Source organism: Phyllobacterium sp. 01N428 (assembly GCF_056399405.1).
The window spans coordinates 57,672-168,045 of record NZ_JBFTRH010000006.1 but is presented as its reverse complement, the minus strand read 5'-3'; the positions used below and the strand labels follow the sequence as shown (position 1 = coordinate 168,045).

Annotated in this window: 114 protein-coding genes, 1 other RNA gene, 2 pseudogenes and 1 riboswitch (2 of these 118 only partly in view); of the genes and pseudogenes, 58 read left to right on the top strand and 59 right to left on the bottom strand. The window is 59.2% G+C overall.

The window, feature by feature from the left end; all coding sequences use genetic code 11:
- Positions 1-235, top strand: partial view of a peptidoglycan -binding protein gene (locus AC1DNI_RS16000; protein ID WP_027231248.1) — the final stretch only. It extends 797 nt beyond the left edge of the window; 235 of the gene's 1,032 nt are visible here — the last part of the coding sequence; its start codon lies off the left edge, out of view; it ends in the stop codon at positions 233-235.
- A 45-nt stretch (positions 236-280) separates the two neighbouring features.
- Here the strand turns inward: AC1DNI_RS16000 and AC1DNI_RS15995 are convergent, their stop codons facing one another.
- Entirely contained in the window at positions 281-2,086 is a 1,806-nt protein-coding gene (locus tag AC1DNI_RS15995) for an ABC transporter transmembrane domain-containing protein (RefSeq protein WP_477692555.1), read from the bottom strand.
- 204 nt (positions 2,087-2,290) lie between these two features.
- Here AC1DNI_RS15995 and rpmE point away from each other — a divergent pair, with 204 nt between their 5' ends.
- Positions 2,291-2,512, top strand: a complete 222-nt coding sequence (rpmE, locus tag AC1DNI_RS15990) for a 50S ribosomal protein L31 (protein ID WP_027231246.1) — start codon at positions 2,291-2,293, stop codon at positions 2,510-2,512.
- A 160-nt stretch (positions 2,513-2,672) separates the two neighbouring features.
- Positions 2,673-4,097 carry an APC family permease gene (locus tag AC1DNI_RS15985; protein WP_477692554.1) on the top strand — a complete coding sequence of 475 codons (1,425 nt, stop codon included), beginning with the start codon at positions 2,673-2,675 and terminating at the stop codon, positions 4,095-4,097.
- Between the two features lie 61 nt (positions 4,098-4,158).
- On the opposite strand, the gene AC1DNI_RS15980 is transcribed toward AC1DNI_RS15985, so the two are convergent.
- The 7 genes from AC1DNI_RS15980 to ssrS all read right to left on the bottom strand — a co-directional run bounded on the left by AC1DNI_RS15980 (position 4,159) and on the right by ssrS (position 8,640).
- Positions 4,159-4,908: a YebC/PmpR family DNA-binding transcriptional regulator gene (locus AC1DNI_RS15980; protein ID WP_027231244.1), complete on the bottom strand. Its 750-nt coding sequence runs from the start codon at positions 4,906-4,908 to the stop codon at positions 4,159-4,161.
- A gap of 165 nt (positions 4,909-5,073) precedes the next feature.
- The gene (locus AC1DNI_RS15975; protein ID WP_477692553.1) at positions 5,074-5,460 is read right to left on the bottom strand and encodes a DUF1284 domain-containing protein; all 387 of its coding nucleotides are present in this window, start codon (positions 5,458-5,460) and stop codon (positions 5,074-5,076) included.
- Between the two features lie 32 nt (positions 5,461-5,492).
- On the bottom strand, positions 5,493-6,071 hold the full coding sequence (locus AC1DNI_RS15970; protein WP_091948085.1) for a biotin transporter BioY: 579 nt from the start codon (positions 6,069-6,071) through the stop codon (positions 5,493-5,495).
- Between the two features lie 50 nt (positions 6,072-6,121).
- A complete protein-coding gene (locus tag AC1DNI_RS15965) occupies positions 6,122-6,868 on the bottom strand; it encodes a TerC family protein (protein ID WP_477692552.1) in 747 nt (248 codons plus the stop codon).
- A 108-nt stretch (positions 6,869-6,976) separates the two neighbouring features.
- Positions 6,977-7,801: a TIGR00282 family metallophosphoesterase gene (locus AC1DNI_RS15960; RefSeq protein ID WP_091921125.1), complete on the bottom strand. Its 825-nt coding sequence runs from the start codon at positions 7,799-7,801 to the stop codon at positions 6,977-6,979.
- Positions 7,802-7,843: 42 nt separating this feature from the next.
- Positions 7,844-8,425 carry a 5-formyltetrahydrofolate cyclo-ligase gene (locus AC1DNI_RS15955; RefSeq protein ID WP_477692551.1) on the bottom strand — a complete coding sequence of 194 codons (582 nt, stop codon included), beginning with the start codon at positions 8,423-8,425 and terminating at the stop codon, positions 7,844-7,846.
- A gap of 58 nt (positions 8,426-8,483) precedes the next feature.
- Positions 8,484-8,640: non-coding RNA, 6S RNA (gene ssrS, locus AC1DNI_RS15950), on the bottom strand.
- A gap of 115 nt (positions 8,641-8,755) precedes the next feature.
- Between ssrS and AC1DNI_RS15945 the strand changes: the two genes are divergently transcribed.
- The 7 genes from AC1DNI_RS15945 (at position 8,756) to ligD (ending at position 16,781) form a co-directional block, all read left to right on the top strand.
- Positions 8,756-9,595: an AAA family ATPase gene (locus tag AC1DNI_RS15945; RefSeq protein ID WP_027231238.1), complete on the top strand. Its 840-nt coding sequence runs from the start codon at positions 8,756-8,758 to the stop codon at positions 9,593-9,595.
- Positions 9,592-10,038 (top strand): N-acetyltransferase family protein, encoded by a 447-nt coding sequence (locus AC1DNI_RS15940; protein WP_477692550.1) that lies wholly within the window; start codon positions 9,592-9,594, stop codon positions 10,036-10,038. The genes AC1DNI_RS15945 and AC1DNI_RS15940 overlap by 4 nt, the downstream gene beginning before the upstream one ends.
- Complete coding sequence (locus AC1DNI_RS15935) at positions 10,038-11,228, top strand: vWA domain-containing protein (protein WP_477692549.1); 1,191 nt, start codon at positions 10,038-10,040, stop codon at positions 11,226-11,228. Before AC1DNI_RS15940 ends, AC1DNI_RS15935 begins: the two co-directional genes overlap by 1 nt.
- 101 nt (positions 11,229-11,329) lie before the next feature.
- Positions 11,330-12,007: a FadR/GntR family transcriptional regulator gene (locus AC1DNI_RS15930; RefSeq protein WP_477692548.1), complete on the top strand. Its 678-nt coding sequence runs from the start codon at positions 11,330-11,332 to the stop codon at positions 12,005-12,007.
- Positions 12,004-13,287: a CynX/NimT family MFS transporter gene (locus tag AC1DNI_RS15925; RefSeq protein ID WP_477692547.1), complete on the top strand. Its 1,284-nt coding sequence runs from the start codon at positions 12,004-12,006 to the stop codon at positions 13,285-13,287. The genes AC1DNI_RS15930 and AC1DNI_RS15925 overlap by 4 nt, the downstream gene beginning before the upstream one ends.
- Positions 13,288-13,367: 80 nt before the next feature.
- On the top strand, positions 13,368-14,216 hold the full coding sequence (gene ku / locus AC1DNI_RS15920; RefSeq protein ID WP_027231233.1) for a non-homologous end joining protein Ku: 849 nt from the start codon (positions 13,368-13,370) through the stop codon (positions 14,214-14,216).
- Positions 14,217-14,231: 15 nt separating this feature from the next.
- The gene (gene ligD / locus AC1DNI_RS15915; protein WP_477692546.1) at positions 14,232-16,781 is read left to right on the top strand and encodes a DNA ligase D; all 2,550 of its coding nucleotides are present in this window, start codon (positions 14,232-14,234) and stop codon (positions 16,779-16,781) included.
- Positions 16,782-16,790: 9 nt separating this feature from the next.
- On the opposite strand, the gene AC1DNI_RS15910 is transcribed toward ligD, so the two are convergent.
- The 4 genes from AC1DNI_RS15910 to AC1DNI_RS15895 form a co-directional block, all read right to left on the bottom strand.
- A complete protein-coding gene (locus AC1DNI_RS15910) occupies positions 16,791-18,644 on the bottom strand; it encodes an ABC transporter ATP-binding protein (RefSeq protein ID WP_477692545.1) in 1,854 nt (617 codons plus the stop codon).
- Between the two features lie 135 nt (positions 18,645-18,779).
- Complete coding sequence (locus AC1DNI_RS15905; RefSeq protein WP_477692544.1) at positions 18,780-19,187, bottom strand: hypothetical protein; 408 nt, start codon at positions 19,185-19,187, stop codon at positions 18,780-18,782.
- A 115-nt stretch (positions 19,188-19,302) separates the two neighbouring features.
- Positions 19,303-20,115, bottom strand: a complete 813-nt coding sequence (gene ku / locus AC1DNI_RS15900) for a non-homologous end joining protein Ku (protein ID WP_027231229.1) — start codon at positions 20,113-20,115, stop codon at positions 19,303-19,305.
- Positions 20,116-20,178: 63 nt separating this feature from the next.
- Positions 20,179-20,478, bottom strand: coding sequence for a putative quinol monooxygenase (locus AC1DNI_RS15895; RefSeq protein ID WP_091948051.1), 300 nt, complete (start codon positions 20,476-20,478; stop codon positions 20,179-20,181).
- Between AC1DNI_RS15895 and AC1DNI_RS15890 the strand changes: the two genes are divergently transcribed.
- Positions 20,477-21,580 carry a DNA topoisomerase IB gene (locus AC1DNI_RS15890; protein ID WP_477692543.1) on the top strand — a complete coding sequence of 368 codons (1,104 nt, stop codon included), beginning with the start codon at positions 20,477-20,479 and terminating at the stop codon, positions 21,578-21,580. The genes AC1DNI_RS15895 and AC1DNI_RS15890 overlap by 2 nt on opposite strands.
- Before the next feature lie 199 nt (positions 21,581-21,779).
- Positions 21,780-22,079: a hypothetical protein gene (locus AC1DNI_RS15885; RefSeq protein ID WP_477692542.1), complete on the top strand. Its 300-nt coding sequence runs from the start codon at positions 21,780-21,782 to the stop codon at positions 22,077-22,079.
- Here AC1DNI_RS15885 and AC1DNI_RS15880 read toward each other — a convergent pair.
- Positions 22,066-23,829 carry a putative bifunctional diguanylate cyclase/phosphodiesterase gene (locus AC1DNI_RS15880; RefSeq protein ID WP_091921100.1) on the bottom strand — a complete coding sequence of 588 codons (1,764 nt, stop codon included), beginning with the start codon at positions 23,827-23,829 and terminating at the stop codon, positions 22,066-22,068. The two genes, AC1DNI_RS15885 and AC1DNI_RS15880, sit on opposite strands and share 14 nt — an antisense overlap.
- A gap of 158 nt (positions 23,830-23,987) precedes the next feature.
- Between AC1DNI_RS15880 and AC1DNI_RS15875 the strand changes: the two genes are divergently transcribed.
- The 9 genes from AC1DNI_RS15875 to AC1DNI_RS15835 all read left to right on the top strand — a co-directional run bounded on the left by AC1DNI_RS15875 (position 23,988) and on the right by AC1DNI_RS15835 (position 33,625).
- Positions 23,988-25,580 (top strand): EAL domain-containing protein, encoded by a 1,593-nt coding sequence (locus AC1DNI_RS15875; RefSeq protein WP_477692541.1) that lies wholly within the window; start codon positions 23,988-23,990, stop codon positions 25,578-25,580.
- Positions 25,581-25,679: 99 nt separating this feature from the next.
- A complete protein-coding gene (locus tag AC1DNI_RS15870) occupies positions 25,680-26,441 on the top strand; it encodes a transporter substrate-binding domain-containing protein (RefSeq protein WP_477692540.1) in 762 nt (253 codons plus the stop codon).
- A gap of 45 nt (positions 26,442-26,486) precedes the next feature.
- A complete protein-coding gene (locus tag AC1DNI_RS15865; protein ID WP_051614740.1) occupies positions 26,487-27,815 on the top strand; it encodes a GGDEF domain-containing protein in 1,329 nt (442 codons plus the stop codon).
- Between the two features lie 23 nt (positions 27,816-27,838).
- Positions 27,839-28,456, top strand: a complete 618-nt coding sequence (locus tag AC1DNI_RS15860) for a CDP-alcohol phosphatidyltransferase family protein (RefSeq protein ID WP_477692539.1) — start codon at positions 27,839-27,841, stop codon at positions 28,454-28,456.
- On the top strand, positions 28,457-30,259 hold the full coding sequence (locus AC1DNI_RS15855; protein WP_477692538.1) for a bifunctional alpha/beta hydrolase/class I SAM-dependent methyltransferase: 1,803 nt from the start codon (positions 28,457-28,459) through the stop codon (positions 30,257-30,259).
- Positions 30,256-31,602, top strand: coding sequence for a phosphatase PAP2/dual specificity phosphatase family protein (locus AC1DNI_RS15850; protein ID WP_477692537.1), 1,347 nt, complete (start codon positions 30,256-30,258; stop codon positions 31,600-31,602). The genes AC1DNI_RS15855 and AC1DNI_RS15850 overlap by 4 nt, the downstream gene beginning before the upstream one ends.
- Complete coding sequence (locus AC1DNI_RS15845) at positions 31,595-32,017, top strand: hypothetical protein (RefSeq protein ID WP_091948024.1); 423 nt, start codon at positions 31,595-31,597, stop codon at positions 32,015-32,017. The genes AC1DNI_RS15850 and AC1DNI_RS15845 overlap by 8 nt, the downstream gene beginning before the upstream one ends.
- Before the next feature lie 38 nt (positions 32,018-32,055).
- The gene (locus AC1DNI_RS15840; RefSeq protein WP_477692674.1) at positions 32,056-32,694 is read left to right on the top strand and encodes a lysophospholipid acyltransferase family protein; all 639 of its coding nucleotides are present in this window, start codon (positions 32,056-32,058) and stop codon (positions 32,692-32,694) included.
- Complete coding sequence (locus tag AC1DNI_RS15835; protein WP_477692536.1) at positions 32,687-33,625, top strand: phosphatidate cytidylyltransferase; 939 nt, start codon at positions 32,687-32,689, stop codon at positions 33,623-33,625. Before AC1DNI_RS15840 ends, AC1DNI_RS15835 begins: the two co-directional genes overlap by 8 nt.
- A 2-nt stretch (positions 33,626-33,627) precedes the next feature.
- On the opposite strand, the gene AC1DNI_RS15830 is transcribed toward AC1DNI_RS15835, so the two are convergent.
- The gene (locus tag AC1DNI_RS15830; RefSeq protein ID WP_477692535.1) at positions 33,628-34,782 is read right to left on the bottom strand and encodes a fumarylacetoacetate hydrolase family protein; all 1,155 of its coding nucleotides are present in this window, start codon (positions 34,780-34,782) and stop codon (positions 33,628-33,630) included.
- Positions 34,783-35,004: 222 nt separating this feature from the next.
- Here AC1DNI_RS15830 and AC1DNI_RS15825 point away from each other — a divergent pair, with 222 nt between their 5' ends.
- The 3 genes from AC1DNI_RS15825 (at position 35,005) to AC1DNI_RS15815 (ending at position 38,794) form a co-directional block, all read left to right on the top strand.
- On the top strand, positions 35,005-35,886 hold the full coding sequence (locus tag AC1DNI_RS15825) for a DMT family transporter (protein ID WP_477692534.1): 882 nt from the start codon (positions 35,005-35,007) through the stop codon (positions 35,884-35,886).
- A gap of 96 nt (positions 35,887-35,982) precedes the next feature.
- Complete coding sequence (locus AC1DNI_RS15820) at positions 35,983-36,786, top strand: SDR family NAD(P)-dependent oxidoreductase (protein WP_477692533.1); 804 nt, start codon at positions 35,983-35,985, stop codon at positions 36,784-36,786.
- Between the two features lie 199 nt (positions 36,787-36,985).
- On the top strand, positions 36,986-38,794 hold the full coding sequence (locus AC1DNI_RS15815) for a chloride channel protein (RefSeq protein ID WP_477692532.1): 1,809 nt from the start codon (positions 36,986-36,988) through the stop codon (positions 38,792-38,794).
- On the opposite strand, the gene AC1DNI_RS15810 is transcribed toward AC1DNI_RS15815, so the two are convergent.
- Complete coding sequence (locus AC1DNI_RS15810; RefSeq protein WP_477692531.1) at positions 38,791-39,639, bottom strand: aldo/keto reductase; 849 nt, start codon at positions 39,637-39,639, stop codon at positions 38,791-38,793. The two genes, AC1DNI_RS15815 and AC1DNI_RS15810, sit on opposite strands and share 4 nt — an antisense overlap.
- A gap of 47 nt (positions 39,640-39,686) precedes the next feature.
- Positions 39,687-39,920, bottom strand: coding sequence for a hypothetical protein (locus AC1DNI_RS15805; protein ID WP_477692530.1), 234 nt, complete (start codon positions 39,918-39,920; stop codon positions 39,687-39,689).
- Positions 39,921-40,174: 254 nt separating this feature from the next.
- On the opposite strand from AC1DNI_RS15805, the gene AC1DNI_RS15800 reads away from it, so the two are divergent.
- On the top strand, positions 40,175-40,750 hold the full coding sequence (locus AC1DNI_RS15800) for a MarR family winged helix-turn-helix transcriptional regulator (protein WP_027231212.1): 576 nt from the start codon (positions 40,175-40,177) through the stop codon (positions 40,748-40,750).
- A gap of 12 nt (positions 40,751-40,762) precedes the next feature.
- Here the strand turns inward: AC1DNI_RS15800 and AC1DNI_RS15795 are convergent, their stop codons facing one another.
- Together AC1DNI_RS15795 and AC1DNI_RS15790 are read right to left on the bottom strand one after the other, a co-directional pair.
- Complete coding sequence (locus AC1DNI_RS15795; RefSeq protein WP_477692529.1) at positions 40,763-41,683, bottom strand: sensor domain-containing diguanylate cyclase; 921 nt, start codon at positions 41,681-41,683, stop codon at positions 40,763-40,765.
- A gap of 72 nt (positions 41,684-41,755) precedes the next feature.
- Entirely contained in the window at positions 41,756-42,439 is a 684-nt protein-coding gene (locus AC1DNI_RS15790; RefSeq protein WP_477692528.1) for a UdgX family uracil-DNA binding protein, read from the bottom strand.
- A 40-nt stretch (positions 42,440-42,479) separates the two neighbouring features.
- Here AC1DNI_RS15790 and AC1DNI_RS15785 point away from each other — a divergent pair, with 40 nt between their 5' ends.
- Both AC1DNI_RS15785 and AC1DNI_RS15780 read left to right on the top strand, forming a co-directional pair.
- Entirely contained in the window at positions 42,480-42,764 is a 285-nt protein-coding gene (locus AC1DNI_RS15785) for a DUF3175 domain-containing protein (protein WP_477692527.1), read from the top strand.
- A gap of 12 nt (positions 42,765-42,776) precedes the next feature.
- Positions 42,777-43,100 carry an antibiotic biosynthesis monooxygenase family protein gene (locus tag AC1DNI_RS15780; RefSeq protein WP_477692526.1) on the top strand — a complete coding sequence of 108 codons (324 nt, stop codon included), beginning with the start codon at positions 42,777-42,779 and terminating at the stop codon, positions 43,098-43,100.
- Here the strand turns inward: AC1DNI_RS15780 and AC1DNI_RS15775 are convergent.
- Positions 43,094-44,074, bottom strand: a complete 981-nt coding sequence (locus AC1DNI_RS15775) for an SDR family oxidoreductase (protein ID WP_477692525.1) — start codon at positions 44,072-44,074, stop codon at positions 43,094-43,096. The genes AC1DNI_RS15780 and AC1DNI_RS15775 overlap by 7 nt on opposite strands.
- Before the next feature lie 180 nt (positions 44,075-44,254).
- On the opposite strand from AC1DNI_RS15775, the gene AC1DNI_RS15770 reads away from it, so the two are divergent.
- The 3 genes and pseudogenes from AC1DNI_RS15770 to ftsZ form a co-directional block, all read left to right on the top strand.
- Positions 44,255-45,544 carry a PQQ-dependent sugar dehydrogenase gene (locus AC1DNI_RS15770; RefSeq protein WP_477692524.1) on the top strand — a complete coding sequence of 430 codons (1,290 nt, stop codon included), beginning with the start codon at positions 44,255-44,257 and terminating at the stop codon, positions 45,542-45,544.
- An 84-nt stretch (positions 45,545-45,628) separates the two neighbouring features.
- Positions 45,629-46,042 carry a DoxX family protein gene (locus tag AC1DNI_RS15765; protein ID WP_477692523.1) on the top strand — a complete coding sequence of 138 codons (414 nt, stop codon included), beginning with the start codon at positions 45,629-45,631 and terminating at the stop codon, positions 46,040-46,042.
- Positions 46,043-46,207: 165 nt separating this feature from the next.
- Positions 46,208-47,236, top strand: a pseudogene (ftsZ, locus tag AC1DNI_RS15760) (cell division protein FtsZ); the annotation flags it as partial.
- A 112-nt stretch (positions 47,237-47,348) separates the two neighbouring features.
- Here ftsZ and AC1DNI_RS15755 read toward each other — a convergent pair.
- Together AC1DNI_RS15755 and AC1DNI_RS15750 are read right to left on the bottom strand one after the other, a co-directional pair.
- Positions 47,349-48,143 carry a COG4705 family protein gene (locus AC1DNI_RS15755; RefSeq protein WP_477692522.1) on the bottom strand — a complete coding sequence of 265 codons (795 nt, stop codon included), beginning with the start codon at positions 48,141-48,143 and terminating at the stop codon, positions 47,349-47,351.
- 23 nt (positions 48,144-48,166) lie between these two features.
- Positions 48,167-48,430, bottom strand: coding sequence for a hypothetical protein (locus AC1DNI_RS15750; RefSeq protein WP_477692521.1), 264 nt, complete (start codon positions 48,428-48,430; stop codon positions 48,167-48,169).
- 286 nt (positions 48,431-48,716) lie between these two features.
- Here AC1DNI_RS15750 and AC1DNI_RS15745 point away from each other — a divergent pair, with 286 nt between their 5' ends.
- From AC1DNI_RS15745 to AC1DNI_RS15725, 5 genes are all read left to right on the top strand, one after another.
- Entirely contained in the window at positions 48,717-49,394 is a 678-nt protein-coding gene (locus AC1DNI_RS15745) for a response regulator (protein WP_477692520.1), read from the top strand.
- Complete coding sequence (locus AC1DNI_RS15740) at positions 49,381-50,805, top strand: sensor histidine kinase (protein ID WP_477692519.1); 1,425 nt, start codon at positions 49,381-49,383, stop codon at positions 50,803-50,805. Before AC1DNI_RS15745 ends, AC1DNI_RS15740 begins: the two co-directional genes overlap by 14 nt.
- 35 nt (positions 50,806-50,840) lie before the next feature.
- Complete coding sequence (locus tag AC1DNI_RS15735) at positions 50,841-51,389, top strand: phosphatase domain-containing protein (RefSeq protein ID WP_477692518.1); 549 nt, start codon at positions 50,841-50,843, stop codon at positions 51,387-51,389.
- A 114-nt stretch (positions 51,390-51,503) separates the two neighbouring features.
- On the top strand, positions 51,504-52,394 hold the full coding sequence (locus tag AC1DNI_RS15730) for a fatty acid desaturase family protein (RefSeq protein ID WP_477692517.1): 891 nt from the start codon (positions 51,504-51,506) through the stop codon (positions 52,392-52,394).
- 136 nt (positions 52,395-52,530) lie between these two features.
- On the top strand, positions 52,531-52,836 hold the full coding sequence (locus AC1DNI_RS15725; RefSeq protein WP_027231201.1) for a hypothetical protein: 306 nt from the start codon (positions 52,531-52,533) through the stop codon (positions 52,834-52,836).
- Between the two features lie 73 nt (positions 52,837-52,909).
- Here AC1DNI_RS15725 and AC1DNI_RS15720 read toward each other — a convergent pair whose 3' ends face one another.
- Positions 52,910-53,383, bottom strand: coding sequence for a DUF992 domain-containing protein (locus AC1DNI_RS15720; protein ID WP_477692516.1), 474 nt, complete (start codon positions 53,381-53,383; stop codon positions 52,910-52,912).
- A gap of 186 nt (positions 53,384-53,569) precedes the next feature.
- On the opposite strand from AC1DNI_RS15720, the gene AC1DNI_RS15715 reads away from it, so the two are divergent.
- Positions 53,570-54,070: an ion channel gene (locus AC1DNI_RS15715; RefSeq protein ID WP_091948646.1), complete on the top strand. Its 501-nt coding sequence runs from the start codon at positions 53,570-53,572 to the stop codon at positions 54,068-54,070.
- Between the two features lie 8 nt (positions 54,071-54,078).
- On the opposite strand, the gene AC1DNI_RS15710 is transcribed toward AC1DNI_RS15715, so the two are convergent.
- A complete protein-coding gene (locus AC1DNI_RS15710) occupies positions 54,079-54,504 on the bottom strand; it encodes a DUF2721 domain-containing protein (RefSeq protein ID WP_477692515.1) in 426 nt (141 codons plus the stop codon).
- Between the two features lie 181 nt (positions 54,505-54,685).
- On the opposite strand from AC1DNI_RS15710, the gene AC1DNI_RS15705 reads away from it, so the two are divergent.
- Together AC1DNI_RS15705 and AC1DNI_RS15700 are read left to right on the top strand one after the other, a co-directional pair.
- Positions 54,686-55,333, top strand: a complete 648-nt coding sequence (locus AC1DNI_RS15705; protein WP_477692514.1) for a hypothetical protein — start codon at positions 54,686-54,688, stop codon at positions 55,331-55,333.
- Positions 55,334-55,423: 90 nt separating this feature from the next.
- The gene (locus tag AC1DNI_RS15700; protein WP_477692513.1) at positions 55,424-56,113 is read left to right on the top strand and encodes a YoaK family protein; all 690 of its coding nucleotides are present in this window, start codon (positions 55,424-55,426) and stop codon (positions 56,111-56,113) included.
- Here AC1DNI_RS15700 and AC1DNI_RS15695 read toward each other — a convergent pair.
- Positions 56,103-57,008, bottom strand: a complete 906-nt coding sequence (locus tag AC1DNI_RS15695) for a LysR family transcriptional regulator (RefSeq protein WP_477692512.1) — start codon at positions 57,006-57,008, stop codon at positions 56,103-56,105. The genes AC1DNI_RS15700 and AC1DNI_RS15695 overlap by 11 nt on opposite strands.
- A gap of 101 nt (positions 57,009-57,109) precedes the next feature.
- Between AC1DNI_RS15695 and AC1DNI_RS15690 the strand changes: the two genes are divergently transcribed.
- The gene (locus AC1DNI_RS15690) at positions 57,110-57,946 is read left to right on the top strand and encodes an oxidoreductase (RefSeq protein ID WP_477692511.1); all 837 of its coding nucleotides are present in this window, start codon (positions 57,110-57,112) and stop codon (positions 57,944-57,946) included.
- A 95-nt stretch (positions 57,947-58,041) separates the two neighbouring features.
- Here the strand turns inward: AC1DNI_RS15690 and AC1DNI_RS15685 are convergent, their stop codons facing one another.
- The 3 genes from AC1DNI_RS15685 to AC1DNI_RS15675 form a co-directional block, all read right to left on the bottom strand.
- Positions 58,042-58,311 carry a DUF2312 domain-containing protein gene (locus tag AC1DNI_RS15685; protein ID WP_370645559.1) on the bottom strand — a complete coding sequence of 90 codons (270 nt, stop codon included), beginning with the start codon at positions 58,309-58,311 and terminating at the stop codon, positions 58,042-58,044.
- 132 nt (positions 58,312-58,443) lie between these two features.
- Positions 58,444-58,749 carry a DUF1244 domain-containing protein gene (locus tag AC1DNI_RS15680; RefSeq protein ID WP_477692510.1) on the bottom strand — a complete coding sequence of 102 codons (306 nt, stop codon included), beginning with the start codon at positions 58,747-58,749 and terminating at the stop codon, positions 58,444-58,446.
- A 19-nt stretch (positions 58,750-58,768) separates the two neighbouring features.
- Complete coding sequence (locus AC1DNI_RS15675; RefSeq protein WP_477692509.1) at positions 58,769-59,581, bottom strand: N-formylglutamate amidohydrolase; 813 nt, start codon at positions 59,579-59,581, stop codon at positions 58,769-58,771.
- Between the two features lie 317 nt (positions 59,582-59,898).
- On the opposite strand from AC1DNI_RS15675, the gene AC1DNI_RS15670 reads away from it, so the two are divergent.
- The 3 genes from AC1DNI_RS15670 (at position 59,899) to pyk (ending at position 64,538) form a co-directional block, all read left to right on the top strand.
- Positions 59,899-62,277, top strand: coding sequence for a family 20 glycosylhydrolase (locus AC1DNI_RS15670; protein ID WP_477692508.1), 2,379 nt, complete (start codon positions 59,899-59,901; stop codon positions 62,275-62,277).
- Between the two features lie 402 nt (positions 62,278-62,679).
- Positions 62,680-63,105, top strand: coding sequence for a DUF1036 domain-containing protein (locus tag AC1DNI_RS15665; protein ID WP_027231192.1), 426 nt, complete (start codon positions 62,680-62,682; stop codon positions 63,103-63,105).
- Positions 63,102-64,538, top strand: a complete 1,437-nt coding sequence (gene pyk / locus AC1DNI_RS15660) for a pyruvate kinase (RefSeq protein ID WP_477692507.1) — start codon at positions 63,102-63,104, stop codon at positions 64,536-64,538. Before AC1DNI_RS15665 ends, pyk begins: the two co-directional genes overlap by 4 nt.
- A 101-nt stretch (positions 64,539-64,639) precedes the next feature.
- On the opposite strand, the gene AC1DNI_RS15655 is transcribed toward pyk, so the two are convergent.
- From AC1DNI_RS15655 to AC1DNI_RS15635, 5 genes are all read right to left on the bottom strand, one after another.
- On the bottom strand, positions 64,640-65,248 hold the full coding sequence (locus tag AC1DNI_RS15655; RefSeq protein WP_477692506.1) for a hypothetical protein: 609 nt from the start codon (positions 65,246-65,248) through the stop codon (positions 64,640-64,642).
- 62 nt (positions 65,249-65,310) lie between these two features.
- A complete protein-coding gene (ykgO, locus tag AC1DNI_RS15650; RefSeq protein WP_027231189.1) occupies positions 65,311-65,436 on the bottom strand; it encodes a type B 50S ribosomal protein L36 in 126 nt (41 codons plus the stop codon).
- A gap of 165 nt (positions 65,437-65,601) precedes the next feature.
- Positions 65,602-66,675 carry a 5-(carboxyamino)imidazole ribonucleotide synthase gene (locus AC1DNI_RS15645; RefSeq protein ID WP_477692505.1) on the bottom strand — a complete coding sequence of 358 codons (1,074 nt, stop codon included), beginning with the start codon at positions 66,673-66,675 and terminating at the stop codon, positions 65,602-65,604.
- A gap of 2 nt (positions 66,676-66,677) precedes the next feature.
- Entirely contained in the window at positions 66,678-67,175 is a 498-nt protein-coding gene (purE, locus tag AC1DNI_RS15640) for a 5-(carboxyamino)imidazole ribonucleotide mutase (protein WP_477692504.1), read from the bottom strand.
- A 104-nt stretch (positions 67,176-67,279) separates the two neighbouring features.
- Positions 67,280-67,483: a YdcH family protein gene (locus AC1DNI_RS15635; RefSeq protein ID WP_027231186.1), complete on the bottom strand. Its 204-nt coding sequence runs from the start codon at positions 67,481-67,483 to the stop codon at positions 67,280-67,282.
- A gap of 226 nt (positions 67,484-67,709) precedes the next feature.
- Between AC1DNI_RS15635 and AC1DNI_RS15630 the strand changes: the two genes are divergently transcribed.
- Entirely contained in the window at positions 67,710-67,889 is a 180-nt protein-coding gene (locus AC1DNI_RS15630; RefSeq protein WP_027231185.1) for a YdcH family protein, read from the top strand.
- A gap of 118 nt (positions 67,890-68,007) precedes the next feature.
- On the opposite strand, the gene AC1DNI_RS15625 is transcribed toward AC1DNI_RS15630, so the two are convergent.
- The 3 genes from AC1DNI_RS15625 to AC1DNI_RS15615 all read right to left on the bottom strand — a co-directional run bounded on the left by AC1DNI_RS15625 (position 68,008) and on the right by AC1DNI_RS15615 (position 69,902).
- Positions 68,008-68,271, bottom strand: a complete 264-nt coding sequence (locus tag AC1DNI_RS15625) for an ArsR/SmtB family transcription factor (RefSeq protein WP_027231184.1) — start codon at positions 68,269-68,271, stop codon at positions 68,008-68,010.
- Positions 68,272-68,348: 77 nt separating this feature from the next.
- Positions 68,349-69,605 carry an MFS transporter gene (locus AC1DNI_RS15620; protein ID WP_477692503.1) on the bottom strand — a complete coding sequence of 419 codons (1,257 nt, stop codon included), beginning with the start codon at positions 69,603-69,605 and terminating at the stop codon, positions 68,349-68,351.
- Between the two features lie 111 nt (positions 69,606-69,716).
- Positions 69,717-69,902: a DUF1192 domain-containing protein gene (locus AC1DNI_RS15615; protein ID WP_477692502.1), complete on the bottom strand. Its 186-nt coding sequence runs from the start codon at positions 69,900-69,902 to the stop codon at positions 69,717-69,719.
- Positions 69,903-69,997: 95 nt separating this feature from the next.
- Between AC1DNI_RS15615 and AC1DNI_RS15610 the strand changes: the two genes are divergently transcribed.
- Positions 69,998-71,002 carry an NAD(P)H-quinone oxidoreductase gene (locus tag AC1DNI_RS15610; protein WP_477692501.1) on the top strand — a complete coding sequence of 335 codons (1,005 nt, stop codon included), beginning with the start codon at positions 69,998-70,000 and terminating at the stop codon, positions 71,000-71,002.
- A gap of 82 nt (positions 71,003-71,084) precedes the next feature.
- Here AC1DNI_RS15610 and AC1DNI_RS15605 read toward each other — a convergent pair.
- Positions 71,085-73,285 (bottom strand): annotated as a pseudogene (locus AC1DNI_RS15605) (esterase-like activity of phytase family protein).
- A 227-nt stretch (positions 73,286-73,512) separates the two neighbouring features.
- On the opposite strand from AC1DNI_RS15605, the gene AC1DNI_RS15600 reads away from it, so the two are divergent.
- The gene (locus AC1DNI_RS15600; RefSeq protein WP_027231179.1) at positions 73,513-74,205 is read left to right on the top strand and encodes a DUF1013 domain-containing protein; all 693 of its coding nucleotides are present in this window, start codon (positions 73,513-73,515) and stop codon (positions 74,203-74,205) included.
- Between the two features lie 150 nt (positions 74,206-74,355).
- On the opposite strand, the gene AC1DNI_RS15595 is transcribed toward AC1DNI_RS15600, so the two are convergent.
- The 5 genes from AC1DNI_RS15595 to AC1DNI_RS15575 form a co-directional block, all read right to left on the bottom strand.
- Positions 74,356-75,066, bottom strand: a complete 711-nt coding sequence (locus tag AC1DNI_RS15595; RefSeq protein ID WP_027231178.1) for a helix-turn-helix transcriptional regulator — start codon at positions 75,064-75,066, stop codon at positions 74,356-74,358.
- Positions 75,059-75,469, bottom strand: a complete 411-nt coding sequence (locus tag AC1DNI_RS15590; RefSeq protein ID WP_477692500.1) for a hypothetical protein — start codon at positions 75,467-75,469, stop codon at positions 75,059-75,061. The genes AC1DNI_RS15595 and AC1DNI_RS15590 overlap by 8 nt, the downstream gene beginning before the upstream one ends.
- 25 nt (positions 75,470-75,494) lie before the next feature.
- A complete protein-coding gene (locus AC1DNI_RS15585; protein ID WP_477692499.1) occupies positions 75,495-76,082 on the bottom strand; it encodes a DJ-1/PfpI family protein in 588 nt (195 codons plus the stop codon).
- 29 nt (positions 76,083-76,111) lie between these two features.
- Positions 76,112-76,411, bottom strand: coding sequence for a DUF1127 domain-containing protein (locus tag AC1DNI_RS15580; RefSeq protein ID WP_113281490.1), 300 nt, complete (start codon positions 76,409-76,411; stop codon positions 76,112-76,114).
- Between the two features lie 85 nt (positions 76,412-76,496).
- On the bottom strand, positions 76,497-78,401 hold the full coding sequence (locus AC1DNI_RS15575) for a propionyl-CoA synthetase (RefSeq protein ID WP_477692498.1): 1,905 nt from the start codon (positions 78,399-78,401) through the stop codon (positions 76,497-76,499).
- 125 nt (positions 78,402-78,526) lie between these two features.
- On the opposite strand from AC1DNI_RS15575, the gene AC1DNI_RS15570 reads away from it, so the two are divergent.
- Positions 78,527-78,688: a hypothetical protein gene (locus tag AC1DNI_RS15570; protein WP_172982571.1), complete on the top strand. Its 162-nt coding sequence runs from the start codon at positions 78,527-78,529 to the stop codon at positions 78,686-78,688.
- Positions 78,689-78,753: 65 nt separating this feature from the next.
- On the opposite strand, the gene AC1DNI_RS15565 is transcribed toward AC1DNI_RS15570, so the two are convergent.
- The 5 genes from AC1DNI_RS15565 to tkt form a co-directional block, all read right to left on the bottom strand.
- Entirely contained in the window at positions 78,754-79,500 is a 747-nt protein-coding gene (locus tag AC1DNI_RS15565; protein ID WP_477692497.1) for an SGNH/GDSL hydrolase family protein, read from the bottom strand.
- 81 nt (positions 79,501-79,581) lie between these two features.
- The gene (locus tag AC1DNI_RS15560; RefSeq protein ID WP_027231173.1) at positions 79,582-80,607 is read right to left on the bottom strand and encodes a class I fructose-bisphosphate aldolase; all 1,026 of its coding nucleotides are present in this window, start codon (positions 80,605-80,607) and stop codon (positions 79,582-79,584) included.
- A gap of 267 nt (positions 80,608-80,874) precedes the next feature.
- The gene (locus AC1DNI_RS15555) at positions 80,875-82,068 is read right to left on the bottom strand and encodes a phosphoglycerate kinase (protein ID WP_477692496.1); all 1,194 of its coding nucleotides are present in this window, start codon (positions 82,066-82,068) and stop codon (positions 80,875-80,877) included.
- Between the two features lie 120 nt (positions 82,069-82,188).
- Positions 82,189-83,196, bottom strand: a complete 1,008-nt coding sequence (gap, locus tag AC1DNI_RS15550) for a type I glyceraldehyde-3-phosphate dehydrogenase (RefSeq protein ID WP_477692495.1) — start codon at positions 83,194-83,196, stop codon at positions 82,189-82,191.
- 58 nt (positions 83,197-83,254) lie between these two features.
- Positions 83,255-85,240 (bottom strand): transketolase, encoded by a 1,986-nt coding sequence (gene tkt / locus AC1DNI_RS15545; protein ID WP_477692494.1) that lies wholly within the window; start codon positions 85,238-85,240, stop codon positions 83,255-83,257.
- Between the two features lie 347 nt (positions 85,241-85,587).
- On the opposite strand from tkt, the gene AC1DNI_RS15540 reads away from it, so the two are divergent.
- Both AC1DNI_RS15540 and AC1DNI_RS15535 read left to right on the top strand, forming a co-directional pair.
- Complete coding sequence (locus tag AC1DNI_RS15540; protein WP_027231169.1) at positions 85,588-85,860, top strand: DUF4164 domain-containing protein; 273 nt, start codon at positions 85,588-85,590, stop codon at positions 85,858-85,860.
- A 13-nt stretch (positions 85,861-85,873) separates the two neighbouring features.
- A complete protein-coding gene (locus AC1DNI_RS15535) occupies positions 85,874-86,239 on the top strand; it encodes a cell division protein ZapA (protein WP_027231168.1) in 366 nt (121 codons plus the stop codon).
- Positions 86,240-86,246: 7 nt separating this feature from the next.
- On the opposite strand, the gene AC1DNI_RS15530 is transcribed toward AC1DNI_RS15535, so the two are convergent.
- The 5 genes from AC1DNI_RS15530 to AC1DNI_RS15510 form a co-directional block, all read right to left on the bottom strand.
- Entirely contained in the window at positions 86,247-87,917 is a 1,671-nt protein-coding gene (locus tag AC1DNI_RS15530) for an ABC transporter ATP-binding protein (RefSeq protein WP_477692493.1), read from the bottom strand.
- Positions 87,918-88,001: 84 nt separating this feature from the next.
- The gene (locus AC1DNI_RS15525; RefSeq protein WP_477692492.1) at positions 88,002-89,816 is read right to left on the bottom strand and encodes an ABC-F family ATP-binding cassette domain-containing protein; all 1,815 of its coding nucleotides are present in this window, start codon (positions 89,814-89,816) and stop codon (positions 88,002-88,004) included.
- Positions 89,817-89,948: 132 nt separating this feature from the next.
- Positions 89,949-90,281, bottom strand: a complete 333-nt coding sequence (locus tag AC1DNI_RS15520) for a glycine zipper 2TM domain-containing protein (RefSeq protein WP_091921023.1) — start codon at positions 90,279-90,281, stop codon at positions 89,949-89,951.
- Between the two features lie 273 nt (positions 90,282-90,554).
- Complete coding sequence (locus AC1DNI_RS15515; RefSeq protein ID WP_027231165.1) at positions 90,555-90,836, bottom strand: hypothetical protein; 282 nt, start codon at positions 90,834-90,836, stop codon at positions 90,555-90,557.
- A gap of 86 nt (positions 90,837-90,922) precedes the next feature.
- Positions 90,923-91,567 (bottom strand): thiamine diphosphokinase, encoded by a 645-nt coding sequence (locus AC1DNI_RS15510; protein ID WP_477692491.1) that lies wholly within the window; start codon positions 91,565-91,567, stop codon positions 90,923-90,925.
- Positions 91,568-91,940: 373 nt separating this feature from the next.
- Positions 91,941-92,059: riboswitch (TPP riboswitch) on the top strand.
- Between the two features lie 44 nt (positions 92,060-92,103).
- On the opposite strand from AC1DNI_RS15510, the gene thiB reads away from it, so the two are divergent.
- The 4 genes from thiB (at position 92,104) to AC1DNI_RS15490 (ending at position 97,136) form a co-directional block, all read left to right on the top strand.
- A complete protein-coding gene (gene thiB / locus AC1DNI_RS15505) occupies positions 92,104-93,120 on the top strand; it encodes a thiamine ABC transporter substrate binding subunit (protein WP_477692490.1) in 1,017 nt (338 codons plus the stop codon).
- A gap of 4 nt (positions 93,121-93,124) precedes the next feature.
- Positions 93,125-94,759, top strand: coding sequence for a thiamine/thiamine pyrophosphate ABC transporter permease (thiP, locus tag AC1DNI_RS15500; protein ID WP_477692489.1), 1,635 nt, complete (start codon positions 93,125-93,127; stop codon positions 94,757-94,759).
- Complete coding sequence (gene thiQ, locus AC1DNI_RS15495) at positions 94,752-95,504, top strand: thiamine ABC transporter ATP-binding protein (protein ID WP_477692488.1); 753 nt, start codon at positions 94,752-94,754, stop codon at positions 95,502-95,504. The genes thiP and thiQ overlap by 8 nt, the downstream gene beginning before the upstream one ends.
- Positions 95,505-95,624: 120 nt before the next feature.
- On the top strand, positions 95,625-97,136 hold the full coding sequence (locus AC1DNI_RS15490; protein ID WP_477692487.1) for a M48 family metalloprotease: 1,512 nt from the start codon (positions 95,625-95,627) through the stop codon (positions 97,134-97,136).
- A gap of 52 nt (positions 97,137-97,188) precedes the next feature.
- Here the strand turns inward: AC1DNI_RS15490 and AC1DNI_RS15485 are convergent, their stop codons facing one another.
- From AC1DNI_RS15485 to AC1DNI_RS15460, 6 genes are all read right to left on the bottom strand, one after another.
- On the bottom strand, positions 97,189-97,788 hold the full coding sequence (locus AC1DNI_RS15485) for a CarD family transcriptional regulator (RefSeq protein WP_027231159.1): 600 nt from the start codon (positions 97,786-97,788) through the stop codon (positions 97,189-97,191).
- 359 nt (positions 97,789-98,147) lie between these two features.
- The gene (gene fdxA / locus AC1DNI_RS15480) at positions 98,148-98,486 is read right to left on the bottom strand and encodes a ferredoxin FdxA (protein ID WP_027231158.1); all 339 of its coding nucleotides are present in this window, start codon (positions 98,484-98,486) and stop codon (positions 98,148-98,150) included.
- A 314-nt stretch (positions 98,487-98,800) separates the two neighbouring features.
- On the bottom strand, positions 98,801-99,199 hold the full coding sequence (locus AC1DNI_RS15475) for an RNA-binding S4 domain-containing protein (RefSeq protein WP_477692486.1): 399 nt from the start codon (positions 99,197-99,199) through the stop codon (positions 98,801-98,803).
- Position 99,200: 1 nt separating this feature from the next.
- Positions 99,201-102,284, bottom strand: coding sequence for a helicase-related protein (locus AC1DNI_RS15470; RefSeq protein ID WP_477692485.1), 3,084 nt, complete (start codon positions 102,282-102,284; stop codon positions 99,201-99,203).
- A gap of 563 nt (positions 102,285-102,847) precedes the next feature.
- Positions 102,848-103,573 (bottom strand): beta-ketoacyl-ACP reductase, encoded by a 726-nt coding sequence (gene phbB, locus AC1DNI_RS15465; RefSeq protein ID WP_027231155.1) that lies wholly within the window; start codon positions 103,571-103,573, stop codon positions 102,848-102,850.
- 121 nt (positions 103,574-103,694) lie between these two features.
- Entirely contained in the window at positions 103,695-104,879 is a 1,185-nt protein-coding gene (locus tag AC1DNI_RS15460) for an acetyl-CoA C-acetyltransferase (RefSeq protein ID WP_477692484.1), read from the bottom strand.
- A 262-nt stretch (positions 104,880-105,141) separates the two neighbouring features.
- Between AC1DNI_RS15460 and phaR the strand changes: the two genes are divergently transcribed.
- From phaR to AC1DNI_RS15435, 5 genes are all read left to right on the top strand, one after another.
- Positions 105,142-105,750: a polyhydroxyalkanoate synthesis repressor PhaR gene (gene phaR / locus AC1DNI_RS15455; protein WP_113281479.1), complete on the top strand. Its 609-nt coding sequence runs from the start codon at positions 105,142-105,144 to the stop codon at positions 105,748-105,750.
- Positions 105,751-105,825: 75 nt separating this feature from the next.
- Positions 105,826-106,263: a GlcG/HbpS family heme-binding protein gene (locus AC1DNI_RS15450; protein WP_477692483.1), complete on the top strand. Its 438-nt coding sequence runs from the start codon at positions 105,826-105,828 to the stop codon at positions 106,261-106,263.
- A 5-nt stretch (positions 106,264-106,268) separates the two neighbouring features.
- Entirely contained in the window at positions 106,269-106,550 is a 282-nt protein-coding gene (locus AC1DNI_RS15445; protein WP_228017655.1) for a cupin domain-containing protein, read from the top strand.
- A gap of 96 nt (positions 106,551-106,646) precedes the next feature.
- Positions 106,647-107,000: a YciI family protein gene (locus AC1DNI_RS15440; RefSeq protein ID WP_027231150.1), complete on the top strand. Its 354-nt coding sequence runs from the start codon at positions 106,647-106,649 to the stop codon at positions 106,998-107,000.
- 5 nt (positions 107,001-107,005) lie between these two features.
- A complete protein-coding gene (locus AC1DNI_RS15435) occupies positions 107,006-108,244 on the top strand; it encodes an RNA polymerase sigma factor (RefSeq protein ID WP_477692482.1) in 1,239 nt (412 codons plus the stop codon).
- A gap of 66 nt (positions 108,245-108,310) precedes the next feature.
- On the opposite strand, the gene rpmF is transcribed toward AC1DNI_RS15435, so the two are convergent.
- Positions 108,311-108,493, bottom strand: coding sequence for a 50S ribosomal protein L32 (gene rpmF / locus AC1DNI_RS15430; protein ID WP_027231148.1), 183 nt, complete (start codon positions 108,491-108,493; stop codon positions 108,311-108,313).
- A gap of 189 nt (positions 108,494-108,682) precedes the next feature.
- A complete protein-coding gene (gene mtgA, locus AC1DNI_RS15425) occupies positions 108,683-109,378 on the bottom strand; it encodes a monofunctional biosynthetic peptidoglycan transglycosylase (protein ID WP_027231147.1) in 696 nt (231 codons plus the stop codon).
- A 211-nt stretch (positions 109,379-109,589) separates the two neighbouring features.
- Here mtgA and AC1DNI_RS15420 point away from each other — a divergent pair, with 211 nt between their 5' ends.
- On the top strand, positions 109,590-110,374 hold the 5' portion of the coding sequence (locus AC1DNI_RS15420) for a polyprenyl synthetase family protein (protein ID WP_477692673.1). It continues 133 nt past the right edge of the window; only the first 785 of its 918 coding nucleotides appear in the window; it begins with the start codon at positions 109,590-109,592; its stop codon lies off the right edge, out of view.

Below are 110,374 nucleotides of genomic sequence, written 5' to 3'. Positions count from 1 at the left end.
CGTCGATGGCCATACCGACAATATCGCGCTGTCGGGCAGCGGTCAGTTCAAGGACAATTGGGAGCTTTCCTCCGCTCGCGCCATTTCGGTCGTCAAGTACTTGATTGCCAACGGCGTCCCGGCAAACCGGCTCGTGGCGGCCGGCTTTGGCGAATTCCAGCCGCTTGAACCCGGCGATTCCACGGAAGTCCGTGCACGCAACCGGCGCATCGAACTGAAGCTCACCGAGCGTTAAATTAGCTGAAGCACGTCCCGGCTTTAAGAGGACGTGCTCTAGACGCTATTCGGCGGCGCCCTTAAAGGCGTCGGACCCGGCCTCGAACTGCAACTTGGCGAGGCCGGCATAGAGGCCGTTCTGCTTGACCAGTGTCTGGTGCGTGCCTTCCTCAACGATCCTGCCGTTCTCCATGACGAGAATCCGGTCAGCCTTGAGGACCGTGGCGAGGCGGTGCGCGATGACCAGCGTCGTGCGCCCTTCCATCAAATGGTCGAGCGCCTTCTGCACCAGCATTTCGCTTTCGGCATCAAGCGCCGAGGTCGCTTCGTCAAGCAACAGGATCGGCGCATCGCGCAGGATGGCGCGGGCGATGGCGATACGCTGACGCTGGCCGCCCGAAAGCGTCACGCCGCGTTCGCCGACTTGCGTGTCGTAACCATGATCGAGCGCTAGGATGAAGTCATGGGCGAGCGCCGATCTCGCGGCGTTCTCGATCTCCGCGGCACTGGCGCCTGGCCGGCCAAAGCCGATATTCTCGCGCACGCTCGTGGCGAAAATTGTCGTGTCCTGCGGCACGATGGCAATGTGCGAACGCAGATCGAGCGGATCGGCCTGACGCAGATCGACGCCGTCGATGGTGATGTTCCCGGAGACCGGATCGTAGTAGCGGAGCAGCAGTGAAAACACCGTGCTCTTGCCCGCGCCTGAAGGGCCGACGATTGCGACGGTTTCCCCGGGCGTGATGGCGAAGCTGAGGCCCTTCAATGCGGGCGCAGCAGGTCGGCTTGGATAGTTGAAATGGACCTTGTCGAAGATGACGCTGCCAACGGGCGGCTGCGGCAACGGCATGGGATTCTTCGGAGCCGCAATTGCCGGCTCTTCGGCCAGGATCTCCATCAGCCGCTCCGCCGCTCCCGACGCCTGCGACAATTCCCCCCACACTTCCGATAGAGCGCCGAGTGCGCCCGCCGCAAACACCGCATAAAGCAGGAATTGGCCGAGCGTGCCCGGCGTCATCGCGCCGGAAAGAACGTCGCGCGACCCGAACCAGAGGACCGCGACCACGCTCGAGAAGATCATGAAGATTGCAAAGGCCGTAAGTATCGCCCGTGCCATGACCGAGGCGCGCGCCGCATCGAAGGCGTCTTCCACCGATTTCGCAAAGCGGCGCGTTGCGAGCTTTTCATTGGTGAAGGCCTGCAGCGTGCGCACGGAAATAATCGATTCACTTGCATAGGCCGTGGCATTTGCCAGCCGGTCCTGCGCGGCCCGCGATCGCCGGCGTACCGAGCGACCGAACGCGACGAGCGGGATGATGATCAAAGGAATTGCTGCAATCACGAGGCCCGAAAGCTTCGGGCTGGTAATGACCATCATTACGATGGCACCGAAGGCAAGGATCAAGTTGCGCAAGGCAACGGAAGCCGTCGCACCCACGGCAGACTTGATCATCGTCGTATCCGCGGTCAGGCGCGAGACGATCTCGCCCGATTGCGTGCTGTCGAAAAACGCGGGCGAAAGGCGGGTCAGATGCGCGAAGACGTCATGGCGAAGGTCGGAAACGATGCGCTCGCCGAGGGTGATGACGAAATAGTAGCGTCCGGCCGAGGCAATGGCGAGCAGCGCGGCGAGCACGACCAGCATGCTAAAATACGTATTGATGAAGGCGCCATTCACGTCGGAAAATCCGTGGTCGATCATGCGGCGTACGGCGAGCGGCAGCGTCAGCGTCGTTACGGCAGCGATGACAAGCGAAACCAGTGCACCGGCAATCATGCCCTTGTAGCGGGCCATATATGGGAAGACCCGGCGCAGCGGCTTCAACGAGCGCCGCTTTCTTTCCGCTTCTTCGAGAGCCAGATCGGCCATACTTGCTTATTCCTCGTATCGGCTATGCGACTTTGCCGCCAGACGGCCTTGTTATTGCTTAAAGGCTGATGTATAGGCTCGCCAACAGTTTTGGAAGCCCACGGCCCTGTGACGTTTGGCTTCATCTCTACCAATCGGCTCCGGACCGGCTTGCCACATCGCTCGTGGCTCCAGTTTTGCGCCCTCTAGTTTAGGACAAGAAAGATGAAAGCCAAGATTCATCCCGACTATCACACGATCAAGGTCGTCATGACCGACGGCACCGAGTACCTGACGCGCTCCACCTGGGGCAAGGAAGGCGACACGATGAACCTCGACATCGACCCGACCACACATCCGGCATGGACCGGCGGTTCGCAGCAGCTGACCGACCGTGGCGGCCGCGTTTCGAAGTTCAAGAACCGCTTCGCCAACCTCGGCATATAATATTTCCCATCCAACGGGATTTAAAAACGGCCCCGCCAAGCGCGGGGCCGTTTTTCTTTTGTCGCGCGGCAAATATGGGACTCGGCGAATTTGACAAGGACTTGATTCGCCAATAGCTTTTTCGCAACACCCCAGCCGACTTCAAAGGGAGGACTGCCCGATGACCGACGTAACAACAGGTGTAGGAACCGCATCGGCCACTCCGGTCGAGCCAAGTCTACACCGGGTCATGGGACCCTGGCTGCTGCTTCTCTTCATCGTCGGCGATATTCTCGGCACCGGCATATATGCGCTCACGGGGCAGGTCGCGAAGCAGGTCGGCGGTGTCGTTTGGCTGCCTTTTCTTATTGCCTTCATCGTCGCTGTCGTGACGGCGCTGAGCTACCTTGAACTCGTCACGAAGTTTCCGAAAGCGGCGGGGGCTGCGCTCTATACGCACAAAGCCTTCGGCATTCATTTCATCACCTTCATCGTCGCATTCACCGTCATGTGCTCGGGTATCACCTCGGCATCGACAGCCTCGCGCGCCTTCGCCGCCAATCTCTCCGGCGCATTCCAGCTCAATCTCGAAAGCGGGATTGGCATTTCGCTCGTGGCCCTCGCCTTCATGGCCGTCGTCGCCGCAGTCAACTTCCGCGGTGTCGGCGAGAGTGTGAAGGCCAATGTCGTGCTGACGGTCGTAGAACTCACCGGTCTTTTGATCATTATCTTCATCGGCCTGATGGCGATTACCGCAGGACAGGGCGATGTCTCGCGCATCACGCAATTTGCCACAGCACCTGATTCAAGCGTGTTCTGGTCGGTTATGGCAGCGACCACACTTGCCTTTTTCGCCATGGTCGGGTTCGAGGATTCCGTCAACATGGCCGAGGAATGCAAGAATCCGACCCGGATATTCCCGAAGGTGCTGCTTGCCGGTCTCTTCATCACCGGCATCATCTACGTTCTCGTCTCGATATCGGCGATCACTCTCGTCCCGCCGGCAGAACTTGGCGAAGGCGAGACGCCGCTCCTCAAGGTGGTGCAGGCGGGTGCACCGAACTTCCCGCTTTGGATATTCGGCTTCATCACCATGTTTGCCGTTGCCAACAGCGCGCTCATCAACATGCTGATGGCGAGCCGCCTCGTCTATGGCATGAGCCGGGAGCATGTCTTGCCGCCGCTCTTCGGCAAGGTGCATCCGTCGCGCCGCACGCCCTATCTTGCCATCGCCTTCACGACGCTTCTCGCATTCGGGCTGATCATGTTTGTCGGCGAGGTGCCGGCGCTCGGCGGGACGACGGCGCTGCTCCTCCTCTTCGTCTTCACCATCGTCAATATCGCGGTGCTCATCCTGCGGCGCGAGAGGGTGGACCACGATCATTTCCGCACGCCGACCTTCCTGCCCGTCGTCGGCGCCCTCTCATGCGCTTTCTTCGCCGGCCCATGGACCGGGCGCGATCCTGTTCAATACAAGATCGCCGGCATTCTCATCGGCGTCGGTGTTGCCCTGTGGGTGATCACGGTCCTCATAAACCGCGCAACCGGCGTCAAGCCCGTCGAGCCCACCATGGAGACCCTCGGCGGCGACGGCCCCATGAACTGACAAACAAAAATCCCGCCAGCCTTGCGGCTGACGGGATCTGATTGTTGCACTGAAAATGCGATCAGGCCGCACTGAGCTTGGCCAGAACCTCGTCGCTCACTTCGAAATTGGCATAGACGTTCTGAACGTCGTCATCATCGTCGAGCGTCGCGAGAAGGCGCAGAACCGACTGTGCTTTCTCTTCGTCGACCGGCGCCATGGTCTGCGGCTTCCAGATCGCCTTCACGGACTCTGCTTCACCAAGGGCACTTTCCAGCGCCTTGGAAACTTCGCCAATGTCCTCAAAGGCGCACAGGATGACATGGCCGTCCTCGTCGCTCGAAACATCATCGGCGCCAGCCTCGATGGCGGCTTCCATGACCTTGTCGGCGCTGCCGGCTTCCGGCTTGTAGGTGATTTCTCCGACGCGGTTGAACATGAAGCCCACCGAGCCGGTTTCGCCCATCGCGCCGCCCGCCTTGGTAAAGGCAGCGCGAACATTGGAAGCCGTGCGGTTGCGGTTGTCCGTCAGTGCCTCGACGATTACGGCAACGCCGCCCGGGCCATAGCCCTCGTAGCGGACTTCCTCGTAATTGTCGCCCTCGCCACCGGCGGCCTTCTTGATGGCGCGCTCGATATTGTCCTTCGGCATGGACTGCGCCCGGGCATTCTGCACGGCCAGACGCAGGCGCGGGTTCATTGTCGGGTCAGGCAGACCCTGTTTGGCAGCGACGGTGATTTCGCGCCCGAGCTTGGAGAAGATTTTCGACCGAACGGCGTCCTGGCGCCCTTTGCGGTGCATGATGTTCTTAAATTGTGAATGGCCTGCCATGGCACCCCTGCGTGCTTTGCTACGTTTGCTGATGTTTCACGTCAGGGCCCTGCAATTTGACGCTGCGGGCTGCACCTAGCGGAAAACATGCTGCTGGAATGGCGCCCTTATAGGGAAAATCCTATCGCGCGTCCAGCCACACGAATAGCAAAGCTTGCATCCGGATCATCGTGTCAGCCGCACGCCGGGAAAGTTAGTCCGCGAAATGTCCGAGCAGAGGTCGAACCACTCGCAACCACCACACGCGTCGCGCGTCGTGCCTTTTTTGAACTCCCGGCGAAATGTCGAAAGCAGGGCAACATCGAGTTCGACCCTGTCGCCGTTTTTCACTTGCCGCCCCAGCAATTTGCTCACTGCCGCAGCGGCTTTGGCATCGCGCTCGCGAACACTCTCCCATAGGCAATGCGGATCTGCATCGCCGAGCAGAGGGGCGCAGATATCGTCCGGCCCCTCGCCCAGTTCTATCGCTTCGCCTACCACAAGCCGCTTGATGACCTCGTCATAATTGGCAGTGAACGCCTCACTGTAGCCCTTGCCGACATAGGTCAGCATGCACAGCAGATGGTGCGGGCGAAGCCTGACCGTCAACCGAGGCGAACCATGACCCCTGAGCGGCGCAAGGCCTCAATAACGGCGGCTGCCAAAGCCGACTTCAGAATGCCGCCGACGATAAATGGTGCGACGCCCGATACCCATGCGGTTTCAAGGCCGAAAAGGTGGACGAGCCAGGAAGCGCCGAGCACGAGGCACAAAGCATTGCCGAGAAGCATGACCGCGAAGGACGACCACGGATTGCGGGTCAGACCGCGCTCGGCGAGATAGCCGACAAACGCCGCAACGACCGGGAACGCGAAGAGATAGCCAGCGGTAGGACCGACGAAGGGTGCGAGCCCGAATGCGCCGCCCGCGAGAACCGGCATGCCCATCATGGCTTCAATGAGCCAGGCGATGACCGTGAGGCCGCCAAGACGCCAACCGTAAAGGGCGCCCACCATCGTGACCGCAAAGGTCTGCATGGTTACCGGTACCGGAATCATCGGCACGGAGACCCAGGAACTGACGGCAAGGAATGCCGTGCCTATAAGAACTGCGAGCGCCTTATAGACCAGCGGCCGGTTGGCGAGCTTCAGCGGAACGTAAGCTTCGGTAAGTGTCGTATTCATCAACGTTCAGTCCTTGTTGTCAGAAATTCCGGGGTCAGCATGGAGGAAGGTCAGTGGCTCTTCTTCCTCCTTCGCCGCGCCAGCATGTTAAGCGCTTCGACGAGAGCCGAGAAGCCCATTGCCGCATAAATATAGCCTTTTGGCACGTGGAAACCAAACCCGTCGGCAATAAGCGTCATGCCTATCATCAGGAGGAATCCGAGGGCAAGCATGACTATAGTCGGATTGGCGGCAATGAACCGCGACAAGGGCTCGGCTGCGAGCAGCATCACGGTAACCGCCGCCAGAACCGCGATGACCATGATGGCAATCTCGTCGGTCATACCGACCGCCGTGATGATCGAATCCACCGAGAAGACGAGATCGAGCAAAAGTATCTGCATAATCGCCGCGCCCATGGAAAGAGTTACGGTCTTGCCGATGACATCTTCCTTGGCATCTTCATGATCGACCGAATGGTGAATTTCCTTCGTCGCTTTCCAGACTAGAAAGAGACCGCCGGCGATCAGGATGAGATCCCGCCAGGAGAAACCATGTCCGAAGGCTTCGAAGACAGGTTCCGTCAACTGCACGATGATCGAAATCGTAAACAGCAGCACCAGGCGCAGGATCAGCGCAGCGCTGATGCCAAGGCGACGGGCCCGGGCCTGCTGCTCTTTCGGCAATTTATTGGTCAGAATTGAAATGAAGATGAGATTGTCGATACCGAGGACGACTTCCATCACCACAAGCGTGACAAGGGCAATGAGGCCCTCGGGCCGATAGATGAAATCGAAATGGGAAAGTAGCGCTTCCATGGGGGTCGTTCCTGTGTTGCTGTTGGCCCGGATGGTGCAAAATCAAGATAATAGATGTTCTGAAGTCTAGTGGATGCGCAGGTGGTGTTGGCACCTCGCAAGATCAACTCATTTCCAGAAGGAGGGGATCGTCTCCTCGAGGCGCGGCCCTATGCGCAGCGGCGCGATTTTCTCGGCAAGGCCGGTCCTGTCTGAAATTTCGACACCGACGCCGCAAATCGTCGCCTTGCCGCTTGCCGCCTCGAAACGTCCTTTCGGCACTTTGGAGAGGAAGCGGTTGAGCGGTTCCTCCTTGTCCATGCCGAGGGAGGAATCGTAATCACCGCACATTCCGGCGTCGGACATATAGGCAGTGCCGCCATTGAGAATCTGCGCATCCGCCGTCGGCACGTGGGTGTGCGTCCCGACGACGAAGCTCGCGCGGCCATCGACGAAATGGCCGAAGCACTGTTTCTCGCTCGTCGCTTCGGCATGAAAGTCGAATACCGCCGCATCGGCCTGTTCGCCAAGCGGGCAGGCAGCAAGGATTTCCTCGGCGATGGTAAAGGGATCATGCAGGTCCGGATGCATGAACACCCGGCCCATGATGTTGGCGACAAGGACGCGGGCGCCGTTCTTTGCGATGAAAAGTCCCGACCCCTTGCCCGCCGTTCCGAGCGGAAAGTTCGCGGGCCGCAGAAAGCGCTCTTCGCGTGCGGCAAAGACCAGTGCCTCGCGCTGGTCCCAGACGTGATTGCCGGTGGTGACGACATCCGCGCCGGCATTGATCGTATCGTGGAAGATTTCTTCAGTGATGCCGAAGCCGCCCGCGGCGTTCTCGCCGTTGACGATGGTGAAATCGAGCTTGAGGTCGGATATAAGGCCGGGCAACTGTTCGTACACAGCTGTTCGCCCCGACCGGCCCACCATATCACCTAGAAAAAGTAATCTCACTTACGCATCCCGGGTCGGCCGCCACCCTTGGCGAGCCGTGCATCATCGAATGGATTTATCCGTCCGATTGATACTGCGCAACCCGCTTTCCGTCAGGATGGCTTCGAGCGGCATGTCATGCGGCTCGTCCGGCACGATTTCGACCTCCTGGCAGTCAAACGCCACGCCGACGAGGCGCGGATTTAGCCCCTTGTCCTCAAGCCTGGCGATTGCCCGGTCGTAATAGCCGGCGCCATAGCCGATGCGGTGTCCACGCGCATCAAAGGCAGCAAGCGGTACCAGCATGAAGGTCGGATCAAGCACGGCGGCCTCCGCGGGCGGTCCGGCCGTGCCAAAACCGGTCTCGACCATGGGCGCGCCACGCACGAGTTCGCGAAACAGGATTGTCTGTTTGTCGATGATGACCGGCAGGCATAGCCGCGCGCCGCGTTCACGCAAACCGAAAAGCAGCGGCCGCAAATCGACTTCGGACCGGATTGGCCAGAATCCCGAAACGATGGCGTCGACATCAAGAGAGAAGGAAGCGAGACCGATATCGGCAATGCGCATCGACCCCTCGATACGCGTCTCGGCTGTCAGCGCGTCGCGCCGCCCGAGCGCCTCGAGGCGAAGTTTTTTCTTCAATTCTTTGATGGGGGAGTGATGCGTCACGGCAAGGCTTTGATGGCGTGAAAAACAAAAGTGGCGTCCACACAACCGATGGAGAAGTCGATCCCGGGAACCTACAAAGTAGGTGGGCGCCGTGTGAAGAGGCCCACGGGCCTCCTCAGGGACAGCTCCCTAAGGGATCATTAAGGCCCCGGGGAATATGTCTCTCCTGTCGAGAAGCGCAGAGCGCCAAGCCGAATATAGGACGGCGCGCGCAATTGCACCAGTACCGTCGCCGGCTAATTTCAACCTCTTGCCCCGACGCTGCGCCATCCCTAATCTCGCGGGCTCACGAAAGGAATGACCATGCGCTTTGAAGGCACGGCGGCCTATGTGGCCGACAAGGATCTGATGATTGCGGTGAATGCGGCGATCGCCCTGGAGCGTCCGCTGCTCGTCAAGGGCGAACCCGGCACCGGCAAGACCGAGCTGGCGCGCCAGATCGCGGCGGCGCTCGGGCTGGATCTCATCGAGTGGAACGTCAAATCGACGACGAAAGCGCAACAGGGACTATACGAATATGACGCCGTCAGCCGCCTGCGCGATTCCCAGCTTGGCGATGCCCGCTTCAACGACATTGCCAACTATATCAAGCCCGGCAAGCTTTGGGACGCATTCACCGCGCCGAAAAAGGTCGTTCTCCTCATCGACGAGATCGACAAGGCGGACATCGAGTTTCCGAACGACCTCCTGCAGGAACTCGACCGTAACGAGTTCTTCGTCTACGAAACCGGGGAGACAATCCGCGCTGCCCATCGGCCGATCGTCGTCATCACCTCCAACAACGAAAAGGAGCTGCCGGACGCGTTCCTGCGGCGGTGCTTCTTCCACTATATCCGCTTCCCCGATGTCGAGACCCTGGCGAAAATCGTCGAGGTGCATTATCCCGGCATCAAGCAAAATCTGGTCCGTGCCGCGCTGACGCAGTTCTATGAGATCCGCGACGTTCCGGGCCTGAAAAAGAAACCGTCCACCTCCGAGGCGCTCGACTGGATCAGGTTGCTTGTCGCCGACGATATAGCGCCGGAGGATCTGCGGACCGACCCGAAGAACATGCTGCCGAAGCTGCACGGCGCTTTGCTGAAGAACGAACAGGATGTCCACCTTTTTGAACGGCTGGCCTTCATGGCGAGGAGACAGGGATGAGCCTTAAAATCCGCCCTTTGGCGAAATCTGACGAGGCCGAGTGGCGGCGGCTCTGGACCGGATACCTGACTTTCTACGAGACGACGGTGCCGGAAGAAGTCTACCGCACGACCTTCGAGCGGCTTACGTCAGGCAATGACCACGAGTATCGCGGCTTCATTGCCGAACTCGATGGCAAGCCGGTCGGCCTTACCCACTATCTGTTTCACCGCCATTGCTGGAGCATTGAAAACGTCTGTTATCTGCAGGACCTTTTCGCCGATCCGGAGGTGCGAGGCAAAGGCATTGGCCGCGCACTGATCGAGGCTGTGCACGCGCAAGCCACGAAGGCAGGGGCGCATTCGGTCTACTGGACGACCAACCAGAACAATGCGACAGCGCGGCAGCTCTATGACCGTATCGCCAAGGTCACGCCCTTCATCAAATACGTGAAGACTGTCTGATGTTCATCCCCTTCTTCCTTGAGCTGAAGGCGGCGCGCATTCCCGTTTCATTGCGGGAATATCTGACGCTACTCGAAGGCTTGGAAGCGGGGCTCGTCGACTATGATGTGGAAGGCTTCTACTATCTCGCCCGCTCCGCACTGGTAAAGGACGAGCGCCACATGGACCGTTTCGATCAGGTTTTCGGCCATGTCTTCAAGGGCATCGAAGCGTTCGGCGGCGAAGACGGCATCAATATCGCCAACCTTCCCGAGGAGTGGCTGCGCAAGCTGGCGGAAAAGCATCTCAGCGAGGAAGAAAAGAAACTCATTGAGGCTCTCGGCGGCTTCGACAAGCTGATGGAGACACTGCGCCAGCGGCTTGCAGATCAGAAGGGCCGGCACCAAGGCGGCTCGAAATGGATCGGAACCGCCGGCACCTCGCCTTTCGGCGCCTATGGCTACAACCCCGAAGGCGTGCGCATCGGCCAGGATGAGAGCCGCAATCGGCGCGCCGTCAAGGTTTGGGACAAGCGCGAGTTCAAGAATTTCGACGACAGCGTCGAACTCGGCACGCGCAATATCAAGGTGGCGCTCAAGCGCCTGCGGCGCTGGATTCGCGAGGGCGCCGACGACGAGCTCGACCTTTCCGGAACTATCAGGTCGACCGCCGAACATGGCTATCTTGATGTCATAACCCGTCCAGAACGGCACAACCATGTTAAATTGCTCATGTTCTTCGACGTCGGCGGCTCCATGGACGAGCACATCAAGGTCGCCGAAGAACTGTTCTCCGCAGTGCGATCGGAATTCAAGCACATGGAATATTTCTACTTCCACAACTGCCTCTATGAGGCGGTATGGAAGGACAATCGCCGCCGCCACACGCAAAGCATTCCGACCATGGAAGTGATCCATAAATATGGACCGGACTACAAGGTCATCTTCGTTGGCGACGCGGCAATGGCACCCTACGAAATCTCGCATGCGGGCGGCTCCGTCGAGCACTGGAACGAGAAGGCCGGTGCCGCGTGGCTCGGGCAGGTTCTCGACCAGTGGAAAAACGCAGTCTGGCTCAATCCGACCAAGGAAAACTATTGGGATTATACGGCTTCGACAGCCATGATCCGGACGATTTTCGCGCACCGGATGTATCCGTTGACATTGGCGGGTCTCGAAGCTGCAACCCGCGAGCTTTCACGTCGGCATTAAGCCGAAAAGCCCTGCCGCCCTACTCAATCCAGCGATGATTATTGACATCCCGTCAAACCGCTCGTATTAGTCAAGTCATCAGATGACTTTAGGACTTTTCCATGCAGCCCGCTGCGCGCACCAATCTTGCCGAAACGGCAGTTAATAATATCCGGGCGGAAATCACCGCCGATCGCTGGAAGGTTGGAGACCGCATTCCTAACGAAGCGACGCTTGCCGACATGCTCGGCGTCAGCCGCGGCACCGTCCGTGAAGCTGTGCGCGTCCTCGTCGCGCAAGGCTATCTCGAAACGCGTCAGGGATCGGGGACCTATGTTCTGTCCGTTATCGACACGGATGAAAGCCTGCTGCGGATGCGGCGCACCGGGTTGCGCGATCAGGTCGAGACGCGCTGTGCGCTCGAGGTCGAGGCGGCAAGGCTCGCTGCGGCCCGGCACAGGCCAGAAACGATAGCGCATCTGCGGCAGCTGCTCGCCAACCGCGGCGAATATGATCCGGCCGATCATGATCGCTATGTTCAGCGCGACCTCGCCTTCCATAAGGCCGTCGTGGCTGCTTCGAATAATCTCGCCTTCGTCGAGGTCTACGAGTTTTTCTCCGCCTCGATTCAGGAAGTCATCAAGGCGACCGTGACGGGCGAACTTCCGGAACCCGACATGGCGGCGCACCTTTCGATCGTCGATGCAATTGCTTCCGGCGATCCCGACCTTGCCGCGTCGACGACACGGGCTTTCATGGCTCCCATCCTGGATGAAATTGACCGGTTGCTTGCATCATGAACCACATGCCATCGAAATCCCGCGCTGAGGCGGCCATCGGCGATCAACTGATCAACGCCGAAGCCGACAGCGTGCCGGAGCCGCGTGCGCCGCAATTTTCGAGCCGCAGCGTCGCCATTGTCACCGGCCTCAGCCTTGTGCTCATTGCATTCAACCTCCGTCCGGTGTTTTCGAGCGCATCGGCCCTTTTGCCCGAGATCATCGCGCAGACCGGACTATCGTCCTTCGGAGCTGGCGTCTTGACGACGCTCCCCGTCGTTTGCCTCGGCATCTTCGCGCCACTCGCGCCGAGACTGGCCCAGCGCATTGGCGCAGAACGCACGCTGCTCGGCGTGCTCCTGCTCCTTGCGCTTGGTACTGCGCTGCGCGGCCTGCAATCCTTGCCCCTTTTGTTCATCGGTACCGCCCTTGCCGGCGCCTGCATTGCTATCGGCAACGTCTTGCTGCCGGGACTGGTAAAGCGCGACTTCGCCAGTCGCACCGGCCTGATGACGGGTCTCTATACGATGGCGCTTTGCGCTGGAGCGGCAACCGCGGCAGGCTTTACCCTTCCGCTGCAACGCATGCTCGGCGGCTCCTGGTCGCTCGCGCTCGGCGCCTGGGCCCTGCCGGCGCTTGTTGTGGCTGCAATCTGGTTTCCGCATGCCTTCTTCCGCAAGGTCCGCACCAAGCATGCAGGCTTCAAGGTCGAAGGATTGTGGCGCGACCGCCTCGCCTGGCAGGTCACCCTGTTCATGGGGCTCCAGTCCGCCCTCGCCTATTGCATTTTCGGCTGGCTGTCGCCGATCCTGCGCGAGCGCGGTATGGATGGTGTAACGGCTGGGCTCGTCGTTTCCGTCTCGGTCATGGTCCAGGTCTTTGCCTGCCTTTTCGTGCCCTCCATCGCTGTGCGCTGCAAGGACCAGCGCGGCGTCAACCTTGCGCTCATTGCACTTGCCATCACCGGGCTGATGGGTTTCCTCTTCGCACCGCTATCGACCGTATGGGTTTGGGCGGTCCTGCAGGGGCTTGGACAGGGCGGTCTCATCGCCATCGCCATGACGATCATCGTCCTGCGCTCGCCCGATGCGCACGTCGCCTCGCACCTTTCGGGGATGGCGCAGTGCATAGGCTATATGCTTGCCGCCGTCGGTCCGCTGCTTGTCGGCCTGATCCACAGCGTCACGGGCAGCTACGCCGCGACTGCTATCCTGTTCGTACTATTGGGAATAGGGGTAGCCTTTTTCGGCTGGGGCGCGGGCCGCGCCGCGCATGTAAAAGCACGGACTATCGCAATTTAACAATTTAGGCATAGTATGCTACCAAGGTCGGAACCAACCGTGTTCCCCGGCATTTGTTGCGTAGCCGAAGGAGTTGAGTATTGGCGCCACGTGCGAACTGGAAAGGCTATCTCAAAGTAGCGGAGCTGAGTTGCCCCGTGAGCCTTTATACCGCCGCGTCGACATCCGACCGCATCGCTTTCCACACCATAAATCGCGCCACCGGACACCGGGTGATGCGACAGTTCATCGACAGCGACAGTGGCAAGCCGGTGGAAAAAGAGGACCAGGTCAAGGGATACGAAGTCGGCTCAAACGACTACATCGTCCTTGAGCCGGACGAGGTGGCAGCGGCCGTTCCCGAAAGCGACAAGACCCTCAATGTCGAGGCATTCGTGCCTATGGATGAGATCGACGATCTCTACTTCGACAAGCCCTATTATTTGACGCCTGGCGATAAACATGGCCAGGAGGCGTTCGCGCTCATCCGCGAAGGTCTGAAAGCCAAGAAAGTTGCTGCTTTTGCGCAGACCGTCCTCTTTCGCCGCGTGCGCACGCTGCTGATACGGCCGGACGATGCCGGGCTGCTCGCGACGACATTGCAGTTCAATTACGCGGTGCGCTCCGCCAAGGAAGCATTCGACGACGTTCCCGAGATGAAGATCAAGGGCGAAATGCTCGAACTTGCCAAGCACATTATCGACACCAAGCACGGCACGTTCGATCCCTCGAAATATACGGACCGTTACGAGTCCGCGTTGGCGGAACTCGTCAAGGCCAAGCTCGAGGGCAAGGCGATCCCGGTTCGCAAACCCCAGAAGTCGGAGAAGGTTGTCGATCTCATGCAGGCACTGCGCGAAAGCGCGGGCATGACGGCAAAGAAGGCCGCACCAAAGAAGGCGGCGGGTACCAAGGCAAAGGCCGAACCTGCAAGGCGCAAAGCAAGCTGAATCTGGGTCTGATCGATGGTTGCGCTCGAAACCTACCGGAAGAAACGCAATTTCAAGACCACGCCCGAACCCAAGGGCCGCAGGGCGACCAGTGCCGGGAACAGCTTCGTCATCCAGAAACACGACGCCACACGGCTTCACTACGATTTCCGACTGGAGATGGACGGTGTTCTCAAGAGCTGGGCGGTGACGCGCGGTCCGAGCCTCGTTCCCGGCGAGAAGCGACTTGCCGTTCATGTCGAGGATCATCCGCTCGAATATGGCGACTTCGAAGGCACCATCCCCAAGGGCGAGTACGGCGGCGGCACGGTCATCGTTTGGGATAGCGGCACCTGGACACCGGTATTTGACGAGCATCGGGGCTATGCCAAGGGGCACCTCGAATTCGAACTTCATGGCAAAAAACTATCGGGCCGCTGGCATCTTGTCCGCATGCAGGGCCGCCCACGCGAAAAGCGCGAGAACTGGCTCTTGATCAAGGGCGAGGACGACGCTGCGCGCGCGCCGGGTGACCCCGACATTCTTGCGGAAAAGCCGGAATCGGTGAAGACTGGGCGGGAAATTGGCGACGTCGCCGGCGAGGCTCCGGGATGGTCCTCCAAGACTGGCAAGATCGATAAGAATTCCCCGAACGCCCGGGCCGCAAGGAGAGCACCTGCGCCAGCGGTCGATGTTAGTATGCCTGATCCCTCGACTATCAAAGGCGCGAAGAAGGCGAAGCTCCCTGTTTTCGTCGAACCCGCCCTGGCGTCGCTCTCAACCAAGCCGCCATCGGGGGAACGCTGGGTTCACGAGATCAAGTTCGACGGCTACCGGCTGCAGGCGCGGATCGAGGCTGGCCGCGTGAAGCTTCTCACCCGGACAGGGCTCGATTGGACCAAGAAATTCGGCAAGGAAATCATCGCCGCGCTGCAGGAACTTGCGGTCGGCACCGCCTTGATCGATGGCGAACTCGTCGTCGAAGCTTCCGCCGGAGCCTCCGACTTTTCTGCGTTGCAGGCAGATCTCAGCAGCGACCGCACGGATCGATTTATCTTTTACGTCTTCGATCTTCTCTATCTAGACGGTTATGACCTTCAGGCTCTGCCACTCCTCGAACGCAAGGCGGTGCTGCAGAAGATCGCCGGTGGCAGCACGGGCATGGTGCGGTTTAGTGAGCATTTCGAAGGCGACGGCCAGAACATACTCTCCCATGCCTGCCGGCTCAGCCTTGAAGGCATTGTTTCGAAACTGCGCGACGCGCCGTATCGGTCGGGCAGGGTCAAGAGCTGGATCAAGGCGAAATGCTCGCAAAGGCAGGAGTTCGTCATCGCCGGCTATGTCCCTTCGACGACATCGCGCAAGGCAATCGGCTCACTCGTCATGGGCGTTTACAATGGCGACAAGCTCGAACATGTCGGGCGTGTCGGCACCGGCTACAGCACGGCCGTCGCCGAGGATCTTTTTCGCCGCCTTGAGCGCATCCGTCAGCCGGAAAGCCCGTTTGCCGCGCGTCTTGCCGCCGATGCGGCGCGTCAGGTGCGCTACGTCAAGCCGCAGCTCGTCGCCGACGTCGAGTTCCGCACCTGGACGGCCGACAACAATCTGCGTCACGCCGCGTTTCGTGGCTTGCGCGAGGACAAGCCGGCGCACGAGGTTGTCCGGGAGACGCCCAAGGTGAATGGACAGGCAAAACCGCAGAGGTCCACCGTGAAACTCACGCATCCCGATCGCATCTACTGGCCCGACCAGGGCGTAACCAAGCAGGGACTGGCGGATTATTATACCGAGGTCTGGCCCTATATCTCGCCCTTCATCGTCGGGCGGCCGCTGGCGCTGCTGCGAAGCCCGGAAGGCATCACCGGCCAGTCCTTCTTCCAGAAGCACGCGTGGAAAGGGCTCAATCCGAACATCGTTCTGGTAAACGACCCGATGGACAAGGATGAGGAGCCGCTGATCAGCATCAAGGATCTGGACGGGCTGATCAGCCTCGTGCAGGCCGCTGTGCTCGAAATCCACCCCTGGGGCTCGACCGTGAAGGATTGGGAACGACCGGACATGATCATCATGGATCTCGATCCCGGCGATGGCGTTCCATGGGAGCAGGTCATAAGGGCGGCCGAGGAAACCCGCGAGCGGCTGGAACAGGCTGGCCTGAAGGCGTTCCTGAAGACCTCCGGCGGCAAGGGCCTCCATGTCGTCTCGCCCCTCAAGCCGAAAGCGGCATGGCCGGAGGTCAAGGCGTTTACCAAGGCGATTGCAGATTCGATGGCTGCCGACAGCCCCGGATTTTACGTCTCCACCATCACCAAGGCAAAACGCACCGGCAAGGTCCTCATCGACTACCTGCGCAACCAGCGCGGCGCAACCGCGGTCGCACCCTATTCGACGCGGGCACGAGCGGGCGCGGCCGTATCGATGCCGCTCGAATGGAGCGAACTCACCCCGGGAATTGGACCGGCTTACTTCACCGTCCTCAACACGCCGACGCGTATCGCCTCCTACAAGGCCGACCCCTGGGCCGATTTCCGCGCAGCTGCGGCGCCGATCGAAAAGCCGAAGGGAACGCGCGCGAAGAAGGCCTAGAAAGCGGTTCTAATCGATTTCTTCGGCAATAAAGCCAGCTGTCTGGCGTTTCCACAGGCGGGCAAACAAGCCGTCAGTCGCCACAAGTTCGTCGGGCCTTCCCTCTTCGACGATGCGGCCCCGATCGAGCACGACTATTCGGTCCATCATGGCAATCGTCGAAAGGCGATGCGCAATGGCAATCACCGTCTTCCCATCCATCACGAGATTGAGCCTTTCCTGGATTGCGGCCTCGGACTCGCTGTCGAGCGCGGAAGTCGCCTCGTCCAGGATCAGAATGGGGGCATTTTTCAGGAGAACGCGCGCGATGGCCACGCGCTGGCGCTGGCCCCCGGAGAGCTTGATGCCGCGGTCGCCGACGAAGGCGTCGTAGCCCTTGCGGCCCTCACTGTCGGAGAGATCGGCGATGAAGCCATCGGCACTCGCCATCTTCGTCACCCTTTCGATCTCGTGTGGGGTCGCATCCGGCCGGCCATAGCGGATATTGTCGCCGACCGAACGGTGCAGCAGCGCGACATCCTGGGCGATGACGCCGATGCTCTGACGCAGGCTGGACTGCGTTACGCTGCGGATGTCCTCGCCGTCGATCGATATCGCGCCATCCTTGATGTCGTAGAAACGCAGGAGCAGGTTTGCGAGCGTCGTCTTGCCGGCGCCAGAGAGACCAACGAGGCCGACCTTTTCGCCCGGGCGGATCGTCAGCGACAGACCGTCAATGACGGGTTTGCCCGACATGTACGCGAAGCGGACGTTCTCGAATCGGATCTCGCCCCGGTCCACGACAAGCTCGGCCGCGTCCGGCCGATCGGTGATTGTCGGCGGTGTCGTCATGACCGGCATGGCGTCCTTGATCGTGCCGATCGCCTGGAAGATCTGCTGGCCCATCTGCAGGAATGTGAATGTGTGACCGGAGAAGCGGCTGAGAACATAGACGGCGGCCGTGAACTCGCCGATCGTAACGAAGCCGTCAACGAGGCCGGTAAAGCCGATCCACAGGATCGCCAGCCAGTGCATCATGTTGAGGACGACGACGATGACCTCAGCCGTACGGTAGATCCGCTGTTCGCTCTGCTGCGCCTTGATCGCCTTGCCGATTATGCCTCTGATGGCACCGGCCTCGCTGTCTTCAGCGGCGAATTGCTTGACCATCTGCATATTGGCGTAAAGATCGGTGATGGCGCCGGAAATCAGGCTGCGACGCCGCGCGGAGCGGCGTGAGCGCTCGGTAAAGACAGGCGCCAGCCTGACAGCGAGCACTACGTTGAGCGTGATCCAAACGATGGACGGCAGCGCAAGCTGCCAGGAGAGCGCGCTCAGAAGAACAACGGAACCGACCATCTGCATGAGGAATCGCGGGATGGACTGGAAGGCGGAAATGACCTGCTGCTGCACGGCCGACGCCACCTGCTGCAGGCGCGAAGCGACTTGGCCGGCATAGAGATCGTGGAAGAAGGCAAGGTCCTGCCGCTCGACCGCCCTGTGGCCCTGCCATTGAATGGCGGCCGGCATGCCGATCCCAAGCGTGTGCGAGTTCAGCGTATTGACGAAAAAAGACGCGATCGGGATGACAGGGAAAAGCATCAGGCCGAGGAAGATCAGCAGCATTCGGTCGTTGTGGAGGAAAGCGACAGCGCCCTGCTGTGTGACGCCATCGACGATGACAGAGAGGCCCCAGACGATCGTCAGGTTCATGGCCTCGATCGCCATGGTGCAGACGGCGAGCGTGATCAAGATGCCCCGAAACATCAGGACGAAGTGAAGAAGAACTGCCACTGGCCCCTTGGACGGCAGCGGCCTGTAGGGGATATCGAGTGGCCGGATCAAATTCTCGAAGGGACGGTAGATTGCATCTGAAATTGACATGGCTCGATCGGACACCAGCTGAGAAGGAGGGCGAAAACCTGAACCGCCGAATCGAGTGCCGTTCGGCCATAGTCTCAATCTATATCAGAGGCTTGGAGTTCCCCTATATTACGTCCGACATAGCTGTGCCGCCATTCAGTTCGATCGTCCAGACAGACCCTTGAATAATCTGCTGATTAGCGAAGATGAACTTCGGACAGGAGCAGGATAATAGTCACCAGTCTGTGGATCGTAACAGTCGATGTCGTGGCGGTGCGCTGTTTCAACGATAAAGGCCAAAGCCTCCTGCAAACCATCCCAGGTGAGGTGGAGCGACATGAAGTCGTCGGAGATCGTCGACTTTATCGGGCTGAACGTCCATATCGTAGCTCCGCCCTGAGGAGCGAGATCCGGATATCGCTTGAGAAGAGCATCCGCAAAGGCTTCAAGGCTCGGAGCGGCCTTTTCGGTGCTTTCGGTTTTAGCATCCATCCATTCGTCAAAATTCGGATCACTAGGCGTCATGCCGGCGCTGGCAGCCCAACAATAAAAATCTGCTGACATATCAAATTTGCCTTCTTTACCCACGGCGTCAGCGATGGACGCCCAAATTGCTGATTGAAATTATTCATTCTAAAATTCGAAACCGTTCGTAGATAACAACAGAAATCGATCTTGCCTACCGTTTCTTCGTCGGCTTGCTGTCGCTCGCTATACTCTTGCGCAGGGCATCCATAATGTTGATGACGTTGCTGGGCGCCTCTTCCGTTTCCGCGGCCTTGGCCTTTGCCGGACGCTTCTTGCCCTTTTTCTTGGCCGCGATGATTTCGAGCAGACGGTCCTGCACCGGATCTTCGGCCATCTTCGGATCCCACGATTTGGTGCGCTCCTCGATGAGTGTCTGTACCAGTTTCATCAGTTCAGGATCGGTCTTGCCGGTCGGAATATCGCCGAAATAGGCGTCGCCGTCGCGAACCTCGTCGCCATAACGGAGCGTCCACAGCACGATGCCGCGGCCGCGCGGCTCTATCATGACCGCCCGCTCGCGGCGATACATGACAAGGCGGGAAATACCGACCCTTCCTGTCGCCACCATCCCTTCGCGGATGACGGCAAATGCCTCCTCGCCGACGGGGTCATCCGGCGTCAGGTAATGCGGCTTGTCGTACCAAATCCATTCGATGCTTTCGCGCGGCACGAACATCTCGATGTCGATTGTGCGCGTGCTTTCGAGCGCGACAGCATCGATCTCGTCATCCTCGAGCACCACATATTCGTCCTCGCCGCGCTGATAGCCTTTTACCTGATCATCCTCGTCGATAGCCTTGCCACTGACGGAATCGACATATTGGCTGACCACGCGGTTGCCGGTCTTCCGGTTCAATGTATGAAACCGCACTTTTTCCTGATCGGTCGTAGCCGGAACCATCGCCACGGGACAGGTCACGAGAGACAGTTTCAGGTATCCTTTCCAGAAAGAACGAGGAGCCATGTCAACCTTTCCTTGCCGTCCAGCACGAAAGCTGCAAACAGCCGAATCGTTCCCGCATAATAACTATGGCAGTTTCGCCGCCAAAACCTCAAGCTTGTTGATCTGAGGCGGACTGGCGAAAAGCTCATCCGCCCGCGCCATCAAAGCTGCAGCAACCTTGCCGGAAAGATGGGCGTTCCGCGCGCTTTCATCAGGAAAAGCATCGAAGATCGCAAAGTTGCTCTTCCCGATCCGAATGCCGAACCAGGCGACGGTTCCCGCTTCTTCGTTCACGAGCGGCAAGGCGGATTTGAGAAAGGCCGCGACCTCTTCTTCCTTGCCGGGTTTTGCTTCGAGCGGAACATAGAGAGCAAGTTTCGTCATGGTCATTCCTCCCTTGACTGCGATGCGCGCCACTCGGCGCTGGAACAGTCTCGCCGCAATCACGTTTCTCGGCAATAGACATGTGGAGACGACGGTGAAGCGCGGTTATGAAGATTATGCAGAAGAGCTTGGCCTGAAACTGGTCGATCCGGCAGATTTTACGTTAATTCGCACACCCTTTAAGGAGGGCTTCCGGTATAAACGGTTCGACGGCAAGCCGCTTTCTCCCAAGGACGAGGCCCGTATCGTTGCACTCGTCATCCCGCCGGCCTGGACCGATGTTCGTTGCTGCGGTAGCGCCAAGGGCCACATACAGGCTGTCGGGCAGGACGTTCTCGGGCGCCGGCAATACATCTATCATCCGAAATGGGAGAACGTGCGCAACAGCATGAAGACCAACCGTTTGCTTGCATTCGGCAAGGCCTTGCCGCGCATCCGCAAACGGGTGATGCGCGACATGCGCAGCAAGCCCACATCCGGAAAACCCCTCGCTGCCCTTGCCATCAAGCTGATCGACCAGAAGGCGTTTCGTGCCGGTCACGAAAAATATGCCAAGGATGGCGGCCGTGGCATCGCTTCGCTTAAAAGTACCGATCTCAAGATCGACGGCAATACTGCAAGCTTCGTTTTTGCCGGCAAATCCAAGAAAACCAATGAGATAACGATCAAGGATCCGTCTGCGGTCAAGCGCCTGAGGCTGTTGAAGCGTCGGGGACGGCTGTTCCAGTACAAGGACGAGAATCGCTGGCGAAAGCTTCATGCCGGCAAGCTCAACGAATATCTGCGCGAGATTTCGGGTTCGAAGGTCAGCGCCAAGGACTTTCGCACCTTCCATGGTTCCGCACGGGCACTGGCCTTCCTGGCCGGTATCGAGGCGCAAAGTGAATCGGCGCGCAAGCGCGCTGTTGCGGCGGCGATGCGCCATGTCAGCGAGTTTCTGCGCAACACCCCGGCCGTTACAAGGTCGAGTTACGTGCACCCGTTGATTATCGAAAGTTTCAATGCCGGAGAACTTGGCGGATCCTTGCTTCGATCGCCTCATCGAAAAGGTTTGAGCGGCCCCGAGACCGGCCTGATGCGGCTCCTCGAAGGCGAACGCTAGATGCCGGATATGTGTTCAAGGGCGTTTGAGAAATTTGGAACCGCAGGGCGAGATTCCGCATTGCGGTAAGTGGGCCGCGGAAAAGAGGAAATAAATTCGATTTGCTGGCGCTCGGAAAATGCGCTTAGCTCACATTATGCCCAGCGGGAGGCGACCCGCAATCATGGATGTGTTCTCGCCTTATCTGAGGGAGCGTGTCATGGCCTTTTTGGAAATCGACAGACGCATATTTACGACCACTGATTGGGAAATCATGCAGCGCGCGCATAATCGCGCTTCGATTCTGCTAGATCGTTGCCCAAGGACCGATCCTCGGTGCAATGAACTTGCGCGAACCATTATCGCAATGTTCGAAAGCGGGATCCGCGACGAGGATGAACTGGCCGCAATGGCGGCAAACCGCGAACTGAATTTTCTCGGTGCGCGCGGTCATTTCCAGAAACCCTTCCCGATCGGGAAAATCAAGCAAGGAATGCCGGAGTCGTTCACGGAACACTAGAGCCTTTACTCCGCTCGACAAGCAGCCGTGCGCCAAGGTCCGCCGCAGGTTCCGGGTAGGCGATTGCATAGCCCTGCAATGTATCGCAGCCAAGACGCCGCAACAATTTCGCGTGCTCGTTGGTCTCGACGCCCTCTGCAATCACCCCAATGCCGAGCGCCCGGGCTATTCCAACGATTGACCCGACGAGACTCCTCTGCTCGGGCGAGATCGTGATCGGCATGACCAGGCGCCCGTCGATCTTCAGGCGCTTTGGTTTGAGTTTCAGGAGACCGATGATCGAGGCGTGTCCCGAACCGAAGTCGTCCACCTCGATGTCGATTTCCATTTGCTTCAGCAGGGAAATGTTGAGCAGGACCTCGTCTTCGAGCTCGTCGAGAAAGATAGTCTCCAGGAGCTCGAACGAAATCGCATTATGCGGAATCTGCAAAAGACGCAGCTGATTGATCAGCAACGGATCGGACAGGCGGGCCGCCGATGTGTTGACCGCAATGCGTGGAACCGCGATGCCGCTTTCCTGCCAGACCTGCCGGTCGCGCAGCACTGCTCGCAACATGGCTGCATCTAGATCGGCCATGAGGCCGAGCGTATTCGTCACCTTCAGGAAGGCCTCGGGGCCGAGCACGCCGCGCTTGGGGTGTCTCCAACGGGCCAACGCCTCTATACCGACGATTTCACGTGACTCAGCATCGATCTGGATCTGGTAGAAAGGCACGAACTCGCCGCGCTCAAGGCCCCGCTTCACATGTTCAGCGATGCGACGGTCCCGCGAAAGTTCGCTTTTGAGGTGCGGCGCAAAGAATTCGACGCGGTTGCGGCCGAGCTTTTTGGCGCGGTAGAGCGCGATATCGGATTCGGCGAGCAGTCCCGAGGCGTTGCCGTCATTGACCCAGGCGACGCCGATGGAGGCGCCGGTCTGCAGCAATGCTCCGCCGTGGGATACGCCCTGCTTCAGGAGGCGCACGATATGCTCGGCAACAACTTCCAGCTCCCGGATCGTCGCAAAATCCGAAAGGAGGATGATGAACTCGTCGCCGCCCATGCGCGCAACGAAGCCGCCTTCCGGCACGACGGAAGCGATCATCAACGCCGCCGACTTCAACACGGCATCGCCCGCGGCATGGCCCGCCGTGTCGTTCACCTGCTTGAAATAATCGAGATCGACATGGAGCACGGCAAGACGCTCCCTTAAGGGATCGTTCGACAGTTCGGCAAGACGCCTGTCGAAGAACCGCCGATTGGGAAGACCGGTCAGATAGTCATGCTCGGCAGCATATTCGATCTGAGCAGTGCTGGCCTCGAGGGCAAGCGTCCGTGCTTCGGCGATCGCCTTCTGGTTTGACAGTTCGCGGGTGAGCATGACATCAGCGGTAACGTCCCACTCGGCGCCAACGAACGTGCCGCTGCTGCCGTCGTCGTAATAATGCGCCCGCGACCTGATGTGACGAATATCTCCGTTCGGGAGTATCACCCGGAACTCCGAGACGTAGTCGCTCTTGAGCTCGGCGGCTTCATTGAAGTCCTCCATGGCTCTTGCCCGATCGTCAGGATGAATCGCATTGATCCAAATTTCAGAGCTAACTCGTCGTTGCGTACCGCCGGTGCCATAGAGCCGGTGCATCTGTGAATTCCAGATCACCTCGCCGGTCTCGGCATTGTGCTCCCAGACGCCGATCTGCGATGCGTCGAGCGCTATTTCGAGACGACGAAGGATGTTTTGGAATTCTTGCTCTGATCGCGCCGGCTGCATCTTCTCGTTGTGGCTCCACCCTCGCCACAACTTACAGCGTGGATTTCGGGTTCGCTACGATTATTGTCTCGTGTCATTCGGTCAGAGAAATTTTACGACTTGCCGTGCAAGGATGATCTTAACCTGGAAGCTTGGCGGATCGATGCTTGGAAAAGACGATGAGAATTTTCTGGATGCGGCGCCATTTCGATCGAGCCTGGTTCAGGAGTTTGCTCGTCGCGGCCTTGATAATCGGCGGCGGTATCTGCGGTGCATGGATCAGCAAGCTGGTTATCGTCTCGAGCGATCGGGCCGACATGCGCAGATACACCGATCAGGTGCTTGATCGCGCGGTTGACGTTTTTGCCGAAGTCGACGACATGCTCGCCGTCATCAACGGCTCGCCCTTTCCCTTCTGCTCGACCGAAGAAATCAGCTACCTTCGCGATATTCTGTTTCGAACGAAGTTCCTGAAGGACCTCGGACGGGTCAAGGACGGCGCTTTTCATTGCTCTGCGGTTTTCGGGAAGGGTCGCAAACCAATGCCCCTGATCACGCATGATTTCGAAACATTGGACGGCAAACTGATCTACACGAAGGCGCGTCTTGCCATCTCCAACACCACGGCCCCGATCATCGGCACTGGCCAGGCCAATGTCGTTCTTGACCCTCAAGCTTTCGAAACGCTGAAAAATCCCGACTACACGTTCAGCGTCATGTTCAATCCCGTTGGCATGCCCGAGACGATCGGTCTCTTCGGCACACTCAATCAAGGGGCAATCGGGGGGGTCAGGCCCTCCGGCGGCGGGAGGCAGGGCGGTACGATCTTTCGCAACGTCTGCAGGAAAACCGCCTGCGTAACGGTCAATGTCGAAGTCGGCAGGCTCGAGGCATCGGCGCAGCCCATGACGATCATTCTGACCCTGTTCGGAGCGGCGCTTGGCGGCGCGCTCGGAGTGATCCTCATCCTGCTACGCCGCAACACGATGAGCATGAAGGCGCGCCTGCAGCAGGCGATCGCGCGCAAGCGGCTGACGGTCGAATATCAGCCCATCGTCGATATCGTCACCGGAAAACCGGTGGCGGCGGAAGCGCTGGCGCGTTGGCGCGACAATGGCGAAGCAATTTCGCCGGATGTGTTCATTTCGGTTGCGGAGAAGTCAGGCCTGATCAATCGTCTGACGACCTGTATTATCGAACACGTCCTGGACGACATGGCGGCGTTTCTGGTGGCCAATCGGAATTTTCACATCAATATCAATATATCCGCTGCCGACCTTTTCGATCGACACTTCAACGATTGGCTCGCGGCCCGGCTCAAGGCGGCAAACGTTGCCAGCGACCAGATCCTGCTCGAAATTACCGAGCAATCCACCGCCAACTCCAGCGATGCGATCGCCGCGATACGGCGCTTGCGTGCGCGTGGGCACAAGATTTTCATCGACGACTTCGGAACCGGTTATTCGAGTTTGGCCTATCTTGGCGAACTAAGCGTCGATGGCATCAAAATCGACCGCTCCTTCACCCGGACTATTGGAACCGGGTCGGTGTCGGTTTCGATCATCCCTCAAATCATCGGCATGGCCCACGTGCATCATCTCGCCATCGTCGTCGAGGGCATCGAAACAGAGGCGCAGCGCGACTATTTCGCCGCTCTCGTACCGAAGGTGGATGGGCAGGGCTGGCTGTTCGGCCGACCGACCACTTCGGCGGCCATCAGAGAAATGGTGCACGCATCGCGCGAACAATCTAATGCAACTTCTGATATTTAACTTAAATCAAGCATGTTCGGATTAATTGTTGATCGATCATAGTTTGTTCATTTCGTCCGAGTGATTCTGCTATCATCGGGGTATTGGGGACGGCAAACGATGAAATTGACAATCCTGGCAGTGGCTGCTGTAGCACTTCAACTGCTCGCGGGCAGCGCTTCGGCGGAAGCCTTAAAACTTAGAGTTGCAACGGAAGGCGCATATCCGCCGTTCAATTCCATCGATGCCAATGGCAATCTCGTGGGCTTCGACGTTGATATAGCCAAGGCTGTCTGCGAGGACATGAAGGCCGAATGCACCCTCGTTGCCATACCCTGGGATGAGATCATCGGCAGGCTGGAAAACAACGAATACGACCTCGTCGTAGCGAGCATGTCGTATACCGATGCCCGGGCCGCGCGAATGGAGTTTTCAAGTTCCTACTATCGTTCGCATTCGGCGTTTGCAGGAGATCCGAACCGATTCAAGGATGTTGCGCCCGCCGCCCTCAAGGGCGTGCGCATCGCGGCCGGCAAGCAGACGATCCAATCGGAATATCTGGAGAAGGCCTATAAAGAGAGCAAGATTGTCCTGACCAAGGATGAGCCGGAAGCGCAAAAGCTGCTGCAGGCGGGCGAGGTCGATCTGGTGCTGGCGGATTCCATCGACCTGCTGACCTTTCTGCAATCGCCGAATAATTCGAAGTTCGACTATGTGGGCGATCCGGTAACCAACGGCTTCCTCAAAAGCTCGGCGCACATCACCGCGCAAAAAGGTAATGTGGAATTGATCAAGAAGGTCAACGAGGCGCTCGATCATCTCCGGCTGAACGGGACGTATGATCGTATCAACAACACTTATTTTCCCTTCAGCATCTACTAGGTAAGTCCGGCAATGGCAGCGCGCAGGAGAGGAGTGCAGATATCGATGATCACGGCCGGAAGGCTGCTGATCGGATTCGTGCTCCTTTACGCCATAGTTGCCGCAGGCGTTTCCATCGTATTCCTGCGCAAGATCGAGAACGATGCGCGCTATACCCAGGAACAGCAGCTGCCGCTGGTCTTGAGCCAGAACCGCAACGCCATCAAGGTCGAGCGGCTGGCGTCGCTCGCGCGTTCCATTTACCTCGCGAAAGACCGCGAATTGGAGCGCCAGCTGCAATTGCAGACGCATGTGCTTGCCCAGAGCTTTACGCTGGATGAAAATGATCAGTTGGCCAAGGGCGTCCAAAAGGTCAGCAGCCACGTCAAGCAGATCGTCGCCCTTCGCGATCAGGTTCGCAAGATGGATGCTGGCGATACGAGTCCCGACCCCGCGGTTCGAGCCGAGCTGGAGCGGCAGGCCCTCGAAACCTACCAAAGCGCCATGCGGGTAACCGATGAACTCGGCCAATCCATCGTCAGCGACGCCGCGGTTCTCGCCTATGGCATGTCCGGCGATATCCAGCGGACGGCGAAGATGATCCAGGTAGCGTGGATCATCATTCTGACGTTGCCGGTTCTTATTGCTGTCGGCGCGATCTATGTCGTGGCGAGGCACATAATTCGCCCCATAAATTCGGCCATCGAAGGCCTGCGTTCCATCGACCGCCACGAAAAGCGCAGGCTCAGACTGCGCCGGCCGCTGTTCCGTGAGTTGTCGACGATCAACGAGGCCATCGAAGCCTATGGCCACGTCTCACTTGATCTGCTGCGGACCAATTCCATCCTGCAGGCGCTTTCCGAAGAAGACGGCCTGACGACCCTTGCGAACCGGCGCAGTTTCGAAAAGCGTATCGGCGAGGAGTTTGCCAAGGCGACGCAGAACGACACCGATCTTGCAATCCTCATGGTCGACCTCGACCACTTCAAATCGATAAACGACCATTACGGCCACCAGATGGGCGATACCTGCCTGAAAATGACCGCGAATGTCCTGCGCAGCATCGGTGCCGAACGCGATTGCCACGCGGCTCGCTACGGCGGCGAGGAGTTTTCCCTGGTCTTTCCGGATTGCGATTTGCAGAGCGCGATTGCCGAAGCGGAAAAAATCCGGCTGTCGATCAGCAGCCTTATCATCACCTCAAGCTACGATGAAACCATCCGTATAACTGCCAGCGTCGGTGTGGCGACGATCAAAAGCGGAAGGTTCGAGACTGCGGCGCAATTGCTCGAGAATGCCGACCGGGCGCTCTATCTTGCCAAGCACAGCGGACGCAATATTGTGAAATCGCTTCCTCTGCCCGGCAGGGCCGATTTGAAACCGCTGACGGCCTAGACCAATTCTCGGGAATCCCGCCGATGCCAACGCTCTATTCCCTGAAGCCAGCCTTCCAGAACCTGCTGCGGCCGCTCGTCGGTCGCCTGGTCGCGCGCGGTGTGACCGCCAATCAGGTCACCCTCGCGGCAGCCGTGCTTTCGGTCCTTGCGGGAGCGGTGGTGGCCCTGTTCTACGACATCTTCCCGGTCTTCTGGCTGCTGCCGGTCGTCCTTTTCGTGCGCATGGCGCTTAACGCGATCGACGGCATGATGGCCCGGGAGTTCAGGCAGGCTTCGAAACTCGGCGCCTATCTCAACGAACTCGGCGACGTCGTCTCGGACGTGGCGCTCATCCTGCCCTTCATGCTGGTCGGGCCATTCGCGCCGCCCGGCGTCGTCGCCTTTGCCATAGCCGCGATGCTGACCGAATACGCCGGCGTCCTCGGCGTGATGACCGGCGGGGGCCGCTGCTATGACGGGCCCTTCGGCAAGAGCGACCGTGCCCTGGCACTCGGCGTCATCGCGGCCCTCATCGGCAGCGGTATCGTGCTCCCTTACTGGTTCGGCTGGATCTTTCCTCTCATGGCGCTCCTTTCGGTCTACACCATGATCAATCGCGTGCGGGCGGGCTTGCGGCGCGCGGAAACGGCGGCATCCTGAATGATCTCGTTGGCGGAACACGAAACGACCACCGAGAACGCCAACGGCCGGACCGCGCCCGGCGCAGCCGAAGAGCATTTCTTTCGCACGCATGACGGCACGGAACTCTTCTATCGCAAGTGGCCGGCGCGCAGCGGGACGGCCAGAGGCGCAATCGTTCTTTTGCATCGCGGCCATGAGCATGGCGGGCGTGTCGCCCACCTTGTCGGCGAGCTTGGTCTCGATGATTTTGCATTCTATGCCTGGGATGCCCGCGGCCACGGCCGTTCTCCCGGAACGCGCGGCTTTTCGCCATCGTTCGCTGCTTCGGTACGCGATCTCGACATTTTCGTTCGGCACATCATCGCCGGGGACGGCTTTGCCATGGAAGATATCGCGGTCGTCGCCCAATCGGTTGGAGCAGTTCTCGCGGCAAGCTGGGTCCATGACTATGCGCCGCCTATTCGCGCGCTTGTTCTTGCGTCGCCGGCGTTCAGCGTAAAACTATACGTTCCCTTTGCCCGGCAAGGCATCTCGCTCTGGCAAAAGCTGAAAGGCCAGTTCTTCGTCAATTCCTACGTCAAGGCCAAGTTCCTCACCCACGATCCCGCGCGCATCGCCTCGTTTGAAAACGACCCGCTGATCACCCGCCCCATCGCTTCCAACATATTGCTCGACCTTTATGAAACCGCGGAGCGGGTCGTCGCCGACGCTCGCGCAATCATCGTGCCGACGCAACTCCTGATCTCTGGGAGCGACTGGGTCGTTCGCCATGCGCCGCAACACCGCTTCTACGAAAATCTGGCGCATCCCCTGAAGGAACGGCATGTACTGAAAGGCTTTTTTCACGACACGCTCGGCGAAAAGGAACGGGCCATTCCCGTCGCCCATATGCGCCGCTTCTTAACCGAGCGCTTTGCTAAGGCCCCAGCCGAACTCGACGTCACCAACGCCGATGCCACTGGTTACACACGCGACGAGGCTGACCGGCTTTCGTCACCACAGGATATGCTTTCGGCCAAGGGCCTATACTGGACATCGTACGGAACCTCCCTGCGCTGCGCCGCCCTCATCTCCGAAGGCATTCGCACGGGGGTAAAGATCGGCTTCGACTCCGGTTCGACGCTCGACTATGTCTACCGGAACCAACCGCGCGGGATCGGCCCGGGTGGCAGGCTCGTCGACAAACAGTTCCTTGAAGCCATCGGCTGGCGCGGCATTCGCCAGCGAAAGCTGCATCTCGAAGAGCTGATCGGAATGTGCCTCGCCAGGCTCGCCGCGAGCGGAAGAACAACGAATGTCCTCGACATTGCTGCCGGCCACGGTCGCTATATCCTCGACGCCGTCGCGCAATCCGGGATAAAGCCGGACAGTGTCCGGCTCCAGGACTATTCGCCCATCAATGTAGATGCGGGGAACAAGCTGATAGCCGAGCGCGGTCTCCAGTCGATCACGAACTTCTATCAGGCTGATGCCTTCGATTGCGACATGCTGGCTTCGACGGCCCCCTCCCCGGATCTTGCGATTGTCTCCGGGCTTTACGAACTATTTTCGGACAACGGCATGATCCGCCGCTCGCTCAATGGCCTCGCCCGGGCGATGCAACCCGGCAGCCTGTTGATCTACACCAACCAGCCCTGGCATCCGCAGCTCGAAATGATCGCACGCGCTCTGACATCGCACCGCGGCGGGGAAGCCTGGATCATGCGCCGGCGCACGCAGGCCGAGATGGACCAGCTGGTCGCTGCCGCAGGGTTCAAGAAAATCGAGCAGCGCATCGACCGCTGGGGCATTTTCACAGTGTCGGTCGCCGAGCGTAAATGACGGCGGCGAGCGTTTCACCGATTGGCAAATGGCGTCTTGAAGGGCCGGTGGCAAAGCGCGCCATACTGTGGCTCGCCTTCCTCGCACCCTTCTTCTATCTCACCTATGGCACGGCCAACTGGCTCGCCGCGCAACGGCAGCACGTTGCGCACATAACCTTCAGCTGGGAACATGACATTCCCTTCCTCGCCTGGACGATTTTTCCCTATTGGTCGATCAACGCCTTTTACGGTCTGTCCCTGTTCCTCAACGACACCCCATCAGAGGTGGACCGCCTGGCAAGACGTTATCTCACGGCGCAGATGATCGCCGTTGCCTGCTTCGTCGCCTTTCCCCTGACCTTTACTTTCGCAAAGCCTTTGACGAGCGGAGCGCCGGGCTTCCTCTTCGATTTGCTCGGGGGCTTCGACAAGCCGTTCAATCAAGCGCCGTCCCTGCACATTGCCTTGCTCATCATCATCTGGGAACACTGGCGCCACCGGCTCGCAGGCGCGATACTCGGGCTATGGCACCTGTGGTGCCTGCTGATAGGTGTTTCCGTGCTCACGACGTACCAGCACCATTTCATCGACATACCGACCGGCGCACTCCTCGGATTCTTTGCCTTGTGGCTATTTCCCGCCGGGGAGCGGTCGCCGTTGGGGGATTTTGTTCTCGGCCCGAATGGGAAGCAGAAGCGTATCGGCAGCTACTATGCCGCCGCCAGTCTCGCGCTTCTTCTCCTTGTTGTGGTTGAAGCAGCGAGATCGATCATTTACCTCATCTTGCTTTGGCCGGCTCTGGCGTTCGGCATTGTCGCCCTCGCCTATCTAGGCGTAGGGCCCAGGGTCTTCCAGAAACGCCAAGATGGAACAGTATCGCTGGCTAGCCTGTGGCTCCTTGCGCCCTATCGGCTTGGCGTCAAAATCAACATCTACCTATGGACCCGCGGGCTGCCTAGCTCCGTGCGGATTCTTGACAACGTCCACCTCGGCCGTCTGCCGAAGCGTGCCGAGCTTTCGGCTTTTGCCAGTGTGATCGATTTGACCAGCGAACTTGCAAGACCGTCCGGCGTCGAAATTGCCTGGCGAACTTTCCCGGCGCTCGATCTCGTCCCGGTACCGCCCGACGATCTTGAAAAAGCTTCGGAAGCCATCGAAAATGCGCAGATGAGAGGTCCCGTGCTCGTCTGTTGCGCGCTCGGCTTTCAGCGCAGCGCAGCGGCAGTGGCGACCTGGCTTTTACGCCATGGGCACGCTGTTAACGCAGAACAGGCGATACACCTGATGAAGACAAGGGGCAGGCCAATACACCTGAGCGATGAAATGATCGCGACGGAAGGAACAGGGGAACGGCATGGATGAAGACGCGGAAACCTTCGCGGCCCGTTTGACGCGCAGGGCCCATACTTATGGGTTTTTGACCTGCATTCTATTGGTGGCATCTTCCGTTGCGGGAGACGCCGGGGGCAAGCTTTTCAGTTGGCTATGGCCACTCCTCATAGTCGGGGGGCTGACGACGCTGTTCCTTGCCATCTATCTGCGCTTCGATGCGGCACTTTTCCATTTCATTGCCTCGCATGAAGACGAAACGGCGGGCTGTCGTGCCGCCGACAAGCTGCTCGAGCGCATGCGCCTGCGCAAATGCCCAAAAACGACCCGGCCGCTCAACGCTCGCATTGCTGGCACCAACCGCCTGCTGATGCGCCTTCATCTGGCTTTCGCGGTCTTCCTTGCCCTCTTTGCTTCCGCAACGGCCTATAGTTTGTGGACGGCATAAGCGTGGATAAACCTGGGGAGACGTTCGGTCAGCATGTCATGCGGCGCGCCGCCGCCATGGTCCTTGCCGGCCTGTCGCGCGCGATTACCGGCGTGCGGCCCATCTGGCAGGGCTGCGCACCCTCCGGGCGGCAGCGCATCTATTTCGCCAACCATGCCAGCCACGGCGATTTCATTCTGCTTTCAACGTGCCTCCCGCCGAAGGAGCGCGAGCGGACGCGCGCCGTCGCGGGCGCAGATTATTGGCGCAGGAAACGCGTCCGCCACATCCTTGCCCGTGATCTTCTCAATACGGTGCTGGTCGAGCGCAACTGGGTGGAACGGGCCGAAGACCCGATGGTCATCATGCTGGGCGCCCTCGCCGATGGACACTCACTGATCATCTTTCCCGAAGGTACGCGCAACATGACCGAGGAACCGCTGCTGCGCTTCCGCTCAGGTATCTACAATCTTGCCCTGGCTCGCCCCGACGTTGAGCTTGTCCCATGCTGGATCGAGAATATGTCCCGCGTGCTCCCCAAGGGCGCGTTTCTACCGGTACCTCTATTGTGCCGTGTTGTTTTCGGCACGCCCGTTCAATTGGAGCCAGAGGAGGATCGTCACGCCTTCCTGGCGCGTGCCCGCGATGCGCTTCTTACGCTTAGTCCCGAACAGCAGAGGGCTCTCGATCATGGTTGAAGCAGCCTGGCTGTTTCTCGGCCTTCTTGCCGTCCTCACTGGCGCAAGCGCCATTGCCACCGCGCTCTCCTGGAAAAGCCGGCGGAAGGGTGACGTGCTGCCGGACGCCCTCGCCAATCTCAACTCACGCATCAAGGCGTGGTGGATCATGGTGGGCGCAATCTCCGTCGCCTTCTTTTTCGGCAAGGGCGGTGTCATCCTCCTCTTTGCCTTCGTATCCTTCGCTGCCTTGCGCGAATATGTGACGCTCACCCACACGCGGCGCGGGGATCACTGGATCCTGATCGGCATGTTCCTCGTGATCATCCCGATTCAATATTATCTGCTGTGGATCGAGTGGTACGGCCTGTTTGCAATCTTCGTGCCGGTCTACTGCTTCCTCGCCATGCCTGCCCTGACGGCAATTTCGGGCGACACCGCGCGCTTTCTGGAACGTGTCAGCGAACAGCAATGGGGCATCATGCTATCGGTCTATTGCATCAGCCATGTTCCGGCGCTGCTCACGCTGGCGATCCCCGGCTTTGCCGGCAAGGGATTGCTGCTCATCGCCTTCCTTATAGCCACCGTGCAAGGCAGCGATGTCCTGCAATATGTTTTCGGCAAGCTCTTCGGCCGGCACAAGGTCGCGCCGAAGGTTTCGCCTTCCAAGACCTGGGAAGGGCTTGTCGGCGGCATAGCCAGCGCTTCGCTGCTTGGCGCGGCGCTCTACTGGCTGACCCCGTTCACGCCGGCCCAGGCCGGACTGATGGCTGCTCTTGCCTGCATCATGGGCTTCTTCGGCGGGCTCGTCGCCTCCGCGATCAAGCGGGATCGCGGCGTCAAGGATTGGGGCCACATGATCGAGGGCCATGGCGGCATGCTCGACCGCGCGGACAGCCTCGTCTTCGCCGCGCCGGTCTTCTTTCACATCGTCCGATACTTCTGGACCTAGCGCTAGAGAAGTTCCGCCCTGGCGAGATCGCGCAGCAGATGGCTTGCACCATAGGTCCACGGCGCACACTCGGTCGAGAGCCGCACGCGGTTGGACAATGTCCCAAGCGAAGGCGTGGATATCGAGACGATATCGCCGAGCTTATGGGTGAAGCCCTTGCCCGGGCCGTCGCGGTCCTTGACCGGAGCGAACATGGTGCCGAGGAAGAGGACGAGGCCATCCGGATACTGATGGTGCCGACCGATCGTCGCCTCCACCAGCGATTCTGGTTTACGCGAAATCTTGGCCATGTTGGAATGCCCGTCGAGCACGAAGCCATCCTCGCCCTCGACCCGCATGCTGAGTTCGGCGGCTTTGACGGTCTCGAGTGTGAACTCACCATCGAAGAGCCGTACGAAAGGTCCGACGGAGCCGGACGCATTGTTGTCCTTGGCCTTGCCGAGAAGCAGCGCTGAGCGACCTTCGACATCGCGCAGGTTCACGTCATTGCCAAGCGTCGCACCGACGATCTGGCCGCTGCTGGCAACCACGAGCACGATCTCCGGCTCGGGGTTGTTCCAACTTGAGATTGGATGAAGGCCGACGTCAGCACCGAAGCCGACCGTCGACATGGGCTGCCCCTTGGTGAAAATCTCCGCATCCGGCCCGATGCCGACCTCGAGATACTGGCTCCAGACGCCGCGTGCAATCAGCGCCTCCTTCACCTGCATCGCAGCGGGCGAGCCCGGCACGATTTGCGACAGATCCGCGCCAATAAGGCCGAGCACCTCCTCGCGCAGCGAGTCCGCCCTGGTCTTGTCGCCCTTCGCCTGCTCTTCGATAACACGCTCGAGCAGCGAGGCGACAAACGTTACACCGGACGCCTTGACCGCTTGCAGATCGATGGGTGACAGCAATGCCGGGTCGGCCGGATCGAACGTGCTGGACCAGCTATTGGCAAGGACGGCATCGACGGCGCCGATCCTCGTGCCTTCCACGCCGGTAACATAGCTTGCGGGTTCGGCCATCTCGCATATGTCGCGCACGGTCGGGCCAGCCTTGTCGGTGATGTCATAGACAATGCCATCTCTGATTGCGACGATCCGGGGATGGTCGTAGCCAGGAATTTTGGCTCGTCCGAGAAGGACGCCGGAGGTTGGGACGATGGCATTTGACATGATCGATTTCCTGGATGTTTCGGATTGACGGAGTGGAATGGCATCCTCTCCCTGGACTGCTTGCCCGCATTTATGCGGGAGGAGCGCGCTCCAATCAAGACCAGCCCGACGCTCGTCCGGGCCGCCCTGTCAGGAGACCGTGGACGAGCTTCCAATATGTCTTGTCATTTTATGCGAACGCGCCACTAGTACGCGCAAGGGCAAAAGACAACCGGGGCGTGTGTGAACAAGGTAGCGGAATATCGACTGGGATTGATCCTCGTTACTGCATCTGCAGTGGCTTGGAGCCTTGCCGGGTTGTTCACGCGCGCGATCCCGCTCGACAGCTGGACGATCCTTGCCTGGCGGGGTATTTTCGGCTCGATCGGCATTGCCGTTGCCATGATGCTTTTTGAAGGTGGGATCGCCTGGAAGAGCTTCCGCCATATGGGTCGTCCCGGCTGGCTTTTCGTAGCGGTCTCGTCGCTGGGCATGGTGTTTTTCATAACCGCGCTCAAGGAGACGACCGTGGCGCATGTCGCGGTCATCTATGCGACAATCCCTTTCGTCGCCGCCGTCGTTGCCTGGCTGGCCATGGGCGAGCGCTCGACCCTGCGCGCGATCGTCGCAAGCATCGCGGCGATGGGCGGCGTCATCATCATGGTCGGGCTCGGAACGGAGGGCAGCCTGTTCGGCGATCTTCTGGCATTCGGTATGACCCTCTGCATGGGCGTGCTGATGGTCATCGTGCGCCGGTCTCCTGAAATCTCGGTCATGCCTGCCGCCTGCGTCTCGGCCCTCCTGAGCTCGCTTATCTGCTGGCCGCTCGGCAATCCACTGTCGGTCTCCGCACACGACCTCCTCCTCATTGCCATGTTCGGCATCCTCGTTTCCGCCGTCGGGCTTGCCTGCTTCACGCTAGGCGCAAAATGGCTTCCACCGATAGAAACCGCCCTCATCGGCTCGCTGGATGCGCCTCTCGCACCATTCTGGATCTGGCTCGTATTTAACGAGGCTCCGAGCAAAAGCACGGTTATCGGCGGCTCGATCGTTTTTGCCGCCGTGGTCGCCAACGTTCTGGCCGGAACAAAGAAAGGGCGGACACCGGCTAATTCTGCCACCTAACAGCGGTGTCCTAAAACGTTGTTTATATGACATTTAGGCCGTAGCCGTTCGGTTGTATTCTTCCTCCAGTCACCCAGACATGGAAGGAACCAGGACATGACCATTCAATCAGACAAGGGCACGGCGCTGATCACCGGCGCATCATCGGGCATCGGCGCTGTATATGCGGACAGGCTTGCACGCCGCGGCTATGACCTCATTCTCGTCGCACGCAATCGCGACAGGATGACAAGCCTTGCTTCGCACCTGACCACCGAAACGGGGCGGAGCGTCGAAGTGGTTGCCGCCGATCTTGGCGACGACAGCGGAATTGCCAAGGTCGGAGCCATTCTTGCCAGCGATGCGAGCATAACCATGCTCGTCAACAATGCGGGTGTCGGCGCAACGGCACCATTGCTCGAATCCGATCCAGCTGAAATGGACGCGATGATCAAGCTCAATGTGGTTGCATTGACACGCCTGACAGAGGCCGCAGCGCCTAAGTTTGTCGCACGGGGCAGCGGCACCATTATCAATATCGCCTCGATCGTCGCCATTGCGCCGGAAGCGCTCAACGGCGTTTACGGCGGGACCAAGGCTTTCGTGCTTGCCTTCAGCCAGTCCCTGCATCACGAACTCAACGACAAGGGCATCCGTATCCAGGCCGTGTTGCCCGGCGCCACGAGCACGGAGTTCTGGGCGAACGCCGGCCGGCCGGTTGAAAACCTGCCGAGTGCCATTGTCATGACCGCGGCCGACATGGTCGATGCGTCCTTGGCCGGCCTCGACCAGGGCGAACTCGTCACAATTCCGGCTTTGCCCGACATTGCCGACTGGAATGCCTTCGAGGGCGCCCGGCAAGCATTGCGACCCAATCTTTCGCATCGGGAACCGGCGGCGCGCCTCTTCGCCCGGGCTTAAGGCAACTAAACCCAAATAGCGGATATCCGTTGAGCCGGCTGCAAGGCGGCCGGCTCTCATTGCATGAATCGCATCACCAAAGGTCAATTCCCGGCGTTTTGTGCCAACTCATTGACACAATGGATGTATAACCCGCTTCGCAACGCGCACATCGCACGCTCTCCCGCCTTCGGGAGGTTCACGCCAACATGGTCCGCTCATGGGTTTACGTCCACTTTATCGCAAGCTGGCACTGCGCCGATTGGGCGTGTTCTCGATTTTCCTTGCGCCGAGCCGGCTGCGGGCCTTCGCACGCAGCACCGAACTTGGCCTCGTCCTTGCAGCCGCTGTCGTCGGTGTTGTTTCGGGTTGGACGGTCACGGCCATGAGCATGATCGCCCAGGGCATGCACCAGATGATTTTCGGTCTCGAGGCCGGCGAGCGCCTTTCGACGATCGTCACGACCAATACGACCACTTTGTTCATCGCGCCGATTTTCGGCGGCGCTCTCATGGGCCTCGTGCTGCTCGTTCTCACCCGCTATCGCAAGCGGCCCATGGTCGACCCCATCGAGGCCAATGCGCTGCATGGCGGCAGGCTGTCGCTCAATGACAGCCTGATCGTTGCCGCACAGAATTTGATCTCGAACGGCTTCGGTGCATCGGTGGGGCTCGAAGCCGGCTACACACAGCTTGCATCCGGGCTTGCGTCGAAGATCGGTCTTTCGCTGAAACTGCGCCGGTCGGATCTGCGCATCCTTGTCGGCTGCGGCGCCGCGGGAGCGATTGCGGCCGCGTTCAATGCGCCGCTCACCGGCTCGTTCTACGCCTTCGAATTGATCATCGGCTCCTATACAATCCTCAGCCTTGCGCCAGTGATCGTGTCGGCGCTGATCGCCAATGTCGTTGCGAGGGCCTTGTCGGGTGACAATTTTGTCATCGACATCGGCCATTTCGGCGCGGTCGTACCGGCAGACTACCTGCCAGCCATGCTACTCGGCATCTTCTGCGCACTCGCCGGCGTTCTCCTGATGAAGGGCGTCTCTTTCGTCGAGGAAATGGCCCGCAAGAGCTTCATTCCACCAGCGCTCCGGCCCCTCCTCGGCGGCGCCATCGTCGGCCTCCTCGCCCTCGTCACGCCGCAGGTCCTGTCGGGCGGACATGGCGCGCTGCACCTTAATCTCGACACGACCACGACGATTGCCGCATTGGTCGGCCTGCTGTTGCTAAAATCGCTGGCTTCCGCGATCTCCATCGGATCGGGTTTCAGAGGCGGGCTTTTCTTCGGCTCGCTGTTCATGGGAGCCTTGCTCGGCAAGCTCTTTGCTTATTCGGCGCCCTATATTTTTGCGCATGCAACGCTGACGCCGGTGATCTACGCGGTCGTCGGAATGAGTGCGCTTGCCGTCTCTGTTATTGGCGGCCCCCTGACGATGACGTTCCTCGCCCTCGAGATCACCGGCGACTTTCCAATAACGGTCCTCGTTCTCGCCGCGGTGACCGCAGCGTCGCTGACGGTACGCCATACGTTCGGCTACTCCTTCGCGACCTGGCGTTTCCACCTGCGTGGTGAGAGCATTCGCAGCGCCCATGACGTGGGCTGGATTCGCAACCTCACGGTCAACAAGCTCATGCGATCCGATGTTCGCACCGCGCCGATCGAGCAGACCATCCGCGCATTTTGTCGCGACTTTCCATTGGGTTCGACGCAGCGGGTGATCATCGTCGATGACACCGGCAAATATGCCGGCATGGTCCTCGTGCCCGAGGCGCATGCGGGCCTGACCGAGAACGCCGACGAGGACCTGCCGATTGCCGGTCTCATCAAATACCGCAACGAATATCTGCAGCCGCAGATGAACGCAAAGCAGGCGGCAGCGATTTTCGACAAGACGGAGAGCGAAGCGCTTGCTGTCGTCAACGATCTTGTTGAACGGCGCGTCATCGGTCTCCTGACGGAAAGTCACTTGCTGCGTCGATACAGCGAAGAGCTCGACCGGCAACGCCGCGACGTATCGGGAGAGATTTAGAGCATGGCAAGCCGCTGCTTGCGCTGCGGCGGCGGGAATGCGCATTCCAGAACTGCGAGATGCTCTGGTGAGAGCTTGAGGTCCAGAGCCTTGCGGTTGTCGCGGATGTGCTGCGGCGTGCTGGACTTCGGAATGGCGATAACGCCTTCCTGATTGATGACAAATGCAAGCGCCACGACCGCCGGCGTCGTCTCATACGCTTTGGCAATCGCGGCAAGCGCGGGATGCCCCAGCATGCGGCCCTGCTCGATGGGGGAGTAGGCCATGACCGGGATCGTTCGGTTTTGGCAAAATGGCAGAAGGTCGAATTCGATGCCGCGCCGCGTCAGATTGTAAAGCACCTGATCGGCGGCCACGGCGCTTCCGCCGGAAACGTCGAAGAGTTCTTCCATGTCGTCCGTGTCGAAATTGCTGACGCCCCACGCGCGAATCTTGCCGGACTCAATCAGTTCCTCGAAGGCTGCGACTGTGTCGTGCAGCTTGTATCCGCCGCGCCAGTGCAGAAGATAAAGATCGATCGTCTCGCATTTCAGCCGCTTCAGGCTACGCTCGCAAGCGGCAATCGTTCCCTTGCGCGAGGCGTTGGACGGCAGCACCTTGCTTACGATGAATACCTCGTCGCGCCGTCCGGCGATCGCCTCGCCAACGATTTCTTCCGCGCCGCCATCGCCATACATTTCCGCAGTGTCGATCAGCGTCATGCCAAGATCGATACCGAGGCGAAGCGCCTCCACCTCTCTTTGCGCCTGGCGACGGTCTTCGCCCATGAACCAGGTCCCCTGGCCGAGAACAGGTACCTTCTCGCCAGAAGGCAGCGACGTCGTCCTGATATCCGAATGCTTCATTGTTCAGTCCTGCAAGACCCGATGAAGGCTCAGTCCAGCATCGATCGTCAACCGGTGCAAGGGCCTGTCGGACCGGCACGCATGTCGCGCAGCCGCTCCGCAGCCGACGCCGCGAGGTCGGTGAAGATGAGATCGAGGTCTTCAGCCACCTGGTAGTAGGATTCGGGCAGGTCTTCGCCTTCCATCTCCGACCGGATTTCCTCCATGCTGCGCGCATGGCTTTCAAGGAACTTGTAGAGTTCCGACACCTGTTCGAGCGAAAGTGATTCGTGCGCGAGCATCCTGGGAATTTTCTTTCCCAACACAGTGGCCAATTCGTTCTTCTCCCGCAGAACGTTCAACCAGTTTGCCAACTATTTTTATTCCTCCCAAGAGGAGCGTCGCAGAGGACCGTTTCCACATCAACTAATCCTTTAGTACTATTTATGCCTTCTAGTCCTCGCTCTTTTCTGTTAACCTACGCCCTGTAATTTCCCCCTTCGCACATGCGAATTACCGTTTCCACCGCGTGGTACACTGGTTTCAGGAGCACCTAATGATCTCGCATTTGCTGCACAATCTCGTCGAAGCCGACCCGGCCAAGGAAGGCGAGGACAGCGTTGACGCGGTAGACGCACCACGACGCAAACGCACGCCTTCGTCTTCTTCCGCATTCACCCACTTCGAATTGGGTCGGACGCTGGAGCGGGCCAATCGCCGCTTCGCCACATTCCTGCAGGCTGAGATGTCCCGCCTCGGCGTGCGCGAAATCGGTCCTGCCCATGCGATGCTGCTCCTGACGATCGGTAATGACGAACTTTCCGTCGGCCAGCTCATGGATCGTGGGCCCTATGGCGGCACCAACCTTTCCTATTACCTGAAGCAGCTTGGCGAGTGTGGCTATGTCGAGCGCATTCCGTTGCCGCGTGATCGCCGCACAATCCGGGTGCGCCTGACACAAAAGGCGCAGGATCTGTGCGCCGACCTGACGGAAATCACCGAAAAATATCACCAGCTGGTGGCTGGCGACCCTGAGAACATGCGGCGGATGGAGATAGCGTTCGAAACGCTCGACAGGTTGGAGCGGGCTTGGGCGACGGCTGCCATTTTCGGATCTCCTGACGAACGGTAGAACTGCCACCCCTCAGACGGCGACTATACGGTCCCGTCCGTCAAGCTTGGCCTGATATAGCCCCTTGTCGGCCCGCGCGAATGCATCCTGGGCAGTGTCGCCCGGCTTCAGTGCCGTCATACCTGCCGAGCACGTATAGGAAACCTCCGGATATGACGGAAGCGGCCTCGAGGTGCGAATCTTACTGAACACGCGTTCCAGGATCGCCAGGCCGTTTTCAATATTGGTGTCCGGCAGAATGAACATGAACTCTTCGCCGCCAATCCGGCCGAAACAATCAAGTCGCCTGACGAACGAGTGCCCATGCCGGGCAAAATCGAGCAGGACCACATCGCCCGACTGATGGCCGTAGCGGTCGTTGATCGATTTGAAATAATCGATATCGAGCACTGCGATACAGCCAATATCGCTACCAGGCGCTGCGGTCCTGCTCGCCAGCGCCTCGAGCCTTGTCATTATGAAGCGCCGATTGGCGATCCCGGTGAGTTCGTCGGTTTGCGAGGCGCGCAACGCCAGATCACGATCCTGGCGAAGCCAGCGGTCGTCGGCGCGCAGCGGGGTAATGTCGCTGGCAATGCACAGCATCCAGCCGTTCGATTGCACTGTCTCGGTCATCCACAGCCATCGACCGTCGGCGAGATCTGTTTCAAACGAGCGGAAGGCGGTCTTGCCGCGGCGTGACTGGGTCGAGCGCAACCATTCTTCGAAGTCGGCCGTCTTCAAGACGGTCCCGACGCCGGCCAGGAAGTTGCGCCGCATGATATCGCCCCAGCTCAACTGCTCGTCAGGGGTAAGGTGATAGGCGGCGCGAAAACTCTTGTTTGCGTAGCGCAGCACATCGTCTTCGTCATAAACGGCGACCAAGGCGAGGCTTTCCGTCTGCAGCGACAGAAGATTGTCGAGAATTGCGTCTGCTCGCTTCGAAGAATCCATGCTCACCTGAATCAATCACGGCACGGGAATACAACTAACCCGAATCCCGCCCGACCGGAACAGATAGTTGCATCAGGTAGCAAGCGCCTTGATTGCCGAGAGGTCCTTGATGAACGCCTTTTTCTCGGCCGCAGCATCGGCCCGATCGCGAATTCGCAGGATATAGGACGGATGGATGGTTACAAGCACCGGCGGAAACATCGTCGTTTCAACGACCTTGCCGCGATCGCGCATGACACGCACCGAACTGCCGAGTAGCGCCGAGGCCGCGGTGCCGCCGAGCGCGACCACTATTTTCGGATGGATCAGCCGCAATTCATTTCTGAGCCACCAGGAGCAGGCCTCGATCTCGCCGCCGTTAGGCTTGGCATGCAGGCGACGCTTGCCGCGTTGCTCGAATTTGAAATGTTTGACGGCATTGGTGACGTAGCATTGATCGCGGTCGACGGCGGCTTCCGCAAGGCACTCATCGAGAACCAGACCTGCTGGCCCGACGAAAGGCCTGCCCGCAAGATCCTCCTTGTCGCCGGGCTGTTCGCCAACAAGCACGATCCTGGCATGCGAGGGACCCTCCCCGAAGACAGTCTGGGTCGCATATTTGTAGAGATCGCAGCGCCGGCAGTGGTCGGCTTCCGCCTTTAACTCGGATAATGAGTGTGCGTCCGGTGTCTCACCGTCGGTGATGTACCTGTCCATGGCGCCGTAACGCGTGAAAGAATTGCGTGGTTCCACGGCATTGGGAACCAATCCTGCCATCTCCGGTTGAATCTCCAGCGCAACAGGCAGGAGTACTGCAATGGCCAGGACAGCCAAGAAGAAATGGTCGCAAGACGTCACAGAGCATAGCGATGCGCTGGATCTTAAAGCGAATGTTTTCGAACAGAAGGACCCGCGCAAGATTGCGCATTCGCTAAAGCAATCGGCGGAACAATCGGACCGCAGGAAATCGAGCCCTTACCGTTCTGCCATGTCGATGCTGACCTTTTATATCAACCGCGCCGGCAAGAACCTCCCCGAGGCGCAAAAGCACATTCTGGAGCAAGCCAAGGGCGAGCTTCGCAAGGAATTCGGGCGAGAGTGAGAGGGTTCAATCATGGAAAAGGCGAAGATTGCGCGTATCTGGCGTGGCCGCACGCTGCCGCACATTGCCGATGAGTACGAGGCCTATAACTTCGAGGAAGGGATCAGACCGCTTATCGAAAAGGCGCTGTGGGTGCAGACACTGCGCGAGGATCGCGAGCAAGAAACCGAATTCATGACGATTTCCTATTGGGAAAGCATTGAAGCGATGTCACGGTTCACCGGCAGCGATCCAAATAGCATTCACCATCTTCCACGCGACAAGGATTACCTGATCGAGCTTCCCGATGCAGTTCAGGTTTTCGAAATCCGCACCAGCAATGGCCGATCTCAATAGCCGCCTATGATCGGCAGGATCTCGCCGGTGATATAGCTTGAACAGTGAGGCGAGGCGAGAAAGACATAGGCGGGGGCAATTTCCTCGGGTTGGGCCGGCCGCATCATCGGCGTGTCGCTTCCGAATTTCGAAACGTCGGCCGCTTCCTTGTCGGCAGGATTGAGTGGCGTCCACACCGGGCCCGGCGCCACCGCGTTCACCCTGATGCCCTTGGACAGCAAATTCCCCGAAAGGGCCCGCGTAAAGGCGTGAATACCGCCCTTGGTCATCGAGTAATCGAGGAGGTTCTTGCTGCCTCTGATCCCGGTCACCGAGCCGGTATTCACGATCGCCGAACCCGGCTTCATCTTGCGGGCCGCAGCTTGCGCGAGGAAGAAATAGCCGTAGAGGTTGGTGCGGATCGTCTCGTCGAAGTGCTCCTCCGTGAGTTCGTCGAACGCGTCGGTGTGGAGTTGAAACGCTGCATTGTTGACCAGAACGTCGAGCGCACCGAATGCCTTCACGGTTTGCTCGACCGCATCCTCGCAGAATTTCCGGTCTCGCACGTCGCCGGACATCAGCAGGCATTTCCCGCCTTCCTTCTCGACCAGCGCCTTGGTCTTTTCGGCGTCGGTGGGCTCATCGACATGGATGATGGCGACATCTGCGCCCTCGCGCGCAAACAACACCGCAACGGCCCGCCCTATACCTGAATCGCCGCCGCTGATCAGGGCTGCCTTTCCTTCGAGCTTGCGTGACCCGAGATAATAGGGCGCGTCGTACATCGGCTCCGGTTTGAGCATGGACTCCGTTCCCGGTTTTGACAGATGCTGTTTTGGAAACGGCGGGACCGGATAGGCGCGCGCCCCTGTCTGCGGTATCTTTTTTTCTTGCCCCGAACCGGATTTTTCGGCCTTCGTATCGGCCCGCTTCTGGATCGTCCGCTGCCGTTCCGCCGTTTGCTTGCCCTTATTGGATCGAGCAGTCTGGGCCATCGCCTTTACCTCCGCGCCTTCGGGTGAAGTTGTGAGTAAATGCCACGAATTGGTGATCGGTTCCCTGACCGAACCGAAACGCTTGTTCCGCGTTACTGTGCTAGGTTCGCTCGCGCGGCAGCGCTCTTCTGGCAGGGAAAGAACATGAAGCAATCACGGCAACTACTCTCTGGAATTTTTATGGCGGCGATGGTCGCGAGCGCTGGAGCGCTTGCCCAGACGAGCGCAAATTACGCCGTGGGCTATGGGCCTGATCCCGTATTACCGGAACCCGATACTGCACTCGTTCCGACGATCAATGTTGCAAAGACCGATCCCTGGCCGCAAGGGACGGCGCCCCAGGCCGCTTCGGGGTTGAAGGTCGGCGCTTTTGCCAGCGGCCTCGACCATCCACGCTGGCTTCACGTTCTTCCGAATGGCGATGTACTCGTTGCCGAGACCAACGCGCCTCCGGCCCATGATGAAGGGTTCAGCATCAAGAAGTGGATCATGGGCTTTTTCATGAAGCGGGCCGGAGCGGGCGTTGAAACACCGAACCGTATCATCCTGTTGCGCGATACCAACCACGACGGTGTGGCCGATACCAGGGAGACTTTCCTCGAAGGCTTGAATTCGCCCTTCGGCATGACGCTTTCGGGCGGCAAGCTCTACATTGCCAACACCGATGCGATCGTCGCTTTTCCTTACAAGGACGGTGAAACCGCGATCAAGGCCGAACCGGAAAAGATCGTCGATCTGCCAGGCGGGCCGATCAACCATCATTGGACCAAGGATGTTATTGCGAGCCCCGACGGCAAGAAGCTCTATGCCACCGTCGGCTCGAACAGCAATGTCGGCGAGAACGGCATCCCGGCAGAGCAAAATCGGGCGGCGGTGTTCGAAATCGATCTCGCCAGCAGGCAGAGCCGGCTCTTTGCGTCCGGACTGCGCAATCCCAACGGCCTTTCGTGGAATCCCGATGACGGCAGGCTGTGGGTCGTCGTCAATGAACGCGACGAACTCGGCAATGATCTCGTGCCGGACTACATGACCTCGGTCAAGGATGGCGCGTTCTATGGCTGGCCCTACAGTTATTTCGGCCAGCATGTCGATACCCGCGTAAAGCCGCAAAATCCTGATCTTGTGAGCAAGGCGATCAAGCCGGATTATGCGCTTGGCGCCCATACGGCATCGCTGGGCCTGACTTTCTACACCGCGTCGTTGCTCGGACCCGAGTACAGGAACGGTGCCTTCGTTGGCCAGCACGGCTCGTGGAACCGCAAGCCGCGCAGCGGCTACAAGGTGATCTTCGTGCCGTTCAAGGACGGAAAGCCTCAGGGACCGCCGAAGGATGTGCTGACCGGCTTCATCAATGCAGAGGACAAGGCGATGGGGAGGCCCGTGGGCGTTGCGGTCGACAAGGCGGGTGCCCTGCTTGTCGCAGATGATGTCGGCAATACGATCTGGCGAATTACTCCAGCCGCGAAATAGCCGCACAAATTTTTGCAGCGCTGTCGGAGGCTTGCGTCGGCGAACGTCCTTGGCGGGAACACCAACCTGCGAGGCGATAACCACATGCAAACGATTGTTGAAGCCGCTCCTGTATCGAACACGGCCGTTTGGGCCGGCCGCGTCATGAGCGGTCTGATCATCCTCTTCATGCTCTTCGACAGTGGCATCAAGCTCATTCCGCTCGATGTCGTCATCCAGACCTGCGCCGAACTCGGGCTTCCGACAAGTGTTGGCTTTGCCCGCGGCCTCGGCATCCTCGGCCTGGTTTGCACGATCCTCTACGCTGTTCCGCAAACCTCCGTTCTCGGCGCGATCCTGCTCACCGGCTACATGGGCGGCGCAATTGCGACGCAGATTCGGGTCGGCAACCCGCTGTTCAGCCACCTGCTCTTAGGGGTCTATCTCGGCCTCCTTCTTTGGGGCGGGCTTTACCTGCGTGATCCGCGCTTGCGCGCAATCCTGCCGTTTTCGCGCTGAAGCGCGCGGCGCGACCCCGATAAGACGTGCATCGGGGTTGCGCCGAATCGCCGTGTCTGATTCTTTGCACATGTTCCGGAGCATGATTTTTGATTCGCCGCCCTGCCGGAATTCAAAGCCGCAATTGAATGTGCGGCGGGCAGATCAGCACACGAAGGAACCAGGATGTCCATCAACCTCAGAAAGCCGGAAATTTCCGAGATGAAACCCAACATCACCGTGTTCGGTGTCGGTGGAGGTGGTGGTAACGCGGTCAACAACATGATCCGCGAAAAGCTCGAGGGAACGGACTTCATCGTCGCCAATACCGACGCGCAAGCCCTGACAATGTCCAAGGCCGAGCGCCTGATCCAGCTCGGTGCGCATGTTACGCAAGGACTGGGCGCCGGCTCCGCCCCGGAGATCGGCCGCGCCGCTGCCGAGGAATGCATCGACGAAATCATGGACTACCTTTCCGGCACCCATATGTGCTTCGTGACCGCCGGCATGGGCGGCGGTACGGGTACCGGTGCGGCGCCGGTCATCGCCAGGGCCGCCCGTGCTGCCGGCATCCTGACGGTCGCGGTCGTAACCAAGCCCTTCACCTTCGAGGGCACACGGCGCATGCGGATGGCGGAAGAGGGGATGAAGGAGCTTCGCGCCAGCGCCGACACGGTCATCGTCATCCCGAACCAGAACCTTTTCCGCGTGGCGAACGCCTCGACCACGTTTGCTGACGCTTTCGCCATGGCCGACCGCGTGCTTTATTCGGGCGTCGCCTGCATCACTGACCTGATGGTGCGCGAAGGCCTCATCAATCTTGATTTCGCCGACGTGCGTTCCGTGATGCGCGATATGGGCCGCGCCATGATGGGCACCGGCGAAGCAACGGGCGAGGAACGGGCAAAGACCGCCGCGGAAGCTGCCATCGCCAATCCGCTGCTCGACGTAGCCTCGATGAAGGGTGCGAAGGGCGTCCTCGTGTCGATCTCGGGCGGCCGCGACATGACCCTCTTCGAAGTCGATGTCGCCGCCTCGCGCATCCGCGAGGAAGTCGATGACGAAGCCAACATCATTCTCGGCGCAACGTTTGACGACGCGCTCGAAGGCGTATTCCGCGTTTCGGTCGTCGCGACCGGCATCGACCAGGACGATGCAGCGGCGGTCGAAACCGCAGCGGCGGCGATGCATGAGGCAAGTCCCTCGGTCATGCCGTTCCTGCGTCGCCAAGGCTGAAGCAACCAACCCGATCTCAAATCATGAGCTGCTGATGTCGTATGCGAATGCGACGCGAGCGGCTCATATTTATGCTGACTTTCGTCGCACCCTACGTTCGACGCTCCGCTTCATCGAGGCCGTAGTCGCGCTGGTAAACCACACTCATATAGATAACGATCGCGACTATGCAGGTTAGGAACAGGATGCTCGTCACAATGGTGCCGAAGCCCAAGCCTCCATATTCGACGGGCTGGGACAGAAAATCGCCCAATGACGCACCGAGCGGCCGGGTAAAGATATAGGCGAGCCAGAAGGACAGGATGGCGTCCAGGTTAAGGAAATAGTAGCTGACGGCGACCAGAGCGATGATCGCCCCGAATATGACGCCGGTCGTCACGAACCCGAGTTCGAATTTCTCTGCGACGAGATCGCCTGCGGCCGTTCCGAGGGCAAAGGTGAACAGTATGGCAAACCAGTAGAATGTCTCGCGCCGCGTCGTAAAGATCGAATGGATGGAAAGCGTGCGTTCGGTCCCGTACCAGATCGCAAAAGTTGCGATCAGCGCCACAGTAAAGACGATGGTGGTCACTTCCAGCGGGACCTTGAAGTTATCGACGAGATTATCCGTGATCAACGTTCCGACGATGCTGATGAGCACGACCGCGGTCCAGTACGCCCACGGAACATATCGCTTCTGCATGAACTGGAGGATGAGGACGACAGCGAGAACAGCGGTCATTATCAGCGATGTCGCCATCAATCCGAGACCAAGGTTGACGGCGAGGTAATCGGCAGCCGTCTCGCCCATTGTGACGGCCATGAGCTTGATCAGCCAGAAATCGATTGTGACCTCAGGAACCCGGTTGAAATTCTGCTTCCCCTTGGTGCTGGTGAGATTTGTCATAGCAATCACTCCTCACGCCATTTCTAATTGCCGAGGACCTTGAGGGCCTGCGTGAAGAATTCATCAGCCCGCTTGTCGTCGTCAGCGTTGCAGCGCTCGACGCCCTTGGCTTCAAGGGCCTGCACCTTTGCCTTGTCGGCATCGCTGAGTTTTGCAGTCGTCATTTTAGCGCGAACGTCCTTGAGCATGTCCTCGCACGGGACCGGCGCCTGGGCATGGCCCGGCGATATGGCAAGTCCGGCAACGAAAAATGCGGCGACGAGCGAGAGTGGAAGGCGTTTGTTCATGGCTGGTCCTTTCGGGTGAGAACATGAAGGAGGCATTTGATCCTCCCTCGCCTTCACTCCTAGCCAGCTGGCAATACGCGCGCTTTGCCCCCAACATACAAATTCGTAAGAAAATCAGCTCGAAAGACGGACCGCGGCTTTTCGCTTTTTTACAAAAGCGTAAGGGCCCGGCAAGACCCGCGTGAACTTTCCAGCTTAATGGTGTTCGCGGCGCCATCGGAAATGCGGACAATGACATCCATTGCCGATGATCTATACTTGCGTTGGTGCGAAACGGAAAACCAGCATGCGCATTTTGATCATCGAAGATGACAGGCAAACATTCGAATTCATCGTCAGGGGCTTTACCGAATCCGGGCATGTTGCCGAGGTGATCTCGGATGGGCGAACGGCGCTCGCACACGCGACGGGAGAAGGCTACGACGTCCTTGTCATCGACAGAATGATCCCCGGGCTCGATGGCCTCTCGCTGGTAAAGGCACTGCGCGCCGCCGGCGTGAAGACGCCTGTGATTTTTCTCACCTCCGTTGGCGGCCTTGACGATCGCGTGGAGGGGCTCGAAGCAGGCGGCGACGACTATCTCGTCAAGCCCTTTGCCTTTTCCGAGCTTGCCGCGCGTGTCAATGCACTCGCTCGCCGGCCGCCGTTTCAAGCCGAGCGGAATGTCATCGCCGTGGATGATCTCGAACTTGACCTCCTGCGACGGGTGGTCAAGCGCGCGGGCAAGGTGATCGACCTCCAGCCACGGGAATACCGGCTTCTGGAAGTACTTGCGCGCAATGAAGGCCGCATCCTGACCCGGACCATGCTGCTCGAACGCGTCTGGGATTTCCATTTCGACCCGAAGACCAGCGTCGTCGAGACACATATCAGCCGGCTGCGCACCAAGATCGACAAGCCTTTTTCCTATCCGCTGCTTCACACAATCCGCAACACCGGCTACAGCCTGCATGCGCCGCGTTAACCTTCTGAAGAGCACTCCATTCCGGCTCGCCCTCATAGTGGCGGCGCTGTTCATCAGTTCTTTTCTGGTGGCGGGGTTCGTGACCTATCAGTTGCTCAAGAGCGAACTCGCCGCCCGGCTGGACGCCACGATCCAGGACACCTATTCCGTACTCGCAGATGCCTATGGCGACCATGACGTCACGGATCTCGTCGAGGCTGTCGCCAGTCACGCCAACTCTACGTCCGGCCATGATGCTGTCTATCTGCTGCGATCCAGCGAGGGGCAGCGCCTGTCGGGAAACATTGCCAAGGCGGACGTTCCCTCCGGCTGGTCAACGGTCGACGGAACGGCTTTAGGCCTCGCATCCGGTATGGACTACCGGGTCTATTCCAGCGCTGTTGACGAACAACCCCTGGTCGTGGGACGCAGTTTTGAAGAAAGCCGCGAATATCAGGAGATCGTGCGCAGCAGTTTTGGCTGGGCAACGATCGCCGTTCTGGCTCTCGCCGTTGCGGGCGGCGCGTTGTTGGCCTACCGCGTGCAGCGGCGGCTTGAGTCCATCGCCACGACGATGCGCGATATTGGTTCCGGCAAACTCGAAGCCAGAATACCCCTCGTCGGCAATGGCGACGATGTCGATGTGGTATCGGCTCAAGTGAACGATGCGCTCGGCCGCCTTGCCGCCCTTGTCGAAGGAATGCGACAGGTGAGTTCCGACATTGCGCATGACCTCAAGACCCCGCTGCATCGTTTGTCGCTCACCATAGACCAGGCAATCGACAAGACCGCGTCAGGCGGCGATGGTAATGCGGAGCTCGTTCAGGCCAAGGAAGAAAGCAACCAGATCAACGCAACGTTTGACGCGCTTTTGCGCATCGCCCAGATTGAGGCGGGCGCGCGCCGCGCGCGCTTTCGGCCCCTCGATCTCCAGCGTTGTGTTGAAACGATCGCCGAAATCTACTCCGAGGTTGCGGCCGATAACGGCCAGGAACTCGCCTTGCGCGGCAAAAGCCATCAGCCCGTGCTGGTTGACGGCGACGAGGAACTGCTGGTCCAACTCCTGGCCAACACTGTCGAAAACGCGATCCGGCATTGTCCGCGAGGCACGGCAATTGAAATCGGCGTTGGTCAAACCGGCAGCGGCGTGAAGGTTGAAATCGCGGATAACGGACCGGGAATACCGGAGAGCGAAAGGGAGCGGGTGTTTCAGCGACTTTATCGTCTCGACAAGAGCCGGACGACGCCCGGAACCGGTCTGGGGCTCAGCCTTGTAAAGGCCATTGGCGATCTCCATCACGCCAGAATCGAACTGCTCGATAATCGCCCTGGCTTGCGCATCGCAATCGAGTTTCCTCTCCTCACGTCCGTTACGGACCCGGCTCGTCAGTCGGCCCGTTACGCGATCGACCCGAAGGGCTTTCAATCGTGACTTCCATCCTGCTACGCAACACAGCGAAACATCTCATGACGACCATCGCCGCGGTCGTCATTGTCGCAGCCGCCGCCGCGGGTTACTACGGCGTCGTGCGCCTCGACGGTAATTTCCACACGACCATTCCCGGCGAACTCTACCGTTCAGCGCAACTCAACCCGGCACAGCTTGTGTCATATCACGCAACTTACGGCATCAAGACCATCGTCAATTTGCGCGGCGAGCATGATGGCCAGGGCTGGTACGACAAGGAGGTGGCCGAATCGGCCCGGCTCGGGATCAACCACCTGAATTTCCCGATGTCATCGCGCAAGCAGTTGTCGCAGGAGGAAGCCGAGGCGCTCCTGTCAATGTTGAAGAAGGCGCAAAAGCCGATCCTCATTCATTGTGAAGGCGGCGCTGACCGCAGCGGTCTCGCCGCCGCACTCTACGTTGCTGCAATTGCCCACGGGACTGAAGCACAGGCGGAGGCGCAGATGTCGATCGAATATGGACATATCTCGCTATCCGTCAATCCGGCTTTCGCCATGGACCGCACGTTCGAGACGCTCGAACCTTGGTTGGGCTTTCCGAACTCTTAACAATGAGCCGCTCATGTCTTATGCGAATGCGACATGACAATGCCGAAATACGGGCGTTAGACTCCCCTGTACGTGCGTAACATGAACGCGTTAATGTCAATGGACAGGGTTGTCATGGACCACCGCACCATCATTGCCTCGCTGACCCAGGAGCAGCGCGATCGCCTGACTGCCAAGTCGGATGCAGCAGGCCTCGTGCAGCTTGGCGTGCATTGGGGCGCGATTGGCCTGTTGGGGTTGTTGATTGCCGCTCGCGTACCCTTCTGGCCTTTGCTCATGCTCCCGCAAGGGATCCTTATCGTTTTCCTGTTCACGCTCCTGCACGAGGCCGTGCATCGCACGCCCTTCAAGACGCAGCGGCTGAACGATGTCGTCGCGTGCATATGCGGTTTCATGATCGTGCTTCCGGCCGACTGGTTCCGCTATTTTCACTTCGCCCATCACCGCTTTACGCAAGATCCCGATAACGATCCCGAGCTTGCAACGCCAAAGCCGGAAACGTTGCGCGAATACATCGTCCACCTTTCTGGACTCCCTGTCTGGTTGAGCCATGTAAAGACTCTTTTGCGAAACGCCTCGGGTCGCTGCGATGATCCCTATGTCCCGCCCAAGGGACAAGACAAGGTGAAACGCGAGGCACAGATCATGATCCTTGCCTATATCGCCCTCGCAGGCTTCTCGCTATGGTTCCAATCATCGGTGCTGCTCTTCGCCTGGATTATCCCGGCAATCATAGGGCAACCATTCCTGCGGCTGTATCTCCTCGCCGAACATGGGCGCTGCGCCTTCGTCGCCAATATGCTCGAGAACAGCCGGACCACGACGACGACATGGTTCGTGCGCAAGCTCGCCTGGAACATGCCCTACCACGCCGAGCATCACTCCTATCCGGGAGTTCCCTTCCACCGGCTGCCTGAGTTCCATGCGCTGATCGAGGAACACCTGAAGGAGACAGAGACCGGATATGCGCGGTTCCACGCCAAATATATCGAAGGACTTCGTTAGAGATCCCAACCTGTCCGGTCGAGGCAAGCGCCAATTTTTCCGGAGGATCGGGGATTGGCGATCCCATGTTACGCCCGACTGGATTCCGCGCTACTATGGTAGGGCCATCATCCGTTGCGCCAGGAAAGGAATGAAGATGAACACGGCCAATCTTCAACTGGAAGGACTTTGCCTAGCCATCGCAGCGGTCAACCGGGCCCTCGTTGCCAAGGGGTTGTTGACCGCAGTCGAAATCGACACAGCCCTACGGAGGGCCGAAGCCGTCGCCGTAGGCGACGACAGGGCGGTCGAGCACCTATCCCCAGCCAATCGCGACGCCGTGTGTTTCCCCATCCGCCTTTTGCAGCTGGCAAACAATTCAGGCGCCGATACGCCATGGTCGTTCTCACATCTCGCCAGAATGGTTGGCGAGACCAAGCGGCCCTATAACGATCAGCTCTGAACGGCCAGATGGCGCAGTTGCGTCGATACTCTTAGGGCAAAGACGCAACTGACCGCTTCCTTGTGCAGTAATCTTACTGCGCCGGCGTCAGCGTGACGGTCGTCACCCCGCCGGCAAAGTTGATGCCCTCCTGCCCTTCAACAGATATCGGTTGCAGGGAAAAGGCCCGGCCGGTTCCGCCGGCGAGAATATTGGCGCCAGCACCGGGGCCGACCGAGGCGTTCGCGCCGACGCCGCTATATGAGCCCGCAAGCGCTCCCGCGGGAAGACCGCTGGTGGCTGCGACGACACCCCAAATGAGGTGTCCTGCCGCGACTTCACCAAGCGCCACGCCAAATTCGTCAATGGACCCGGTGTAATTGTCGGCACTGCCGCCCTTGTCCTGTTTGAACGTACAGGTCAGCTTCTGTTTTTCGACGACGAACATCCCTATGCCCTTGGATACGTCGCAGGACAGTGTTCCGATCTGGGTAGACTCCGCATTTGCGCCGAATGGAATAAGCGCAACGATACAGCCAAAGCATGCCTTTTTGAGGAAAGTCATCATTGTATCTCCTTCGCCACTATTGAAAGTCCCCTGGGCGACCGCCAAAAGATCTTCGCAACAGCCATTCGTGGGAAGTACGTAACTGTTACAGCAGTGGATATTCTGGCACCCGTGCTAGTTTGTCCTGCACTGCGATAGTTTCTTCCGGCTGCAGGCCCTCTGGTTACGCGAGACATGGGTGACACGATGAATGACCTTTCCACGCCTGAGCCGGTTCTCGAGATTGCTGTCGGCACAGTTATTCTAATTATTGTCATCTTTGTCCACGGCGCCGGAATTCGGGCAATCAACTTGCGCTTTAACCGGGCCTGGGTTCATGTAGACAGTGGCACGTCGCACTGGCGCATCAACCTTCTACTCGCCGCGACGATTGCCTCGCTCTCGGCGCTGCATTTCACCGAGACCCTCATTTGGGCCGCTCCGATTTATGCGAGAGGGTTTATCCCCTCCATGCGTGACAGCTACTATTTCGTCCTTGAAAGCTATACGACACTCGGCCAGGGCAATATCACCCTGCCGGAACGCTGGCGCCTGCTCGGCCCGATCATAGCCATTTCCGGCTTGTTCACATTCGGTTGGACGAGCAGCGTTCTCGTCAGCATCATGACTGAATTCGGCAAGCTCGATCGGGCACGGATCAAGGGACCGAAGGAACGGGCTTCCGATCAGGCAGACCCTGATGCCTGACCTGACAGTCAGAGGTGGTGATCGTGTTCGCTCAGCGAGATACGCACATCCTGCAGGAAACGGACAAGGCAACCGACCAGCAAGCATAGCGATATGACGAAAAGGGCGCCGGCGCCCGGCTCGTGGCGATAGCCGAGGAATGCCACCACGAATCCGACCAGCAAGAGGATGGCAATGCCAATTGCGCCGATGACGGCCAATTGCAGGGCCTGATTCAAGAGGGCTTCGCGCCGCTTCAGCCGCGCTATATCCGCTTTGAGCCACTTGCGGCTCGTATCGTCGTCAGCGATCTGATTGAGACTTCTGATGCGGTCGGTCACGCCCGCCATACGGTTGATCAGAATGGATACCAGCGCCGCGATGGCAGCCAGGAGGAATACTGGAGCAACGGCATGAGAGATCATGGCTGAAAGTTGGTCGACGTCTACGGGCATTTCTCGGGCTGCCTTTGTTGCAGAACGGATCTTGTCGCGTCGAAGATGCCACTGATCGACACGTTCGGCAAACTGCTTCGGGGGTGGGGTTGAACCCTACGAAGGGCGCGCCCTTGTGGCGTCCGGATATCAAGACTACGCTGCAGGGACGATTGCTGAGCCGATGGGGGGCGGGCGGGCAATGTCGACAAACGGTCGTGATGAACCACGATGGATTCCCGCGCTGGCCATTCTGGCCGTGCTTGGCCTTCTCGCAATTCTTCCCCATCATGTGCACGTGATGCCGGTTTGGGTTTCCTACGTCGTCGTCCTCGTGGTGCTTGTCCCGATGGCTGCCGTCACGCTGACGGGCAACGCGTTTTGGGTGAAAGCGGAACGCATTGCAATCATGCTGCTTGCAGCGGTCTACGCCGCCAACACGGCGGCGGAACTTGCCGATATGATTGGGATCATCACAATTCATCCACCAGAGACACGAGCGGTCTCGCTGCTCTCTTCGTCCCTCGCGATCTGGGTAACGAATGTTTTGACGTTTTCCCTGCTGTACTGGCAAATCGATCGCGGCGGGCCAGGCGCCCGGGTGGGCAGTGCAAGCACCAAGCCCGACTGGTTGTTTCCGCAGGCGACGGCGCCTGAACTCGCACCGCCCGACTGGCGGCCATTGTTCCTCGATTACCTGTTTCTTGGGTTCAATACGGCAACTGCATTCAGCCCCACCGATGTCCTGCCGCTCACGCGCCGCGCCAAGTCGCTCATGATGGTGGAGAGCACAATTTCACTGTTGACGCTCGTCATCGTCGCCGCCCGGGCGATCAATGTTCTGCCCTAGATCGGCAAGGTCCGGTCAATGGGCCCTTGATTGGTAATGAGACTCAAGATTGACTTGGCCAACAATTATAAATCTCCAACGGGTGGGGCCATGCTGATCAAAGAGGGCGACCATCGCACATCTCGAATTGACCTCACCCTCGCAGCTATATTGTCGTTTGTGGCTGGAGCGGTGAACAGCGCGGGCTATTTTGCCTTCGGCTATTTCTCCGCGAACATGACAGGCAACGTTTCGCTGATCTCCGACCATATATCGCTCGGACAAGTTGTCATCGCGGCGGCCTTCGCCTCCATCGTTGTGCTCTTTATCCTTGGAGCGTTTGCCGCTTCCCTCTTTATCCAACTCGGCAAACACAATAACTGGCAGAAGGTTTACGCGCTTACACTCCTCGCGGAAGCTTGCCTGCTCCTCATTGTCGGCGCCCTCGATATTCACGGGTCCGGTCCCACAAGGGGAACATTGATCGTTGGAATGCTCAGCTTCACCATGGGCATTCAGAATGCTGCTTCAACCCGCATTTCCACGGGGCGGGTGCGAACAACGCATGTCTCGGGTGTAGCAACGGATATTGGTGTTGGGCTTGCGACGCTGTGGCGATCCCACAGCCCCGATGCCCGCAATGCGACCATTCAACGGCTGAAACTGCATTCGGCAACGATCGCCTCGTTCCTGCTCGGTGGTATTGTCGGCGTAGCCTCATACAGGGCCGTGGAAGGCGCCGTTTTCTGGGCGGCGTCGGTTCCCCTCTTTCTGCTAAGTGCAAAATATCTCAAGCGCTGAGCGCGGTACCCGACGCCTTGACGAAGTCAACGAACGCGCGAAGCGCGGCGGGCATCTGCCTCCGGCTCGGGTAGTAAAGATAAAGGCCGCCATAGTAGGGACACCAGTCCTCGAGCACCCGCACGAGCCTCCCCGCTTCGATGTGCGCGATCGCCTGGCTCTCGAAGGTATAGGCGACGCCGACGCCGAGAAGCGCAGCCTCGATCATTATGTCCTGATCATCGACGATGAGCGGTCCATCGACCTCGACGCTTAACTCGACCCCGCCACGCTCGAATTCCCACGCATAAAGGCGGCCGCTGCCGAAGCGCAATCCAACGCAGGGAAGGCTATGCAAATGTTCCGGCGTCGTCGGCTTGGCATGGGCATCGAAGAACGCTGGGGACGCCACGATGGCCGTGCGCTGGCGCGGACCGATCGGCACCGCAATCATGTCCTGCGCGATCACCTCGCCGAAACGAATCCCGGCGTCGAACCCCTCCGACACCATGTCCACCAGATCGTTGGCGACGGCGATTTCGACGCTGATCTTCGGGTGAGCCTCCAGGAAACGGGCGACAACGGGGAGAAGCACCATCTTTGCCGAGACATGCGCCGTATTGAAGCGCAGCCGTCCGATCGGTGCGCCGCGCAGCTCATTGAGGTCATCCAGTGCATCGTCGATATCGCGAAACGCCGGCGCCACCCGTGCAAGCAGACGCTCCCCGGCTTCGGTCAAGGCGACGCTGCGCGTCGTACGGTTGAAGAGCCGAAGGTCCAACCTCTCCTCCAGCGCTTTCAACGCATGACTTAAGGCCGATGTGGTGCAGCCCATCTCGTCAGCGGCGCGACGGAAACTGCGATGTCGCGCCAGGACCAGAAATGGCGCAAGGTCGGAGGAGGATACTCTTCGCATTGTTGAATTTTACTCATCAACGCAAAGAGAATCCAGTGGATTATCTCAACAGCCAATTCACGCTAGAAATCTCCCACCGCTTAGAACAACAGGAGGTTCAAATGCATACATGGTTCGTTACCGGGGCATCGCGTGGTTTTGGTGCTCTCATCGTTGAAAAGGCCCTTGCCAAGGGTGACCGAGTCGTTGCTTCGGCACGCAATCCCAAGGGGATCACCGACCGCTTCGGCGAGCGATCCAACCTTCTCGCCGTTGCCCTCGACGTTACCGACGAGACACAGGCTCATCAGGCCGTCAAAGAAGCAATCGCCCGCTTCGGGCGCATCGATGTGCTCGTCAACAATGCGGGCTACGGCCTGCTTGGCGCGGTAGAAGAGGCAAGCAGCGCAGAGGTTGAGGCGCTTTATCGCACCAACGTCTTCGGACTGTTGGCCGTGACCCGCGCGGTGCTTCCGCATATGCGCCGCCAGAGATCGGGACGCATCCTCAACTTCTCTTCGGTCGGAGGCTATCGCAGCGGCGCGGGCTTCGGCGTCTATTGTTCGACGAAATTCGCCGTGGAAGGCCTGACCGAGGCTCTTGCCGAAGAACTGAGCCCGCTCGGCATCCACGTTACGGCGATCGAGCCGGGATATTTCCGTACCGATTTTCTCGATTCTACTTCGCTGAGTGTCAGCCCGATCGAGATCGACGACTACGCGCTGACCGCTGGAGCTGTCCGCAACAAGGCCAGGGACATCAGTCACAACCAGCCCGGCAATCCCGACAAGCTCGCGGAGGTGGTGGTTGCATTCGTCGATGCAGAAAATCCGCCGGTTCGCCTGCCGCTCGGCAGCGACACCTTGGCTGCGATCTCGGCCAAGCACACATCCGATGCGGAACTCATCGCCAACTGGCGCGAAGTATCAGTCTCGACCGATTTCGATTTGCCGGCCTAGAGCGCAGCGCCACATCGGAACGGCTTGGCCGGCCTGAAACAACTACAATCCGCAGGAGCCGTCGATAACCTCCTGCGGATTATCCTGTTCGTGCGTTATTCCATGCCGAGCGCGTTCATGTAGAGTTCGAGGATGGCCTCTTCTTCCTTGCGCTCATTGGCATCCTTCTTGCGAAGCCGCACGATCGTGCGGATGATCTTGGTGTCGTAGCCGCGACCCTTGGCCTCGGCCATAACTTCCTTGATGTCGTCCTGAAGGGTCGTCTTTTCTTCTTCGAGCCGTTCGATGCGCTCGATGAACTGCCGCAGTTCCGCTGCTGCTACGCCTTCGACACCACCCTGCGCTGCCAGATCATCCATGCTCATACTCCGCTCCTAAATCCTGTGCGACTCGGTTGGCCGCGCGAAGGGTTCCGATGCCCGACCAGCCCATCACGAGTCAAGTTAAGAGTACGCTTGGATGCATCTGAATTGGAGGAAGGCCCGCCGGGGCTTGGCTCAATGCGATGGTTTGTTCGTCTCGAAGGCAGCCTTTTGTGCCTCGCTCGCTTCACGCTGGTTCCTGGCTTGCCACTGCGCATAGGGCTCGCCATAAATGATCTCGCGCGATTCTTCTTTCGACATCGAAACGCCGTCGCCCTCGGCGGCCTCCCTGTACCAATTCGACAGGCAGTTGCGGCAGAAGCCGGCAAGGTTCATCAAGTCGATATTCTGCACGTCACTGCGTTCGCGCAGGTGCTCGACCAACTTGCGGAAGGCGGCGGCTTCGAAAGCCGTCTGTTGCTCGTTCGTAAGCTTGGTCATGATCCGATCTCCGCTCGATTCAGTTCGATGTCTCATCAGGCGATCCGGCAATGGGCCCGGTTCGCGAACCGAAATGCCTGACCACATGCATATCGGGGTCGGCATTGATGGCGTCAAGGATCGGCGCAAGCCGGTTGGCCCATTGCTCAACCCCTGCTTCGTCGGCGATAAGATCCTGCCGCACTTCGATCAATGCGTGAGCAAGGCCGGTCACGATGCAATGCTGGAACATCGTGTCGTTGCGGAGCGCTCCGTCATAGGGCTCATTGTCGCCTACGACGAGTTGCGGATCGGCTCGCAGACCTTCGATCAGCGGGCGGACCGCGCGCCAGTCGTTGTCCCAGAGAATGCCGGCATGCCAGGGACGCGGCGTTGACTTCCAGAACGCCGTGAACGAATGGATGGAAATAACGAGCGGCGCCTTGCCGCTCGCCTTGGTCACCGCTTCGATCGCTTGTGAAACTGCCGTGTGATAAGGCCGGTAATAGCCCTCGATCCGCCTCGCGCGCTCCTCCGGCGGCATGGGATTGTTGCCCGGAATGATCGCGCCATCGGACAAGCGCATGATCAGCGTGGGGTCGTCCTCGCCGCGATTGGGATCGATCAAAAGCCGCGAGAAGCCGCCAAGGACAGCGGGGACGCCGAGCATCGCCGCGAGCCGCCGCGTCAACTGCTCGACGCCGATATCGTAGGCGATGTGACGCTCGAATTCTGACGGCGGCAGACCGAGCGAACCATACGCCTGAGGCAAATCGCGCCGCGCGTGATCGGCAAGCAAGATAAGGCCCCTGGACCTATCGCCATCAACCAGATGAAGAGGTGAAAACGGCATTCGCGGTGCTCGCTGCTTGGGGATGACAACTTCCTGTTTTCCACGGGCTGGACCGCTTTGCAACTGGGCCGCCACCAGATGCAAAAATGGCTCGAATAAATTGGTATTAGTTTGGGCTGTATTGGTTTCATTTCTGCAGTGCGCAGGTCCTTAGCTATTCGCAAACTCGACGACAAAAGCGCGCAAAATGGAACTTTAGTAGAATTGCGTCAACGAAAGAATGATCCCAATCTAATACCACTTGCTCTCCTCGTTTGGAGCCGCTCATCTTATGAAACTACTTTTCAGAAAATAATAATTCAAAGGGGTTCATCATTATGAAAAAAGCACTTTTGGCGACTGCTGCCTTATCCTTATTCCTGGCGGGCTGTGACGGCGCTGACGAGAAGCCGGCAAATGGCGCTACATCCACTTTCTCCGATCAGAACGCTGCAAAGAACGCTGCTGCCACAGAGGGTGACAAGCAACTTGATGACCGCATTGCAAGACTCGACGCGGAACAGCGTGCGATTATCGCTGAACAAAACACGAGAATCACCGTGTTGGAGGAGGCGCACGTCGAGGCGGAACGGCGGAATGCCGAGGCCTTGGCCAAACTGAAGCAGGATGTTGCCGCCGCCCTGCGGCGCGGCGATTTCGCATTGGCAGCTGAGAGCCGCATCGTGGTTGAAGCGGCTCCCGAGGGTTTTGTCGCTGCACTTTCAGCTCCCCAGGGCTGGGCCCAGAAGCTACGCTATGCGACCGGCTTCAAACTACCGGTCGTCGAGAAAGTAGCACCGGCAAACGAGGATATTGTGCTGTCGGCCGCGCCTGACGCGGGCTTTCTCACCGCTGCCGAGGCGGCGACTCTGACAATCCGGGATGGCGCCAATTCCTACACGAAGCCGATCCCTGACAACGCCCTTAACCAAGGCTACCAATATAATTTTGGTCCCAAAGGCGCAGTCGTTCGCTTTAGCAGTGCAACCGGCGGGCTGAATGGTTTTATCGCCCTCGCCAGGAAAATCATGGGCGACGGCAATCTTGCGGGAAAGCACTGGCTCCTATCCAAGGCCAGCGGTATCGATTACCCGGCCTATGAAAGCCGAACAATCATGCTCGACGTCGGCCGCTACTTCATGCCGGTCGAACAGATCATCGGCTACATGGAAAAGATGAGCCTGTTCAAACTTAACGAACTGCACATGCATATCCAGGACGATCGCACGGTAGAGATGGTGAATGGCAGCATCACCAAGAGAGAAGGCGCGTTCCGTCTTTATAGTCCGGAAAGGCCCGAACTCATGCCACCGGACAAGAAATATTACACAAGGGATGATTGGGATCGGCTGGAGGAGGCTGCCGCACGCTACGGCATCACGATCTTTCCTGAATTCGAGGGGCCAGGGCACGCGCGTTCCTGGCTAAAGGCCTATCCCGATATTCCCTACAATACGAAACGGAACGAGCTGGACATGACCCAGCCCGAAAAGACAGCAACAATCGTTGTGAGTGTGATAAACCATTTTCGGCCCTGGTTCCGATCGGGGATCGTACATCTTGGCGGAGATGAATCTGCGCAAAGGGCGACGGACTATATAAACATTCTGTATAATAAGATCTCACAATCAGCAGCAAACCCAGACGGATTTAGCGAGGTTAGGGCCTGGCACCCTGGCGTCGACATCTGGCCCACGACTGCACCTGCAAAGGCTGTAAATCCTGCAATCAAGATTCATCATTGGAGTTGGGACCTTTGGGGCGTGAACGAGCAGCCCCGCGAGGTCGTCGGGCTGATTTCAGATCATTTTTACTATCTCCCCGGCGACATGGAACACTACAATCTCGGGGTCGGCCTTATCGCGGAGACTGCGGAGAAAGCATACTCCATTTCTTTAGGTCAGTCGGTGGAGCTGCAATACGCTCCAAGCGGCTACTTCTTCGCGAACTGGAACGACGCCTCGACCATGGCGGGCATTACTGTGGATATGGTGAATTCCGGCATGGCGCGAAGTCTACCAATCATGGGCGAGATGACCTGGACGGGACCTGTTTACGATCAGGCCGGGAAACGCCTGACGATCGTCGACCGAAACTATGTCAGTCAGGCTCCTATCTCGCAGGAACTCTCTTCCTACTGGCTACGCGAGCGCTTCCCGTATCTCGACGGGCTTCAGGCGCTGAACGTGCTGATGGATAATTCACGGCACCGCATTATCGATGCGCCGACCGAGGAGGAGCGGACCATGGGCCGTTATGCTGACCCGAAGAAAGGCGGGTTCAAGCCTGGACCGGCCGAAACGGACTTTATGGCCTGGGACACCGAGGACCTGGACGCTGCGTTCAATGGTCCGAAATTTTTCCGTGACGGCATGTTCGTGGCGGATATTCCCGGGGAAGGCAAACCGTTCACCTTGCGACCGGATGTCATCTGTCACGATCCGGCTTTCGTCGCCGGCGGCACTGCCAAGTCCCGCTGCGACGAGGACAGCTGGGATAATGACATCGTTCCCGCCCTCGCCTCGGGCAAGCCCGCCTCCGGCGGTCTTCTGAAGCTGGGCGCGGGCAAGCTCATCCTAGCCGGCAAAAACACCTACATCGGCGACACGATCATTGAAGGGGGCACGCTGGAGGTGAAGGGGTCGATCACCTCCAAGGTGATGACGAAGGGTGACGGAGTATATGTCGGCCCACCCGAGGTGATGCATATACAGTAGGCGCCAGCTCCTTCGATATCGAAGTCAGAAAATCGGCCGCATTTTGCGGCCGATTTGCCTGCGCGCGCATGGCAAGTATCTATCGCACCCTTGCCTTGTGACCTCGACCGGAAAACCTGGGTGACGATTTGCTTCTTGGACACGCGCCCGCGTTAAGCTCTTTCAACCGAAATCGCGCTTGTTTCGCCGCCTTTGCCCTGCTCTTTCATGGCAATGATCATTCTTTTGTCGCACTCGTCGCTGAACTTGCCATTCAAACGATTAGCGCGTTGACAATGCCCATGAAACTGCCGAAAAGAGGTTCGAAGACGGACGGAGGCAATATTGCGTGAGGGCATTGAATTCCACCCCGATCAGCATCGGCGGACGCGCCTGGGCAGCTTTCTAGCGGCTTTTTTATTCATATTTCTAGCAGCCAGTTTTGCGGCTCCTGAGAAGGCCCACGCTGATTTTCGCGTGTGCAACACCACACAAAATCTTGTCGGCGTCGCGCTCGGCTATCGCGCCAAGACAGGCTGGATCACCGAAGGCTGGTGGCATGTCAACGCCTCATCCTGCACGACCCTCGTCGTCGGACCGCTGACATCGCGCTACTATTATCTCTACGCGGAAGACGCCCAGAGCGGCGGCCGCTGGGACGGCAAGATCAACATGTGTGTCGCGGAAAACCAGTTTAAGATCACCGGCATCAATGACTGTTTTGCCCGCGGATTTCAGCGCGCGGGATTTCAGGAGTATGATACCGGCGAGCAGACGAGCTGGATGGTCCAGCTTACCGAAGAGAATCCTCCCTCCTCTCCAATCGTAACGGATACCCCTCCTCAATGAGACGTCGCCGCAAGGTCAAGATTCTAGCCACCCTCGGACCCGCTTCTTCCGAAGAAGTCATGATCCGCAAATTGTTCGAAGCGGGTGCTGACGTATTCCGCATCAACATGAGCCATGCCAGTCACGATCTGATGCGCGAGCTCGTGCGCCGCATCCGCCGCGTCGAGAAGGACCTCGGCCGCCCGATCGGCATTCTCGCCGACCTCCAGGGCCCGAAGCTGCGTGTCGGCAAGTTCGCGGACGGCAAGGTCGATCTTACGCCGGGCCAGACCTTCACGCTCGATAGCAACGATACGCCCGGTGACAACACCCGCGTGTTCCTGCCGCATCCCGAGATTCTCGAGGCCGTCGAGCCCGGCCATCGCCTGCTCATCGACGATGGCAAGCTGGCGCTCGTCGCCGAGGCATCGGACGGCAAGTCGATCCGCTGCCGCGTCGTTTCGGGCACCAAGATTTCCGACAAGAAAGGCGTCAGCCTGCCCGACACGACACTCGGCGTCGGTGCGCTGACCGAGAAGGACCGGCGCGATCTCGATGCGGTCTTGCAGGAAGAAATCGACTGGGTCGCCCTCTCCTTTATCCAGCGGCCCGAGGATCTTGCAGAAGTGCGCAAGATCTCGCGTGGCCGCGTTGCTCTCCTCTCCAAGATCGAAAAGCCGCAGGCCGTGGCGCGGCTCGATGAAATCATCGAGCTTTCCGATGCGCTGATGGTCGCCCGCGGCGATCTCGGCGTCGAGATGCCCCTCGAATCGGTTCCCGGTATCCAGAAGCAGATCATTCGTGCCTGCCGGCGTGCCGGCAAGCCTGTCGTCGTCGCGACCCAGATGCTGGAATCGATGATCACGGCCCCGGTCCCGACCCGCGCTGAAGTGTCTGACGTCGCTACCGCCGTTTTCGAGGGCGCGGACGCGGTTATGCTTTCGGCCGAATCTGCCGCCGGCGATTATCCGATCGAAGCTGTCTCGACGATGGCGCGCGTCGCCGAAGAGGTGGAGCGCGACCCGAACTATCCGGGCATCATCCATGCCCAGCGCCCGGAACCCAATGCAACCGGCGCCGATGCGATCTCGCTCGCCGCCCGCCAGATCGCCGAGACGCTGAACCTTTCCGCCATCGTCACCTACACGGCGTCAGGCACGACCGGACTGCGCGCAGCGCGTGAGCGCCCGCTACTGCCGATCATCGCGCTTTCGCCCGTGGTGGAGACGGCCCGCAAGCTGTCGCTGGTCTGGGGCCTGCACTGCGTCGTGACGGAGGACGCATCCGATCTCGACGACATGGTCGATCGCGCCTGCCACATCGCCTATCAGGAAGAGTTCGGCAATCCGGGCGACCGGGTGATCATTTCGGCAGGTGTGCCACTGCGCACGCCCGGCTCGACCAATATGCTGCGCATTGCCTATATCGGTTCGGACGGCCTGACCGGCATCTAAATCGGGCATATTGAACTTGAATTGATGTGGTTCGGCCTACGGGGTCGAACCACATTGCATTTGTGGCATGCCGGCATCTGCCAGCCGAAATCGCCTGGATATCAGGTGCGCTGGCCGGTGAGTTCGTCGGCAAGTTCCCCCGCCTGTTTCTGCGCTTCGCGCATCATCGGATAGACCGTCAGGACGCGTTCGAAAGCCTGGAGGGCGGCTTCCTTGCGCCCCGTATCCTTGAGGATAGCGGCCATACCGGCCATGGCACCAAAATGCCTCGGCTCAAGCGCCAGTGTCTTCTGTATGTCGGCCATCGACCGGCCGTAGTCGTTCATGAGGAAATGCAGCGTTGCGCGCCGGTTCCAGCCCTCGGCAAAATCGGGCTTCATCGTCACGACCTGGTCGAGAAAATCGAGGGCGACCGAGTATTTCTTGTCTTCCATCGCCTTGGCGGCCCAGCCCATCATGAGGTCGACGGTGGCGCTGCCGGAGTTTTGCCATTGAATCTGGATCAGCGAGGCAATGCGTGCAGCCTTCACCTCGTTGCTCTCGCGCTTCAAGGAAGCAAAGAGCTCGTCGAGCCGCAAGGCGCGCTTTTGCGCCTGGGTCATATCGGGAAGGGCGGCCTGTTGTCCGATGGGCGCCTGGTCCTCGGCGAAAGCCAAGGCCGGCGATATTGCCAGTGAAGTTACGACTGAAAACGCAAAGACGCTCCGCATGAGACGGATCGTAATCCGTATCAGCGAAACGTCAAATGCAAATAAGCGTGAGTCGCGGACGATCAGCCCTGGCGCGCTTTGAAACGCGGAGCAGTCTTGTTGATGATGTAGATGCGGCCCTTGCGACGGACCAGCTGATTGTCACGATGACGGGCCTTGAGAGCCTTGAGCGAGTTCTTGATCTTCATTTCAGCACCGGTATCTTTACGCCCGAAACCGGGCACCAATAAAAAGCGCGCCTGAGCAGCGCGCCGGAAACACGTGGCGGGGAAATAGCCAATGATTACCCCGAATGTCAACTCCCTGCTGGCGATTCATCGCATGATTCCGCGTTCAATCGCTTATTTGTCCAGCTAAAGTCTTTTGCTGATGCGCGTGACATGGCCCATCTTGCGGCCGGGGCGCGCTTCCGCCTTGCCGTAAACGTGCACGACTGCACCGGGCTCCTTGAGGAGTTCCGGCACTTTGTCGATATCGTCGCCGATCAGATTTTCCATCACGCAGTCGGAATGCCGCCTTGTATCGCCGAGCGGCAAGCCGGCGATGGCGCGGATATGCTGTTCAAACTGCGAGACGGCGCAGGCAGCCTCCGTCCAATGGCCGGAATTGTGCACGCGCGGAGCAAATTCATTGGCGAGCAGCGTGCCGTTGGCCAGAACGAAGAACTCGACGCCGACGACGCCAACGTAATCAAGGCCCTCGAGCAGCTTGCGCGCGGCATCGGCAGCGAGCCCGGCCATGGTCGATGAGACCGATACAGGGACGGTCGACGTCGCGAGAATGCCGTCTTTATGTACGTTCTCGGCAATGTCGTAGACCTTGATATTGCCTTCCTGATCGCGCGCGGCGATTACCGAGATTTCACGCGTGAAATCGACCATCGCCTCGAGGATGGCGGGCACCGCGCCGATTGCCGCGTAGCCTGCCTTCGCACTCTCGCCCTTGGCTCCGGTGAACTTGACCTGACCCTTGCCGTCATAGCCGAAGCGCCGTGTCTTCAATATGCCCTTGCCATCGAACGCCAGCAGGGCGGCTTCGAGATCGCCTTCGCTTTCGACGATGCGCCATTGCGCCGTCGGAATGCCGACCTTGGCAAGGAACCGCTTTTCGGCCACGCGGTCCTGCGAAACCTTGAGCGCCTCAGGCGGGGGAAACACACTTTTTGTCTCGTTCAGCGTTTCCGCTGCATCGACCGGCACATTCTCGAATTCGTAGGTAATGACATCGCTGACCTCGGCGAGTTGTTCGAGCGCATTCGGCTCGTCATAGGCCGCGAGGATGTGCTGGTTGGCGACCTGACCTGCAGGACAATCGCCCTGGGGTTCCAGGATCACCGTCCGGTAGCCAAGCCGCGCCGCCGCCATCGCCAGCATGCGCCCAAGCTGCCCGCCGCCGATAATGCCTATTGTCGAACCTGGAGATATCATGCTCATGCCTCGTCAGAAGGCCGCAGAGCAACCTTGTCGCTTTGCTCCTGCCGGAATTCATCCAACCGTACCGCAAGGGCGGTATCGTTCAGCGCCAGGACCGCCGCGGCCAGCAATGCTGCATTGACTGCGCCAGCCCGCCCGATCGCCAATGTCCCGACCGGGATACCTGCAGGCATCTGCACGATCGACAGCAGCGAATCCTGCCCCGACAGAGCCTTCGATTCGACCGGAACGCCGAACACGGGCAAAGCAGTCATCGAAGCTGCCATCCCGGGAAGATGTGCAGCGCCGCCGGCGCCTGCAATAATGACCTTAAAACCAGCCTCGCGCGCCCCTTTGGCAAAGGCGACGAGACGGTCCGGTGTCCTGTGTGCCGAGACGATCCGGTCGTCATGGGAAATGCCGAGCGCATCGAGCGTTTCGGCGGCGTGACGCATGGTGGCCCAGTCGGACTGGCTTCCCATGATGATTGCGACGTCAGCGCGTTTATCTGGCATTGAGCATCCTCTGAAATACGAGGCGGTGTGGGAGTAGGTCGGATTAAAGGAAAAGGTTGTCCCCCGCAAGTTAACTCGCGGACAGGTGCCTGCCGTTCTTGCAATCAGGCAATTATATCGGGGGTAATCTTGTCTTCGAGCTCGATGAGCTTGTCTTTGATGATGAGCTTCTTCTTCTTCATGCGCTGGATGCGAAGCTGGTCGCAGCCCACCTGGATCATTGCTTGTATGGCGGCATCGAAGTCCATGTGTTCTTGTTTCAATCTTGCGACTGCCAATCGAATGTCAGCCTGATCCTGATCGGACATGCAGTGATTCCCGATATTTCGCTGTAATAGAAGCTAGTGACTGGTTGCAGGCAATTCTGTCCTCGCCAGCACGTCGCCATATCACATTTTACACCACAAGAAAATCCTACGAAACAAATTCGACAATTGCTTAAAGTGGTGGCAGACTGTCACGGCTCTGTCACATACTTGCCGCGCGGCAAGTGGAGCACGTACGAGTTGGGCAACAAACCAAGGGAGAAGCCGGATGGCCATTGAGTCTCATCTTGAAACGCTTGAACGTAAGCATGGAGCGCTTGAAAAGCAGATTGCTGATGCGTTGTTAAGTCCCGCCTCCGACGACCTGATGATAAGCGATTTGAAGCGTCGCAAGCTTATGCTGAAAGAACAGATCGAAAGGCTGAAATTAGCCGTCACCCACCACTAGGAAGGTCCCACGAAATTCCATCCGGCAGCTACCCAGCGCCGCGATGGCAGCGATAAAAAAGCCCGGTCCTCGCTTCACGCAGGGACCGGGTTTTTCTTTGCCCGCCATGAAAATCGTCTCACCCGCTCCAGAACTGGTCGAGCCATAAATTCAGATGAAAGAAACCGCTGTCATCGACGGCGTAGATGCGGCGCGTGCCCTCCGATTTCACCTTGACGAGGCGCGCATCGAGCAGCGCTTTCAGGTGCTGGGAAACCGCTGGCCGTGAGATCGGGAGCCCGAGCGCAAGCTCGTTCACGGTTTTTGGCCCGCGGCGAAGTTCCTCAAGGAGGTAACGGCGGTTGGGATCTGAAATGGCTGTAAAGGCATCCGTCTCGACCATGTAGAATAGTCGGTTTAAACGAAGCGCATTGTCAACGGATTTTGTCGTCGAGTGAACCTCCAGAGGTCCGCAAACGCCTATTCTGCCGGGTTTTCGGCGCGCGGATCGAGCCGCACGCTTTCCGGCGTTACCCGCTCGGCGCCGGCAGTTTTGAAATTGTCCCTGAGCTCTATCGGTACGGGCGCGCGCATGCGCGAGCGGATAATCGCATGGGTCATGATCAGAACATGCGCGAGCGCTGTGACGCCGAAGAGCGCCGATGGCGAAATGCTCTCCATGGCAAGGGCGCCGAGGATAGGACCGAGCATCGTGCCAAAGCCGTAGAGGAGCAGCAGGCCGCTCGTGACTTTGACGAAATTTGCCGAGTCGGCAAAGTCATTGGCATGGGCGACAGCGACGGGATAGAGCGCATAGGCCAGCCCGCCATAGATCGCCGTCATGATCAAGATGACATAGGCATTGTGCGGGGAGATAAGGAAGATCAGAAGGCCTATCACCGCAGCCGCGCCGCCAACGATCGCAAGGACGTAGCGCCGGTCGGTGCGGTCGGACATGCGGCCGACGGGGATTTGCATCAGCGCGCCGCCCATGACCGAAGCGCTCATCATCAAGGCGATCTCGGTTGTCGAAATGCCCGTGGATGCACCATAGACCGCGCCGAGCGTACCGAACGCGCCGTTGGCCACGCCAATGAGGATACAGCCCAGAAAAGCCACGGGCGAATTGCGATAGAGGGCCCTGAGGTCGAGTTGGACTTCCGTCAGCGGTTTTGGACTGCTGGCGGTCGAAATGGCGGTTGGTATCAGTGCAAGGCAGAAGAGGATGCCGGTCAGCATGAAGAACGTCCCCGAGCGCACGTCGCCAAAGCCGATCATCATCTGGCCTACCGTGATGGATGCGAAGTTGACCACCATGTAGAGGCCGAAAATCTGGCCGCGATTGGTATTCGTCGCCCGCTCGTTCAGCCAGCTCTCGATGACCATGTAGGAGCCTGCCATGGCAAAGCCGGTCAGGGCGCGCAGGGCGATCCAGGCCATCGGCTCGACGAGAATCCCGGTGAACAGCGCAACAATTGCCGCGATCGCGGCAAAGGCGCTGAAGGCCCGCACATGGCCCACCCGTCGCACCAGGCGCGGCGCAAGCAGGCAGGAGGTGATGAAGCCCCCTGCCCAGGCCGTCCCGAGGAGGCCGAGCGAGGTCGTCGAGAAGCCTTCAGCACCGCCGCGCAGTGGCAGGAGCAAACCGTGCAGGCCGGATGCCATGACAAGAAACGATGTACCGCAAAGAAGCGCGAAGACCTGGATGAACGAACGAAACACGGCAAGACCTTGCATGAGAATGAGGGAGGAACCGACTCGCTAACTCCGCCGGCACCGGGTTCGTTTCATGGAGCAATAGGGTAACTTCATGGCATCCCTGTTTCGTTACCCGGAGACTATCAAAACTTAGCGGAAGAGCGCTTCGGCCGCGACCTTGCTGTTGTCCTTGCGGGAACGTTCTTCTTCGAGGCGTGTGATTTCAGTCCGCAGCAGGACTATCCGCTCGTCAAGTTCGGAAACCGACAGCAGCGACAGATCCTGCCCTATGTCATGAACGACCTTGCGTCTTGGCTCTTCGTCGAAAACTGACATCATTTCCTCCAAGATAAGCTCTAATATACGAAGATACAGCCCAACCACTTGGAATTGCAAATCATTCTGGCGAATCGATCGAAGGGAACAGCTCCATGGCCGAAAAAATACCGACAACCATGACGGCAATCGAGATCACCCAGCCAGGGGGGCCGTTGGTGCTGAAGGCAGGAAAACGCGGCGTTCCCGAGCCACGTCCCGGCGAGCTGTTGATCGAGGTCAAAGCCGCAGGCGTGAACCGTCCGGACGTGTTGCAAAGGCAGGGCCACTACCCGCCTCCGGCCGGCGCTTCCGATATTCCGGGGCTTGAGATTGCCGGCGATATCGTTGCTGTGGGCGCAAATGTTACCCGCTTTCGAATCGGGGAACGGGTGACCGCGCTCGTTGCCGGCGGCGGTTACGCCGAGTTTTGCAGCGTGCACGAAACCAACGCGCTGCCGATCCCGGCCGGCTACGGCTATATCGAGGCGGCCGCCATTCCGGAGACGTACTTCACGGTCTGGCACAACGTCTTCCAACGCGGCGCGCTGAAGGAAGGTGAAACCTTTCTCGTGCACGGCGGCTCCTCGGGCATCGGCACCACAGCCATCCAGCTCGCACACGCGTTCGGCGCCTCGGTCATGACCACTGTCGGCTCGCAGGAGAAGCGCGAGGCTTGCCTCAAGCTCGGCGCCAGCCATGCCATCAATTATCGCGAGGAAGATTTCGTCAAGTCGGTCAAGGATGCGACCGAGGGCAAGGGTGCAAATCTCATCCTCGACATGGTCGGCGGCGACTACATCGAGCGTAACTACGAAGCCGCCGCGCTTGACGGGCGGATTGTGCAGATCGCCTTTCTGCACGGTGCCAAGGCGACGAGCGACATTTCCAAACTGATGGTGAAGCGCCTCACGCATACAGGATCAACCCTGCGCAATAGGCCCGTGGAGTTCAAGGCGGGTATCGCAAGGGCGCTCGAGACCAAGGTCTGGCCGCTGCTGGTCGAACGCCGCGTCGCGCCGGTGATCGACATGGTCTATCCGCTGCACGAGGCCTGGCGGGCGCATGAGCGCATGGAAGACGGCCATCACATCGGCAAGATCGTGCTCGACGTCGGCTAAACGACTGAACTCGTCTTGTTTACATAGAAACGCGATAGGGCCGCAGGTGTAAGGCTGCGGCCCGGTCTATCGCTACCCGATATCAGTTGGTCGCCTGCACCTTGCCGACGCTGAAAAACAGGGTTTCGCCGGACGAACCATCGACCCCGTCATTGTCGGTAACGGCATAGCCATTGCCATCGGAATCGATGGTGAAACCTTCAAGCTTCTCGACGACATAGCCATTCGAAACCTTCAGATCGTCCATGAAGTCGTGGGCAAGCACCTTGGTCACGACCGGAAGCTTGTCGCCGATCTTGGCCGGCTTCAGGCCGTCAAGCGCGATGCGATAGAGCCGCTTCACCGCCGCTTTCTGCCCGATCTGGTTGTCACGCTCGATGATATAGAGCTGACCGTCATGGGCGGTGATCTCCGAGAGGCCGACCCAGCCATTTTCCGTCTTGTCGAGCGGATAGGAGACCGCGCTCCAGCTCTTGTCCTTGACGTTATAGGCAAGGAGCTTGACGAAACCCTTCTCGTCATCCTTCCACTCGCGCTGGATCGCCGTCCAGAGAACCGCATCATCGCCCTCACCAACGCGGGTTATGCCTTCAAGGCCAAAACGCGTCTGGTTCGGAAGCAGTTCTTCCGGAAGGGCTATTTCCTTCTTGATCTCGCCCTTGTCGTTCACGTTGAGGATCGCATGCGGGACGAGCTTTGCCTGGTCGCCTTCGTTGGCGAGCCAGAACCCACCCTGACCGTCCGTGGTGATGCCTTCGATATCGAGCTTCTGCGCCGCCTGTCCGCCGCGCTTGACAGTGAGCGCCTCGGTGATTTTCGCCGGCGTCTGTTTGGCATCGATGGTGAAGATCGAGGGGGCAGCGTAGTAGAACGAGTCGGAGACAGCGTAGAGCTTGCCGGGCTCTTTCAGATCGCCGACGAGGCCGGATAGAGCGCCCCAGCCGAGCGGCGTCCCGTCATCCTTCGTAGTCGAGACGATCTGCGGATAATTAGGCTGCTGTTCCTTGAGTTCATAGATCATGACGTGTGAGCGCGCGCCGCCATCTTCGACGAGATCGCTCTCGTTGGCTGTAACCAGAAGATTGCGCGAGGGGATGGCCAGAACGCCTTCAGGTCCAATGCCTGAGGGGAGCAGCTGCACGAATTGCGGCTCCGCACCATTATCCTTGTAGACGCCGACGAGCGAAGCGCGCTCGCTGGCGACGAAAAGATAATTGGTGTCGCCGAACTTGCCCACTTCGGCGCCTTCGAGCTCGACGCCCTTCTTGTTACGCTTGTCCGGATAGTGTCCGGCTTCCGCCATCTTCCACTCGAGCGAGGGGCCGGATTCATAAAGCAGCTTGCCGTCCTTGGAGAAGATGCTGAAGCTGCGAGAGCCGCCCTTGTAATCGCCTTCATTGGCGATGACGAAGCGGTCATTGTCGAGCCATTTTACGGTGTCGGGCTCGCGCAGCACGCCCTTCATGCTGCCGTCGAATTTGAGTGCGCCGTCATTTTTCACGTCGATCTTGTCGAGATCGACGGTGCCGGCGGAGAAATGGTTGACGATCTTGCCGGTTGCCGCATCGACAATGGCAATATGGTTGTTTTCCTGCAGCGTAACGGCGATCAAATTGTCCTTGTTGATCGAGACGAACTCGGGTTCGGCATCCTCCGGTGCAATTTCGGAGAGCCCGGTCAGTTCAACGGTCTTATGCCGGCGCAGTCCGCCGCGCCGTCCTTCAGCGCCAGAACCTTGAGATTTCCGGATGGCATCTGCGGCAGCGCGCCTTCATTGATCTCTTCGTCACGTTCGTTCTCGATGACGATGGCAGCGAAGGTCTGGTCCGGTGAGATCGCAACCGAGTCCGGCTGGCCGCCGAGATCGCAGCTCGAGACGACCTTGCGTGACGCGATATCGATGATGTCGAGGCGGCCCGACGGGTTGGCCTTGTCCTTGGACGTATTGACCGCGGCAAAGACCGTATCGCCGAGAGCTGCAACCGAGGTGGGCTCACCCTCTACCTTGATGATGCCGCCTGCCTGCGGCTTTGCCGGATCGGTGATATCGATGAAGCCGATCGAACCGTAAGGGCTATCCGAATAGATCAATGTCTTACCATCACCGGAAACGGTGATGATCTCGGAAGACGTCGGCTTCGACTTGTCAGCGTCCTTCGGCAGATTATCGGCTACGGCAAAGCTGGCGATCCGGTTGAAAATGGGGGCGGCAGACGCAGGCATGGCTACGGATGCAAGAAGTGCCGCGCCAAGCCCGAGATAGATCGTGTTCCTGTTGGACATTAGTAGACCTCCGATTGTGATTGCGGAGATCGATGGCGTAGATGCATTGCAGTGCGATGACACTTTGATGACAGTTCGATGAAACGGCTCGGGAGCGGATTCCTGCGGTTGAATCCGATTCTTGCTCATCGGTTAAAATGAAGGTATATAGCGCCTCGAATTCCCGGAAATTGTGGTTGAACCCACGTCCCGCGCCACCGGAGCGGACGAACGAGAGGATTATATCTATGGCCACCCAGCTTCTTATGCCAAAGGCAACGGCCGTCTGGCTTGTCGACAATACCGCTCTTTCTTTCGAACAGATCGCCGCTTTCTGCAAGTTGCATCCGCTCGAAGTGAAGGCGATCGCCGATGGCGAGTCCGCGCAGGGCATCAAGGGCCTGGACCCGCTGATCACCGGCCAGCTTTCGCGCGAGGAAATTGCGCGTGGCGAGGCCGACGTCAATCACAAGCTCAAGATTTCCGATCCGAAGGTCCGCGTTCCCGAGACCAAGCGCAAGGGCCCGCGCTATACGCCGCTTTCCAAGCGCCAGGATCGCCCAAATGCTATTCTCTGGCTCGTCCGCAATCATCCGGAGTTGAAGGACGCACAGATTTCTCGCCTCATCGGCACGACAAAATCGACGATCGAGCAAATTCGTAACCGTACCCACTGGAACTCCAACAACCTGCAGCCGATGGACCCGGTGACGCTGGGCCTTTGCTCGCAGATCGATCTCGACATCGAGGTCGAGCGCTCGTCGCGCGGCCGTCCCGCCCAGCCGGTCGAGAGCGGCGATACCTTGCTGCCGGCTTCGGCAACCGAGAACCTCGACGTACAACCGCAGGTTCGCGACGAGGATGAAGAGCTCGACGCCGACAAGGTCTTCGCCAAGCTGTCGTCCCTCAAGGGCCGCAATCAGGACGAAGACGAGGAATAGGCTCCTCTGCCTCGTCGTTTGACGGGGACTTAAGGAATAAAAAAAGCTCCGTCAGCGGAGCTTTTTTTTATTGCCGGGAAAATATTCTGACGGATTCGAAACCAGGCCCTTACCCAGTTCGCGGCATGATTCGGCATTCCTTGCCAGCTTTCAAGATGCCTTCGCCCGCGTCTCCGGCGTCTCGCTGAGTTCGACCCGGCGATAGAAATCGGCAAGCGTCTTGCCGCGCTCCTGCCGGAAAATGCGGTCGATCTTCTCAACCTTGGCAATGCGGTCGATGCGGAACGTGCGGAAATCATTGCGCAATTCGCACCAGCTGATCAGCGTCCACACCTTGCCCCAGAACCACAGCCCCAGCGGCCGGATGTCCCGCATGCTCTCCTTGCCTTCGAGGTCCGTATAGGTGATCGAAAGCACACGGCATTGTTCGGCGGCGTTTTCCGCAAGATCGATCAGTGACCGGTCGTTCTCGGTAATGCTCGTTCCGGAAGCATGGATATGCGTGTTGGCGATCCGGGGGCGTTCTTCCTTGGGCAGTACAGCACCGATCTTGATGATGGCTTCCTCGGCAGCACGTGCCATGGAGGCACCGCCCCAGGCGGTAATGAGCCGTGCACCGGCAACGAGCGCGACCACCTCGTCGCGCGTGAACATCAGCGGTGGCAGGTCGAAGCCTTCACGCAGGATGTAACCGACGCCCGCTTCGCCATCGATCGGAACGCCGGTCGATTGCAGATCAGAAATATCACGATAGATCGTACGCTCCGACACCTCGAGTTTCTCAGCCAGCTGGCGCGCTGTCACGAGCCTGCCGCCACGCAGTTTCTGCACGATCTGGAATAGCCGGTCCGCCCTACGCATCGCTCAATCCTTCCCGCCGGCGCTGTTCGAGGACAAACGCCGGTCCAAAGGAGAGCTTGGCAATCGTCGGCGTCTTGATGTTGACGACACGCCAGAACGGCGTGATTGCCTTGACATCGCCTGTTAGCTGATAGGCCTCATAGGCAGCTTCCGCCACCGTCCGCAGGTGAAACCCGGTGGTAATCGGACAGGTAACCTCCGCACCATGCGCCTTCGCCATCGCCCGGCGCATGGACTTCACGTCCATCTCGGCGCCTTCGGGAAGACCGCGAATGAACTCATCGATCTCCAGCGCCGTTGGCACGAGCATGATCTCACCGGCCTTCATGCCGGCAATACTGATCGGCGCAGGCTTGACCTGGTGCCGATCCTCGGAATTCAGCTTTTCAGTCCACGTCTTCATATTACGCGTCCTCACTCGGCCGATGTCAGGCCGTCTGGTATTCCTGCGCGATGAACGCACGCATCTCGGCCACCTGGCCAGCCTGCTCCGGCATCAGCGCTTCAAGGAAACTCGTGGCAAAGGTACCCGGTGCCGCTCCGGATGCGCTGACGATATGACCATCGCGCACTGCGTGCGGAACATCCTGGTAGAGTTCCGCGCCCTTGTAATCGCCGATCTTTGACTCCAGCCATCCGGCGCCGTTACTGGTATGGCGTCGGCCCTCGAACAGGCCGGCGCGGGCGAGCGCCAGCGTCCCGCCACAGATGGCCCCCACGATGGCGCCCCGCGACAAAGTCGCATTCAACAGGGGCGAAATGTCAGGAGCATCTTCCTCCGGCCACAGGTCCGAGCCGATGATGGCGAGACCATCGAGATCGGCATTCTCATCCGGCGCAACACCCCGATCCGGTATGAGCTTAAGTCCACCGATCGAGCGGAGTGGACCTTGCGACGGCGACAGGGCGACGATGCGCCCGCCGAACCATTCAGTAGCGGAGCCGGAAAGCAGACCGAATTCCCAATCGGCAAACTTGTCTATGAATACCATTCCGATCAGCTTCTTCGCTTCCATGCCGCCACTCCCATTGCCGCTCTGAAAAATCAATATTCTAGCCCGAAACGCCGGGATTTGCTTGTCTTTTTGGGCTGGAATGCTCTTGTCCAATCGATATGCCGCAGGGGAAGGTCGACGCCGGCACTGTCGGTGCCGACGTCTGCATTCCTCATTGCGCCACGACGTGCAAGACGCTCTGCATAAGCATCCGGCCAGCCGATATCCTTGAGCACATGCTCGGGAAGCGAATTGAGATGGCGCTCCGTGCGCAGTTCCTCGCGATAGGCTGCGAAGTCAGTCAACAGACGCCTTACTGTCTGAACGATGCCAAAATCTACGTAAGTCATAACCCTGTCTCCTTGTCATCACGGAGACACTATCGCACATCCCTCCTGACAACCTTCTGTCAGGAGGATGTCATGAGGACTCAAATCATTTTCGGCCTATACCGCGCGCCTCGAGGACCACGATGATCTCATCGAGAATCGCCGGGTCGTCGATCGTGGCCGGCATGTTCCAGGGCTCCTGATCGGCTATCTTTTGCATCGTCCCGCGCAATATCTTGCCGGATCGCGTTTTAGGCAGCCGCTTTGCGGTGATGGCCAGCTTGAACGCCGCGATGGGCCCGATCCTTTCGCGAATGAGCACCACGCAATCCTGTTCGATATCCGCTTCGGCGCGCGTCACGCCGGATTTGAGGACGATGAAGCCGCATGGCACCTGACCTTTGAGATGGTCGGCAATGCCGATCACCGCGCATTCGGCAACGTCCGGATGGCTTGAAAGCACCTCTTCCATCGCCCCCGTCGAAAGGCGATGCCCGGCGACGTTGATGATGTCGTCGGTGCGGCTCATGATATAGACATAGCCCTCCTCATCGACGATCCCGGCATCGGCGGTTTTGTAATAGCCCGGAAACTCGCTGGTATAGGCTTCGCAAAACCGCTTGTCGGCGTTCCACAGCGTGGGCAGGCATGAGGGCGGCAGCGGCAGCTTGACAACGATGTTGCCGAGGTCGCCGCGCTTGACGGGGTGGCCGGCATCGTCGAGGACCTGAATGTCATAGCCTGGCATCGGCACGGTGGGCGAGCCGTACTTGACCGGCAACATGCCGAGACCCGCCGGATTAGCCGCCATCGGCCAGCCGCTTTCCGTCTGCCACCAATGATCGATGACCGGCACCCCGAGCTTCTCCTCGGCCCATTTGATCGTGTCCGTATCGGCGCGTTCGCCCGCCAGAAACAGATATTTCAGCGAGGACAGATCATACCTGGCGATGAATTCGCCTTTCGGATCCTCCTTCTTGATGGCGCGGAATGCGGTTGGCGCGGTGAACAGCACCTTGACCTTGTGCTCCGATATGACCCGCCAGAATGCACCTGCATCCGGCGTACCAACCGGCTTGCCCTCATAGATGATGCTGGTGGCGCCGATGAACAGCGGTGCATAGGCGATATAGGAGTGACCGACAGCCCAGCCGATATCGGACGCCGCCCAAAACACCTCGCCGGGCTTGGTGTCGTAGATCGCCCCCATCGACCAGGCGAGCGCCACCAGATGTCCGCCATTGTCGCGCACGACACCCTTGGGCTGGCCGGTCGTGCCCGATGTGTAGAGGATATACAGCGGATCGGTTGCCTCGAAGACCGCACAGGGCACCTTGCGCCCGCGTGCGGCTGCCACCGCATCGCCATAATCGAAATCGCGACCCGCAACGAGTTCATGCGGTTGCTGTGGACGCACGAGGATAAGGCAGGTCCCGACCTTGTGCGCGGCCTGCTCGATGGCCTTGTCGAGCATAGGCTTGTAAGCCACCACACGCCCGGGTTCGAGGCCGCAGGATGTCGCTATGATCATGACCGGCTTGGCATCGTCGATGCGCGTCGCCAGTTCATGCGCTGCAAACCCGCCGAAAACAACGGAATGAACGGCGCCTATCCGGGCGCAGGCGAGCATTGCGACGATGGCTTCCGGTACCATGGCCATGTAGATGATAACGCGGTCGCCCTTGCCCACGCCCTTGTCGATCAGAACGGCCGCGAGCGCATTGACCTCGTCAAGGAGCTCGGCATAGGTGATCCTGCGCTGCGTTCCGGTGACTGCACTATCATAGATCAGGGCGGGCTGATCCGCCCTGCCCTGTTCCACATGGCGATCGACGGCATTGTGGCAGGTGTTGCATTGGGCCCCGGCATACCAGCGCCCGTAGGGGCCTTGCTCTGGGTCAAACACCTTATCCCAGGGCTTGAACCAGTCTATCGCCACGGCCGCATGAGCCCAGAAGGCCAGCGGATCGGTTTGCCACTCGCGATAAACGTCCTTGTATCGTGATGTCATGTATTTCCTCCCGAGCTTGGCAGCATCCGCAATGTGCGGGCCAGAGTCAAAGGTCGAATTGACAGTCTACGGTCAATCCCCCACAACTCCGCCACCGACCCGACCGCCTCCAACCGCCGGACACCATGCTCAAGATTCTGCCCTTTGCACTGATATTGATGATGGTGCTTCACATCATCAAGCCGCTCGGTTGGCCAGGCATGAAAAAGCGCGGCGATTTCTGGAAGATCGCCGCTGGCGCCATGCTGGCCATGTTTCTGGTGGTGGTGATCGGGCATGCGGGTTAGATCAGTTCCGCGTCCGAAGATGCAGGTCAAGTTCTGATCACCTTGAGCGTTTCGCCCGGATTCCCCTAAAGCAATTCCTGCCCGTTCTCGGTCTCGGCGCGGTTGAGAATGAACGGCACCAGATGCTTCGCCCAAGCGTCATAGCCTAGCGCCGAGGCGTGGAAACCATCCGCAGCAAAACCCTCCGGCCCTTCGACGGGAAGCCGCGGCGCAGCGACGGCCATGCGCTCACGGCAAAGGCGTTCGCCGAGTTTGTTTATCGCATCGGCGCGCCCCTCAAGGATGCGACCAAGCAGTTTCGGCATCGCCGGCACATCGCGAAAGTCGATTACCTTCGACCAGACGATGTGAGCCTCCGGCCACTTTGCCTTCAACGCATAGAGCAGACCGCCGAACTCCCGCTTGAAACGCGGCAGTGAGTGAAAATTCTTGGTATCGTTCGTTCCGGTCGTCAGAACGATATGGGTCCACATGCCGCGTTCGAGGTTGGGAACGACATGATCGCGCAACTGGCCCGAGGTTGCCGAGTTGAACCCTGCGGCGCGCCAGATGATCTTGCGGCCCGTTCGGCCCTGCAGATGCACGGCAAGCCTGACGCATAGCCCTTGCCACGGATCGCTTACACCGACGCCAGCCGAAGACGAGTCACCGATAACAAGCAATCGAATGGCCGGATCCTTGCCCGCAATCTCCCCAACAGGCAAACCTGCCGGGGGCGCCATGCGCTCCGTCCTGAGCCGCACGCCAATGCCCTGCCAGGCGTAGACCGGGTAGAGCAGCCAGCTGAGGAGGGGATGGAACGGCGATGTCATGCGCGGTTGAATACTCCACGAAAAAACCCGGACTGATACCAGCCCGGGTCCATCAGATACGCTTCTATAGATAAAAAACGCTTAAGCGGCCTTTTCGAGGTCCTTCTTCCAGCCGCCCATCGCAGCAAGACCGTTCATCTTGGCGCGGTGCGTAAAGGCACGCTGGCCGGCCGCGACATTCTCCGACTTGCCCTTCCAGGCGCTCAGCGCCGCAGCTTGCAGAGCGCGGCCATAGGAGAAGGTCAGCTTCCACGGCGTCGTGAAGTTCGCGTTCATCGCCGAAAGATGCGCAGTCGCTTCCTCGTCGCTCTGACCACCGGAAAGAAACGCGATACCTGGCACGGCAGCAGGCACCGTCGCCTTGAGAACGCGCACGGTCTGTTCTGCGACTTCGTCCACTGAGGCCTTGCGGGCCTTCTGGCCATCGATGACCATGTTCGGCTTGAGGATCATGCCTTCGAGCTTGACGCGGGCATCGTAGAGTTCAGCGAAGACTGTCTTCAACACGAGCTCGGTTACCTCGTAGCAACGCTCGATCGAGTGCGTGCCCGGCTTGCCGTCCATCAGCACTTCCGGCTCGACGATCGGCACAATGCCGGCTTCCTGGCACAGCGCGGCATAGCGGGCGAGTGCTTGCGCATTCTGCTTGACGGCACCCCATGTCGGCAATGTGTCGCTGATCGAGATGACGCCGCGCCATTTGGCAAAGCGTGCACCGAGGCCATAATATTCGGCAAGGCGCTCGCGCAGGCCGTCGAGGCCCTCGGTGATCGTTTCGCCCGGATAGCCCGCAAGCGGTTTTGCGCCGGCATCGACCTTGATGCCGGGAATGCAGCCGTCGGCCTTCATGATGTCGACGAATGGCGTGCCATCCTTGGCGCTCTGGCGGATCGTCTCGTCGTAGAGAATGACGCCGGAAATATTGTTACGCATCGCATCCTGCGAACGGAACAGCATCTCGCGATAGTCGCGCCGGCTATCGGCAGTCGATTCCAGGTCGATCGTGTCGAAACGTTTCTTGATTGTTGCGGTGCTCTCATCGGCAGCAAGAAGACCCTTGCCGTCGGCAACCATTGCAATCGCGATATCTTCCAGGCGTTCGCTCATAGATTATTTTACTCCGTTTCCCATGCGTTGGCGCATATCAGAAGCCTAGGGGAAACAAAATGGCGATCCAAGCTATTGAAACGATTGAAATTTTTTCAACCGATTTAACAGCATAACATTTTCTGTTGTTCGTTAACTGGAAAATCGCTCAACGCCGGGTTGCGCCCACGCCGACCATCGAGCGGCGGCGGCAAAGCCGAGCGTTTGGCTTTGCGCCTCGCTTCGATTTGACCTCCCCTCAAGCGGGGAGGGCAAGGTGTCTTGCACTTATTTCTTCAACACATCGACGCCTGGAAGCGGCTTGCCTTCCATCCATTCCAGGAAGGCGCCCCCGGCCGTCGAAACATAGCTGAAATCGTCGGCAACGCCCGCATGATTGAGGGCGGCGACCGTATCGCCGCCGCCGGCGACGGAAACAAGCTGGCCAGCCCGGGTACGTGCAGCGACATGCCGGGCTGCAGCGACTGTCGCCTGGTCGAAGGGGTGCAGTTCGAAGGCGCCGAGCGGGCCGTTCCACACCAGCGTCTTTGCATCATCGATGGCGCCCTTGATCCGCTCGATCGATTGCGGACCGACGTCAAGGATCATCCCGTCTTCAGGGATGGCATCGAGACCATAGGCACGGTGCGGGGCGTTTGCTTCAAAATGCCATGCCACCACCGCATCGACCGGCAGGATGATCGTGCAGTTTGCCGCATTCGCCTTGGCCATGATTTCGCGCGCTGTCGCGGCCAGATCGTGTTCGCACAGCGACTTGCCAACCTTCACCCCCTGTGCGGCGAGGAAGGTATTGGCCATGCCGCCGCCGATGACGAGCGCATCGACCTTCTGCACAAGATTGCCAAGAAGGTCGAGCTTGGAAGAAACCTTGGCGCCGCCGACAATGGCGACGACAGGACGTTGCGGATTGCCGAGGCCCTTTTCGAGAGCCTTGAGTTCCGCCTCCATGGTGCGACCGGCATGGGCGGGAAGAATACGGGCTAGTCCTTCGGTCGAGGCGTGGGCGCGGTGCGCTGCCGAGAACGCGTCGTTGACGTAGATGTCGCCATTTGCCGCAAGCGCCTTGACGAAAGCGGCATCATTCTTTTCCTCGCCCTTGTGGAAGCGTGTGTTCTCCAGCAGCAATACATCGCCGTTGTTGAGCTTCGCCACGGCTTCCGCTGCCTTCTCGCCGATGCAATCCTCTGCGAACTGGACATTGCGGGCGATGACCTTGGAGACGGCGTTGGCGATGGGTTTCAGCGAGAATTCCGGCGTCGGACCATCCTTGGGCCGGCCGAAATGCGCGAGCAGAACCACCTTCGCGCCCTTGTCTGACAGTTCGACAATGGTCGGAGCGACACGCTCGATACGCGTCGCGTCGGTGACGACGCCATCGGCGACAGGAACATTCAAATCCACGCGCACAAGGACGCGTTTTCCTGCAACGTCGGCGTCATCAAGCGTTTTGAAAGCTGGCATCGTCTTACCCTCTATGGACTATTTACCCGGCCCTGCAGGCCAGAAAGATTGGTGAACCATCAAAAACAAAATGGCGGGTGTTGTCGACCCGCCATCCTGAAACCGTCAAAGCGTGACCAATCAGATCACCTTGCCGAATGCGACTGCGGTGTCGCCCATGCGGTTCGAGAAGCCCCATTCATTGTCGTACCAGGAAAGGATGCGCACGAAGGTGCCGTCCATGACCTTGGTCTGGTCGGTGTGGAAGACCGAAGAATGCGGGTCGTGGTTGAAGTCGATCGAAACATTCGGCGAATCCGTGTAGCCGAGAATGCCCTTCAGCTTGCCGTTGGCAGCGGTCTTGATCGCTTCGTTAATCTCCGCAACCGTGGTCGGGCGCTTGGCGATGAACTTGAAGTCGACCACCGACACGTTCGGCGTCGGCACGCGGATTGCAGTGCCATCGAGCCTGCCATTGAGTTCCGGCAGCACGAGGCCGACGGCCTTGGCAGCGCCGGTCGAGGTCGGGATCATCGACAAAGCTGCGGCACGGCCGCGATAGAGATCCTTGTGCATCGTGTCGAGCGTTGGCTGGTCGCCCGTATAGCTGTGGATCGTGGTCATGAAGCCATGGTCGATACCCACCGCTTCGTTGAGCACATAGGCAACCGGCGCAAGGCAGTTCGTGGTGCAGGAAGCATTGGAAATCACCATATGCTCCTTGGTGAGCTTATGGTCGTTGACGCCGAAAACGACAGTCAGGTCCGCGCCTTCCGCCGGAGCCGAAACGATCACGCGCTTGGCACCCGCCTCGAGATGCGCAGCAGCCTTGTCGCGGGCGGTGAAGATGCCCGTGCATTCAAGCGCGATATCGACGCCGAGTTCCTTCCACGGCAATTCGACCGGGTTGCGTGCGGCGGCCACCTTGATGGGCCCACGACCGACGTCGATCGTATCGCCGGAAACCGTGACGGTTCCGGGGAAGCGCCCGTGAACGGAATCATAGCGCATCAGATGAGCATTGGTTTCGACTGGGCCGAGATCATTGATCGCAACGACCTCAATATCGGTGCGGCCGGATTCGACGATTGCCCGAAGAACATTGCGGCCGATGCGGCCAAAACCGTTGATTGCAACGCGAACTGTCATTTCTGTCTCTCCCTGAGGGTTAGGAGCCCTTGGTTGGATTATGCTGGAAATCGTCTGGTTATTTCAACTTGCCTTCGGCCGCTGCGACAATTGCGTCCGCGGTGATTCCGAAATGCTTGTAAAGCTCTTCGATCGGGCCGCTGGCGCCAAAACCGGTCATGCCGATGAAGATGCCGTCGAGGCCGATGAAGCGATCCCATCCCATGCGGATTGCCGCTTCGACCGCGACCTTGACGGGCGCATCGCCGAGTACCTTCGCCTTGTAGTCATCGCTCTGTTCCTCGAACAGTTCAAAGCACGGCACGGAAACGACCCGGGTCGGATGACCGTTGGCTTCGAGCTGGTCGCGGGCTGCGAGCGCGATCTCGACTTCGGAACCGGTTGCGAAAATGGTTACCTCGGCCGTGCCGCTTGCGGCGGCGAGTTCGTAGGCACCGTAGGCGCATTTGTTTTCGTCGACATGTTCGGTACGCACCGTCGGCAGGTTCTGACGGGTGAGCGCCAGGGTCGAGGGGCGCTTGCGTGATTTCAGCGCGATCTCCCAGCATTCCGCGGTTTCAACGACGTCCGCCGGGCGGAAGACATAGTTGTTGGGGATGGCGCGCAGGGCAGCGAGGTGCTCGACCGGCTGGTGCGTCGGACCGTCTTCGCCAAGACCGATCGAGTCGTGCGTCATGACGTAGATGACGCGGATGCCCATCACGCAGGAAAGGCGCATCGCGCCGCGCGCGTAGTCGGAGAAGGTGAGGAAAGTGCCGGAATAGGGAATAAGGCCGGCATGCAGCGCGATGCCATTCATCGCTGCTGCCATGCCGTGCTCGCGAATGCCGTAATGGACATAGCGCTGGCCGTAATCTTCCGGGGTGATGTTCTTCGTCTGCGTCGTCTTGGTATTGTTGGAACCGGTCAGATCGGCGGATCCGCCGATCGTTTCCGGAATAATGCCATTGATGACTTCAAGCGCCATCTCGGATGCCTTGCGCGTGGCAACCTTCGGCTTTTCTTCCGAAAGATTTTTCTTGTAGGCGATGATTGCGGCCTCGAAGCCGGCAGGCAGGTCGCCTGCAACGCGCCGTTCGAATTCCGCGCGCATGCCAGCGTCAACGGAGGCGAGACGGTTGCTCCAGGAAGCATGCTCCTTCAGCGAACGCTGACCCGCAGCGCGCCATGCCTCCAGAATGTCCGCGGGCACGACGAAGGGCTCGGCGGTCCAGCCGAGCGCCTTTTTGGCGCCGGCGAGTTCTTCCGCGCCGAGCGGCGAGCCATGCACCTTGTTGGTGCCGGCCTTTGTCGGCGCACCGAAGCCAATTGTCGTGCGGCAGGCGATCATCGTCGGCTTGTCGGACTTGTGCGCATCCTCGATGGCAGCGGCGATAGCCGCCTGGTCGTGACCGTCGACTTCGAGCGTATGCCAGCCCGACGCTTCGAAGCGGGCGCGCTGGTCGGTGTTGTCGGCAAGCGAAACGGGGCCATCAATGGAAATATTGTTGTGATCCCAGAAAACGATGAGCTTGTTGAGCTTCAGGTGACCGGCCAGTGCGATCGCCTCCTGGCTGATGCCTTCCATGAGGCAGCCGTCACCGGCGATGACATAGGTATGGTGATTGACGAGATCATTGCCGAAATGCGCATTCATGATGCGCTCGGAAAGCGCCATGCCAACCGAATTGCCAAGACCCTGGCCGAGTGGCCCGGTCGTCGTCTCGATGCCCGAGGCGTGACCATATTCCGGGTGGCCGGCTGTGCGCGAGCCGAGCTGGCGGAAATTCTTGATCTCCTCGATCGTCATGTCCTCGTACCCGGTCAGGTAGAGAAGCGAATAGAGCAGCATCGAGCCGTGGCCCGCGGAGAGCACGAAACGGTCGCGGTCCGGCCATTGCGGCGCTTTCGGATCGAACTTGAGGAACTTGGTGAAAAGGACGGTCGCAATGTCGGCTGCGCCCATGGGAAGGCCGGGATGGCCCGAATTGGCCTTTTCAACGGCCTCCGCCGACAGGAAGCGGATTGCATTGGCCATTTGGTTGGATTTTTCAGAATTGGTCATGGTTACCGTCTTTCGTGGAGGAAAGGAGACGCCGTTTCTGGAAGCCGGTCAGACAATATCCAAAAGGCACGCGACACATAGCAGGTGTCATCAGGGAGTCAATAAAACCAGCCCCAGGCCGGGCATTATTGGCCGGTCGGATTGCCCAAAATCCAGTGATTTGTCACGGTTTGCGACAAAATTTGATCGCCGGTAATCCCGCGCGTCATTCGATTATCGGTGCATGACTTGATCATGACAGCGCGGATTGATTGACGCAACGTTCATGCAACCTCTAGACTCCAGTCCATAAGCTGTTCTTCTTTTTTGCGATTCGCGAAAAGGTCGACACATAAGGGGAAGCGAAAATGGCATCGGAGGCCACCCTCAAACAGGTCCTTGAACGATTGGGAAAAGCTTTGGCCGCGCTCGAGGATGCGGTGGACATGCGATTGGAGCACGAGGGCGATTTCGCCGAGGCCGAAGAAGAAGTCCAGCGCATGAACATGGACCGTCGCAAGCTCGCCCAGGAACTCGATGCATCCGAGGGACGCGCCGAGCGTCTGGAGGCGGCAAACAAGGAAGTTTCGCGCCGTCTTGTCGCCGCGATGGAATCCATCCGCACCGTTCTGGACCGCTGAAGGAGCTTACGCCATGGCCACTGTTACCGTAACGATCGATGGCAAGGCCTACCGCATGGCCTGCGACGAAGGCCAGGAACAGCACCTGACCGGCCTCGCGGAGCGTTTCGATCAATATGTCACTCACCTTAAATCCTCGTTCGGCGAGATCGGCGACCTGCGCCTCACGGTCATGGCCGGCATCATGGTAATGGACGAGTTCAACGAGTTGCAGATGCGGGTGAAGGGGCTCGACAACGAGGCAGAGGCCCTGCGCAAGAGCCGCGACGAGGCCCTGATGCGCGCCGACAAGAACGATGCAGCAATAACCGGCGTGCTTTCGGAAGTAACGAACCGCATCGAGACACTGACGACCAAGCTTTCGCCCAAGCCAAACTAGCACATCGTTACGACACGAAGGCGCAGCCATCGGCGAGCCGGATAACCCGATCTTCCGGGCGGATGACCGTTTTCCGATGAGTAATGGCGATGATGGTTACCTCGTCCTTCAAACGGCGCAGCCCTTGCATGATATCGGCCTCGGTGCCCTCGTCGAGGGCGGAACTCGCCTCGTCGAGCAGAAGCATCCTCGGATTGGCGTAGAGCGCACGGGCAATGGCGACGCGCTGGCGCTCCCCGCCTGAGAGTTTCAAGCCGCGCTCCCCGACAACCGTCGCAAAACCCTCGGGAAGCTGTGCGATGAAATCGTCGATGGCGGCGTTGGCGGCCGCCTTGAGAAGCAGCTCGCGGTCGAGCGGTCGGCCGAGCACGATATTCGCCTCGATCGTGTCGTGCAGGAGCATGATTTCCTGCGGCACGACGCCGATCGCCTTGAACCAGTCGGAGCGTGCAATGGTCTTGAGATCGATCCCGTCCGCTGTGATGCGCCCTGATTGCGGCTCCAGCGATTTCAGGGCAAGCTTGAACAGGGTCGATTTGCCCGCACCGGTTTCGCCGGTGATGAAGGTCACCCGTCCGCGCTCGACGCAAAAACTGATGTCTTTCAGTCCTTTGGACTCGCGGTAGCCGAAAGCGACCTTGTCGAAACACAGGGTTCCCTTGACCAGGGTGAACACGTTGTGCGCGCTGGGCTCAGGCTCTTCCGGCGCCATCCACATCCGCGCGAAGGGCAGGAATTCGGAATAGGACTTCACCAGGTCGTCGATGGCATAGCCGATCATTTCGAACGGTTGATTGAGCTGCAACAACAGCATGTTGAACAATACGACATCGCCTACCGAGAGTTCGCCGGCCTGATAACGCGGCAGCAGGACAACGAAAGCGATTACCAGTTGAAGCGCCAGCGCCGTTCCATGGACGCAGGCGAAGCTTATTTCGATATTTACGTATTTTCGCCACTTCTCGCGAACCGTCCGCGCATTTTCCGCAAAGCGCTCTCCTACCCAGTTCGCGCTTCCGAAATAGCGCAGCGTTTCCATCGAATTGACCGAATTGCCGACAAAGCGCGCGTTTTCCTGGCTCGTTTCAATGGCTACATCCAGATGCGGCCGTTCCCATTTGTTGGAAAAGTAGGTGGCGGCTATGAAGAACCCACCGTAGCCGAACACAATCGCGGCAATTTCCCAGTTGATCGTTGCGCCGAGCGTGACCATGGTCAGCGTAATGCGGATCAACCCCGGCAGGATTGCCAGCATCCCAAGCTGTATCACGCCGGCGAGCGCGTGTTGGCCGCTCGACTGAGCGCTTTGAATCTCCGCAGGATTATGATCGATGAAAAAAGCGACATGCTTTCGCAGCAGCCTTGCGAAAAAGCTCGTCCCGGCAATGAAATTGACGTTTTGCGCATTCATGAACGACAGGCTTTGAACGACGCGCTCCAGCGCCGTCTGCAAACCCTGAAGCACGGCATATGTCACCCAGCCCAAAAGCAAGCTCTCGGCAAGTCTGTCCGCGCCAAGGCGATCGACCAAACGCGAGAAAAAATAGGGGGCCATGACCGATGTAACGGCCGACAGGGCCACTACCGCCGCAATCAGTAGAAGCGTCCAGCGCGATTGTCGCCAATAGATATGAAGAATAGAGCGCAAGGGCTCGGCTAGCACGCGCCAATCGACCAAGGTTCCGGCTCCGAATAGGTGGGAAAGCCGGCAATCTCTTGCAGGAGCGGGTCGGGGGCAACCCCTACCTTGGACTAAATGATTTCAGCCCTCGATCTCTTCGCGCAGCATTTCGAGTTCGAGCCATTCATGCTCATGCGCTTCGAGGCTATGCCGCTTCTTGGCGATGTCGTCGACGGTCTTGTTGAAGAGACCGGCATTCTTGGCGAAGAGGTCCGGATCGGCGAGTTTCTTTTCGAGCGCGGCAATTTCCGCATGCAGCGTCTCGATCTTTGCCGGCAGCGTTTCGAGCGCGAATTTCTGCTTGTAGGATAGCTTGCGCTTTTCCTCTCGCGCCGGCGCCGCTTTTCCTGCGTCGCCGGTCGTGGCAGACGCCTTCGCGCCCTTTATTTCCTTGCGTGTCGCCAGCGCTTCCTTGCGCTGCGCCAGCATGTCCGTATAGCCGCCGGCATATTCGAGCCAGCGTCCATTGCCTTCCGGCGCGATCACCGACGTCACCGTACGGTCGAGAAAATCGCGATCGTGGCTGACAAGCAGCACGGTGCCCGGAAAGCCTGCGACCAGTTCTTGCAGGAGATCCAGCGTCTCCATGTCGAGATCGTTGGTCGGCTCGTCCAGCACGAGGAGATTTGCGGGCCGGGCAAGAACGCGCGCCAGCATCAGCCGCGCCCGCTCGCCGCCGGAAAGTTCGCGGATCGGCGTGCGCAATTGCTCCGGCTGGAACAGGAAGTCCTTCATATAGGAAGCGACATGGCGTTGCTCGCCATTGACGATGACGTTCTCGCCGCGCCCGTCCGTCAGATAGTCGGATAGCGTCTGTTCGAGATTGAGGCTGTCGCGCCTCTGGTCGAGCACCGCGATTTCAAGATTGGTGCCAAGTTTTAGTGTGCCACTGTCGGATGCGAGCTGGCCGGTGAGCATGGAGAGAAGCGTGGTCTTGCCCGCACCATTCGGCCCAACGAAACCGACGCAATCGCCGCGCTGGATGCGCGTCGAAAAATCATCGACCAGGACATTATCGCCGTAGGCCTTGGACAAATGTTCGGCTTCGATGACGAGCTTGCCCGATTCCCTTGCGTCGCTGGCCTTCAGGACCGCCGTTCCCTGCGCACGCCGGTGATTGCGGAATTCGCTGCGCATGGTCTGCAATTCGCCAAGGCGGCGCATGTTGCGCTTGCGCCGCGCGGTGACGCCATAACGCAGCCAGTGTTCCTCACGCACGATCTGTCGCCCGAGCTTGTGAAGATCGCGTTCCTCTTCTTCAAGGATCTTGTCGCGCCATTCCTCAAAGCCGGCGAAACCCTGTTCGAGCCGTCTCGTAACGCCGCGATCGAGCCAGACCGTCGCACGGCTGACGTTTTCGAGAAAGCGCCGGTCATGCGAAATGACCACGAGGGCCGAGCGCATCTGGCGAAGTTCGCCTTCCAGCCATTCGATCGTCGTCAGATCGAGATGGTTCGTCGGCTCGTCGAGAAGCAGTATATCCGGCTGCGGCGCGAGCACCTTGGCAAGCGCCGCCCTGCGCGCCTCGCCGCCCGAGAGATTGTCTGGCTTTTCTTCGCCGGTAAGCCCCAGATGTTCCAGCAGATAGCCGACGCGGTAGTGGTCGTCGGCGGGTCCGAGCCCAGCTTCCACATAGTCGTGGACATTTGCAAAGCCATCCATGTCCGGCGCCTGCGCGAGATAGCGCACTGTCACGCCCGGATGCTTGAACACCTCGCCATCGGTCGGCGCAATGAAGCCGGCCGCGATTTTTAACAGCGTCGATTTACCCGAACCATTGCGTCCAACCAGGGCAATGCGATCACCCTCGCTGACGGAAAGCGCAGCATCGGTCAGGAGCGGCGTGCCGCCGAATGTCAGCGCAATCTGGTCGAGACGAAGCAGTGGTGGGGCCATGAAGAAATCAAATCCAGCGGTACAGGCAGACCGGGAGTGGCCGGGCGCATGGCCTTTTCGGCGAGAAACGTGCCCCTGTCAAATAAAACAGGCCGGAATTTTCCGGCCTGTCGTAGGACTGTGCGTTGAAAATCAGTATCCGCTGCCGCCATAGGCGCCGCCGCCATTACCTTCGCAAGGCGCGGTATAGATCGAGCCGTCACGCCGCTGGTAGCGGCAGAGGTTCTGCGTCTGGCCTTGCGGCGTCGTTACGGTGCCGATTGCGGCACCGAGCAAGGCACCGCCTGCTGCGCCAACCACCGTGCTCTTTGTGTCATGCCCCAGCGCCTGGCCGGCAATCGCACCCAGGCCACCGCCAATCAGGGCGCCCGTCCCTCCACGTACGTTTTGCTCGCTCGTTGCGCAACCGGCAACAGAGACGGCCAGCAGCGCGGATACCGCAATCGCGGTCAGACGTAACTTCATGACAAATCCTTTCATGTCCAAAACAGATGCGGCGGACCCTGCTGTGCCAATAAGGCAGAAGAAAGTTTTCCACCGCGCTTACCAACAAATTATGGCGGAGCCCCTCCGTCGACATTCTCGGCTCGTGTACCGAGGATCATGGTTGTATGAAGCCGGGGAGGGTCTGCCTACGCCACGCTCACCTACGATCAGTAGCGTCGTTGGGCTACTCCGCCCTGGCCAAAAAAACAGGCCGGGAAAATCCCGGCCTGCTCTTATGCAAGAAATAACCGATTATCGGCACGGGGCCTGATAACGCTGGCCATAACGATTCTCGTATGTGCAATAACGATTGCTATTGTTGTTGGTGGCAGCACCAACCAAAGCACCACCGGCACCGCCGATTGCAGCACCTGCAAGGGCGCCCTTGCCACCGTTGATTGCACCACCAGCCAATGCACCCAATGCCGCACCGCCTACGCCGTAGCCGGCGACGCGCTGATCAGAAGTGGTGCACCCGGCGGCCGAAAACGCCAGGAGTCCGGCGACTGCAATCGTGGACAAACTTTTCAACATGGAAGACCTCTCCCGTTGTTAGAACCAAATTTCAACAGCTTGCGTCCCCAATGCTGTCCTGCAACAATTGCATCTAGCGCTTTGTTTTACAAGCCGGACGCAGGTTGCAAGGCAGCAATCAGGATTGCCTTACCTGAATCGAGCGATACCCGGAGAGTTCCGCGTACCGAATTCGAGACAGTAAGCGATGAACCGAAAGAAAGTTCCATATTTTGCAGCGGCCAGCGAGCGCCTTCGATAAAAAGCCCGTGCAATGGCGAAAATGCAACAATGCTGAAGAGCGTATCTTCGGGGAAATCGAACCTGTAGGAACCTGCGACCAGCGGATGCGCTTCTTCATCACCGCTGGAGAGGATTATCTTGCGGCCCTCGGCCGCATGGGCCGTCGCCATGGTGAGATGCAGGAGCGGTTGATCGGTGCGCGAACCGCCGAACGCCCCGCATAGAACGACTTCCGTTGCGCCGAGCCGATAGGCTTCGTTGAGCGCGAGCTCGCCGTCCGTCATATCCTTGGCAGCCGGGAAAACCGAGCGGGGAACATGCGCATAACGCCGGTCCAATTCGGGCGAGGTCGAATCGAAATCGCCGAGCCAAAGCTCGGGTTCAAGACCGAGGGCTTCGGCATGTGCTATGCCGCCATCGGCCGCAAGGACGCGGGCACCGGCGACGAGGTCCCTGAGGCGATCATTGGCGTGGACGGTTCCGCCGAGAAGAATGACAAACTTGCTCATGACGCGGCCATAGCATGCGGCACCCTCGCCGCATAGCGTCGTTCAGCGTGACATGAAGCTGCCGGGCAAGGGCACGCGTGCGAACGCTAAAACCCTGTAAGCTGCAACAGCGAGATACCGTAGAATATGTAGGCCCCGATTGCCGTGGCGATGGCTATGACCACCAGCATGGCCCCATCCGTGAGTTCGAACATTTCTGCCCCCTTAGTCTTCTTATTGTTCTGAAGGGAAATCTAGCAGATTCGCGGGCGCATGGCTTCACACAAATCCGGGTTAATCAGCGCGGATTAACCGGCCCCCGACATTGCGATCGCAACCACACGCAAGACGGGCAATCGGCTTGCGCCGACCAATGTTTTTCTTTAATCTTTGCAACGCTCTAACGGGGTGCCTGCCAGAAATGACAGGCTGAGAGGCACAAGGTGAAACACCTGCCAACCCGCGGAACCTGATCCGGTTTGTACCGGCGGAGGGATTAGACGCGGCATCACAGCCGGCGCACCAATCCTTTTGAACACCAAGCTAAGGAGGCGCCGATGCGGCCGCTAACGACATTATTGAAATTTGCACTCATGATCGGTGCGCTGGCACTCGCTTTCCCGGCGGGTGCTAACGCCGAAGGCAAGCTCACCGTCTATACCTATGAAAGCTTCACCGCAGAGTGGGGCCCCGGCCCCAAGGTTAAGGAGGCTTTCGAAAAACAGTGCGGTTGCACCGTCGACTTCGTTGCCGTGACCGACGGCGTTGCCCTTCTTAACCGGTTGAAGCTCGAAGGCGCCGCAACGAAGGCGGACATTGTTCTCGGTCTTGATACGAATCTCACCTATGAAGCGGCAGCGACCGGCCTCTTCGCGCCGCACGGCATCGATACGAAGGCAGTAGCAATTCCGGGTGGCTACAAGGACGATATTTTCGTACCCTTCGACTATGGCTACTTTGCCGTGATTTATGACACGGAAAAGCTGACGACCCCTCCAGCGAGCCTCAAGGACCTCGTCGAAGGCGATCCGAAACAGAAGATCGTCATCGAGGACCCGCGTACTTCGACGCCGGGCCTGGGACTGCTCCTGTGGGTAAAATCGGTCTATGGCGACAAGGCGGGGGAAGCTTGGGCCAAGCTCAAGAACCGCGTCTTGACCGTTACGCCCGGTTGGTCGGAAGCATACGGCCTCTTCACCAAGGGTGAAGCCCCGCTTGTCCTCTCCTATACGACATCTCCTGCCTATCATGAGATCGCCGAGAAGACCGAGCGCTACAGGGCCGCGTCGTTCGCCGAAGGCCACTATCTGCAGGTTGAAGTCGCGGGCCAGACCACGACGGGTGCGAAGAACCCGCTGGCCAAGGAATTTCTTGCCTTCATGACCTCGCCCGCCTTCCAGGACGCCATCCCGGAAAACAACTGGATGTTCCCGGCGGCAAAAACCAGCACGCCGCTGAACCCGGCCTTCGACAGGCTGGTCAAGCCCGCAACGACCCTGATGTTCTCGCCTGAGGAAGTGGCCAAGAACCGCAAGGCCTGGATCGACGAGTGGCTGGCGTCGATGAGCCTGTAACGCATTGACGCCCAACACCACCCTCAAACCTTGGGCTGGGGCAATCGCCCTGGCCTTTCTCGCCCTCCTTGCGGGCGGAGCCTTGCTCGGTCTCCTGAGCGAGGCATTGCGTGGCGATGCCGAAGGCTTTGCTACATTCGACAGCTATTTGTGGAGGGTTGCTCGCTTCACCCTGTTGCAGGCCGTTCTTTCAATGCTGCTCTCGATCGCCTTTGCCATCCCGCTGGCCCGGGCCCTCCATGCCAATCCTGATTTTCCGGGGCGGCCGATGATCTTGCGCCTTTTCGCCCTGCCCCTAGCCCTGCCCGCGCTTGTCGCTGTGCTTGGCATCACCAGCATTTACGGACGCAACGGCCTTCTCGCTGCACTGCTTGCGCAATCCGGCTCTGAAATCATACCGAACATCTACGGCCTCACTGGCATTCTGATCGCCCACGTGTTCTTCAACCTGCCGCTGGCAACGCGGTTCATTCACGCCAGCCTCGACTCAATTCCGGAAGATTACTGGAAACTTTCCGCGCAGCTCGGCATGCGCGCATGGGGGCAGTTTCGCCTGATCGAATGGCCGGTTATACGGCGCAATCTTGCCGGCATTGCCGGGCTGATCTTCATGCTGTGCATTACGTCCTTCACCATCGTGCTGACGCTTGGCGGCGGGCCGCGCGCGACAACACTGGAAGTGGCGATCTACCAGGCGCTCCACTTCGACTTCGATATCGCGCGCGCCGTATCGCTGACCCTTTTGCAACTCACGTTAACAATCGCGGTACTTTTGCTCCTCAGCATCGCTGGCCGTCCTACGGAGGAGGGTTTCAGCCTGCGCACGACGGCCCGCCGCTTCGATAAGTCCTCTGCCGGTTCAAGGTCGTTGGATGCTATTCTCATTCTCGTTGGCGTGCTCTTCGTCGGCTTGCCCATGGCAGGCACCGTGGTTTCCGGTCTTTCTGCCGATCTTTCGCGTCTGCTGGGCGAAACGCAGGTGTGGCGGGCAATCCTAACCAGCCTCGGCCTTGGCGCTGGCGCCGGCCTTCTCGCAACGCTGATTTCGCTCGTCCTCGTTACGGCACGCGAGGACATCGCAAACCGCCGCCGTTACGGAACGCCCGGCATTTTTGAACGCGCCCTTGACCTTGGCGCCAGCCTCATCATGGTTGTGCCACCGATCGTCATCGGAGCGGGGTGGTTCATCCTGTCGCGCCATTTCGTCGATCCGTTCAGGCTTGCGCCGGTCATGGTCGTCAGCGTCAATGCGGCGATGGCAATTCCATTTGCATACCGCATTCTGCGACCGGCCTGGGATACGGCGGCGAGCCGCCATAACCGGCTCTGCGCGGAACTGGGCATCAGGGGATGGAACCGGCTCCGCCTCATCGACTGGCCGGTATTGCGGCAGCCCTTGTGGATTGCCTTTGCATTCGCAATGGCGCTTTCGCTCGGCGATCTCGGAACGATCGCGCTTTTTGGAAATGACGCAGTCCAGACGCTGCCCTACCTCCTGTTGCAGCGTATGGGCAGCTATCGCACTCAGGATGCGGCCGGTCTCGCCCTGATACTCGGCTGCCTGTGCCTGCTCCTGATGATCTTTGCTGACAGGGGGGCAAACCGCCTGAAGACACGCGAGGTGCGTAGCGATGGTTGAACACTCCAGTGAAGGATCGCGGCATGGCGCCGAAATCCGCCTTGAATCGGTGGATTTCGATTATGGCGAGATGGCGATGCATTTCGACCTTGTCATCGAGCCTTCCTCCATCGTTACCATCATCGGGCCGAGCGGATCGGGAAAATCGACGCTGCTCAACCTCATCGCCGGCTTCGAGCCGGCTAAGTCTGGGCGCATTTTCATTGAGGGCAAGGACATGACGCGCGCCGCCCCGGCTGAGCGGCCGGTCTCAATGGTGTTTCAGGAGAATAATCTGTTTGCTCATCTCGATGTCGCGGCCAATGTCGGACTGGGCCGTCGGCCGGATTTGCGCCTTGACGAGGCCGACCGTGCCGCAATCATGGAAGCAATCCGCAAGGTCGGTCTCGCCGGCAAGGAGCGAAGGAAGCCTGAAGCCTTGTCCGGCGGCGAGCGCCAACGCGTCGCCATTGCCCGGGCTCTTGTGCGAAAGCGGCCGGTACTTCTGCTCGATGAAGCTTTTGCGTCGCTGGGCCCGGCGCTGCGCCGTGAAATGCTTGACCTCGTCGAAACCCTGCAGCGCGAAACCGCAATGACCTTGGTCATGGTCACCCATCATCCTGACGATGCGCTGCGCATGGGGTCTACCCTGGTCTTTCTCGACAATGGCACGATCGCGGCCAAGGGGCCCGCACAGAAACTTTTATCCGAACAGGGACCATCGCTGTTGCGGAAATACCTCGGTGCGAAAGACTCTGACCTTTGACATATTTTCGACGCCTTGGCTTACTTAAGAAAAAACCATGAAATTCTTGCTCAGGACAGTTCATCGGGATAGCAAGAAGGATGGTACGCGAGTCTGCTGCTTCGCGATGACAACGAGGATATGATTCTGGGTCCGCACGATCTGCAATTGAGCCACGGATGGTTCCCTCCCGCCACCCGCCGCAGGAATCTTGCGTCGGCAACGCTGCTGCTCGCCTTTTTGTCAGGTTGCCAGGTGCTGAGCGTGACCAAGGAAGACGCCATTGGCCCCTCCTCCAATCCCGTGACCGTCGACAATGTCAGCAAGAACGACCGGCTGGCAAAGCTCAGTGCCGAACAGCATCCGCGCATCCTTGCAACCTATGGCGGCGAGTACAAGGATGCCAAGCTTGAGCGCATGGTTGCGAAGGTCGTCGGCAACCTGACCACCGTGTCGGACAATCCGACCCATACATACCGCATCACCATTCTGAACTCACCGAACATCAATGCTTTCGCCTTGCCCGGCGGCTATCTCTATGTGACGCGCGGCCTGCTTGCGCTTGCCAATGACAGCGCCGAACTTGCCGCCGTCATTGCCCACGAAATGGGTCACGTCATCGCCAACCATGGCATCGAGCGGCAGCAGCGCGAACAGGAAGCGCAGATTGCCGGGCGCGTCGTTTCGGAAGTCCTCCAGGACGATAGCGCCGGCCGCGAGGCCCTCATTCGCGGCAAGCTGCGCATGGCGCAATTCTCACGCAACCAGGAATTGCAGGCCGATGCGATCGGCATCAAGATGATCGGCGAAGCAGGCTATGACCCGTTTGCCGCCGCTCGCTTCCTGCAATCCATGGCCTCCTATGCGGATTTCCGCAGCGTTTCCGGAGCGACGGATGCCAGTCTCGACTTCTTGGCGAGCCACCCGTCCGCGCCGCAGCGCATCGAGCTTGCCCGCGGCCACGCCCGGCGAGTTGGGGCCCCCGGCGTCGGCACCACCGATCGCGATTCGTTCCTGCAAGGCATCGACGGCATCCTCTATGGCGATACGCCCGAGGAGGGTTTTGTCCGCGGCCGCAGCTTCGTTCACCCGCTGCTTGGTGTGAGCTTCACAGTGCCGGAAGGCTTCGTCATCGACAACAGTGCCGATGCGGTTATGGCAACCGGCCCCGGCGAAGTGGCCATCAGGTTCGATGGAACGCAGGTCTCCGGCAACCCTTCGATGACCGACTATATGCGCAGTGGCTGGGTCACCGGGCTCGACAATGCGAGCGTCACTGCGACGACTTTCAATGGCATGCCCGCAGCGACGGCAAAGGCGCGGGCGGACCGCTGGGAGTTCGACATCTTCGTCGTCAACGCCGGCAACCGGATCTACCGGTTCCTGACCGCTGCGCCGGCCGGAAGCGCCGCGCTCAATCCTGCGTCACAGACCGTCATCCAGAGCTTCCGCCTGCTCACCGCGCAGGAAAAGGCGAGCATCAAGCCGCTGCGTATCCGGGTCGTCACCGTCAAGCCCGGCGACACGCTCGTAAGCCTTTCCAATCAGATCATGGGGACGGATCGCAAGCTCGATCTCTTCCGCCTGATCAATGCATTGCCGCCAGGCGGCACCGTCTCCGTCGGGGACAAGGTCAAGATCATCAGCGAATAACAATAAAAAAGCCCGGCATTGCCGGGCTTTTTACAATCGATGAAAGAACAGCTTATGCCGCTTCTTCCTGTTCGTCTTCGACAGCGATATCAGCATCGGCATCGGCTTCTTCAGCCTTCGCACCGCGCTTCGGGCCCTTGGCGAGGTTGACCTCGATCAGGCGGACGGCTTCGGTTTCCGACATCTTGTTGACGGCCGAAATTTCGCGCGCCATGCGGTCGAGCGCAGCTTCGTAAAGCTGGCGTTCCGAATAAGACTGTTCAGGCTGATTGTCTGCGCGGAAAAGGTCGCGCACGACTTCCGAAATCGAGATAAGGTCGCCGGAATTGATCTTTGCATCATATTCCTGCGCGCGGCGCGACCACATGGTGCGCTTGATGCGGGCGCGGCCCTGGACAACCTTCAATGCGCGATCGACATAGTCGGTCTCGGAGAGCTTGCGCATGCCGATCGCAGTCGCCTTGGCAACCGGCACCTTCAAACGCATCTTGTCTTTCTGGAAATCGATGACGAAGAGTTCGAGCTTGTGGCCTGCAACTTCCTGTTCTTCAATATTTACGATCTGGCCTACACCGTGGGCAGGATATACAATAAATTCACCCGTTTTAAATCCAATACGCTGGGCGGCTTTCTTCTGCTGAACTGCTGTCATTCGCTTAATAACTCCTTGTTGCGCCCGGCAAAACGCACCGGCTAGAACCAACCACTGGACCCGGATTACCGGTCTGTCGGCCGTCAATATGTTCACGCAAAAGCAATCCGGACAAACCAGCGGGCTGAGGCACACAAACAACCACACCCTGAACTGTTAGGTCCGAAATAAATCTAGCCGATTGGTGATTTATGCTTTAGCGCCACGAAATTGACGTCCAATGATCAACATATCAAAGGACCATAACATGAAAAGTGATTAGAATCAACTTTTTGCTGCACTTGCTCAAAAATAGTCAGAATGCAAGTCTTGAAAATTGCAGCAAATCAAGTCTTGCAAACACGGGATTCGCGAAAGATTCAATCGCCTTCGCCGGGCTCGGCTGAAAAGAATTTTTCGAACTTGCCTTCGACGCCGTCCATTTCCTTCGCATCGGCGGGTGCATCCCGCTTCTGCGAAATATTCGGCCACTTGTCGGCATATTCCGCGTTAATCTGCAGCCAGCTGTCGAGGCCCGGCTCGGTATCCGGCTTGATCGCTTCTGCCGGGCATTCAGGTTCGCACACGCCGCAATCGATGCATTCGTCAGGATGAATGACGAGCATATTTTCGCCTTCATAGAAACAATCGACCGGACAGACCTCAACGCAATCCATATATTTGCAGCGGATGCAGTTATCGGTCACAACGTAAGTCATTTGCAGGCTCCTGAAGACACCACACTCAGTGTGTCAGCGGTTGAGGTAACGATTTGGCGCCGGGCTGACAAGAGGGGAAAATCGGCTGCGGCACCAGAACGCGCCCCGTAAAAGGTCTAAGTCACGGAAACGAACTCCATCCGACCTGGCCAAGGGCAAATCCAAGTATGCGCGCTGCCTTTCTTCGCACCGGGCAGGCCAGTCAACAAGCAACCAGCATCCTTTGCTAACGCAGATTGCGGAATAATATTTTAGCTGTGCGGCCTTTGGTGGAGATTATTTCGACTTGGCCGTCAATACTTGCAATTGAGCCGTCAATTTTCGCGGTCGTCGTCGGTGCCATCCATCAAGCGATCCACCTGCCGGCGTTCGCGCTTTGTCGGACGCCCGCTGCCAGCGTCGCGTTTCGGCAGCAGGTCGAGTTTGCTCACATCGCCCTTAGGCACTGGCGGCGGCGACATATCCTCATAGAGCGTGCGCGCTTCTTCGGCCGGGCCGCGTCTTTGTCCGCCATCGAGCACTCGATAAATGAGGATGCGCCGATCAAGCGTAATCGTCAGCACATCGCCCGCCTTGACGCCATGCGACGGCTGGTCGACTTTGTCCTTGTTGACGCGAACGCCACCGCCCGAGACAAGTTTCGCTGCGAGGGAACGGGATTTGACGACCCGCGCGAAGAATAGCCACTTGTCGATGCGCTGGCGGTCCGACATCCTATTTTTTCAGTTGCTCCTTCAAGGCAAGAAGCTTGGCAAAGGGCGAATCCATGTCGATCTTGACTGGCCGCTCCTCGCGCTCGGGACGCTTGCCATGTTGCGGCTTGCCATTGTTGGGCTTGCCGCCTTCGTTCTTGAAGCGATCATTGCCTCCGGGCTTGCCCTTGCCACGGAAGTGTTCCTTGCGCTCGCTCCGCTCGGGCCGCACATTCTCGTTGTTTGCCGGACGAGGGCTGCGTTGCTCGGACTGGTTGTTGCCCCTGGCTTCCGCACCACGGGCGTTGCCGCGCTTTTCCTGATTGCCGCGATTGCCGCGCCCATCGAAACGGGCCTGCCGCCACAAAAGAACTGGCTTTGGCGCCTCTTCGGGGGCGCTCGGTGCAGTCTCGACAGTTTCCGCCACTTCTGCTAGCGGGCTGGCTACAACCGTGGTCTCTGCCGGTGCGGCAGCGGGTTCATCTACTGTCGGCGTATCTTCGGATGCGGCGGACTCTGCCTCGGCAGTATCGGCTGCAGCCGGTTTTGCCGTGGCTTCGGCCGCGCCACCTTCCGCAGCCGGAGCCGCTTCTGGCGCGGGCGCGGCTGCCACATCGAGCTCGACGAGCTTGGCAGCGACCGCTGCGGCGTCGGTCGCTTCTGCACGGTAGCCGAGATTCTTCAGAATCTCTTCCATGTCGTCGGCAGTCGCGCCAAGGATCGACATCATTGCCGGGGTTACGACGAAGCGTGTTCCATCGTAGGCGCCATCCGGACGCGTGCCGGTTCCAGGCTTCCAGCCGAGAGCGGGGCGAATAAGATCAGCAAGCCGTTCGAGAATATCGATGCGAACCGCGCGGCGGCCAAGCAGCCGGTAACCGGCAAGGCGGTAGAATGCAGGATCAAAGCTTGCATCGGTGACGACCGAAGTGCGGCCGGCTGCGAGCACCTGTACGACGTCGCCATAACCCGGACGATCCTTGGCGTCTTCCTTGAGCGCCCAGAGCAGCGTCAACAGGCCGGCCGGAGCCGGCTTCAAGAGCAGTGGCAGGAAGACATGGTACGCGCCGAACCGCACCCCGAGCCTGCGAAGCGCAGCGCGCGAGTCCTGGTCGAGGCCGCGAACGTCGTCAGCAACATCGCGGCGCTGCAGGACACCGAAATTTTCGACGAGCTGGAAGGCAAGTCCCTTGGTGATACCGACGAGCGCGTCGGCATTGGCGAGATCAACCAGCGGCTTGAGCACCGTCTCGATATGATGGGCCAGGAATCGATCGACGCGTGCGGCAACCTTATCGCGCGCCGGACCCGTCAATTGCTCATCCGCCAGAAGGACGGCGCGCGGCTTGAGCGCCTGCTCGCCCGGCACCACCGATGCGATCGGGGCGCCTATCCAGCGCAGTGTTCCATCCGAGCCGAGCGCGAAGTCGCCATTGGCAGAAGCGGCAAAGCGCTCCGCCCGGCTTTCGAACTCCGCAGCCAAGGCTTTCTGCGCGGCTGCCCGGAGGGCTTTGGCATCCGTTCCCTCGACCTGTGCGTCCGTTGTGAAACGGAATCCGTCCAGGCGTCCAACATGGTGCCCTTCGACAACGACGTCCCCGGCAGGGCTGATTTCGGCTTCTAGCATTGTATTCTCTCTCAGGCGCCTCATAAGCACGCTTGTCCTGCGGTCTACGAAGCGTTTCGTCAACCGTTCATGCAGTGCATCGGATAGTCTGTCCTCAATTTCACGCGTCTTTTCTTGCCAATGTGTCGGATCTGCCAGCCATCCGGGCCTGTGCGACACAAAAGTCCACGTTCTGATCTGGGCGATCCTGCGTGAAAGAGCGTCGATGTCACCCTCCGTGGAATCGGCCCGGCGCACCTCTTCGGCCATGTAATTCTCGTTTACATGACCGAATTCGACGAGATCGGTATAGACCGACGCGATGATGTCGGCATGCTGCGCCGGCGCGATCTTGCGGTAGTCTGGAAGCGCGCAGGCATCCCACAACAGCGCCACGCGCTCAGGCGTATTGGCAAGCGGGGCAACGTCGGGATCGGCCGAAAGAAACTCGAGCGCCTGCTGGTCGACGGCGGGGAGCGCGCGCGTCAGCCCTTCGATCGGCGCGGGTGTCTCGATCGAGCGCTTTAGCGCCGCGATGCTCGAATAGTCGAAACGGGCCGTCCGCCATTGCAATATCTTGACCGGGTCGAATGTGTGCGACTCGACGCGTTGCACCAGTTCCTCGGAAAAACCGGAAATTGCCCCCGTGACGCCAAAGGTACCGTCGCGCAGGTGCCGCCCGGCTCGGCCCGCAATCTGGCCGATCTCGGCCGACGAAAGGTTGCGGAACTGATAGCCGTCGAATTTCCGGTCCTGGGCGAAGGCGACATGGTCGACATCAAGATTGAGACCCATGCCGATCGCGTCGGTCGCGACCAGATAGTCGACATCGCCCGACTGGTAGATTTCGACCTGCGCATTGCGCGTTCGGGGACTCAAGGCCCCCATCACCACGGCAGCGCCGCCGTTCTGGCGCCGGATGAGTTCGGCGATCGCATAGACCTCCTCGGCCGCGAAGGCTACGACCGCGGTGCGCGGCGGCAGGCGGGTAATCTTCTTCGATCCCGCATAGGTAAGATTGGAAAGCCGCGGCCGCGTGACGACGGAAATGCCGCGCAGGAGCTTTTCGAGAATACCGCGCATTGTGGCGGCGCCAAGCAACAATGTTTCCTGGCGTCCGCGCAGATGCAGGATGCGATCGGTGAATATGTGCCCGCGCTCGAGATCATTGGCCAGTTGCACCTCGTCGATGGCGACGAAATCCATGTCGGTCTGGCGTGGCATGGCTTCCACTGTGCAGACTGAATAGCGCGCGCCGACCGGATTGATCTTTTCCTCGCCCGTAATCAGCGCAACGTTTGCCACACCGACGCGCTGCACCACGCGGTTATAGACCTCGCGCGCGAGCAGCCGCAGCGGCAGGCCGATCATGCCGGTCTGGTGCGATAGCATCCGTTCGATGGCGAGATGCGTCTTTCCCGTATTTGTCGGTCCGAGTACGGCCGTAACGTCACGGCCCGTCAGGACGAGAGGAAGTTCAGAGGTGGGCATAAGGTTCATCAACTACATTCCAATACCGGTACCAAGGCCCAATCAGGTGAGTGAGTAGTAGCCGGGCATGCTTTTCCGCGTAGCACTTTCAACGTTCGACAGAAAGTATGCGGGGGCGACCGGATAAACAATCATGAACCGATTCACGGAGTCTTCCATTAAGAAATAGAACGCGAGAAGAACGAATCAGCTACGAATCAGCTCTAGGATGAGATTCCTGATTTGTTCACGGCAATATGTAGATTTTTACAATCCGAGTCCAGCTAAATGCTGAATCGGCTTTTGCTAGGGTGATCAGTTCTATTGCATCTGCATTAACGATAATGCTGGAGCTAAAGGCGTCAAATTGAATAAAATACGACTGTTAATTCAATAAGTTATCATAAATCTAAACAGGGAAGCCCCGTGTCGTGTTCTGCGTCGGAGAATCCGACTGGAATCGCGCGATGGCCAGGCAAGGCCCTGTCGTTTCGCGCTTTGTTCTTTGATTTGCGACATCACCGTTAGGAGAAGATTCAGGGCTTGCGAACGACGAGTGCCTCGCGCGGACCGCGAGACACTCTTTGGCAGGATCAGCTAAAATATTGCCCGCCATTCGCCGAGATCGTGGAGCCGGTGATGAAGCCGGCATCGTCCGATGCCAGGAACACCACGCAACGTGCAACTTCTTCCGGCTCGCCGAGACGGCCGACAGGGATTTGCGGAATGATGCGCTCGTTGAGCACCTTCTCGTCGATCGCGCGCACCATCTCCGTGCCGATATAGCCCGGGCAGATGGCGTTGACGGTGATGCCGGCGCGCGCGCCCTCCTGGGCCAGCGCCTTGGTGAAGCCGATATCGCCTGCCTTCGACGCCGAATAATTGGCCTGTCCTGCCTGGCCCTTCTGGCCGTTGATCGACGATATGTTGATCACCCGCCCAAATTTGCGGTCACGCATGCCGTTCCACGCCGGGTGCGTCATGTTGAAGAGGCCCGTGAGGTTCGTATTGATGACGTCGTTCCACTGCGCCGGCGTCATCTTGTGGAACATTGCGTCGCGCGTGATGCCGGCATTGTTGACGAGCACGGCGACCGGACCGAGATCGGCCTCGATCTTGGCTATGCCGGCTGCGCATTCCTCGTAGTTGGACACGTCCCATTTGTAGGCCGGTATGCCGGTTTCCTTGCTGAATTTCTGCGCCGCTTCGTCATTGCCGGCGTAGTTTGCCGCAACATTATAACCGGCCTTCTTCAGCGCAATGCTTATGGCAGCGCCGATGCCTCGTGTTCCGCCCGTTACGATTGCTGTTTTTGTCATTGTCGCCCTCCCTTAAACGTATTTCTGCCAATCAAGAAAATGTTGAGAAAATTGAAAGCGCAGGGCCTACCCACCGTGCGAAATGGACCGGCCCGACAAATGCGCGCCGGTCCTCAGCGGATTAGTCCTTGAGGCGTTCGATGCAGAGTGCAACGCCCATGCCGCCGCCGATGCAAAGGGTCGCGAGGCCCTTCGTGCCGTTACGGCGCTTCAGCTCGAAAAGCAGCGTATTGAGAATGCGCGCACCCGAAGCGCCGATCGGATGGCCGATCGCAATGGCGCCGCCATTGACGTTGACGATGTCGGGATTGAAGCCGAGGTCCTTGTTGACGGCGCACGCCTGCGCGGCAAATGCCTCGTTGGCTTCGACCAGGTCGAGATCCTCGGCTTTCCAGCCGGCTTTCTCCAGCGCCTTGCGCGAGGCGGGGATCGGCCCAGTTCCCATGATTGCCGGGTCTACGCCGGCGGTTGCCCAGGAAGCGATACGGGCAAGCGGCTTGATGCCGCGGCGATTGGCTTCTTCCTCCGTCATCAGTACGACGGCGGCGGCGCCATCGTTTAGTCCCGAGGCGTTGCCTGCGGTAACGGTGCCTTCCTTGTCGAAGGCGGGACGCAGCTTGGTCAGTGCATCCATTGTGGCGCCATGGCGAATATATTCGTCATCGGCAACGACAACGTCGCCTTTGCGCGTCTTGATGGTGAAGGGAACGATCTCGTCCTTGAACTTCCCGGCCTTTTGCGCGGCCTCGGCCTTGTTCTGCGAGGCGAGGGCGAAACTGTCCTGCTCCTCGCGCGTCAACTGCCACTTGCGGGCAATGTTCTCTGCGGTGATGCCCATATGATAGCCATGAAACGCATCGGTGAGGCCGTCCTTGATCATCGTATCGATCATCTTGTAGTCGCCCATCTTCACACCGGCGCGAAGATGCGCGCAGTGCGGGCTCAAGGACATCGATTCCTGTCCGCCGGCGACGATGATATTGGCATCGCCTGTTGCAATCTGCTGCATCCCCAGCGCCACGGCGCGCAGGCCCGATCCGCACACCTGGTTGAGGCTCCAGGCGGTTGCCTCCTGCGGGATACCGGCAGCAATGGCTGCCTGACGCGCAGGGTTCTGCCCCTCGCCGGCGGTCAGCACCTGGCCGAGAATGACTTCATCCACGTCTGCCGCATCCACACCGGCCCGCGCAAGGACCTCCTTGATGACGGCAGCACCGAGTTCATGCGCCGGCGTATTGGCGAATGCGCCGTTGAATGACCCGACAGCGGTGCGCGCAGCGCTGGCAATGACGATCGATTGGCTCATGGGAAGTCTCCTCAAATTTGTCATGCTGGTTGGTGCAGCACACTTCCCCGACAGAATTCCCTCCCCGCAATCGTTTGACAAGGCAATTTGTTTCCGAAGGCCAAATTATCCATTGCTGCAGCGCAGCATGACCTTCCTCGCATCGCGTTGGATGCGCTGCACAATTCTCTTTGAATTGCCGCGCTTTGCCCCTATCCTTCCCGCTTGATCCGTAAGCCGGCACGCAAATTCGGCGGAGGGCGCGAGGTTGGGGAGTTGAGCAATGGCAGGAAAAACTGGCGACGTCGTGATCAAGAAATATGCCAATCGGCGTCTCTACAATACCGGCACGAGTACCTACGTGACGCTTGAGGATCTGGCCGAAATGGTCAAGCGCAATGAGGACTTTACAGTACAGGATGCGAAGACGGGGGAGGACATCACGCATTCGGTTCTGACGCAGATCATCTTCGAACTGGAGAACAAGGATGGGCAGAACATGTTGCCAATCCCGTTCCTGCGCCAGTTGATCGCCTATTACGGCGACCAGATGCAGGTGGTTTTGCCGACATTCCTCGAACAGTCCATGCAGGCTTTCGCCAAGGAACAGGAGCGTATGCGCGAGCAGCTGACCGCGGCCTTCGGCAAGACGCCAATGGACATGATGAATGTCAGCGCCCCTATCAAGCTGGTCGAAGAGCAGGTGCGGCGCAACACCGAAATGCTGCAGAACGCAATGCGGATGTTTACGCCCTTTCCGCTCGGCAAGGGCCCGGAGCCCGAAGCGGGCGAGGCAGCATCCGACAAACCCACCAAGGATGGCGGCGGCCTCGACGAGCTGAAGGAACAGATCGCTGCGATGCAGCGTAAACTCGACTCGCTCGATAAGTAGCACCCTCCGTCATTCTACAACCGGCCTCGGTCCGAAGCCTGCCTTCATTCGAACTTCTATCGCAGAGAGACCATCATGGCGTACATCACACTTTCGAAGGCTAATTCCATCATCAAGGCCGCATTGGCCAAAGGCGCCGAAGGCGGGATGCGACCGCTTTCGGTTGCTGTCCTCGACGCGGGCGGTCACCTGAAGGCCTTCCAGAAGCAGGACGGCTCGTCGATGCTTCGCTTTGAGATCGCTTTCGGCAAGGCCTATGGCGCCCTGGCTATCGGTGCCGGTTCGCGTACCGTAGAAAAATTCGCCAAGGACCGTCCGCATTTCATGGAAGGCCTTGTCGCTTCGTCCGGCGGAAATGTGATTCCGGTTGCCGGCGGCGTTCTCGTCAAGAATGCCAAGGGCGAGGTCATTGGCGCAGTCGGCATCAGTGGCGACACGTCCGATAATGACGAGACGGCAGCAATCGCAGGCGTCGAGGCCGCTGGCTTTGTCGCCGATGGCGGCCAGGGTTAGAGCGCATGTCCGGATCAGCCAAGGCAACCGTCTTCATCGACAATGACCGCGTGGTGGTGACGGAGTATCGGTTCGCGCCGGGAGACAATACGGGCTGGCACCGGCATGGCCACGATTATGTGGTGGTGCCGATGATGGACGGACGGGTCAAACTCCTGACCAACGATGGCGAGTCCTTTGCGGACATGAAAAAGGGCGTGCCTTATTTTCGCTCGGAGGGCGTCGAACACGACGTCATTAACGCCAATGACGGCGAATATTCCTTCATCGAGATTGAAATCAAATAGGCTCGGGAAAATCTTCGGTTCATGTCAAAATGCGCTGCGGTGAGCCGTCATTGCGTCGGGCGCATGTCTTTGCGCTATAACCGGGAAGGAACAGCCATGAACTACACGATTTTGGCCTATGAGACGCAAGATGCATATGCGGCGCGAACAGACCCAGCGAGACAGCAAGCCTATGTCGCCGGATGGATGGCTTATTCGCAAGTCCTGAGGGAGGCTGGCATCATGGTCACTGGCGCCGGACTTCAGGCGCCTGAGACGGCGACCACGATAAAATTGCGGGATGGTCAGCCGCAGGTCCAGGACGGACCTTATGCCGACAGCAAGGAACAGCTCGGCGGTTTCTACATCATCAACGTGCCCGATCTCGATACCGCGCTCAGTTGGGCGGCCCGGTCCCCGGCTGCCGTGGCGGGCGGCGTTGTCGAAGTTCGGCCAAACATTCCGATGTGAAGCCCATGAGCGATGAGGATACGCGCCGCGTCGTCGAGATGGCGGCGCGTCATTCCTACGGCCGGCTCGTTGTCTTTCTCGCGGCGCGTTCGCGTGACCTGACTGCCGCGGAGGAGGCGCTTGCCGATGCTTTCGCCTCGGCCCTCGAAACCTGGCCACGCAATGGCATTCCCGCCAAGCCCGAAGCCTGGTTGCTTGCGGTGGCACGCAACCGTCTGTTGGATGCGATGCGCCGCACGCGTGTCAGGACTGCTGCGATACCGACATTGCTCGCAATTGCCGAGGAGGCGCATGACATGGCCGATGCCGCGCCGTCCTTTCCCGACGAACGATTGAAATTGCTCTTCATATGCGCGCACCCCGCCATCGATCGAGCCGCGCGCACCCCGCTCATGCTGCAGACCTTACTCGGCCTTGATGCTGTGCGTATCGGCTCGGCATTTCTGGTGCAACCCGCTGCGATGGGCCAGCGCCTTGCCCGCGCCAAGCGCAAGATCCGCGACGCCGGCATGGAGTTTGAGGTGCCCGCAGCAGAGGACCTGCCCCAGCGGCTCAATGCTGTCATCGAGGCCATCTACGCCGCCTACGGCAGCGGTTGGGATGACGTCGCTGGCGAACATCCGCGCAGCAGGGGCCTTGGCCGTGAGGCCATGGAACTCTGCCACTTGCTTCTGCGGTTCATGCCGGACGAGCCGGAGGTGCGCGGCCTGCTGGCGCTCATGCTCTATTGTGAATCACGGCACAATGCCCGGCGCGACGCCGCCGGCAATTATGTTCCGCTTATGGAACAGGACACCGCAGTTTGGTCGCAGCCGATGATCGAAGAAGCGGAGCAACTCCTGCGCTCGGCAGCACCATACCGCCGTGTCGGTCGCTTTCAGCTCGAAGCGGCAATCCAGTCGATTCACGCTCAGCGTAAGCGAACCGGAAGCATTGATTGGGAGGAGATTGCACTTCTCTACGAGGGTCTTATTGCCCAGGCGCCTACGATCGGAGCGATGGTGGGGAGGGCCGCGGCCATTGCCGAGGCCCGCGGTCCGGCGCTCGGCTGGAACTTGCTCGAGAGCATTCCCGGCACGGCGGTGAAAAGCTACCAACCCTATTGGGCGGTTGCTGCGCACCTGCTGACATCGCTCGGACGCGGCGATGAAGCGCGATCCGCCTATGATCGCGCCATTGGCCTTTGCGATGTGCCGGCCATGCGCGAATTTCTGCAGCGACGGCGACATGCACTGCTGCAATGAACCTGCCCCCCAATAAAAAGACCGGCCTGAAGCCGGTCTTTTTATTCAAGCGTATCGAAGAGGCGATCAGCCTTCCTTCGGCGTCAGCACCTGGCGACCGCGATACATGCCGGTCTTCAGATCGACGTGATGCGGACGGCGCAGTTCGCCGGAATTCTTGTCCTCGACATAGGTCGGGGCAGTCAGGGCGTCAGCGGAACGGCGCATGCCGCGCTTCGACGGGGAAGTTTTTCGTTTAGGTACAGCCATTGTTCCAGCTCCAGTAATCAGTCAAAATCCGGCACTGGCCCGATTTGAGCCTGTCACAATGGACAAAATTCCGGAAAGTTCGGGTGGGGCTATACACGGCTTGAGAGCTTTTGACCAGCAGGACTCGCATATTTTTTGTCGCAAGTGCCGATGCTACCGTGTTTGGCGCCGTGCGGGGTAGCTCCAATCCTACTTCACGCAGCCGATATAAGCACCCGCGCCGCGTGCCCGGCGTTCGTTGAGCCGCGCGAGTGTCTGCATGCCGCGTCCCGGCTTTGCTGGATTGCGGACGATCGGATTGGGGAGTGTTACTGCGAGATAGGCTGCCTGGCGCGGTGAAAGCTTTGCTGCACTTGTGTTGAAATGATGCTGTGCAGCAGCCTCGACGCCATAGATGCCCGGACCCCACTCTGCGATGTTCAGGTAGATTTCCATGATCCGTTGCTTGGGCAGGATCAGATCCGTCAGCATCGCAAGCGGCACTTCCAGACCTTTGCGGATGAAGGAACGGCTGGTCCAGAGGAAAAGGTTCTTGGCCGTCTGCATGGTGATTGTCGAAGCGCCACGGGTCTGCTCGCCATCAATCGCATCAGAGACAACGGAATTCAGCGCGTCCCAGTCAACGCCTGAATGAAAGCAGAACCGCGCATCTTCGGACATCATCACCGAATTGATCAGCACCGGTGAGATTTGCTCGATGGGCACCCAGCGCCGGTCGTAACCTGAAAACGTCACGAGGTCCTTGACCATGAGCGTCGAGACCGGATGCACGAAAGGAATACGATAGAGGCTCAGAAGAACCAGCGGCAGCATGATCAAAACAACGCCGGCAAGGACGGCGTATCGTATCAGCCGTCCGACGGGCGAACGACCGGGCCCGACCAGATAACCTCTCCCCCGCTTGTTTCTAACCAAAACCCTCGTCACTCAGTCCGTCCGCGCTAAAACTCTTCTTGGACATAGAGCAAAGCGCCGCGGAAGGGAATTCATTCTGCAGTTTTATGCATTATCCACACACGGCAGCGCACCAAATTGATGGCAGCTGCAACCAGCCCCATTGACCGGCGAGCAATTTTTCGGTCATTGGCGGATGATGATGACGGATCAGGGCTTTTCATTGTTCGAGATTACCTTGCAGCAGCGGGCGGCGGCCGTCGAAGCATTGCTTGGCGAACTCCTCTCTGATCGCTCGCGCACCGGCGAAATCAGCCGACCGCCGCGCCTGATGGCCGCGATGCGCCATGGCGTGCTCAATGGGGGCAAGCGGCTGCGCCCCTTCCTTGTAATGGAAAGTGCAGCCCTTTTCGGAGCGGACAACCTTGCGGCGCTGCGCGTTGCGGCGGCGCTCGAATGCATTCACAGCTATTCGCTTGTTCATGACGATCTTCCAGCCATGGATGATGACGATTTGCGTCGAGGCCAGCCGACAGTGCATCGCAAATTCGACGAGGCCGCCGCCATTCTTGCCGGCGACAGCCTCCTGACCTACGCTTTCGAACTCATTTCGGACGAGGCGACCGAGTTGCCTCCCTCCGCGCGACTGGCCCTCATCACGCAATTGGCGCGCGCTGCCGGCATAGGTGGCATGACCGGGGGGCAGGCGCTTGATCTTGAAGCGGAAACGGTCAAACCCGATGAGGAAGGCATTATTCGCCTGCAGGCAATGAAGACCGGCGCGCTCATCCGTTTCGCCTGCGAGGCCGGGGCCATTATCGGCAATGCCGGCGAGAAGGATCGCGAACGGCTGGCGGAATATGGCTCGGCTATTGGCCTTGCCTTTCAACTCGCCGACGACTTGCTGGATGTGACCGCCGATGCCAGCCGCATGGGCAAGGCGACCGGCAAGGATGCTGCCGCTGGCAAGGCAACGCTCGTTTCGCT

What these genes read in the sequence shown, in the direction of transcription:
- AC1DNI_RS15995 (WP_477692555.1), bottom strand. Translation starts at nt 2,086, where the DNA reads ATGGCCGATCTGGCTCTCGAAGAAGCGGAAAGAAAGCGGCGCTCGTTG.
- rpmE (WP_027231246.1), top strand. Translation starts at nt 2,291, where the DNA reads ATGAAAGCCAAGATTCATCCCGACTATCACACGATCAAGGTCGTCATG.
- AC1DNI_RS15985 (WP_477692554.1), top strand. Translation starts at nt 2,673, where the DNA reads ATGACCGACGTAACAACAGGTGTAGGAACCGCATCGGCCACTCCGGTC.
- AC1DNI_RS15980 (WP_027231244.1), bottom strand. Translation starts at nt 4,908, where the DNA reads ATGGCAGGCCATTCACAATTTAAGAACATCATGCACCGCAAAGGGCGC.
- AC1DNI_RS15975 (WP_477692553.1), bottom strand. Translation starts at nt 5,460, where the DNA reads ATGCTGACCTATGTCGGCAAGGGCTACAGTGAGGCGTTCACTGCCAAT.
- AC1DNI_RS15970 (WP_091948085.1), bottom strand. Translation starts at nt 6,071, where the DNA reads ATGAATACGACACTTACCGAAGCTTACGTTCCGCTGAAGCTCGCCAAC.
- AC1DNI_RS15965 (WP_477692552.1), bottom strand. Translation starts at nt 6,868, where the DNA reads ATGGAAGCGCTACTTTCCCATTTCGATTTCATCTATCGGCCCGAGGGC.
- AC1DNI_RS15945 (WP_027231238.1), top strand. Translation starts at nt 8,756, where the DNA reads ATGCGCTTTGAAGGCACGGCGGCCTATGTGGCCGACAAGGATCTGATG.
- AC1DNI_RS15940 (WP_477692550.1), top strand. Translation starts at nt 9,592, where the DNA reads ATGAGCCTTAAAATCCGCCCTTTGGCGAAATCTGACGAGGCCGAGTGG.
- AC1DNI_RS15935 (WP_477692549.1), top strand. Translation starts at nt 10,038, where the DNA reads ATGTTCATCCCCTTCTTCCTTGAGCTGAAGGCGGCGCGCATTCCCGTT.
- AC1DNI_RS15930 (WP_477692548.1), top strand. Translation starts at nt 11,330, where the DNA reads ATGCAGCCCGCTGCGCGCACCAATCTTGCCGAAACGGCAGTTAATAAT.
- AC1DNI_RS15925 (WP_477692547.1), top strand. Translation starts at nt 12,004, where the DNA reads ATGAACCACATGCCATCGAAATCCCGCGCTGAGGCGGCCATCGGCGAT.
- ligD (WP_477692546.1), top strand. Translation starts at nt 14,232, where the DNA reads ATGGTTGCGCTCGAAACCTACCGGAAGAAACGCAATTTCAAGACCACG.
- AC1DNI_RS15910 (WP_477692545.1), bottom strand. Translation starts at nt 18,644, where the DNA reads ATGTCAATTTCAGATGCAATCTACCGTCCCTTCGAGAATTTGATCCGG.
- AC1DNI_RS15905 (WP_477692544.1), bottom strand. Translation starts at nt 19,187, where the DNA reads ATGTCAGCAGATTTTTATTGTTGGGCTGCCAGCGCCGGCATGACGCCT.
- ku (WP_027231229.1), bottom strand. Translation starts at nt 20,115, where the DNA reads ATGGCTCCTCGTTCTTTCTGGAAAGGATACCTGAAACTGTCTCTCGTG.
- AC1DNI_RS15890 (WP_477692543.1), top strand. Translation starts at nt 20,477, where the DNA reads ATGGTCATTCCTCCCTTGACTGCGATGCGCGCCACTCGGCGCTGGAAC.
- AC1DNI_RS15895 (WP_091948051.1), bottom strand. Translation starts at nt 20,478, where the DNA reads ATGACGAAACTTGCTCTCTATGTTCCGCTCGAAGCAAAACCCGGCAAG.
- AC1DNI_RS15885 (WP_477692542.1), top strand. Translation starts at nt 21,780, where the DNA reads ATGGCCTTTTTGGAAATCGACAGACGCATATTTACGACCACTGATTGG.
- AC1DNI_RS15880 (WP_091921100.1), bottom strand. Translation starts at nt 23,829, where the DNA reads ATGCAGCCGGCGCGATCAGAGCAAGAATTCCAAAACATCCTTCGTCGT.
- AC1DNI_RS15875 (WP_477692541.1), top strand. Translation starts at nt 23,988, where the DNA reads ATGAGAATTTTCTGGATGCGGCGCCATTTCGATCGAGCCTGGTTCAGG.
- AC1DNI_RS15870 (WP_477692540.1), top strand. Translation starts at nt 25,680, where the DNA reads ATGAAATTGACAATCCTGGCAGTGGCTGCTGTAGCACTTCAACTGCTC.
- AC1DNI_RS15865 (WP_051614740.1), top strand. Translation starts at nt 26,487, where the DNA reads ATGATCACGGCCGGAAGGCTGCTGATCGGATTCGTGCTCCTTTACGCC.
- AC1DNI_RS15860 (WP_477692539.1), top strand. Translation starts at nt 27,839, where the DNA reads ATGCCAACGCTCTATTCCCTGAAGCCAGCCTTCCAGAACCTGCTGCGG.
- AC1DNI_RS15855 (WP_477692538.1), top strand. Translation starts at nt 28,457, where the DNA reads ATGATCTCGTTGGCGGAACACGAAACGACCACCGAGAACGCCAACGGC.
- AC1DNI_RS15850 (WP_477692537.1), top strand. Translation starts at nt 30,256, where the DNA reads ATGACGGCGGCGAGCGTTTCACCGATTGGCAAATGGCGTCTTGAAGGG.
- AC1DNI_RS15845 (WP_091948024.1), top strand. Translation starts at nt 31,595, where the DNA reads ATGGATGAAGACGCGGAAACCTTCGCGGCCCGTTTGACGCGCAGGGCC.
- AC1DNI_RS15840 (WP_477692674.1), top strand. Translation starts at nt 32,056, where the DNA reads ATGCGGCGCGCCGCCGCCATGGTCCTTGCCGGCCTGTCGCGCGCGATT.
- AC1DNI_RS15835 (WP_477692536.1), top strand. Translation starts at nt 32,687, where the DNA reads ATGGTTGAAGCAGCCTGGCTGTTTCTCGGCCTTCTTGCCGTCCTCACT.
- AC1DNI_RS15830 (WP_477692535.1), bottom strand. Translation starts at nt 34,782, where the DNA reads ATGTCAAATGCCATCGTCCCAACCTCCGGCGTCCTTCTCGGACGAGCC.
- AC1DNI_RS15820 (WP_477692533.1), top strand. Translation starts at nt 35,983, where the DNA reads ATGACCATTCAATCAGACAAGGGCACGGCGCTGATCACCGGCGCATCA.
- AC1DNI_RS15815 (WP_477692532.1), top strand. Translation starts at nt 36,986, where the DNA reads ATGGGTTTACGTCCACTTTATCGCAAGCTGGCACTGCGCCGATTGGGC.
- AC1DNI_RS15810 (WP_477692531.1), bottom strand. Translation starts at nt 39,639, where the DNA reads ATGAAGCATTCGGATATCAGGACGACGTCGCTGCCTTCTGGCGAGAAG.
- AC1DNI_RS15805 (WP_477692530.1), bottom strand. Translation starts at nt 39,920, where the DNA reads ATGCTCGCGCACGAATCACTTTCGCTCGAACAGGTGTCGGAACTCTAC.
- AC1DNI_RS15800 (WP_027231212.1), top strand. Translation starts at nt 40,175, where the DNA reads ATGATCTCGCATTTGCTGCACAATCTCGTCGAAGCCGACCCGGCCAAG.
- AC1DNI_RS15795 (WP_477692529.1), bottom strand. Translation starts at nt 41,683, where the DNA reads ATGGATTCTTCGAAGCGAGCAGACGCAATTCTCGACAATCTTCTGTCG.
- AC1DNI_RS15790 (WP_477692528.1), bottom strand. Translation starts at nt 42,439, where the DNA reads ATGGCAGGATTGGTTCCCAATGCCGTGGAACCACGCAATTCTTTCACG.
- AC1DNI_RS15785 (WP_477692527.1), top strand. Translation starts at nt 42,480, where the DNA reads ATGGCCAGGACAGCCAAGAAGAAATGGTCGCAAGACGTCACAGAGCAT.
- AC1DNI_RS15780 (WP_477692526.1), top strand. Translation starts at nt 42,777, where the DNA reads ATGGAAAAGGCGAAGATTGCGCGTATCTGGCGTGGCCGCACGCTGCCG.
- AC1DNI_RS15775 (WP_477692525.1), bottom strand. Translation starts at nt 44,074, where the DNA reads ATGGCCCAGACTGCTCGATCCAATAAGGGCAAGCAAACGGCGGAACGG.
- AC1DNI_RS15770 (WP_477692524.1), top strand. Translation starts at nt 44,255, where the DNA reads ATGGCGGCGATGGTCGCGAGCGCTGGAGCGCTTGCCCAGACGAGCGCA.
- AC1DNI_RS15765 (WP_477692523.1), top strand. Translation starts at nt 45,629, where the DNA reads ATGCAAACGATTGTTGAAGCCGCTCCTGTATCGAACACGGCCGTTTGG.
- AC1DNI_RS15755 (WP_477692522.1), bottom strand. Translation starts at nt 48,143, where the DNA reads ATGACAAATCTCACCAGCACCAAGGGGAAGCAGAATTTCAACCGGGTT.
- AC1DNI_RS15750 (WP_477692521.1), bottom strand. Translation starts at nt 48,430, where the DNA reads ATGAACAAACGCCTTCCACTCTCGCTCGTCGCCGCATTTTTCGTTGCC.
- AC1DNI_RS15745 (WP_477692520.1), top strand. Translation starts at nt 48,717, where the DNA reads ATGCGCATTTTGATCATCGAAGATGACAGGCAAACATTCGAATTCATC.
- AC1DNI_RS15740 (WP_477692519.1), top strand. Translation starts at nt 49,381, where the DNA reads ATGCGCCGCGTTAACCTTCTGAAGAGCACTCCATTCCGGCTCGCCCTC.
- AC1DNI_RS15735 (WP_477692518.1), top strand. Translation starts at nt 50,841, where the DNA reads ATGACGACCATCGCCGCGGTCGTCATTGTCGCAGCCGCCGCCGCGGGT.
- AC1DNI_RS15730 (WP_477692517.1), top strand. Translation starts at nt 51,504, where the DNA reads ATGGACCACCGCACCATCATTGCCTCGCTGACCCAGGAGCAGCGCGAT.
- AC1DNI_RS15725 (WP_027231201.1), top strand. Translation starts at nt 52,531, where the DNA reads ATGAACACGGCCAATCTTCAACTGGAAGGACTTTGCCTAGCCATCGCA.
- AC1DNI_RS15720 (WP_477692516.1), bottom strand. Translation starts at nt 53,383, where the DNA reads ATGATGACTTTCCTCAAAAAGGCATGCTTTGGCTGTATCGTTGCGCTT.
- AC1DNI_RS15715 (WP_091948646.1), top strand. Translation starts at nt 53,570, where the DNA reads ATGAATGACCTTTCCACGCCTGAGCCGGTTCTCGAGATTGCTGTCGGC.
- AC1DNI_RS15710 (WP_477692515.1), bottom strand. Translation starts at nt 54,504, where the DNA reads ATGCCCGTAGACGTCGACCAACTTTCAGCCATGATCTCTCATGCCGTT.
- AC1DNI_RS15705 (WP_477692514.1), top strand. Translation starts at nt 54,686, where the DNA reads ATGTCGACAAACGGTCGTGATGAACCACGATGGATTCCCGCGCTGGCC.
- AC1DNI_RS15700 (WP_477692513.1), top strand. Translation starts at nt 55,424, where the DNA reads ATGCTGATCAAAGAGGGCGACCATCGCACATCTCGAATTGACCTCACC.
- AC1DNI_RS15695 (WP_477692512.1), bottom strand. Translation starts at nt 57,008, where the DNA reads ATGCGAAGAGTATCCTCCTCCGACCTTGCGCCATTTCTGGTCCTGGCG.
- AC1DNI_RS15690 (WP_477692511.1), top strand. Translation starts at nt 57,110, where the DNA reads ATGCATACATGGTTCGTTACCGGGGCATCGCGTGGTTTTGGTGCTCTC.
- AC1DNI_RS15685 (WP_370645559.1), bottom strand. Translation starts at nt 58,311, where the DNA reads ATGAGCATGGATGATCTGGCAGCGCAGGGTGGTGTCGAAGGCGTAGCA.
- AC1DNI_RS15680 (WP_477692510.1), bottom strand. Translation starts at nt 58,749, where the DNA reads ATGACCAAGCTTACGAACGAGCAACAGACGGCTTTCGAAGCCGCCGCC.
- AC1DNI_RS15675 (WP_477692509.1), bottom strand. Translation starts at nt 59,581, where the DNA reads ATGCCGTTTTCACCTCTTCATCTGGTTGATGGCGATAGGTCCAGGGGC.
- AC1DNI_RS15670 (WP_477692508.1), top strand. Translation starts at nt 59,899, where the DNA reads ATGAAAAAAGCACTTTTGGCGACTGCTGCCTTATCCTTATTCCTGGCG.
- pyk (WP_477692507.1), top strand. Translation starts at nt 63,102, where the DNA reads ATGAGACGTCGCCGCAAGGTCAAGATTCTAGCCACCCTCGGACCCGCT.
- AC1DNI_RS15655 (WP_477692506.1), bottom strand. Translation starts at nt 65,248, where the DNA reads ATGCGGAGCGTCTTTGCGTTTTCAGTCGTAACTTCACTGGCAATATCG.
- ykgO (WP_027231189.1), bottom strand. Translation starts at nt 65,436, where the DNA reads ATGAAGATCAAGAACTCGCTCAAGGCTCTCAAGGCCCGTCATCGTGAC.
- AC1DNI_RS15645 (WP_477692505.1), bottom strand. Translation starts at nt 66,675, where the DNA reads ATGATATCTCCAGGTTCGACAATAGGCATTATCGGCGGCGGGCAGCTT.
- purE (WP_477692504.1), bottom strand. Translation starts at nt 67,175, where the DNA reads ATGCCAGATAAACGCGCTGACGTCGCAATCATCATGGGAAGCCAGTCC.
- AC1DNI_RS15635 (WP_027231186.1), bottom strand. Translation starts at nt 67,483, where the DNA reads ATGTCCGATCAGGATCAGGCTGACATTCGATTGGCAGTCGCAAGATTG.
- AC1DNI_RS15630 (WP_027231185.1), top strand. Translation starts at nt 67,710, where the DNA reads ATGGCCATTGAGTCTCATCTTGAAACGCTTGAACGTAAGCATGGAGCG.
- AC1DNI_RS15625 (WP_027231184.1), bottom strand. Translation starts at nt 68,271, where the DNA reads ATGGTCGAGACGGATGCCTTTACAGCCATTTCAGATCCCAACCGCCGT.
- AC1DNI_RS15620 (WP_477692503.1), bottom strand. Translation starts at nt 69,605, where the DNA reads ATGCAAGGTCTTGCCGTGTTTCGTTCGTTCATCCAGGTCTTCGCGCTT.
- AC1DNI_RS15615 (WP_477692502.1), bottom strand. Translation starts at nt 69,902, where the DNA reads ATGTCAGTTTTCGACGAAGAGCCAAGACGCAAGGTCGTTCATGACATA.
- AC1DNI_RS15610 (WP_477692501.1), top strand. Translation starts at nt 69,998, where the DNA reads ATGGCCGAAAAAATACCGACAACCATGACGGCAATCGAGATCACCCAG.
- AC1DNI_RS15600 (WP_027231179.1), top strand. Translation starts at nt 73,513, where the DNA reads ATGGCCACCCAGCTTCTTATGCCAAAGGCAACGGCCGTCTGGCTTGTC.
- AC1DNI_RS15595 (WP_027231178.1), bottom strand. Translation starts at nt 75,066, where the DNA reads ATGCGTAGGGCGGACCGGCTATTCCAGATCGTGCAGAAACTGCGTGGC.
- AC1DNI_RS15590 (WP_477692500.1), bottom strand. Translation starts at nt 75,469, where the DNA reads ATGAAGACGTGGACTGAAAAGCTGAATTCCGAGGATCGGCACCAGGTC.
- AC1DNI_RS15585 (WP_477692499.1), bottom strand. Translation starts at nt 76,082, where the DNA reads ATGGAAGCGAAGAAGCTGATCGGAATGGTATTCATAGACAAGTTTGCC.
- AC1DNI_RS15580 (WP_113281490.1), bottom strand. Translation starts at nt 76,411, where the DNA reads ATGACTTACGTAGATTTTGGCATCGTTCAGACAGTAAGGCGTCTGTTG.
- AC1DNI_RS15575 (WP_477692498.1), bottom strand. Translation starts at nt 78,401, where the DNA reads ATGACATCACGATACAAGGACGTTTATCGCGAGTGGCAAACCGATCCG.
- AC1DNI_RS15570 (WP_172982571.1), top strand. Translation starts at nt 78,527, where the DNA reads ATGCTCAAGATTCTGCCCTTTGCACTGATATTGATGATGGTGCTTCAC.
- AC1DNI_RS15565 (WP_477692497.1), bottom strand. Translation starts at nt 79,500, where the DNA reads ATGACATCGCCGTTCCATCCCCTCCTCAGCTGGCTGCTCTACCCGGTC.
- AC1DNI_RS15560 (WP_027231173.1), bottom strand. Translation starts at nt 80,607, where the DNA reads ATGAGCGAACGCCTGGAAGATATCGCGATTGCAATGGTTGCCGACGGC.
- AC1DNI_RS15555 (WP_477692496.1), bottom strand. Translation starts at nt 82,068, where the DNA reads ATGCCAGCTTTCAAAACGCTTGATGACGCCGACGTTGCAGGAAAACGC.
- gap (WP_477692495.1), bottom strand. Translation starts at nt 83,196, where the DNA reads ATGACAGTTCGCGTTGCAATCAACGGTTTTGGCCGCATCGGCCGCAAT.
- tkt (WP_477692494.1), bottom strand. Translation starts at nt 85,240, where the DNA reads ATGACCAATTCTGAAAAATCCAACCAAATGGCCAATGCAATCCGCTTC.
- AC1DNI_RS15540 (WP_027231169.1), top strand. Translation starts at nt 85,588, where the DNA reads ATGGCATCGGAGGCCACCCTCAAACAGGTCCTTGAACGATTGGGAAAA.
- AC1DNI_RS15535 (WP_027231168.1), top strand. Translation starts at nt 85,874, where the DNA reads ATGGCCACTGTTACCGTAACGATCGATGGCAAGGCCTACCGCATGGCC.
- AC1DNI_RS15525 (WP_477692492.1), bottom strand. Translation starts at nt 89,816, where the DNA reads ATGGCCCCACCACTGCTTCGTCTCGACCAGATTGCGCTGACATTCGGC.
- AC1DNI_RS15520 (WP_091921023.1), bottom strand. Translation starts at nt 90,281, where the DNA reads ATGAAGTTACGTCTGACCGCGATTGCGGTATCCGCGCTGCTGGCCGTC.
- AC1DNI_RS15515 (WP_027231165.1), bottom strand. Translation starts at nt 90,836, where the DNA reads ATGTTGAAAAGTTTGTCCACGATTGCAGTCGCCGGACTCCTGGCGTTT.
- AC1DNI_RS15510 (WP_477692491.1), bottom strand. Translation starts at nt 91,567, where the DNA reads ATGAGCAAGTTTGTCATTCTTCTCGGCGGAACCGTCCACGCCAATGAT.
- thiB (WP_477692490.1), top strand. Translation starts at nt 92,104, where the DNA reads ATGCGGCCGCTAACGACATTATTGAAATTTGCACTCATGATCGGTGCG.
- thiQ (WP_477692488.1), top strand. Translation starts at nt 94,752, where the DNA reads ATGGTTGAACACTCCAGTGAAGGATCGCGGCATGGCGCCGAAATCCGC.
- AC1DNI_RS15490 (WP_477692487.1), top strand. Translation starts at nt 95,625, where the DNA reads ATGATTCTGGGTCCGCACGATCTGCAATTGAGCCACGGATGGTTCCCT.
- AC1DNI_RS15485 (WP_027231159.1), bottom strand. Translation starts at nt 97,788, where the DNA reads ATGACAGCAGTTCAGCAGAAGAAAGCCGCCCAGCGTATTGGATTTAAA.
- fdxA (WP_027231158.1), bottom strand. Translation starts at nt 98,486, where the DNA reads ATGACTTACGTTGTGACCGATAACTGCATCCGCTGCAAATATATGGAT.
- AC1DNI_RS15475 (WP_477692486.1), bottom strand. Translation starts at nt 99,199, where the DNA reads ATGTCGGACCGCCAGCGCATCGACAAGTGGCTATTCTTCGCGCGGGTC.
- AC1DNI_RS15470 (WP_477692485.1), bottom strand. Translation starts at nt 102,284, where the DNA reads ATGAACCTTATGCCCACCTCTGAACTTCCTCTCGTCCTGACGGGCCGT.
- phbB (WP_027231155.1), bottom strand. Translation starts at nt 103,573, where the DNA reads ATGACAAAAACAGCAATCGTAACGGGCGGAACACGAGGCATCGGCGCT.
- AC1DNI_RS15460 (WP_477692484.1), bottom strand. Translation starts at nt 104,879, where the DNA reads ATGAGCCAATCGATCGTCATTGCCAGCGCTGCGCGCACCGCTGTCGGG.
- phaR (WP_113281479.1), top strand. Translation starts at nt 105,142, where the DNA reads ATGGCAGGAAAAACTGGCGACGTCGTGATCAAGAAATATGCCAATCGG.
- AC1DNI_RS15450 (WP_477692483.1), top strand. Translation starts at nt 105,826, where the DNA reads ATGGCGTACATCACACTTTCGAAGGCTAATTCCATCATCAAGGCCGCA.
- AC1DNI_RS15445 (WP_228017655.1), top strand. Translation starts at nt 106,269, where the DNA reads ATGTCCGGATCAGCCAAGGCAACCGTCTTCATCGACAATGACCGCGTG.
- AC1DNI_RS15440 (WP_027231150.1), top strand. Translation starts at nt 106,647, where the DNA reads ATGAACTACACGATTTTGGCCTATGAGACGCAAGATGCATATGCGGCG.
- AC1DNI_RS15435 (WP_477692482.1), top strand. Translation starts at nt 107,006, where the DNA reads ATGAGCGATGAGGATACGCGCCGCGTCGTCGAGATGGCGGCGCGTCAT.
- rpmF (WP_027231148.1), bottom strand. Translation starts at nt 108,493, where the DNA reads ATGGCTGTACCTAAACGAAAAACTTCCCCGTCGAAGCGCGGCATGCGC.